Origin of the sequence: Streptomyces sp. NPDC101225 (assembly GCF_044767585.1) — a bacterium.
In the GTDB taxonomy this organism is placed as follows: Bacteria; Actinomycetota; Actinomycetes; order Streptomycetales; family Streptomycetaceae; genus Streptomyces.
Window position 1 is genome coordinate 171755 of record NZ_JBIWOE010000002.1, and the last position, 113479, is coordinate 285233.

The 113479-nt window shown below is 72.1% G+C and carries 96 protein-coding genes, 4 tRNA genes and 3 pseudogenes (2 of these 103 cut by a window edge); 60 read left to right on the top strand and 43 right to left on the bottom strand.

The window, feature by feature from the left end; translation table 11 throughout:
• The 5 genes from ACIRPX_RS03525 to rbsD all read left to right on the top strand — a co-directional run.
• On the top strand, positions 1–215 hold the 3' end of the coding sequence (locus tag ACIRPX_RS03525; RefSeq protein WP_404187633.1) for a LacI family DNA-binding transcriptional regulator. The gene continues 814 nt to the left of window position 1, outside the view; the window shows 215 of its 1029 coding nt (coding positions 815–1029); the start codon falls outside the window, past its left edge; it ends in the stop codon at positions 213–215.
• Entirely contained in the window at positions 212–1732 is a 1521-nt protein-coding gene (locus ACIRPX_RS03530; RefSeq protein ID WP_404187635.1) for a sugar ABC transporter ATP-binding protein, read from the top strand. The genes ACIRPX_RS03525 and ACIRPX_RS03530 overlap by 4 nt, the downstream gene beginning before the upstream one ends.
• Positions 1722–3668, top strand: coding sequence for a substrate-binding domain-containing protein (locus ACIRPX_RS03535; RefSeq protein WP_404187637.1), 1947 nt, complete (start codon positions 1722–1724; stop codon positions 3666–3668). Before ACIRPX_RS03530 ends, ACIRPX_RS03535 begins: the two co-directional genes overlap by 11 nt.
• A gap of 84 nt (positions 3669–3752) precedes the next feature.
• Positions 3753–4655 carry a ribokinase gene (locus ACIRPX_RS03540; protein WP_404187639.1) on the top strand — a complete coding sequence of 301 codons (903 nt, stop codon included), beginning with the start codon at positions 3753–3755 and terminating at the stop codon, positions 4653–4655.
• Complete coding sequence (gene rbsD, locus ACIRPX_RS03545) at positions 4652–5041, top strand: D-ribose pyranase (protein ID WP_404187641.1); 390 nt, start codon at positions 4652–4654, stop codon at positions 5039–5041. Before ACIRPX_RS03540 ends, rbsD begins: the two co-directional genes overlap by 4 nt.
• A 221-nt stretch (positions 5042–5262) precedes the next feature.
• Here the strand turns inward: rbsD and ACIRPX_RS03550 are convergent, their stop codons facing one another.
• From ACIRPX_RS03550 to ACIRPX_RS03560, 3 genes are read right to left on the bottom strand one after another with little or no spacing between them, the layout of a single operon-like run.
• Positions 5263–6057: a sugar phosphate isomerase/epimerase family protein gene (locus ACIRPX_RS03550; RefSeq protein WP_404188260.1), complete on the bottom strand. Its 795-nt coding sequence runs from the start codon at positions 6055–6057 to the stop codon at positions 5263–5265.
• Between the two features lie 38 nt (positions 6058–6095).
• Complete coding sequence (locus tag ACIRPX_RS03555) at positions 6096–7247, bottom strand: dihydrodipicolinate synthase family protein (RefSeq protein WP_404187643.1); 1152 nt, start codon at positions 7245–7247, stop codon at positions 6096–6098.
• On the bottom strand, positions 7244–8395 hold the full coding sequence (locus ACIRPX_RS03560; protein WP_404187645.1) for a Gfo/Idh/MocA family protein: 1152 nt from the start codon (positions 8393–8395) through the stop codon (positions 7244–7246). The genes ACIRPX_RS03555 and ACIRPX_RS03560 overlap by 4 nt, the downstream gene beginning before the upstream one ends.
• A gap of 288 nt (positions 8396–8683) precedes the next feature.
• Here ACIRPX_RS03560 and ACIRPX_RS03565 point away from each other — a divergent pair, with 288 nt between their 5' ends.
• The 4 genes from ACIRPX_RS03565 to ACIRPX_RS03580 all read left to right on the top strand — a co-directional run bounded on the left by ACIRPX_RS03565 (position 8684) and on the right by ACIRPX_RS03580 (position 12654).
• Positions 8684–9748 (top strand): LacI family DNA-binding transcriptional regulator, encoded by a 1065-nt coding sequence (locus ACIRPX_RS03565; protein WP_404187647.1) that lies wholly within the window; start codon positions 8684–8686, stop codon positions 9746–9748.
• A gap of 477 nt (positions 9749–10225) precedes the next feature.
• Entirely contained in the window at positions 10226–10825 is a 600-nt protein-coding gene (locus ACIRPX_RS03570) for a dihydrofolate reductase family protein (protein ID WP_404187649.1), read from the top strand.
• Positions 10826–10909: 84 nt separating this feature from the next.
• Entirely contained in the window at positions 10910–11842 is a 933-nt protein-coding gene (locus ACIRPX_RS03575; protein WP_404188263.1) for a GNAT family N-acetyltransferase, read from the top strand.
• Positions 11843–11853: 11 nt separating this feature from the next.
• Positions 11854–12654: a sugar phosphate isomerase/epimerase family protein gene (locus ACIRPX_RS03580; protein WP_404187651.1), complete on the top strand. Its 801-nt coding sequence runs from the start codon at positions 11854–11856 to the stop codon at positions 12652–12654.
• Here the strand turns inward: ACIRPX_RS03580 and ACIRPX_RS03585 are convergent.
• Entirely contained in the window at positions 12651–13274 is a 624-nt protein-coding gene (locus ACIRPX_RS03585; RefSeq protein WP_404187653.1) for an RBBP9/YdeN family alpha/beta hydrolase, read from the bottom strand. The genes ACIRPX_RS03580 and ACIRPX_RS03585 overlap by 4 nt on opposite strands.
• On the bottom strand, positions 13271–13951 hold the full coding sequence (locus ACIRPX_RS03590; RefSeq protein WP_404187656.1) for a GNAT family N-acetyltransferase: 681 nt from the start codon (positions 13949–13951) through the stop codon (positions 13271–13273). The genes ACIRPX_RS03585 and ACIRPX_RS03590 overlap by 4 nt, the downstream gene beginning before the upstream one ends.
• 514 nt (positions 13952–14465) lie before the next feature.
• Here ACIRPX_RS03590 and ACIRPX_RS03595 point away from each other — a divergent pair.
• A complete protein-coding gene (locus ACIRPX_RS03595) occupies positions 14466–16259 on the top strand; it encodes a glycoside hydrolase family 3 protein (protein WP_404187658.1) in 1794 nt (597 codons plus the stop codon).
• Between the two features lie 128 nt (positions 16260–16387).
• A complete protein-coding gene (locus ACIRPX_RS03600) occupies positions 16388–17029 on the top strand; it encodes a hypothetical protein (protein WP_404187661.1) in 642 nt (213 codons plus the stop codon).
• A 30-nt stretch (positions 17030–17059) separates the two neighbouring features.
• On the opposite strand, the gene ACIRPX_RS03605 is transcribed toward ACIRPX_RS03600, so the two are convergent.
• The 5 genes from ACIRPX_RS03605 to ACIRPX_RS03625 all read right to left on the bottom strand — a co-directional run bounded on the left by ACIRPX_RS03605 (position 17060) and on the right by ACIRPX_RS03625 (position 24829).
• Complete coding sequence (locus tag ACIRPX_RS03605; protein WP_404187664.1) at positions 17060–18508, bottom strand: S28 family serine protease; 1449 nt, start codon at positions 18506–18508, stop codon at positions 17060–17062.
• Between the two features lie 75 nt (positions 18509–18583).
• Positions 18584–18946 (bottom strand): hypothetical protein, encoded by a 363-nt coding sequence (locus tag ACIRPX_RS03610; RefSeq protein WP_404187667.1) that lies wholly within the window; start codon positions 18944–18946, stop codon positions 18584–18586.
• Positions 18947–19052: 106 nt separating this feature from the next.
• A complete protein-coding gene (locus tag ACIRPX_RS03615) occupies positions 19053–22799 on the bottom strand; it encodes an ABC transporter ATP-binding protein (RefSeq protein WP_404187670.1) in 3747 nt (1248 codons plus the stop codon).
• A 99-nt stretch (positions 22800–22898) separates the two neighbouring features.
• Positions 22899–23924, bottom strand: coding sequence for an esterase-like activity of phytase family protein (locus ACIRPX_RS03620; protein ID WP_404187672.1), 1026 nt, complete (start codon positions 23922–23924; stop codon positions 22899–22901).
• Positions 23925–23977: 53 nt separating this feature from the next.
• A complete protein-coding gene (locus ACIRPX_RS03625) occupies positions 23978–24829 on the bottom strand; it encodes a serine hydrolase (RefSeq protein ID WP_404187675.1) in 852 nt (283 codons plus the stop codon).
• Between the two features lie 156 nt (positions 24830–24985).
• Between ACIRPX_RS03625 and ACIRPX_RS03630 the strand changes: the two genes are divergently transcribed.
• Together ACIRPX_RS03630 and ACIRPX_RS03635 are read left to right on the top strand one after the other, a co-directional pair.
• The gene (locus ACIRPX_RS03630; RefSeq protein ID WP_404187678.1) at positions 24986–27259 is read left to right on the top strand and encodes a glycosyltransferase family 39 protein; all 2274 of its coding nucleotides are present in this window, start codon (positions 24986–24988) and stop codon (positions 27257–27259) included.
• A gap of 137 nt (positions 27260–27396) precedes the next feature.
• Positions 27397–28200 carry an endonuclease I family protein gene (locus ACIRPX_RS03635; RefSeq protein ID WP_404187681.1) on the top strand — a complete coding sequence of 268 codons (804 nt, stop codon included), beginning with the start codon at positions 27397–27399 and terminating at the stop codon, positions 28198–28200.
• Positions 28201–28207: 7 nt separating this feature from the next.
• Here the strand turns inward: ACIRPX_RS03635 and ACIRPX_RS03640 are convergent, their stop codons facing one another.
• The 3 genes from ACIRPX_RS03640 to ACIRPX_RS03650 form a co-directional block, all read right to left on the bottom strand.
• A complete protein-coding gene (locus tag ACIRPX_RS03640) occupies positions 28208–29893 on the bottom strand; it encodes a thiamine pyrophosphate-binding protein (protein WP_404187684.1) in 1686 nt (561 codons plus the stop codon).
• Entirely contained in the window at positions 29890–30858 is a 969-nt protein-coding gene (speB, locus tag ACIRPX_RS03645; protein ID WP_404187687.1) for an agmatinase, read from the bottom strand. The genes ACIRPX_RS03640 and speB overlap by 4 nt, the downstream gene beginning before the upstream one ends.
• Positions 30859–30926: 68 nt before the next feature.
• The gene (locus ACIRPX_RS03650; protein ID WP_404187689.1) at positions 30927–32387 is read right to left on the bottom strand and encodes a sodium:solute symporter; all 1461 of its coding nucleotides are present in this window, start codon (positions 32385–32387) and stop codon (positions 30927–30929) included.
• Between the two features lie 121 nt (positions 32388–32508).
• Here ACIRPX_RS03650 and ACIRPX_RS03655 point away from each other — a divergent pair, with 121 nt between their 5' ends.
• Both ACIRPX_RS03655 and ACIRPX_RS03660 read left to right on the top strand, forming a co-directional pair.
• Positions 32509–33972, top strand: a complete 1464-nt coding sequence (locus ACIRPX_RS03655) for a PucR family transcriptional regulator (RefSeq protein WP_404187691.1) — start codon at positions 32509–32511, stop codon at positions 33970–33972.
• A gap of 138 nt (positions 33973–34110) precedes the next feature.
• The gene (locus ACIRPX_RS03660; protein WP_404187694.1) at positions 34111–34899 is read left to right on the top strand and encodes a phosphatase; all 789 of its coding nucleotides are present in this window, start codon (positions 34111–34113) and stop codon (positions 34897–34899) included.
• 69 nt (positions 34900–34968) lie between these two features.
• Here the strand turns inward: ACIRPX_RS03660 and ACIRPX_RS03665 are convergent, their stop codons facing one another.
• The 3 genes from ACIRPX_RS03665 to ACIRPX_RS03675 form a co-directional block, all read right to left on the bottom strand.
• Positions 34969–35850 (bottom strand): acyl-CoA thioesterase, encoded by an 882-nt coding sequence (locus ACIRPX_RS03665; RefSeq protein WP_404187697.1) that lies wholly within the window; start codon positions 35848–35850, stop codon positions 34969–34971.
• 46 nt (positions 35851–35896) lie between these two features.
• On the bottom strand, positions 35897–37054 hold the full coding sequence (locus ACIRPX_RS03670) for an acyl-CoA dehydrogenase family protein (protein WP_404187700.1): 1158 nt from the start codon (positions 37052–37054) through the stop codon (positions 35897–35899).
• A gap of 98 nt (positions 37055–37152) precedes the next feature.
• Positions 37153–37746, bottom strand: coding sequence for a TetR/AcrR family transcriptional regulator (locus tag ACIRPX_RS03675; protein ID WP_404187702.1), 594 nt, complete (start codon positions 37744–37746; stop codon positions 37153–37155).
• A 96-nt stretch (positions 37747–37842) separates the two neighbouring features.
• On the opposite strand from ACIRPX_RS03675, the gene ACIRPX_RS03680 reads away from it, so the two are divergent.
• The 10 genes from ACIRPX_RS03680 to ACIRPX_RS03725 all read left to right on the top strand — a co-directional run bounded on the left by ACIRPX_RS03680 (position 37843) and on the right by ACIRPX_RS03725 (position 50777).
• Positions 37843–39459, top strand: a complete 1617-nt coding sequence (locus tag ACIRPX_RS03680; RefSeq protein WP_404187705.1) for a carboxyl transferase domain-containing protein — start codon at positions 37843–37845, stop codon at positions 39457–39459.
• 11 nt (positions 39460–39470) lie between these two features.
• A complete protein-coding gene (locus ACIRPX_RS03685) occupies positions 39471–41405 on the top strand; it encodes an acetyl/propionyl/methylcrotonyl-CoA carboxylase subunit alpha (protein WP_404187707.1) in 1935 nt (644 codons plus the stop codon).
• Positions 41402–42361, top strand: coding sequence for a hydroxymethylglutaryl-CoA lyase (locus tag ACIRPX_RS03690; RefSeq protein WP_404187709.1), 960 nt, complete (start codon positions 41402–41404; stop codon positions 42359–42361). Before ACIRPX_RS03685 ends, ACIRPX_RS03690 begins: the two co-directional genes overlap by 4 nt.
• 5 nt (positions 42362–42366) lie before the next feature.
• The gene (locus ACIRPX_RS03695) at positions 42367–43527 is read left to right on the top strand and encodes an acyl-CoA dehydrogenase family protein (RefSeq protein ID WP_404187712.1); all 1161 of its coding nucleotides are present in this window, start codon (positions 42367–42369) and stop codon (positions 43525–43527) included.
• 150 nt (positions 43528–43677) lie between these two features.
• Complete coding sequence (locus ACIRPX_RS03700) at positions 43678–44721, top strand: ABC transporter substrate-binding protein (RefSeq protein ID WP_404187715.1); 1044 nt, start codon at positions 43678–43680, stop codon at positions 44719–44721.
• Positions 44722–44764: 43 nt separating this feature from the next.
• Positions 44765–45634 carry a siderophore-interacting protein gene (locus tag ACIRPX_RS03705; RefSeq protein WP_404187718.1) on the top strand — a complete coding sequence of 290 codons (870 nt, stop codon included), beginning with the start codon at positions 44765–44767 and terminating at the stop codon, positions 45632–45634.
• A 128-nt stretch (positions 45635–45762) separates the two neighbouring features.
• Positions 45763–47205 carry a lysine decarboxylase DesA gene (desA, locus tag ACIRPX_RS03710; RefSeq protein ID WP_404187721.1) on the top strand — a complete coding sequence of 481 codons (1443 nt, stop codon included), beginning with the start codon at positions 45763–45765 and terminating at the stop codon, positions 47203–47205.
• Positions 47189–48484 (top strand): lysine N(6)-hydroxylase/L-ornithine N(5)-oxygenase family protein, encoded by a 1296-nt coding sequence (locus ACIRPX_RS03715; protein WP_404187723.1) that lies wholly within the window; start codon positions 47189–47191, stop codon positions 48482–48484. The genes desA and ACIRPX_RS03715 overlap by 17 nt, the downstream gene beginning before the upstream one ends.
• On the top strand, positions 48481–49011 hold the full coding sequence (locus ACIRPX_RS03720) for a GNAT family N-acetyltransferase (RefSeq protein WP_404187726.1): 531 nt from the start codon (positions 48481–48483) through the stop codon (positions 49009–49011). The genes ACIRPX_RS03715 and ACIRPX_RS03720 overlap by 4 nt, the downstream gene beginning before the upstream one ends.
• Positions 49008–50777, top strand: coding sequence for an IucA/IucC family protein (locus tag ACIRPX_RS03725; RefSeq protein WP_404187728.1), 1770 nt, complete (start codon positions 49008–49010; stop codon positions 50775–50777). The genes ACIRPX_RS03720 and ACIRPX_RS03725 overlap by 4 nt, the downstream gene beginning before the upstream one ends.
• A 60-nt stretch (positions 50778–50837) precedes the next feature.
• On the opposite strand, the pseudogene ACIRPX_RS03730 reads toward ACIRPX_RS03725, so the two are convergent.
• A pseudogene (locus ACIRPX_RS03730) lies at positions 50838–52435 on the bottom strand (beta-N-acetylhexosaminidase).
• 83 nt (positions 52436–52518) lie between these two features.
• On the opposite strand from ACIRPX_RS03730, the gene ACIRPX_RS03735 reads away from it, so the two are divergent.
• The 3 genes from ACIRPX_RS03735 (at position 52519) to glmS (ending at position 55655) form a co-directional block, all read left to right on the top strand.
• Positions 52519–53409, top strand: a complete 891-nt coding sequence (locus ACIRPX_RS03735; protein ID WP_404187730.1) for a DUF4429 domain-containing protein — start codon at positions 52519–52521, stop codon at positions 53407–53409.
• Positions 53410–53549: 140 nt separating this feature from the next.
• Positions 53550–53807: a hypothetical protein gene (locus ACIRPX_RS03740; protein WP_399347840.1), complete on the top strand. Its 258-nt coding sequence runs from the start codon at positions 53550–53552 to the stop codon at positions 53805–53807.
• Positions 53808–53837: 30 nt separating this feature from the next.
• A complete protein-coding gene (gene glmS / locus ACIRPX_RS03745; RefSeq protein WP_404187733.1) occupies positions 53838–55655 on the top strand; it encodes a glutamine--fructose-6-phosphate transaminase (isomerizing) in 1818 nt (605 codons plus the stop codon).
• Positions 55656–55763: 108 nt separating this feature from the next.
• Here the strand turns inward: glmS and ACIRPX_RS03750 are convergent, their stop codons facing one another.
• Both ACIRPX_RS03750 and ACIRPX_RS03755 read right to left on the bottom strand, forming a co-directional pair.
• On the bottom strand, positions 55764–56330 hold the full coding sequence (locus tag ACIRPX_RS03750) for a GPR1/FUN34/YaaH family transporter (RefSeq protein WP_404187736.1): 567 nt from the start codon (positions 56328–56330) through the stop codon (positions 55764–55766).
• A gap of 150 nt (positions 56331–56480) precedes the next feature.
• Positions 56481–57008, bottom strand: coding sequence for a universal stress protein (locus tag ACIRPX_RS03755; RefSeq protein ID WP_404187738.1), 528 nt, complete (start codon positions 57006–57008; stop codon positions 56481–56483).
• A gap of 372 nt (positions 57009–57380) precedes the next feature.
• Between ACIRPX_RS03755 and ACIRPX_RS03760 the strand changes: the two genes are divergently transcribed.
• The 4 genes from ACIRPX_RS03760 to ACIRPX_RS03775 all read left to right on the top strand — a co-directional run bounded on the left by ACIRPX_RS03760 (position 57381) and on the right by ACIRPX_RS03775 (position 60197).
• Positions 57381–57713 (top strand): hypothetical protein, encoded by a 333-nt coding sequence (locus ACIRPX_RS03760; RefSeq protein ID WP_404187741.1) that lies wholly within the window; start codon positions 57381–57383, stop codon positions 57711–57713.
• A 378-nt stretch (positions 57714–58091) separates the two neighbouring features.
• The gene (locus tag ACIRPX_RS03765) at positions 58092–59327 is read left to right on the top strand and encodes a helix-turn-helix domain-containing protein (RefSeq protein WP_404187744.1); all 1236 of its coding nucleotides are present in this window, start codon (positions 58092–58094) and stop codon (positions 59325–59327) included.
• 90 nt (positions 59328–59417) lie between these two features.
• Complete coding sequence (orn, locus tag ACIRPX_RS03770; RefSeq protein WP_384249768.1) at positions 59418–60020, top strand: oligoribonuclease; 603 nt, start codon at positions 59418–59420, stop codon at positions 60018–60020.
• A 104-nt stretch (positions 60021–60124) separates the two neighbouring features.
• Positions 60125–60197: transfer RNA gene (locus ACIRPX_RS03775), tRNA-His, on the top strand.
• A 230-nt stretch (positions 60198–60427) separates the two neighbouring features.
• On the opposite strand, the gene ACIRPX_RS03780 is transcribed toward ACIRPX_RS03775, so the two are convergent.
• Positions 60428–61483, bottom strand: coding sequence for a LacI family DNA-binding transcriptional regulator (locus ACIRPX_RS03780; RefSeq protein WP_404187747.1), 1056 nt, complete (start codon positions 61481–61483; stop codon positions 60428–60430).
• Between the two features lie 394 nt (positions 61484–61877).
• Between ACIRPX_RS03780 and ACIRPX_RS03785 the strand changes: the two genes are divergently transcribed.
• From ACIRPX_RS03785 to ACIRPX_RS03800, 4 genes are all read left to right on the top strand, one after another.
• Positions 61878–63200, top strand: coding sequence for an ABC transporter substrate-binding protein (locus ACIRPX_RS03785; protein ID WP_404187750.1), 1323 nt, complete (start codon positions 61878–61880; stop codon positions 63198–63200).
• On the top strand, positions 63197–64225 hold the full coding sequence (locus ACIRPX_RS03790; RefSeq protein ID WP_404187752.1) for a carbohydrate ABC transporter permease: 1029 nt from the start codon (positions 63197–63199) through the stop codon (positions 64223–64225). Before ACIRPX_RS03785 ends, ACIRPX_RS03790 begins: the two co-directional genes overlap by 4 nt.
• The gene (locus ACIRPX_RS03795) at positions 64222–65115 is read left to right on the top strand and encodes a carbohydrate ABC transporter permease (RefSeq protein WP_404187755.1); all 894 of its coding nucleotides are present in this window, start codon (positions 64222–64224) and stop codon (positions 65113–65115) included. The genes ACIRPX_RS03790 and ACIRPX_RS03795 overlap by 4 nt, the downstream gene beginning before the upstream one ends.
• 109 nt (positions 65116–65224) lie before the next feature.
• Positions 65225–66682: a GH1 family beta-glucosidase gene (locus ACIRPX_RS03800; RefSeq protein ID WP_404187758.1), complete on the top strand. Its 1458-nt coding sequence runs from the start codon at positions 65225–65227 to the stop codon at positions 66680–66682.
• A 228-nt stretch (positions 66683–66910) separates the two neighbouring features.
• On the opposite strand, the gene ACIRPX_RS03805 is transcribed toward ACIRPX_RS03800, so the two are convergent.
• From ACIRPX_RS03805 to ACIRPX_RS03815, 3 genes are all read right to left on the bottom strand, one after another.
• A complete protein-coding gene (locus ACIRPX_RS03805) occupies positions 66911–68371 on the bottom strand; it encodes a cellulose binding domain-containing protein (RefSeq protein WP_404187761.1) in 1461 nt (486 codons plus the stop codon).
• Between the two features lie 160 nt (positions 68372–68531).
• Entirely contained in the window at positions 68532–69908 is a 1377-nt protein-coding gene (locus ACIRPX_RS03810) for a sensor histidine kinase (protein WP_404187763.1), read from the bottom strand.
• On the bottom strand, positions 69905–70609 hold the full coding sequence (locus ACIRPX_RS03815) for a response regulator transcription factor (RefSeq protein ID WP_404187765.1): 705 nt from the start codon (positions 70607–70609) through the stop codon (positions 69905–69907). The genes ACIRPX_RS03810 and ACIRPX_RS03815 overlap by 4 nt, the downstream gene beginning before the upstream one ends.
• Before the next feature lie 110 nt (positions 70610–70719).
• Between ACIRPX_RS03815 and ACIRPX_RS03820 the strand changes: the two genes are divergently transcribed.
• Positions 70720–71238, top strand: a complete 519-nt coding sequence (locus ACIRPX_RS03820) for a hypothetical protein (RefSeq protein WP_404187767.1) — start codon at positions 70720–70722, stop codon at positions 71236–71238.
• A gap of 45 nt (positions 71239–71283) precedes the next feature.
• Here the strand turns inward: ACIRPX_RS03820 and ACIRPX_RS03825 are convergent, their stop codons facing one another.
• Both ACIRPX_RS03825 and ACIRPX_RS03830 read right to left on the bottom strand, forming a co-directional pair.
• The gene (locus tag ACIRPX_RS03825) at positions 71284–72153 is read right to left on the bottom strand and encodes a spermidine synthase (protein ID WP_404187770.1); all 870 of its coding nucleotides are present in this window, start codon (positions 72151–72153) and stop codon (positions 71284–71286) included.
• A 48-nt stretch (positions 72154–72201) separates the two neighbouring features.
• Positions 72202–72639 (bottom strand): hypothetical protein, encoded by a 438-nt coding sequence (locus ACIRPX_RS03830; protein WP_404187772.1) that lies wholly within the window; start codon positions 72637–72639, stop codon positions 72202–72204.
• A 289-nt stretch (positions 72640–72928) separates the two neighbouring features.
• Between ACIRPX_RS03830 and ACIRPX_RS03835 the strand changes: the two genes are divergently transcribed.
• Positions 72929–74377 (top strand): hypothetical protein, encoded by a 1449-nt coding sequence (locus tag ACIRPX_RS03835; RefSeq protein WP_404187774.1) that lies wholly within the window; start codon positions 72929–72931, stop codon positions 74375–74377.
• Positions 74378–74408: 31 nt separating this feature from the next.
• On the opposite strand, the gene ACIRPX_RS03840 is transcribed toward ACIRPX_RS03835, so the two are convergent.
• A complete protein-coding gene (locus ACIRPX_RS03840; protein WP_404187777.1) occupies positions 74409–75014 on the bottom strand; it encodes a histidine phosphatase family protein in 606 nt (201 codons plus the stop codon).
• 213 nt (positions 75015–75227) lie between these two features.
• Here ACIRPX_RS03840 and ACIRPX_RS03845 point away from each other — a divergent pair, with 213 nt between their 5' ends.
• The 7 genes from ACIRPX_RS03845 to ACIRPX_RS03875 all read left to right on the top strand — a co-directional run bounded on the left by ACIRPX_RS03845 (position 75228) and on the right by ACIRPX_RS03875 (position 81461).
• A complete protein-coding gene (locus tag ACIRPX_RS03845) occupies positions 75228–76175 on the top strand; it encodes a phosphatase PAP2 family protein (protein WP_404187779.1) in 948 nt (315 codons plus the stop codon).
• The gene (locus ACIRPX_RS03850) at positions 76126–77286 is read left to right on the top strand and encodes a hypothetical protein (RefSeq protein ID WP_404187782.1); all 1161 of its coding nucleotides are present in this window, start codon (positions 76126–76128) and stop codon (positions 77284–77286) included. Before ACIRPX_RS03845 ends, ACIRPX_RS03850 begins: the two co-directional genes overlap by 50 nt.
• Positions 77277–78866 carry a hypothetical protein gene (locus ACIRPX_RS03855; RefSeq protein ID WP_404187784.1) on the top strand — a complete coding sequence of 530 codons (1590 nt, stop codon included), beginning with the start codon at positions 77277–77279 and terminating at the stop codon, positions 78864–78866. Before ACIRPX_RS03850 ends, ACIRPX_RS03855 begins: the two co-directional genes overlap by 10 nt.
• Entirely contained in the window at positions 78863–80200 is a 1338-nt protein-coding gene (locus ACIRPX_RS03860) for an AAA family ATPase (RefSeq protein ID WP_404187787.1), read from the top strand. The genes ACIRPX_RS03855 and ACIRPX_RS03860 overlap by 4 nt, the downstream gene beginning before the upstream one ends.
• A gap of 116 nt (positions 80201–80316) precedes the next feature.
• Positions 80317–80682, top strand: a complete 366-nt coding sequence (locus ACIRPX_RS03865) for a hypothetical protein (RefSeq protein ID WP_404187790.1) — start codon at positions 80317–80319, stop codon at positions 80680–80682.
• A 121-nt stretch (positions 80683–80803) separates the two neighbouring features.
• Positions 80804–81397: a bifunctional DNA primase/polymerase gene (locus tag ACIRPX_RS03870; protein WP_404187793.1), complete on the top strand. Its 594-nt coding sequence runs from the start codon at positions 80804–80806 to the stop codon at positions 81395–81397.
• Positions 81388–81461 (top strand) — tRNA-Lys (locus tag ACIRPX_RS03875). The genes ACIRPX_RS03870 and ACIRPX_RS03875 overlap by 10 nt, the downstream gene beginning before the upstream one ends.
• Positions 81462–81500: 39 nt before the next feature.
• Here ACIRPX_RS03875 and ACIRPX_RS03880 read toward each other — a convergent pair.
• The gene (locus ACIRPX_RS03880; RefSeq protein WP_404187796.1) at positions 81501–82787 is read right to left on the bottom strand and encodes a M6 family metalloprotease domain-containing protein; all 1287 of its coding nucleotides are present in this window, start codon (positions 82785–82787) and stop codon (positions 81501–81503) included.
• A 313-nt stretch (positions 82788–83100) separates the two neighbouring features.
• On the opposite strand from ACIRPX_RS03880, the gene ACIRPX_RS03885 reads away from it, so the two are divergent.
• Positions 83101–84960 carry a putative bifunctional diguanylate cyclase/phosphodiesterase gene (locus ACIRPX_RS03885; RefSeq protein ID WP_404187799.1) on the top strand — a complete coding sequence of 620 codons (1860 nt, stop codon included), beginning with the start codon at positions 83101–83103 and terminating at the stop codon, positions 84958–84960.
• Between the two features lie 17 nt (positions 84961–84977).
• On the opposite strand, the gene ACIRPX_RS03890 is transcribed toward ACIRPX_RS03885, so the two are convergent.
• The 3 genes from ACIRPX_RS03890 to ACIRPX_RS03900 all read right to left on the bottom strand — a co-directional run bounded on the left by ACIRPX_RS03890 (position 84978) and on the right by ACIRPX_RS03900 (position 87673).
• Complete coding sequence (locus ACIRPX_RS03890; protein ID WP_404187802.1) at positions 84978–86069, bottom strand: LLM class flavin-dependent oxidoreductase; 1092 nt, start codon at positions 86067–86069, stop codon at positions 84978–84980.
• 78 nt (positions 86070–86147) lie between these two features.
• A complete protein-coding gene (locus tag ACIRPX_RS03895; protein ID WP_404187805.1) occupies positions 86148–86879 on the bottom strand; it encodes a decarboxylase in 732 nt (243 codons plus the stop codon).
• Positions 86876–87673 (bottom strand): aspartate/glutamate racemase family protein, encoded by a 798-nt coding sequence (locus ACIRPX_RS03900; protein WP_404187807.1) that lies wholly within the window; start codon positions 87671–87673, stop codon positions 86876–86878. The genes ACIRPX_RS03895 and ACIRPX_RS03900 overlap by 4 nt, the downstream gene beginning before the upstream one ends.
• Positions 87674–87861: 188 nt before the next feature.
• Here ACIRPX_RS03900 and ACIRPX_RS03905 point away from each other — a divergent pair, with 188 nt between their 5' ends.
• Complete coding sequence (locus ACIRPX_RS03905) at positions 87862–88815, top strand: D-2-hydroxyacid dehydrogenase (RefSeq protein WP_404187810.1); 954 nt, start codon at positions 87862–87864, stop codon at positions 88813–88815.
• A gap of 23 nt (positions 88816–88838) precedes the next feature.
• Positions 88839–90251 carry an amidase gene (locus ACIRPX_RS03910; protein WP_404187812.1) on the top strand — a complete coding sequence of 471 codons (1413 nt, stop codon included), beginning with the start codon at positions 88839–88841 and terminating at the stop codon, positions 90249–90251.
• On the opposite strand, the gene ACIRPX_RS03915 is transcribed toward ACIRPX_RS03910, so the two are convergent.
• Positions 90232–90726 carry a DUF3830 family protein gene (locus tag ACIRPX_RS03915; protein ID WP_404187814.1) on the bottom strand — a complete coding sequence of 165 codons (495 nt, stop codon included), beginning with the start codon at positions 90724–90726 and terminating at the stop codon, positions 90232–90234. The genes ACIRPX_RS03910 and ACIRPX_RS03915 overlap by 20 nt on opposite strands.
• A 188-nt stretch (positions 90727–90914) precedes the next feature.
• On the opposite strand from ACIRPX_RS03915, the gene ehuB reads away from it, so the two are divergent.
• The 6 genes from ehuB to ACIRPX_RS03945 all read left to right on the top strand — a co-directional run bounded on the left by ehuB (position 90915) and on the right by ACIRPX_RS03945 (position 95224).
• Positions 90915–91814 carry an ectoine/hydroxyectoine ABC transporter substrate-binding protein EhuB gene (ehuB, locus tag ACIRPX_RS03920; protein ID WP_404187817.1) on the top strand — a complete coding sequence of 300 codons (900 nt, stop codon included), beginning with the start codon at positions 90915–90917 and terminating at the stop codon, positions 91812–91814.
• Positions 91815–91829: 15 nt separating this feature from the next.
• The gene (gene ehuC / locus ACIRPX_RS03925; protein WP_404187820.1) at positions 91830–92582 is read left to right on the top strand and encodes an ectoine/hydroxyectoine ABC transporter permease subunit EhuC; all 753 of its coding nucleotides are present in this window, start codon (positions 91830–91832) and stop codon (positions 92580–92582) included.
• Positions 92579–93223: an ectoine/hydroxyectoine ABC transporter permease subunit EhuD gene (gene ehuD, locus ACIRPX_RS03930; protein WP_404187822.1), complete on the top strand. Its 645-nt coding sequence runs from the start codon at positions 92579–92581 to the stop codon at positions 93221–93223. Before ehuC ends, ehuD begins: the two co-directional genes overlap by 4 nt.
• The gene (ehuA, locus tag ACIRPX_RS03935; protein WP_404187825.1) at positions 93213–94043 is read left to right on the top strand and encodes an ectoine/hydroxyectoine ABC transporter ATP-binding protein EhuA; all 831 of its coding nucleotides are present in this window, start codon (positions 93213–93215) and stop codon (positions 94041–94043) included. The genes ehuD and ehuA overlap by 11 nt, the downstream gene beginning before the upstream one ends.
• Positions 94044–94265: 222 nt before the next feature.
• Positions 94266–95024, top strand: a complete 759-nt coding sequence (locus tag ACIRPX_RS03940) for an IclR family transcriptional regulator (RefSeq protein WP_404187827.1) — start codon at positions 94266–94268, stop codon at positions 95022–95024.
• 126 nt (positions 95025–95150) lie between these two features.
• Positions 95151–95224 (top strand) — tRNA-Lys (locus ACIRPX_RS03945).
• Here the strand turns inward: ACIRPX_RS03945 and ACIRPX_RS03950 are convergent.
• The 5 genes from ACIRPX_RS03950 to ACIRPX_RS03970 form a co-directional block, all read right to left on the bottom strand.
• Positions 95190–96842, bottom strand: coding sequence for an AMP-binding protein (locus ACIRPX_RS03950; protein WP_404187830.1), 1653 nt, complete (start codon positions 96840–96842; stop codon positions 95190–95192). The genes ACIRPX_RS03945 and ACIRPX_RS03950 overlap by 35 nt on opposite strands.
• A 40-nt stretch (positions 96843–96882) precedes the next feature.
• Complete coding sequence (locus tag ACIRPX_RS03955) at positions 96883–97347, bottom strand: DUF3592 domain-containing protein (RefSeq protein WP_404187833.1); 465 nt, start codon at positions 97345–97347, stop codon at positions 96883–96885.
• A 151-nt stretch (positions 97348–97498) separates the two neighbouring features.
• Positions 97499–98104: a lytic polysaccharide monooxygenase gene (locus tag ACIRPX_RS03960; RefSeq protein ID WP_404187836.1), complete on the bottom strand. Its 606-nt coding sequence runs from the start codon at positions 98102–98104 to the stop codon at positions 97499–97501.
• A 96-nt stretch (positions 98105–98200) separates the two neighbouring features.
• Positions 98201–99310, bottom strand: coding sequence for an SPFH domain-containing protein (locus tag ACIRPX_RS03965; RefSeq protein WP_404187839.1), 1110 nt, complete (start codon positions 99308–99310; stop codon positions 98201–98203).
• Positions 99311–99401: 91 nt separating this feature from the next.
• Positions 99402–100709: a peptidoglycan-binding protein gene (locus ACIRPX_RS03970; RefSeq protein WP_404187842.1), complete on the bottom strand. Its 1308-nt coding sequence runs from the start codon at positions 100707–100709 to the stop codon at positions 99402–99404.
• Between the two features lie 188 nt (positions 100710–100897).
• Here ACIRPX_RS03970 and ACIRPX_RS03975 point away from each other — a divergent pair.
• The 4 genes and pseudogenes from ACIRPX_RS03975 (at position 100898) to ACIRPX_RS03990 (ending at position 106119) form a co-directional block, all read left to right on the top strand.
• Positions 100898–100971, top strand: a tRNA-Lys gene (locus tag ACIRPX_RS03975).
• Between the two features lie 186 nt (positions 100972–101157).
• Positions 101158–101873, top strand: a pseudogene (locus tag ACIRPX_RS03980) (FadR/GntR family transcriptional regulator).
• Between the two features lie 317 nt (positions 101874–102190).
• The gene (locus ACIRPX_RS03985) at positions 102191–104185 is read left to right on the top strand and encodes a glycosyltransferase family 2 protein (RefSeq protein WP_404187845.1); all 1995 of its coding nucleotides are present in this window, start codon (positions 102191–102193) and stop codon (positions 104183–104185) included.
• Complete coding sequence (locus ACIRPX_RS03990; protein ID WP_404187848.1) at positions 104182–106119, top strand: galactose oxidase-like domain-containing protein; 1938 nt, start codon at positions 104182–104184, stop codon at positions 106117–106119. Before ACIRPX_RS03985 ends, ACIRPX_RS03990 begins: the two co-directional genes overlap by 4 nt.
• A gap of 7 nt (positions 106120–106126) precedes the next feature.
• On the opposite strand, the gene ACIRPX_RS03995 is transcribed toward ACIRPX_RS03990, so the two are convergent.
• Positions 106127–107131, bottom strand: coding sequence for a glycoside hydrolase family 6 protein (locus tag ACIRPX_RS03995; protein WP_404187851.1), 1005 nt, complete (start codon positions 107129–107131; stop codon positions 106127–106129).
• A gap of 121 nt (positions 107132–107252) precedes the next feature.
• Here ACIRPX_RS03995 and ACIRPX_RS04000 point away from each other — a divergent pair, with 121 nt between their 5' ends.
• Positions 107253–107588 (top strand): hypothetical protein, encoded by a 336-nt coding sequence (locus ACIRPX_RS04000; RefSeq protein WP_404187854.1) that lies wholly within the window; start codon positions 107253–107255, stop codon positions 107586–107588.
• A gap of 248 nt (positions 107589–107836) precedes the next feature.
• Here the strand turns inward: ACIRPX_RS04000 and ACIRPX_RS04005 are convergent, their stop codons facing one another.
• The 6 genes and pseudogenes from ACIRPX_RS04005 to ACIRPX_RS04030 form a co-directional block, all read right to left on the bottom strand.
• Complete coding sequence (locus ACIRPX_RS04005; RefSeq protein ID WP_404187857.1) at positions 107837–108502, bottom strand: class F sortase; 666 nt, start codon at positions 108500–108502, stop codon at positions 107837–107839.
• A 4-nt stretch (positions 108503–108506) separates the two neighbouring features.
• Entirely contained in the window at positions 108507–109133 is a 627-nt protein-coding gene (locus tag ACIRPX_RS04010; protein ID WP_404187860.1) for a hypothetical protein, read from the bottom strand.
• 94 nt (positions 109134–109227) lie between these two features.
• Positions 109228–110007: an HAD-IIA family hydrolase gene (locus ACIRPX_RS04015; protein ID WP_404187863.1), complete on the bottom strand. Its 780-nt coding sequence runs from the start codon at positions 110005–110007 to the stop codon at positions 109228–109230.
• Positions 110008–110282: 275 nt separating this feature from the next.
• Positions 110283–110500: pseudogene (locus tag ACIRPX_RS04020) on the bottom strand (GntR family transcriptional regulator); the annotation flags it as partial.
• Between the two features lie 45 nt (positions 110501–110545).
• Positions 110546–111334, bottom strand: a complete 789-nt coding sequence (locus ACIRPX_RS04025) for a hypothetical protein (RefSeq protein WP_404187866.1) — start codon at positions 111332–111334, stop codon at positions 110546–110548.
• A gap of 522 nt (positions 111335–111856) precedes the next feature.
• Positions 111857–113095, bottom strand: a complete 1239-nt coding sequence (locus ACIRPX_RS04030) for an ROK family protein (protein WP_404187869.1) — start codon at positions 113093–113095, stop codon at positions 111857–111859.
• On the opposite strand from ACIRPX_RS04030, the gene ACIRPX_RS04035 reads away from it, so the two are divergent.
• A protein-coding gene (locus ACIRPX_RS04035; RefSeq protein ID WP_404187872.1) for a Gfo/Idh/MocA family oxidoreductase crosses the window boundary here: on the top strand, positions 113094–113479 show its 5' portion. Its footprint extends 697 nt past the window's final position; 386 of the gene's 1083 nt are visible here — the first part of the coding sequence; the start codon lies at positions 113094–113096; the stop codon falls past the right edge of the window. The two genes, ACIRPX_RS04030 and ACIRPX_RS04035, sit on opposite strands and share 2 nt — an antisense overlap.

Sequence of the window (113479 nt, forward strand, 5' to 3'; positions counted from 1 at the left end):
TCGACGACATCCCCTGGTTCGTGCACACCGATCCGCCGATCACCGCGGTCGCCCAGCCCACGGGCGAACTGGGCCGGGCCGCCGTGAAGGCGCTGGTCGACCGCATCGAGGGGCGGACCCCGCGGTCCGTCACCCTCCCCGCCCGTCTCGTCGTACGCCGCTCCTGCGGCGAGGACCCCGCCGAGAACCCCGCAAGGAACAGGAGCCAGTCGTGAGCAACGCGGACGAGTTGCTGCGCATCGAGGGCATACGGAAGAGCTTCCCCGGAGTGGTCGCGCTCGACGGCGTCGACTTCGATCTGCGCCGCGGCGAGGTGCATGTGCTCCTCGGTGAGAACGGCGCGGGCAAGAGCACACTGATCAAGATGCTCTCGGGTGCGTACACGCCCGACGCCGGCCGGATCCTCGTCGGCGGCGAGGAGGTGCGCATCCACGGTGCGCAGGACTCCGAGCGCCTCGGGATCGCCACCATCTACCAGGAGTTCAACCTCGTACCGGACCTCACGGTCGCCGAGAACATCTTCCTGGGGCGCCAGCCGCGCCGCTTCGGGATGATCGACCGCAAGACGATGGAGGCGGACGCCGAGGTCCTGCTGAAGCGGGTCGGCGTCCAGGTGTCGCCCCGCGCGCGCGTCCGCGAACTCGGCATCGCGCGCCTGCAGATGGTCGAGATCGCGAAGGCACTCAGCCTGGACGCGCGCGTGCTCATCATGGACGAGCCGACCGCCGTGCTCACCTCCGAGGAGGTCGAGAAGCTCTTCGCGATCGTGCGCACCCTGCGCGAGGACGGCGTGGGCGTCGTCTTCATCACCCATCACCTGGACGAGATCGCCGCCCTGGGCGACCGGGTCACGGTCGTCCGGGACGGGAGGTCCGTCGGGCAGGTCCCCGCCGCCACCCCCGAGGACGAGCTCGTACGCCTCATGGTGGGCCGCTCGATCGAGCAGCAGTACCCGCGGGAACGGGCCGGGGCCGGCGCCGCGTTGCTCACCGTCGAGGGCCTGACCCGCGACGGCGTCTTCCACGACGTGAGCTTCGAGGTGCACGCCGGCGAGGTCGTCGGCATCGCGGGGCTGGTCGGAGCGGGCCGTACCGAGGTCGTCCGGGCCGTGTTCGGCGCGGACCCGTACGACAAGGGGGCCGTGAAGGTCTCCGGGGCCACGGTGCGGCGCGGCGACGTCAACGCCGCGATGGCGGCCGGCATCGGGCTCGTGCCCGAGGACCGCAAGGGCCAGGGCCTGGTGCTGGACGCCTCCGTGGAGCAGAACCTCGGCCTGGTGTCGATGCGGGCCGCCACGCGCGCGGGGCTCGTCGACCTCAAGGGGCAGCACGAGGCGGCCGGGCGGATCGCCGGTCAGCTCGGTGTGCGCATGGCCGGACTCGGCCAGCACGTACGGACCTTGTCCGGCGGCAACCAGCAGAAGGTCGTCATCGGCAAGTGGCTCCTCGCCGACACGAAGGTGCTGATCCTCGACGAGCCGACGCGCGGCATCGACGTCGGCGCCAAGGTCGAGATCTATCAGCTCGTCAACGAACTCACCGCCCAGGGCGCGGCGGTTGTCATGATCTCCAGCGATCTGCCCGAGGTGCTCGGCATGAGCGACCGGGTGCTGGTGATGGCGCAGGGCCGGATCGCCGGCGAACTCCCGGCCGGCGAGGCCACGCAGGACGCCGTGATGGCCCTCGCCGTCAGCAACCCCACGACCGGAACGGAGGCCAGCCGTGGCCACTGACACGCTCAAGAGCGCGACGGGTGCCGGTGGCGCCACGAGCGGCCTGCGCCGCCTGCTGCTCGACAACGGCGCGCTGACCGCGCTGATCGTCCTGCTCATCGCCCTGTCGGCGCTGTCCGGGGACTTCCTGACGACGGACAACCTGCTCAACGTGGGCGTACAGGCGGCCGTGACCGCCGTGCTCGCCTTCGGTGTCACCTTCGTGATCGTCTCTGCGGGCATCGACCTGTCGGTCGGCTCGGTGGCGGCCCTGTCGGCCACCGTGCTCGCCTGGAGCGCCACGTCGCACGGCATACCGGTCGTCCTGGCCGTCGTGCTGTCCGTGCTGACCGGCATCGCGGCCGGTCTCGTCAACGGCTTCCTGATCGCGTACGGGAAGCTGCCGTCGTTCATCGCGACGCTCGCCATGCTCTCGGTGGCCCGCGGTCTGTCGCTGGTGATCTCCGGGGGCTCCCCGATCCCGTTCCCCGACTCGGTCTCGCACCTCGGCGACACCCTGGGCGGCTGGCTGCCCGTGCCGGTGCTGGTCATGATCGTGATGGGGCTGACGGCGGCCTTCGTGCTCGGGCGGACCTACATCGGCCGTTCCATGTACGCGATCGGCGGCAACGAGGAGGCGGCGCGCCTCTCCGGCCTGCGCGTGAAGAAGCAGAAGCTCGCCATCTACGCCTTCTCCGGTCTGTTCGCGGCGGTCGCCGGCGTCGTGCTCGCCGCCCGTCTGTCCTCCGCGCAGCCGCAGGCCGCCGACGGATACGAGCTGGACGCGATCGCCGCCGTCGTCATCGGCGGCGCCTCCCTCGCCGGCGGCACCGGCAAGGCGTCCGGCACCCTCATCGGCGCGCTGATCCTGGCGGTGCTGCGCAACGGCCTCAACCTGCTGAACGTCTCCGCCTTCTGGCAGCAGGTCGTCATCGGTGTCGTCATCGCGCTGGCGGTGCTCCTGGACACGCTGCGGCGCAAGGCCGGGGCGACCCCGGTGGCCGCGGGCGCGGGCGGCAACAAGGGCCGGCAGGCGGGGACGTACGCGCTCGCGGCGGTCGTCACCGTCGCGCTGGTGGGCGCGACGTCCTTCCTGCACGGCGGCTCGAACTCCACCACCCCGAAGATGGGCCTGTCGCTGTCCACCCTCAACAACCCCTTCTTCGTGCAGATCCGGTCGGGCGCCCAGGCCGAGGCGAAGCGGCTGGGCGTGGACCTGACCGTCACCGACGCCCAGAACGACGCCTCGCAGCAGGCCAACCAGCTGCAGAACTTCACCAGTTCGGACCTAGGCGCGATCATCGTCAACCCGGTGGACTCGGACGCGGCGGGCAACTCGGTGAAGGCCGCCGACCAGGCGAACATCCCGGTCATCGCGGTCGACCGCGGCGTCAACAAGGCCGCCGTGGACGCCCTGGTGGCCTCCGACAACGTCAAGGGCGGCGAGCTGGCGGCGAAGACGATCGCCGAGAAGCTGGGCGGCCGGGGCAGGATCGTGATCCTGCAGGGCCAGGCGGGCACGTCCGCGGCCCGCGAACGCGCGGCGGGCTTCGCGGCCGGGCTCAAGGCCTACCCGGGTCTGAAGGTCGTCGCCCAGCAGCCGGCCGACTTCGACCGCACCAAGGGCCTCGACGTGATGTCGAACCTGCTCCAGGCGCACCCGGACGTCCAGGGCGTCATCGCCGCCAACGACGAGATGGCCCTCGGGGCGGTCAAGGCGCTCGGTTCCAAGGCCGGGAAGTCGGTCCAGGTCGTCGGATTCGACGGCACCCCGGACGGGCTCAAGGCGGTCGAAGGGGGCACTCTGTACGCATCCGTGGCACAACAGCCCTCGCAGCTGGGCAGGATCGCCGTGGACAACGCGCTGAAGGCGCTGCAGGGCAAGAAGGTCGAGGAGACGGTGAAGGTGCCGGTGAAGGTGGTCACGAAGGCCGACGTGGCCGGCTTCAGCGGCTGACGACGGACGGGCGGGCGGTCAGGGGGACCGCCCGCCCCAGGTGATCTCTCAGGGAGTCTTGTTGATGTACGGGGAGTCCTTCTGATGTACGACTACGACCTGCTGGTCGTGGGGTCGGCCAACGCCGACCTGGTGATCGGAGTCGAGCGCCGGCCCGGTGCCGGTGAGACCGTGCTCGGCTCCGACCTGGCCGTCCACCCGGGCGGCAAGGGCGCGAACCAGGCGGTCGCGGCCGCCCGGCTCGGCGCCCGTACGGCCCTGCTGGCCCGGGTCGGCGACGACGCGTACGGCAGACTGCTGCTCGACTCGCAGCGCGAGGCCGGTGTCGACACGGTGGGCGTGCTGGTGGGCGGGGCGCCGACGGGCGTCGCGCTGATCACCGTGGACCCGTCGGGCGACAACAGCATCGTGGTCTCGCCGGGCGCGAACGGCAGGCTCGCGCCGGCCGACGTCCGGGCCGCCGCGTGCCTGTTCCAGGCCTCGCACGTGGTCTCGGCGCAGCTGGAGATCCCGCTGGAGAGCGTCGTGGAGGTGGTCCGCGCGCTCTCGCCCGGCAGCCGCTTCGTGCTCAACCCGTCCCCGCCGCGGCCCCTGCCGCCGGAGGTGCTGGCGGCCTGCGACCCGCTGATCGTCAACGAGCACGAGGCGAAGGTGGTCCTGGGCGAGGCGTGCGTCTCGGACCGCCCGGCGGACTGGGCCCGGCTGCTGCTGGCCAAGGGGCCGCGCTCGGTCGTGGTCACCCTGGGCGCGGAGGGCGCGCTGGTGGCCTCCGCGGACGGCGTCGCGCGGGTGCCCTCGGTGAAGGTCGACGCGGTGGACACGACCGGTGCGGGCGACGCGTTCACGGCGGCGCTCGCCTGCCGGCTCGGGGCGGGAGCGCCCCTCGACCGGGCCGCGGCCTACGCGGCCCGGGTGGGCGCGGCCGCCGTCACCAGGGAGGGCGCGCAGGTGTCGTTCCCGACGGCCGAGGAGGTCGACGCGCTGTGAAGAAGGCGGGAATCCTGAACCGTCATCTCGCGGGCGCCCTGGCCGAGCTGGGTCACGGCGACGCCGTCCTGGTGTGCGACGCGGGCATGCCGATCCCCAAGGGGCCGCGCGTGGTCGACCTCGCCTTCCGCGCCGGGGTGCCGTCCTTCGCGGAGGTCCTCGACGGCCTGCTGGCCGAGCTGGTGGTGGAGAGCGCCACGGCTGCGACGGAGCTGCACGACGCCAACCCGCCGGCCGCGGACCTGCTCGACGAGCACTTCCCCGAGCTCGGCCTGGTGCCGCACGAGCGGCTCAAGGAGCTGTCGGCCGACGCCCACCTGATCGTCCGCACGGGAGAGGCCCGGCCGTACGCCAACGTGCTGCTGCGCTGCGGCGTCTTCTTCTGACGACCGACAGCGGCCCCGCCCACGGCGTGGACGGAGGCGCGGGCACATTCGAGGGGGCCCGGTCCGTCGACCGGGCCCCCTCGGCTTTTCCCCTCCACCATCAGAACCCCCCGCGATCCCCCCAGATCCCCCTCCGAGAAGTCCTGATGCCAAGTACGACCCGCAAGGTGAGGGAAGGGTTGCACGGCTTTCTCAGATTTCTTTCGCGGCCCCCCGTCCGCTCATGTGTGCGCCACGAACCGCCGCGCCGTCTCCGCCAGCACCTCCCGGCCGTCCCGTGCCCACAGGACCTCGTTGAACAGTTCGACCTCGACGGGGCCGGTGTAGCCGGCGGCCTCCACGTAGCCCTTCCACTCGCGCATGTCGATCGAGCCGTCGCCGAGCTGGCCGCGGCCGTTGAGGACGCCCTCGGGCAGCGGGGTGGTCCAGTCGGCGAGCTGGAAGGTGTGGATGCGGCCGCCGGCGCCCGCGCGGGCGATCTGGGCGGGGGCGTTGTCGTCCCACCAGACGTGGTACGTGTCGACGGTGACGCCGACCTGCTGGGCGGGGAAGCGTTCGGCCAGGTCGAGGGCCTGGGCGAGGGTCGAGACCACGCAGCGGTCGGCGGCGTACATGGGGTGGAGCGGCTCGATGGCCAGCCTCACCCCGTGCTCCTCGGCGTACGGGCCCAGCACCGCCAGTGCGTCGGCGACGCGCTCCCGCGCACCGTGCAGGTCCTTGGAGCCTGCCGGGAGGCCGCCCGAGACCAGGACGAGGGTGTCCGTGCCGAGCGCCGCGGCCTCGTCGACAGCGCGCCGGTTGTCGTCCAGCGCCCGCGACCGCTCCCGCGGGTCGATCGCCGTGAAGAAGCCTCCGCGGCACAGGGTCGTGACGGCCAGGCCCGCGTCGCGGACCAGCTTCGCCGTCGCCTCGACGCCGTACGACCGGACCGGCTCGCGCCACAGGCCCACGCCCGGGACGCCCAGCTCGACGCAGGCCGCGACGAGTTCGGGCATCGAAAGCTGCTTCACGGTCATCTGGTTGACGGAGAAGCGGGACAGGTCACCGGCGGCGCTCACTGGTTCACTCCGTACAGGCTCAGCAGGTTCTTCATCCGTTCCTCGGCCAGCTTCGGGTCCGGGAACAGGCCCAGCCCGTCGGCGAGTTCGTAGGCGCGGACGAAGTGCGGCAGCGAGCGGGCCGACTGGAGGCCGCCGACCATGGTGAAGTGCGACTGGTGTCCGGCCAGCCAGGCGAGGAGGACGACGCCCGTCTTGTAGTAGCGGGTCGGGGCCCGGAACAGGTGCCGGGAGAGGTCGACCGTCGGGTCGAGCAGCTCGCGGAAGCCGGCCACGTTCCCCGTGTCGAGGACGCGTACCGCCTCGGCCGCCAGCGGGCCCAGCGGGTCGAAGACTCCGAGCAGGGCGTGGCTGAAGCCCCGCTCGTCACCGGCGATCAGCTCCGGGTAGTGGAAGTCGTCCCCCGTGTAGCAGCGCACGCCCCGCGGGAGCCGGCGGCGGATGCCGACCTCGCGCCCGGCGTCCAGCAGGGAGACCTTGACGCCCTCCACCTTGTCCGGGTGTGCGTCGATCACGTCCAGGAAGACGTCGGTCGCCGCGTCCAGGTCGCCCGCGCCCCAGTAGCCCTCCAGTGCCGGGTCGAACATCGGGCCGAGCCAGTGCAGGATGACCGGTCCGGACGCCTGGCGGAGGAGATGGCCGTAGACCTCCAGGTAGTCCTCAGGGCCCGACGCGGCGGCGGCCAGGGCGCGGGAGGCCATCAGGACGGCCTGCGCGCCGGACTCCTCCACCACGGCGAGCTGTTCCTCGTAGGCCGCGCGGACCTCGGCGAGCGACCCGGCGGTGATCTGGTCGGTGCCGACGCCGCAGGCGATACGGCCGCCGACCGCCCTGGCCTCGGCGGCGCTGCGCCGGATCAGCTCGGCCGCGCCCGCCCAGTCCAGGCCCATCCCGCGCTGGGCGGTGTCCATGGCCTCGGCGACGCCGAGCCCGTGGGACCACAGATGGCGGCGGAAGGCGAGGGTGGCGTCCCAGTCGACGGCGGCGGGCGCGCCGGGCGACACGTCCGCGAACGGATCGGCGACGACGTGCGCCGCCGAGAAGACCGTACGGGAGGTGAAGGGGGTCCCGGGGGTCACGGCCAGGGGCTCGGCGCGGGGCTCGTAGGCCCTGAACCCGCCCTGGAAGTCGGGGAGTCGGACGGTCACAGCTGGATCTCCGGGACGTCGAGGCGGGTGCCCTCGGCCGAGGACCTCAGGCCGAGTTCGGCGAGCTGGACGCCGCGGGCGCCGGCGAGCAGGTCCCAGCGGTAGGGGGCGTCGGCGTAGACGTGCCGCAGGAACAGCTCCCACTGGGCCTTGAAGCCGTTGTCGAACTCCTCGTTGTCCGGGATCTCCTGCCACTGGTCGCGGAAGGAGTAGGTGGCCGGGATGTCCGGGTTCCACACCGGCTTCGGGGTCATGCTGCGGTGCTGGACACGGCAGTTGCGCAGGCCCGCGACCGCCGAGCCCTCCGTGCCGTCGACCTGGAACTCGACCAGTTCGTCGCGGTTGACGCGCACGGCCCAGGAGGAGTTGATCTGGGCGATGGCCCCGCCGTCGAGTTCGAAGATGCCGTACGCGGCGTCGTCGGCCGTGGCGTCGTAGGGCTTGCCGTCCTCGTCCCAGCGCTGCGGAACGTGGGTGGCGGTGATCGCCTGGACGGACCTCACCCGGCCGAACAGCTCGTGCAGGACGTACTCCCAGTGCGGGAACATGTCGACGACGATCCCGCCGCCGTCCTCCGCGCGGTAGTTCCAGGAGGGGCGCTGGGAGGACTGCCAGTCGCCCTCGAAGACCCAGTAGCCGAACTCGCCGCGGACCGACAGGATCCGGCCGAAGAAGCCGCCGTCGACGAGGCGCTTGAGCTTGAGCAGGCCGGGCAGGAAGAGCTTGTCCTGGACGACGCCGTGCTTGACGCCTTTCCGGTGCGCGAGCCGGGCGAGGTCGAGGGCGCCCTCGAGCGTGCCGGCGGTGGGCTTCTCGGTGTAGACGTGCTTCCCGGCGGCGATCGCCTTCGTGAGCGCCGCCTCGCGGGCCGAGGTGACCTGGGCGTCGAAGTAGATGTCCACGGACGGGTCGGCCAGGACGGCGTCCACGTCCGTCGAGAAGTGCTCCAGGCCGTGCTGCTCGGCGAGCGCGCGCAGCGCGTGCTCGCGGCGGCCGAGGAGGACCGGTTCCGGCCACAGCACCTCGCCGTCCGCCAGCTCCAGGCCGCCCTGTTCGCGGATGGCCAGGATGGAGCGGACCAGGTGCTGGCGGTAGCCCATGCGTCCGGTCACGCCGTTCATGGCGATACGCACCGTCTTGCGTGTCACGTCATTCCCTTCGCCGGCGTCGTACTCAGCGTCGTACGCGGGTGTGCGCGCCGCGATGGCCCTCCTGTTGAGCGTCGCAGCAAGCGCTTTCTATCTCTCATGAGAAGCTAGCCTCTGACCACCGGTCCGGACAAGACCGTGACCGCTTCGAGTTGTTCGAGGGGACGAACAATGGGGGTATCTGGCCGTAAGGTCTGCTCGACGTACTCGGAACCGTGGGCCTTCGGCGGCCTGTCTACGAGGGCGTACGGCAAGGTGCGACGAGATGCGTGACCGGAGGACGACGAGATGACGGTGACCCTGGCGGACGTGGCGGCCCGCGCGCAGGTCTCCCCCGCGACGGTGTCGCGCGTGCTGAACGGGAACTACCCCGTGGCCGCCTCCACCCGGGAGCGGGTGCTGAAGGCGGTCGACGAGCTGGACTACGTGCTGAACGGTCCCGCGAGCTCGCTCGCCGCCGCCACCTCCGACCTGGTCGGCATTCTGGTCAACGACATCGCCGACCCCTTCTTCGGGATCATGGCGAGCGCGATTCAGGCGGAGATCGGCGGGCCGGGCGGGCGGGCCGGCGGCGAACGGCTGGCGGTCGTGTGCAACACCGGTGGTTCGCCGGAGCGCGAACTGACGTATCTGACCCTGCTCCAGCGGCAGCGGGCGGCGGCGGTCGTGCTGACCGGCGGCGCCATGGAGGACGCGCCGCACGCGGCGGCGGTCGCCGCCAAACTGCGCAAGCTGGCGGAGGCCGGAACGCGCGTGGTGCTGTGCGGGCGGCCGCCGGCGCCGGAGACCGGGGCGATCGCGCTGGCCTTCGACAACCGCGGCGGCGCGCAGCGCCTGACCGAGCACCTGATCGGGCTGGGGCACCGGCGGCTCGGGTACATCGCCGGCCCGGAGGAGCGGACCACGACGCGGCACCGGCTGGAGGGGCATCGCGCCGCGCTGGCCGCGGCGGGGATCCCCGAGGATCAGGCGTGGACGGTGCACGGGCGCTACGACCGCACCTCCGGGTACGAGGCGACGCTGGAGCTGCTGCGGCGGGACCCGTCACTGACCGCGGTGGTCGCGGCCAACGACTCGGTGGCGATGGGGGCCTGCGCGGCGCTGCGCGAGTCGGGGCTGCGGATTCCGCAGGACGTGTCCGTCGCCGGGTTCGACGACCTGCCGTTCAGCCTCGACGCGGTGCCCGCGCTGACGACGGTGCGGCTGCCGCTGGCCGAGGCGGGGGCCCGGGCCGGTCGGATCGCCATGGGCCGGGAGGACGCGCCGCCGGGCGGCATCGCGACGGTGCGCGGGGAGCTGATGGTGCGCGGCTCGTCGGCAGCACCGAGGCGGACCGCGCCCGCAACGGCGTGAGGTGACACCCCGGGGAGCCGGGGGGGCCGGGCGGGGCGGGGGCCGCCGGGGGGCGCATGGACGGCGGGGGCGCGCGAACAGCCGCGGGCGCGTGGACGGCGGGGGCGCGCGGGCAGCCGGGGTCGCGGGAACAGACGGGATCGCACGGGCAGCCGGAGTCGCGGGAACAAACGGGATCGCGCGGGCAACCGGAGTCGCGGGAACAGACGGGATCGCGCGGGCCGCGGGAGTCGTGAAGGTCAAGCGTCGCCAGGGCCCGGGAGCCACGGAGGTCGCGCCCCGGAAGCCGCGAAGGCGCGAGGGCGCCGGGGTCGCGAGGACCGCAACTGCGCTGAAGACGGCGGGAGTCGCGAAGTCCGCGCCCCGGAGGCCGATGATTTTTCTGTTGCGGCTCGGTCTTCCTTGCCGTAATCGCTGAACACGTCGTCACCGGCCCGGTGGACGACCAGAGCGGCAAGAGCGACAGGAGATGGTCCCATGCGCATCGTGGTGAGCGAGTTCATCAGTCTCGACGGGGTCGTGCAGGCGCCCGGCGGGCCCCAGGAGGACACGGACGGCGGGTTCGCGCACGGCGGCTGGTCGCACCCGTACTTCGATCCCGAGGTGGTGGGCGGGGCCTTCGCCGCGGGGCTGGAGAACGCCGAGGCGCTGCTGTACGGGCGGCGCACCTATCTGACGATGGCGGGGGCCTGGCCCGAGCGGGCCGGGGACCCCTTCGCGGACCGGCTCAACGCGATGAAGAAGTACGTCGTGACCGACACCCTCTCCGACGCCGAGCTGACCTGGAACAACACCGAGCGGATCGCCGGCGGCGAGGCCGTCGCGCGGATCCGGGAGCTGCGCGCGGCCCCCGGCGGCGACCTGGCGATGATGGGCAGCCCCACCCTCGTGCGGACGCTGATCGCCGAGGGGCTGGTCGACGAACTGCAGCTCGTCCAGATGCCGGTGATCCTCGGCGGCGGAAAGTCCATCTTCCCCGAGGACGGCGCGAGGCGGGGCTTCGAACTGGTCTCCACGGCCCAGGGCAAGACCGGTGTGCAGGTGAGCGTCTACCGGCCGGTGGCCGACGAGGGGTAGCCCGCGCGGTGCGGGTGTCCTAGTCTCGGAGCGACGGTATCTCTGACTGAGTCAAGTATCCGGAATCCGGGGGTGACGATCTCCATGACCGTCCAGGACATCCGCGCCTTCAACCGCTTCTACACGAACGTCATCGGCGCCCTCGACTACAGCCGCCGGCTGTACGCCCCGTACACCCTGACCGAGTCCCGGGTGCTCTACGAACTCGCGCACGCGCCGCGGACGGACGCCGCCGACCTGCGGACCGAACTCTCCCTCGACGCCGGGTACCTGAGCCGGATCCTGAACAAGTTCGAGGAGGACGGGCTGGTCGAGCGGACACCGTCGAAACGCGATCCCCGGCGCCGCCGTGTCACGCTCACCGCCCGCGGCCGCGAGACCGCCGCGCTGCTCGCCGAGCGGGCCGACGAGTCGGTCGGCGCGCTGCTCGCCACCGTGCCGTCCGCCGACCGCCCGCGGCTGTCCGAGGCGCTGCGCACGGTCCGCGAGATCCTCTCCGACGGCCGGGCGCCGCGCCGTGAGGACGTCGTGCTGCGCACTCCCTCCCCCGGCGACCTCGGCTGGATCGTCCAGCGCAACGCGGCCCTGTACGCCTCCGAGTTCGGCTGGAACGCCGACTACGAGGGCCTGGTCGCCCGGATCGTCGCCGACTTCGCCGAGGACCACGACCCGCATCTGGAGCGGGTGTGGATCGCCGAGCACGACGGCCGGCCGGTGGGCTGCGTGATGTGCGTACGGGACGACGCCCCGGCCACCGCCCGGCTGCGGCTGCTGCTGGTCGAGCCCGACACGCGCGGTCTGGGCATCGGGGACCGGCTGGTGCGCGCGGTGATCGACTTCGCGCGCGGTGTCGGCTACCGCGAGCTCGTCCTGTGGACCAACGACGTGCTCGCCTCCGCCCGGCGTATCTACCAGCGGCACGGCTTCGTGCTCGTCGGCGAGAGAGCGCACCGATCCTTCGGGAAGGACCTGAACGGCCAGGACTGGCGGCTGGACCTGCACGGCACCCCGGGGTGACAGTAGGGACCATGAGACTGGCGTTCTCCACCCTCGGTGTCCCCGGCCTGCCCGTGACGGACGTGATCAACCTCGCGGCCGCCCACGGCTACCACGGCGTCGAGCTGCGCGCGCACCCGGAGGAGCCGGTCCATCCCGGCCTCGATCTCGGCCGGCGGGCGGATGTGGCCTCCGAGTTCAAGGCCGGCGGCATCGAGCTCCTGGGCCTCGCGGGGTACGCGCGCGTGGCCGCGCCCGGGGACGACGGGCCGGTGATCGACGAGATCCGCGACCTGCTGGACCTGGCCCGCGACCTCGGCGCCCCCTACGTCCGGGTCTTTCCCGGCGCCGGCTCCGAGCAGACCCGCGAGCGCGCCGACGCGGCGGCCGCCCGGCGGCTCGGCACGGCCGCGGAGTACGCCGCCGACCTGGGCGTACGCATCCTGCTGGAGACCCACGACTCGCACCGCACCGGCGCCGACGCGATCCGGGTGCTCGGGCTGGTCGGCCACCGGCATGTCGGCGCCCTGTGGGACGTCATGCACACCTGGCTGGGCGGCGAGCAGCCCTCGGAGTCCTACGCGGCCCTGTCGCCCTACCTCGGCTACGTCCAGGTGAAGGACATCGCCTCCGCCGAGGACACGACGCCGCTCGCGCTCGGTGCGGGGGTGCTCCCCCTCACCGAGTGCGTGGAGGTCCTCTCGCGCCACGGCTGGGACGGCTGGCTGTGCTGGGAGTACGAGAAGCGGTGGCACGAGGACGCCGCGCCGCTGCAGGACCTGCTGACGGCGGGGCGGGAGCATCTGGGGCGGTTGCTGAACGAGTGCGCCTAGAAGGCCGATGAAGATCTTGGTGAGGGGCTGTCCGGCCGGGCCGGACGGACGGCGATCTCCGCCGCCGCGTCCAGGCACCACGCCAGCACGGAGGGCCAGGAGCCGTAACCGGCGTCCAGGTCGAGGTGGGCGGCCCCGGGGAGGATGTCGGTGGGGATGCCGAGGGGGTCGCCGAAGGTCTCGCGGGCCCCTTCCGGGCAGTACGGATCGTTGTCGCCGGCGACCAGGCGGGTGGGCGCGGCGAGGGTGAAGTCCAGCGCGGGCGGGGCGAATGCGGCCACTTCCGGATGGCGCAGGAGCACGGAGCCGGACGGCGGGGCGACGAGCAGCACCCGGTCGGCGGCGCCGTCCCGCACCAGCCCGCGCGCGACGGCGTGCAGCCAGAGCACGGCGGAGGCGCTGTGCGCGACGACGACCCGCTCGGGGCCGGGGAGTTCGTCCAGGTGCCGGGTGAGCTCGGCGAGCCAGACCTCCAGGCTCGGGTCGTCCGGATCCGGGAGCTGGGGGTAGGTGACGTGGTGGCCGAGGGCGCGGAGCCGGCCGGTCAGCCAGTGCTGCCAGTGGCCCTCGGGGCGGCGGTTCTGCCAGCCGTGCAGGACGAGGAAGGCCGGGGTGGTCATGCGCCCGCTCGTTTCCCGTGGCCGGACCCGGGTGCGGTGCCGGCCGCCTGTGCCCGGCCGGCGGCGCGGGCCACCCGCTCCTCCAACCGGTCCCGGCGGTCGGGCCATTCCTCGGCCGTGATCGAGTAGATCGCCGAGTCGCGCAGGCGTCCGTCCTCCCCCGGTGCCCAGGAGCGCGACCAGTTGCGCAGGACGCCCTCGAAGCGGGCGCCCACGCTCTCGATCGCCGCGCGGGAGCGGGCGTTGCGGGCGTCGGTCTTGAGGTCGACCCTCGACACGACCCACTCCTCGAAGGCGTGCCGGAACAGCAGCAGCTTGGCCTCGGCGTTGATGCCGGTGCCCTGTGCGGAGGCACCGAGCCAGGTGAACCCGACCTCCACGGCGTCGAGCCGGCCGTCGGCCCGCCAGCACCGGGGCTCCCAGTACGACGTGGCGCCGACCGCGCGTCCGGTCGCGAGGGACACCTGGGCGTAGGGCAGCAGCCGCCCCGTGGCCGCCCTGGCGAGCTGCTCGTCGACGTACCGCCCGGCCTCGTCCGCCCTGGGCACCCAGGTGAAGTCGTAGGTGCCGCGGTTCTCCTCCGCCGCGGCCGCGAGGTCGGCCACGTGCCGTCGGCCCAGTGGCTCCAGCCTCACCAGCCAGCCCTGCAGCAAGGGCGCTTCGCATGTGAACGTCACCCCGGCGAGTCTGCCGGGCCCGCCCCGCCGCGTCGAACGGATTTCACCGGGCCGCTGCCGCGGACCGTCGTGCCGTCCGGGTCCGCCGGCACCCGTGAGCCGGGGGGGGTGCGAACGAGCGCCCGTCGTCCGGCGATCGCAGGGCCCGTACGCACGCTGCAGGAGCCGTGGCCGCACGTCTCGCGCCACACCCGTCCCGCCGGCCCCTCGGCCCCCGACTTCCCGCAATCGCCCGGAACGCGGGAACCCGGCCCCTTTACGGTTCGTCCAACCCGCAAGCTGCCGGATGAGTCTCCGCCGTGCGGTGTCGGCCCTCGCTGCTGGCTGCGATCGCTGACCTACCCTCTCCGCCGTACTGCGGCCGGCAGCACGCCGCCATCGGCGCGCCCCCCTCCAACAGCGCCGATGGCGGCCCCTTTCCGTGTCCTGTGCGTTCCCTTGACTGGCAGAAACTTCCCGGATATTGGTGACTCCTTGGAAGTTTCCTTCAGTGGATCCTCCGGAAGGAGCGCACGTGCCCTCCAGACGTACCGTTCTCGCCGCCACCGCGGGCGTCACCGCCGCCCTGGCCGTCGGCTCCCCCGCGCACGCCGCCGCGTTGGACGACAAGAAGCTCCGCTCCCTCATCTCCCGTATGACGCTGGAGGAGAAGGTCGGCCAGCTCTTCGTCATGCGGGTCTACGGCCACTCCGCCACCGACCCCGACCAGGCCGACATCGACGCCAACCTCAGCGAGATCGGCGTGCGCACGGCCGCCGAGCTGATCGCCAGGTACCGCGTCGGCGGGATCATCTACTTCACCTGGGCGCACAACACCCGCGACCCGCACCAGATCGCGAACCTGTCCAACGGGATCCAGCGCGCCTCGCTCGGCCTGCCCCGCGGCCTGCCCGTACTCGTCACCACCGACCAGGAGCACGGCATCGTCTGCCGCGTGGGCGCACCCGCGACGCTCTTCCCGGGCGCGATGGCCATGGGCGCCGGAGGTTCCCGCGAGGACGCCCGCACCCTCGGCCGCATCTCCGGCGCCGAGCTGCGCGCGATCGGCATCAACCAGGACTACTCCCCGGACGCCGACGTCAACATCAACCCGGCCAACCCGGTCATCGGCGTGCGCTCCTTCGGCGCCGACCCGGACGCGGTGGCCGCGATGGTGGCCGCCGAGGTCGGCGGGTACCAGCGGTCCTCGGTGGCCGCGACCGCCAAGCACTTCCCGGGCCACGGCGACACGGCCGTCGACAGCCACTACGGCTTCCCGGTCATCACCCACAGCCGGGAGCTGTGGGAGAAGCTGGACGCCGTCCCGTTCCGGGCGGCCGTCGAGGCGGGCATCGACGCGATCATGACCGCGCACATCCAGTTCCCGGCGCTGGACGACTCCGGCGACCCGGCCACCCTCTCCCACCCGATCCTCACCGGCATCCTGCGCGGGGAACTCGGCTACGACGGCGTGGTGGTGACGGACTCGCTCGGCATGGAGGGCGTACGGACGAAGTACGGCGACGACCGCGTCCCCGTGCTCGCGCTCAGGGCCGGCGTCGACCAGCTGCTCAACCCGCCCGACCTCCCCGTCGCCTGGAACGCCGTCCTGAAGGCCGTGCAGGACGGCGAGTTGACCGAGGCACGCCTCGACGAGTCGATCCTGCGCATCCTGCGCCTGAAGTCACGCCTGAAGCTGTTCCGCCGGCCCTATGTCAGCGGTCACGGCGTGGACCGCACGGTCGGCACCCGCGCCCACCTCGCGGCGGCCGACCGCATCGCCGAGCGCACGACGACGCTGCTCGTCAACGACGGGCAGCTGCTGCCGCTGTCGCGGGCCGCGCACCACAAGCTCCTCGTGGTGGGCGCCGACCCGGCCTCCCCGTCCGGCACCACGGGCCCGCCCACCGGTGTCCTCGCGGCCGCCCTCACCGAGCTGGGCTTCACCGCCACGGCGCTGTCCACGGGCACCGCCCCCTCCGCCGCGACGATCGCGCAGGCGGTCGCGGCGGCGCGGGACGCGGACGCCGTGGTCGTCGGCACCTACAACGTCACCGCGGGCAGCGCGCAGAAGGCCCTGGTCGAGCAGCTGGTGGCGACCGGGAGACCGGTGGTGGCGATCGCCGTCCGCAACCCCTACGACGTGGCCCAGCTGCCCTCGGTCCGCGCCTACCTGGCCAGTTACTCGTGGACGGACGTGGAGCTGCGGGCCGCCGCGCGGGTGATCGCCGGGCGGGTGGGGCCGCGCGGGCGGCTGCCGGTGCCGGTGCAGCGGGCCGACGACCCGGCGCAGGTGCTGTACCCCATCGGGTACGGGCTGTCGTACTAGAGGGGACGTAGGGCGCATACGCCGCACACCCGGCGTGCAACCGTCAACCGGCCCAAAGCCTCCCGCGCGTCTGGCGTGCGCCCGCTGCGGCGGGTCACGCTGGATGAGGGGTATCCGGGGGGTTGGCGATGCGTGAGAGAAGTTCCGTGGGGGTGCTCTGCGCACTGCTGGTTCTGGCCATGGCGCTGCTGACCGGTTGCCAGATGCCGTCCTCGTCCGGTACGGGCGGGGACGCGGCCGGCAGCCGGACCACGGCCGCCGGCGGGACGGGCCCGTCGCAGCCGCCGGGGTACGGGGCGGTGTTCCTCGGCGTCGACGAGTGCAGTTCGTTCGGCACGACGAGCTTCACCGAGGTGCCGTGCACCAGCGAGCGGGCGGCGGCGCGGGTCGTGGCACGCTTCGACGGCCCGGTGGACCGGGGTCCGCTGTGTCCGGCCACCACGGACTTCGTCCTGCACATCAGCGCGCAGAAGTCCGCGTCGGGCGGGGACGGTTCGGTGCCCCAGGGGTACGCCTGCATGCGCAATCTGGAGCCGCCGCATCCCGGTGACCCGGGCGGCGGGGGCGGTCCGCGCACCATCGTCGGGGACTGCGTCTACGGCTCCGGCAGCGGGCAGGTCCGCGAGACCGCCTGCGACGGCAGCGGGCGGCACAAGCCGCAGTTCAAGGTGGTCGAGGCGGTCGGCCGGCGCGCCCGGTGCCCGGCGGCGACGGCGCTGTACGTACGGCTGAACGGCCCGGAGCCGGTGGGCTGCGCCCGGCCGGTGTGATCAACGGCCGGGCACAGCAGGGGAGTTGCCTCAGGGACGCAGTGCGGGATCACGCTGCGGATCGCGCACGTCCAGGCGGCTGTCGAACCTCGCCAGCGGCTTCGCCTGCGCCGCGGTGGCGGCCGGGACACCGGCCCAGTCCAGGATGCGGGCGGTGGCCAGCTCCTTCTGGCCGGCGGCCAGGCCGGCGACGTTGGCGCCGTGGTTCATCCCCGGGGCGGTGAAGACGTAGGCGTCCTTCGCCCCCTTGCCGACGCCGAACCGCTCGGCGCCCCACGGGTCGTTCCGGCCGTAGACGAAGAGCATGTGGTGGGCGTGGTGGCGGACCCAGGAGTCGACGTCGCGCATCGCGTACGGCTGGAACCTCATCGGGATGTCGCGCGGCACGAAGTTGCGCGGCGGCTGGTAGCCGTAGCGGACGTACTTCTTCTCGATGTACGGGAAGTGGATCGTCGGCGCGCCCAGCTGGGTGCCCGCCTGGTAGTAGTACGGCGTGTACGGCTCCAGGCCCTGGTCGGTGTAGAAGGAGAACCCGGAGATCGTGTCGACCGAGTTCCAGATCTGGTCGTCGGTCGCGGTCCTCGCGTCCGGCGGGACCAGGGTGTCGTCACCGCAGTTGGCGAGCAGGTTGTACTGCCAGAAGCCCCAGACGTAGTCGAGGACGACGGCCTCGTAGGCGCGGTCGAGGCTGCCGACGGTGGTGAAGGTGTAGCCGTTGTCGGCGGCGTAGGCGGCGTACTTCTTCTCCAGCGGCTCGCGGCGCACCAGGGCCTCGCGCTGCACCGCGTTCAGGCGGTCGCGGCACTCCTTGGTGCCGACCTGGGCGAAGAAGCGGTCGTAGGCCGAGTCCTCGTCGTTCACCACGTCGTCGGGGGCGACGTACGCCACGACGCCGTCCATGTCGCGCGGGTAGAAGCGCTCGTAGTACGTGGCGGTCATGCCGCCCTTGGAGCCGCCGGTGGAGATCCAGTTCCTGGAGTATATCTTCCGCAGCGCCCTGAAGATGCGGTGCTGGTCACTGGCCGCCTGCCAGATGTCCAGCTTGGACCAGTCGGCCGGGTCGGGCCGGGACGGGGTGAAGAAGCGGTACTCCATGGAGACCTGGTTGCCGTCCACGATCTGGGTCGGCTCGCGGCGGCCGGGCGTGGTGGAGACGTTGTAGCCGCCGGTGTAGAAGACCGTCGGGCGGCTGACGTCCTTGTGCAGCACGGTGATCCGCTGCTGGAAGGTGCCCTTGGACGGGTGGCGGTGGTCGACCGGCTGGGTGTAGCTGAGGACGAAGAAGCGATAGCCAGGATACGGCTTCTCCTCGATCAGGCTCATGCCCGGTATCGCGAGCAGCTGGTCCTTGATGTCGGTGGTCGCGTCGGTGGTCGCCTTGGTGGTGGCCGCCGGCTCCGCGGCGGTGGCCGCGCCTGCCGTGCTCACCGTGCCTATGCACACCGTGAGCGCCATCAGCCATCTGAGCGCCTTGCGCATGCACCCTCCCCTGCGAGACAGATGTGCGTGCGGAGCCTACGGAGCAACTCCCTTGCGCACCAGGGGCCGTGAGGGTCAGAAGCGCCGCCAGCCGTGGGAGTCGTACGAGCCGCGGCCGACCGAGCCCTTGATCCGTACGGTGCGGTGGCCGACGTAGGCCCGCACCGGTCCGGCGTGCCGGGCGAACCGGCCCTTGTCCACGACGGGTTCGAAGCCGCGCACCTGGAGGCTGATCATCATCGGGCGCCGGCCGCCGCGTTTCCGGGGGACGGTGAGGGCACAGAGGTAGTTGCCGGCCTTGTAGACCTTCACGGAGCCGGTGGAGAAGGTGAACGTCCTGACGTTGCGGCCCGCGCAGGACGACGCCGCCTGCGCCTCGGCCGCCGGCCCCAGGACGGCGAGCAGCACGGAGGCGGCCAGCACGGAAAGAAGCGTCACACCCCGGCGCCGTATCGCACCACGGTCCACTGTCGTCCCTCCCGCACCCGGCATTGAGCGTACTGGTGTACGGACGCACGACGTATGTCGGATGGTTGCACGAGCGTCAGCGAGCCGCTCCCACCGGCTCCTCCGGCTCGCCCTCGCCGGCGAACGTCCGCCACAACTCCGCGTAGACGCCGCCCAGTCGCAGCAGTTCCTCGTGGGTGCCGTCCTCGACGACGCGGCCGTGGTCCATGACGACCACGCGGTCCGCGCGGGCCGCGGTGGTGAGGCGGTGGGCCACCACGAGGGTGGTGCGGCGGCCTGCCAGGCGGTCCGTGGCCTGGTTGACCTGGGCCTCCGTGGCCAGGTCGAGGGCGGCCGTCGCCTCGTCGAGGAGGAGGACGTCGGGGTCGACCAGTTCGGCGCGGGCCAGGGCGATCAGCTGGCGCTGCCCGGCGGAGAGGTTGCGGCCGCGCTCGGCGACCTCGTGCAGGTAGCCGCCGTCGAGCGTGGCGATCATCTCGTGCGCACCGACCGCGCGGGCCGCCGCCTCGACCTCCGCGTCGGTGGCGTCAGGACGCCCGTAGGCGATGGCGTCGCGGACGGTGCCCTGGAAGAGGTACGCCTCCTGCGGGACCACGCCCAGCCGGTGGCGGTAGGCGGTGATGTCCAGCGCCCGCAGGTCCTGCCCGTCGACCGTCACGCGGCCGCCCGTGGGGTCGTAGAACCGCGCCACGAGCTTGACGAGGGTCGACTTGCCCGCGCCGGTCTCGCCGACGAACGCGACCGTCTGCCCCGCCGGGATCCGCAGGTCGATGCCGCCGAGGGCCTCTTCCCCCGCCGCCCCCTCGGCGGAGCCGTAGGCGAAGTGCACGTCCTCGAAGGCGACTTCGCCGCGCAGGGCGGGCACCTCGCGCGGGTCGCCGGCGGCCTGCGTGGAGGTCTTCTCCCGCAGCAGTTCCTGGATGCGGCCCAGGGAGACCGTGGCCTGCTGGTAGCCGTCGAAGACCTGGGACAGCTGCTGGACCGGCGCGAAGAACAGGTCGATGTAGAGCAGGTACGCGACCAGCGCACCCGCCGTCAGCGTCGCGTCGTCGATCCGCCCCGCGCCCGAGACGAGCACGGCCGCCGCGGCCACGGACGACAGCAGCTGCACGAAGGGGAAGTAGACCGAGATCAGGAACTGGCCCCGGATCCGTGCCCGCCGGTAGCTGTCGCTGCGCTCCGCGAACCGCCGCCCGCCGTCGCGCTCGCGCCGGAACGCCTGGACGATCCGCAGCCCGGACACCGACTCCTGGAGGTCGGCGTTGACCACCGACACCCGCTCACGCGCGAGTTCGTACGCCTTCACGCTCGCCCGCCGGAAGAAGAACGTCGCCACGAACAGCGGCGGCAGCGTGGCGAAGACGACGAGCGCGAGCTGCACGTCGATCACCAGCAGCGCGACCATGATGCCGAAGAAGGTGACGACCGAGACGAAGGCGGTGACGAGGCCCGTCTGCAGGAACGTGGACAGCGCGTCCACGTCCGTCGTCATACGCGTCATGATCCGGCCGGTCAGCTCGCGCTCGTAGTAGTCGAGTCCGAGCCGCTGGAGCTGGGCGAAGATCTTCAGGCGCAGGGAGTACAGGACCCGCTCGCCGGTGCGGCCGGTCATCCGGGTCTCGCCCCGCTGCGCCGCCCACTGCACCAGCACCGCGAGCAGCCCCAGCAGCGAGGCCGACCAGACCGCGCCCAGGGCCATCCTGGTGACACCCTGGTCGATGCCGTGCCGGATCAGCACCGGCAGCGCGAGCCCCGTGCCCGCGTCCAGGGCGACCAGCCCCAGGCTGACGAGCAGGGGGAGCCCGAAGCCGCGCAGCAGCCGCCGGAGTCCGTACGACTCCTCCGGCCGCACCGCCCGCGCCTCGTCGATGTCCGGGGTGTCGTCCGCCGGCGGCAGCGCGTCCACCTGGGCGAGGAGTCCGGGCGTGGCCGGCATGCCCTGCAGCGCGGTGTCCTTGGGTTCGCGGTCGCCGGTCCACAGCCGCGGGGTGACCCCGCGCTCCGCGTCGAACTCGGCGTCCAGCTCGGCGCGGACGGAGGTGTCCTCCTCGGGGCACGCGGGCCGGGCGTGGCCGGGCGAGACACCGCCCAGCTCGTCCGGGTCGGTGAGCAGCCGGCGGTAGAGCGCGGACCGCTCCTGGAGCTCCTCGTGGGTGCCGACGTCGGAGAGCCGGCCCGCGTCGAGCACGGCGATCCGGTCGGCGAGGCCCAGCGTGGAGCGGCGGTGCGCGATGAGCAGGGTGGTGCGGCCCCGCATGACCTCCTTGAGCGCCTCGTGGATCTCGTGCTCGACGCGGGCGTCCACGGCGGAGGTGGCGTCGTCGAGGACGAGCAGCCGCGGGTCGGTGAGGATCGCGCGGGCGAGGGCGACGCGCTGGCGCTGGCCGCCGGAGAGGGTGAGGCCGTGCTCGCCGACCTTGGTGTCGTAGCCCTCCGGGAGCTCCCGGATGAAACGGTCCGCCTGGGCGGCGCGGGCGGCGGTCTCGATCTGCTCGTCGGTGGCGTCGGGGCGGCCGTAGGCGATGTTGGACCGGACCGTGTCCGAGAAGAGGAAGGAGTCCTCGGGCACCAGGCCGATCGCGGCCCGCAGCGAGTCGAGGGTCAGCTCGCGGACGTCGTGGCCGCCGATCAGGACGGCGCCGCGGGTGACGTCGTAGAAGCGCGGCAGGAGGAGCGAGACCGTGGACTTGCCGGAGCCGGAGGAGCCGACGACGGCGAGGGTCTCGCCGGGGCGGATGTCGAAGCTCAGCCCGTCGAGCACGGGGCTGGTCCTGCCGGAGGCCTGGTCGTAGCCGAAGGACACGTCGTCGAACTCGACCGTGGCCGGCGCGTCGGCGGGGAGGGTCTTGGTGCCGTCCGTCATCGACGGCTCGGTGTCGATCAGCTCCAGGACGCGCTCGGTGCCGGCCCGCGCCTGCTGCCCGACCGTGAGCACGACGGCGAGCATCCGGACCGGGCCGACCAGCTGGGCGAGGTAGGAGGAGAAGGCCACGAAGGTGCCGAGGGTGATGTGGCCGCGCACCGCGAGCCAGCCGCCGACCGCGAGCATGGCCACCTGGCCGAGCGCGGGGACCGCCTGCAGGGCCGGGGTGTACTTGCTGTTCAGGCGGATGGTGCGCAGCCGCCCGGCGTACAGCCGGCGTCCGACCTCGCGGAGCTTGCCGGTCTCCTGGTCCTCCTGCCCGAAGCCCTTCACCACGCGTACGCCGCTGACGGCGCCGTCGACCACGCCCGCGACGGCGGCGGCCTGGGCCTGGGCGTACCAGGTGGCGGGGTGCAGCCTGGTGCGGCTGCGCCGGGCGATCCACCACAGGGCGGGAGCCACCGCGAGGGCGACCAGGGTGAGCGGCAGCGACAGCCACGCCATGATCACGAGGGAGACCAGGAAGAGCAGCAGGTTCCCGATGGTCATCGGGAGCATGAAGAGCAGGCCCTGGATCAGCTGGAGGTCGCTGGTGGCGCGGCCGACGACCTGGCCGGTGGAGAGCTCGTCCTGCCGGCGGCCGTCGAGCCGGGTGATCGTCTCGAACATCTCGGTCCGCAGGTCGTGCTGGACGTCGAGGGCGAGGCGGCCGCCGTAGTAGCGGCGTACGTAGGTGAGGACGTAGACGACGACCGCGGCGCCCACGAGGGTGCCGGCCCAGGGGGCCATGGCGCGGCTGTGGTCGCCGATCACGTCGTCGATGATCACCTTGGTGACCAGCGGGACCAGCGCCATGACGGCCATGCCCCCCAGGGAGGAGCCCAGGGCCAGCACGACGTCCTTGGGGTGACGCCACGCGTACCCCGCCAGTCGCCGTACCCATCCCCGTTGCGTGTCCACGCGGGTGCCCTCCGTCAGCAGTCCTGATCTACCGCAAGGCACCAACACGCGAAGAACCGGATTTCATCCCTGCGCGGCGGTTCGGGGAGGGGACGGCGGTCAGATACGGACCCGCAGCATGTAGAACCGCGTCGTCTGGGTCGCGCCCTGGTTGTCGTCGCTGACCAGGAGGACCTTCAGACGGCCGCGGTCACGGCCCGTGATCGCCATGCCCTCGATGTTGTCGAGGAGGGGGTTGGGCTGGGGCTGCTTGGCGGTGGCGCCGAGGGAGGGGCAGTCGGCGATGTCCGCCAGCAGGGTCTTGCCGATCAGCCGGACACCCGCCTGGCCGGTGAGGTTCTCGACGCCGCTGGTGTCCGTCGCGTGCCGCGGGTCGGCCAGGTACAGGCGGACGGTGTTGCCGACGCCCGGGGTGAAGCCGCGCTCCAGGACGAGCAGCCGGCCGTCGGGGGTGGCCTGGACCTCGGGGACGCCGAGGCCGGCGTCGATGCGGTACGCGTACTGCGCGCCGGGCCGGAAGCGGCCGCCCCGGGTCCGGTTCCAGGTCTGGAAGCGGACCAGGTCGGCGGAGTCGCCGGAGATCGCGTTCTCCATGGAGGCGAGGAGGGTGCGGCCGCCGGGCAGCAGGGTCAGGCCCTCGAAGGTCTGGTTGGACGTGGCGCGCCCGGCCGGGGCGACCAGGAGCGCGGAGGGGACCGGGAGGCGGTCCAGGATCTTCCCGTCGCGGGAGTAGCGGCGGACGGAGGGCTCGGTCTCCGAGGTGATCAGGCGGGTGCCGTCCCGGTCGACGACGAGGCCCTCGCTGTCCAGCGCGGCGCCCTTCTCGTCGGCGAGCCGGACCACGCCCCGCGGCCGCAGCGTCCTCGCGTCGAGGCGGAAGAGCGAGGAGCGGTCCTCCAGGGCGGCGAGCGAGCCGTCGCGGTCCACGGCGAGCGCGGAGAAGTTGCCGACGAAGGTGCCCTCGTAGGTCGTCTTGTCGAGCGCGTCGGAGAAGCGGTCGATGGAGACGGAAGGTGAACAGGCGTGCCGCGTCACGGGATCGGCCGTGGCGGGCCCGGCGGCGGTCAGGGTGGTGGCCGCCGCCAGGGCCGCGGTGACGGTCGCGAGTACGGTTCTCAGGCGCATGGGCGCCACCGTAGGACGGCTCGGTGACGGGCGGGAGACCCGCTCATGAAGCGTCAGCTCGCCGCCAGGTCCCGGTGGATGGCCTTCGCGACGCCCTGGATCGTGTTGATGCCGTAGGTCATGTCACCGTTGCCCCAGGTGAGCACGGTCATCATGTAGTCGTGGCCGCCGCCGGTGAAGGTGCCGACGCTGTGCACCCGCCAGCCGTGCGTGGAGCGATGCAGCCAGCCGTTCTTGACGTGCCAGGTGACGCCGGACGGGCGGCCGTAGGGGGTGCCCCAGCGCTGCGAGGAGACGACCTGGCCCATCAACTTCAGTATGTAGGCACGGGAGTTGTCGCTCAGCACGGAGTTCTTCGCGGTGACCAGCTTGAGCAGCTTCTGCTCGTCGGTGACGTTGATCCGGGTCAGACCCCAGTAACCGCCCGCGCCCGGCACGGTCCTCGTCATCCCGGCGGCGGCCAGGAAGCCCTTGATCCTCGTCATGCCGAGCTGCTTCCACAGCTTGGTGGTCGCGGTGTTGTCCGACTTGGTGATCATGGCCTTGGTGAGCGAGACCTCGGTGCCGGTGAGGTACCGGTGGTGCTTCTTCGCGTCCCACAGCAGCGTGGCGAGGACGGTGACCTTGACGACGCTCGCGGAGTCGAAGGAGCTGGTCGGGCGGAGCGCGCAGGTGGTGCGGGTGGAGCGGTCGTAGAGGCCGACCGCGACCGTGCCCTTGCGGTTCTTGAGGGCGGCGTCGATGTCCTTCCGGAGCTTGGCGGCCAGGCCCGCCTTCGCCGAGGTGCAGCTGACGGTGGGGGCGGTGGCCGCGGCGGCGGGCGCGGCGACGGCCACGCCGGGTATGAGGACACCGAGTCCGACGGCGAGCGCTCTCGCGCGTCCGGTGAATCTGCTGTGAGTCATGGCGTGTTGACGCCTGACGTCACGGGAAAGGTTGTACGCCTCTGCCGACGCGTCGGGCCGAGGCGGCACACGGCGGTGCCGCTCCCTTTGCGTATTCACAGGCGAGGGCCAGCTTCAGCACAGCGCGCACCCACTCCGCCTCTGCACGATGCGCGGGTGACATCTGCCACCGATCCACTCCCCCACGCCCCGACCGCACCCGCCGACCGGCCGCCGTCCGCGCCGCCCGCGGCACCCCCGGACCGGGCCCCGCGCTGGTCGCTGCCCGCCCTGCTCGCGATCCTGGCGCTGGCGGCGGTCCTGTACGCCTGGAACCTGTCCGGCAGCAGCCTCAACAGCTTCTACAGCGCCGCCGTCTACAGCGGCACGCAGAGCTGGAAGGCGTGGTTCTTCGGCTCGCTCGACGCCGGGAACTTCATCACCGTCGACAAGCCGCCGTTCGCGCTCATGGTCATGGGCCTGTCCTGCCGCGTGTTCGGCTTCGGCACCTGGCAGATGATGGCGCCCGAGATCGCGGCGGCGCTCGGCACGATCTGGATCCTGCACGCGTCCGTGAAGCGGTACTTCGGGCACGCGGCGGCCGCGATCGCGGCGCTGGTGCTCGCGCTGACGCCCATCACGGTCGCCATCAACCGGGACAACAACCCCGACACGGTCCTGGTCCTGCTGATGGTCGGCGGCGCCGCGCTCGCCCTGCGCTCGGTACGCACCGACCGGCTGCTGCCGCTCCTCGGCTCCGCGGTCTGCTTCGGGCTCGCCTTCAACACCAAGATGCTCCAGGGCTACATCGCCCTGCCGGCCGTGTTCGCGGTGTACGTCTACGCGTCGAGGCCGGGCTGGCGGAAGAAGGCCGTCAACCTGGCGCTGGCGACGGTGGCGCTGGCGGTCTCCAGCTTCTGGTGGGCGACCGCGGTGTCCCTGGTGCCCGCCGGTGACCGCCCCTACATCGGCGGTTCGACCGACGGCTCCGCCTGGAACCTGATCATGGGCTACAACGGCCTGGGCCGGGTGTTCGGCGGCGAGGGCAACGGCGGTGGCGGAGGCGGCGGAGGCGGCACGTTCGCCGGGACCGCGGGCCTGGGCCGGATGTTCAACGACATCCTCGGCGGCCAGATCTCCTGGCTCATCCCCTTCGCGTTCGTCGCGCTCGTCGCCGGCCTGGTGCTGCGCGGCCGCGCCCCGCGCACCGACGGCACCCGCGCCGCGCTGGTCCTGTGGGGCGGCTGGCTCGTGCTGCACTACCTGACCTTCGCGATGGCCGAAGGCACCATGCACCCGTACTACACGACCGCGCTCGCCCCCGGCATCGCGGCGCTCACCGGAGGCGGCGGCGTCCTGCTGTGGCGCGCCTTCCGCAGCGGCGACGCCCGCTGGTCCTGGGTGCTGCCCGCCGCGCTCGCGGTCACCGGCGTCTGGGCGGTCGTGCTGCTGCGCCGGGCCACCGGCTGGCACACCTGGCTGTGGCCGGCCGTCGCCGTCGTCATGGTCCTGGCGGTCGTGGGCCTGTTCGTCCTCCGCTCGGGCAACCGCGTACGGCTGCTCGCCGCGTCCGCCGCCGCGGCGGTGGTGGCGTCCCTCGCCGGCCCGACGGCCTACGCCGCCTCGCCCGCCTTCGGCTCCTCCGGCGGCGGCATGATGGGCGGCACGAATCCCACGGCGGGGCCGTCGACGGGCGGTATGGGCGGTCCCGGCGGCGGCCGGGGCGGTTTCGGCGGCGGGACGCCGGGCGGCGCCCAGCGCGGCGGTACGCGGCAGGGCGGCGAGCTGCCGGGCGGCGCCCAGCAGGGCGGCGAGTTCCCCGGCGGCGGCAACGGCCGGATGCCGGGCGGCGGCGAACTCCCGCAGGGCGGCGGCGCGCCCAGCGGTGCGCCCACCGGCCAGGGCGGCCAACAGGGCGCTGCGAACGGGGAGTTCCCGTCCAGCGGCGACGGCGCGATGCCGGGCGGCGGTGACGACGGCACGGCTCCGGGCGGCCTGGGCGGCCGCGGCGGCATGGGCGGCGGCATGGGCGGTGCCGACAGCGAGCTCATCTCCTACCTCAAGAAGCACCGGGACGGCGCCACATGGCTGCTGGCGGTGTCCAACTCCCAGAGCGCGGGGCAGATCGAGCTGAGCGCCAGGGTTCCCGTCATCTCCATGTTCGGCTTCACCGGCAGCGACAAGGCGATGACCGTCGCCAAGCTCAAGGAGCTCGTGAAGAAGGGCGAGTTGCACTACGTCCAGACCGGCGGCGGCATGGGCGGCGGTCCGGGCGGCGGCAACGACGTCAGCACCGCGGTGTCGAACTGGGTGAAGAAGCACGGGACGGCCGTGAAGGAGAGCGCCTACAGCAAGGGCTCCTCGTCGTCGGCGTCTTCCTCGTCGTCGGCGTCTTCCTCGTCCGCCTCCTCCTCGTCCCTCTACCGGCTGGACCCGTCCGACGTCGGCTGACGCACCGCTGCGGCCCGAAGGCCCCCGACCGCACGGTCGGGGGCCTTTCTTCACATCCTGTTAATCGACACGACCTCATGTCCATGTCACGCTCCCCTCTGCCGCCTTCATTCAACCCGCGTAGATGGGACCCCCACATGCCGGCGACACGTATAGGCCGCTTCAGGTCGGTGGCCCTGGCCACCGCAGCCGTCCTGGTCGGCCTCACCACCCCGGCCCTCACGGCGACTTCGGCCACCGCCACGACGACCGACTACGACTCGACGTACTACAAGAACGCGATCGGAAAGACGGGCGCGAGCCTGAAGTCGTCCCTCCACACGATCATCAGCAGCCAGACCAAGATCTCCTACTCCGCGGTCTGGAACGCGCTGAAGGTCACCGACCAGGACCCGAACAACAGCAACAACGTGATCCTGCTGTACAGCGGTGTCTCGCGCGCCAAGTCCCTCAACGGCGGTGACACCGGCGACTGGAACCGCGAGCACGTGTGGGCCAAGTCCCACGGCGACTTCGGCACCGCGACCGGCCCCGGCACGGACCTCCACCACCTGCGCCCGGCGGACGTCACGGTCAACGGCATCCGCGGCAACAAGGACTTCGACAACGGCGGCAGCACCGTCAGCAACGGCGGCGGCAGCCGCACCGACTCCGACTCCTTCGAGCCGCGCGACGCCGTCAAGGGCGACGTGGCCCGCATGATCCTCTACATGGCCGTCCGGTACGAGGGCGACGACGGCTGGCCCGACCTGGAGCCCGACGACAAGGTGAACAACGGCTCCAACCCCTACATCGGCAAGCTCTCGGTCCTGAAGGAGTGGAACGACGAGGACCCGCCGGACTCCTTCGAGGAGAACCGCAACGACGTCATCTACGACACCTACCAGCACAACCGCAACCCGTTCATCGACCACCCGGAGTGGGTGGACGCGATCTGGTAGGAGCCGCTCAGCCCAGGTGCGTCGGCGCGAACATCCGCAGCACGGCCGGGAGTACGACGACCGACGGGCCCGTCGACGCGAGTGCCTTCGCCAGGTCGCTCTCCAGGGTCCCGGGGGTCGTCCGCACCCCCGGGACCCCGAACGACTCGGCGAGGGCCACGTAGTCCGGGCGGGTCAGTTCCGTCGCCGTCGGCTGCCCGAAGGTGTCCGTCATGTACTCGCGCAGGATGCCGTAGCCGCCGTCGTCGACGATCAGCCAGGTGACGTCGAGGTCGTACTGGCGGGCCGTGGCGAGTTCGGCGACGGAGTACAGGGCGCCGCCGTCGCCGGAGACGGCCAGGACCGGGCGGGTCGGGTCCGCGGCGGCCGCGCCGAGGGCGGCCGGGAAGCCGTAGCCGAGGCCGCCGGCGCCCTGGGCCGAGTGCATGGTGTTGGGGGACTTCGGGTCGAAGGCGGACCAGGCCCAGTACGCCAGGATCGTCATGTCCCAGAAGGACGGCGAGCCGGCCGGCAGGGCCCGGCGGACCGCCGCCAACAGGTCCTGCTCCAGGGTGAGTTCCTGTGCGCCGATGCGGTCCGAGACCCGGGACAGCAGGTCCCGCACCCGCTCGGGGGCCGCCGGGTCGGCACGCTCGGACACCGTCTCCAGCAGCGCCTGCAGCGCGAGCCGCGCGTCCGCGTGGATGCCCAGCGCGGGGTGGTTGGACTCCAGCTTGCCGAGGTCCGCCTCGATCTGGATCACCCGGCCGCGGGGCCTGAACGTGTGGTAGTTCGAGGAGAGTTCGCCGAGCCCCGAGCCGACCACGAGCAGGACGTCCGCGTCCTCCAGGAGGTCGGTGGTGTGGCGGTCCTCCAGCCAGGACTGCAGGGAGAGCGGGTGCGTCCAGGGGAAGGCGCCCTTGCCGCCGAAGGTCGTCACGACCGGTGCCTGCAGCCGCTCGGCGAGCTGCCGCAGCTTGCCCGAGGCGTCCGCCCGGACCACTCCCCCGCCCGCGATGACCGCGGGCCGCTCGGCGCGGGACAGCAGGTCGGCCGCCACGGCGGTGAGTTCGGGGCGCGGCGGCAGGTCGTCCGGGGTCGCGTCGAGCGCCGTCACCACCGGCAGGTGCGTCCCGGCGAGCAGCACGTCCTGCGGGATCTCCACCCACACCGGTCCGTGCGGGGCGGTCAGGGCCGACTTCCAGGCCTCCGCGACCGCCGACGGGATCTGCGACTGCGTGCGGACGGTGTGGACGGACTTCACCACGCCGCGGAACGAGGCCGCCTGGTCGGGGAGTTCGTGCAGATAGCCGTGGCGGCCGCCGCCCAGCCCCGCCGTCGGCACCTGGCTGCTGATCGCCAGCACGGGCGCGGAGGCGGCGCGCGCCTCCTGCAGCGCCGCCAGCGAGGTGAGCGCGCCCGGCCCCGTCGACAGCAGCAGCGGCGCCGCCTCGCCGGTGACGCGGCCGTACGCGTCCGCCGCGAACCCGGCGTTGTTCTCCACCCGCAGGCCGACGTAGCGCAGGTCGGAGCGGCGCAGCGCGTCGAACATGCCCAGCGCGTGCTGGCCGGGCAGCCCGAACACGGTCGTCGCGCCGAGCCCGGCCAGCGTCTCCACGACCAGGTCTCCGCCGTTGCGGCCGGCGGGCGGGTGCAGCGCGGCCTCGGTCTGCGCGGCCGTGGGACGGAGTTCCAGGTCGTGGTCGTGCGTCACTTCTCGCGGGCCTCAGCAATCTGGCGGGACATGATCGTGGTCAGTTCGTAGGCGGTGTGCGAGGCCGCCACCGACGTGATCTCGGCGTGGTCGTACGCCGGTGCCACCTCGACGACGTCCGCCGACACCAGGGTGCAGGATGCCAGCCCGCGCAGGATCTCCAGCAGCTCGCGGGAGGTCATGCCGCCGGCCTCGGGCGTACCGGTACCGGGAGCGTGCGCCGGGTCGAGGCAGTCGATGTCGATGGAGATGTAGAGCGGGCGGCCGCCGATGCGCTGCCGCAGCTGATCGGCCACCTCGTCCGCGCCACGGCGGTAGACGTCCGCCGACGTGACGATGCCGAAGCCCATCTTCTCGTCGTCGGTGAGGTCCTGCTTGCCGTAGAGCGGGCCGCGGGTACCCACGTGGGAGAGGGCGGAGGTGTCGAGGATGCCCTCCTCCACCGCGCGCCGGAACGGCGTGCCGTGGGTGTACTCGGCGCCGAAGTACGTGTCCCAGGTGTCGAGGTGGGCGTCGAAGTGCAGCAGGGCCACCGGGCCGTGCTTCTTCGCCACCGACCGCAGCAGCGGCAGCGCGATGGTGTGGTCGCCGCCCAGCGTCATCAGGCGGGCGCCGGTGCCGAGCAGGTCGTCGGCGGCGGCCTCGACCGTGTCGACGGCCTCGTTGATGTTGAAGGGGTTCGCGGCGATGTCGCCGGCGTCCGCCACCTGTGCCAGCGCGAAGGGGGAGGCGTCCTGCGCCGGGTTGTAGGGCCGCAGCAGCCGGGACGCCTCGCGGATCGCGTTGCCGCCGAAGCGGGCGCCCGGCCGGTAGGAGACGCCCGAGTCGAACGGCACGCCCACGACGGCGACATCGGCGGTGCCGACCTCGTCGAGGCGGGGCAGCCGGGCGAAGGTCGCGGGTCCGGCGTACCGCGGTATGCGGGAGGAGTCGACGGGTCCGCGCGGCGTCTCGTTGCTGCTCATGGGGGGGGCTGCCTTCTTTCCTGCGCTTCATCACGTATGGAGCGGTATGTACTGCTTCTTGTACGACTCTACTGGGCCGCGGGCACGGGCTCGGCGGCGGCTTCGGGGGTCCGCCCGGCGAGCCGCTCGCGCCAGACGGCGAGGACGGCCGCGTCGGTGGCGGGTGTGGCGAGGGAGACGGCCACGTAGGCGGCGAGGGAGGACAGCAGGCCGTAGTACACGGGTTCGTTGGCGAGGATGCCGTAGCCCGCCATCAGGCCGACGACCGCGAGCCCGCCGACGGCGACCGAGGCCAGGGCGCCCTCGGCGGTGCCGCGCTTCCACAGCAGTCCGCCGAGGATGGGGACGAGGAGTCCGCCGACCAGGAGGTTGTAGGCGACCGTCAGCGCCTCGACGACGTTGTTCAGCGCGATCGCCGTGACGATCACCGCGAGGCCCATCGCCAGGATGAAGGCACGGTTGCCCCTGACCTCGTCGTGCGGCCGGTCCGCGCGGCGCACCGCACCGCGCAGCCGCGACCAGATGTCGTTGTTGGCGACGGTCGCACAGGCGATCAGCGCGCCGGAGGAGGTCGACATCACGGCGGCCAGGGCGGCGGCGAGCACCAGCCCCCGCACGCCGACGGGGAGTTCGTCCTTGACGATGGTCGCGAAGGCGTCGTCGGCGCTGCCGAGCTCGGGGTACAGCACCTTGGCGGCGGTGCCGACGACGGCGCCGGCGAGGGCGTACAGGAGGCAGTAGGTGCCCGCGACCGTGCCGCCCCACTTGGCGGTCCTGTCGCTGCCGGCCGTGAACACGCGCTGCCAGATGTCCTGCCCGATGAGCATGCCGAAGGTGTAGATCAGCACGTAGGTGAAGATCGTCTCACCGCCGATGCCCAGCGGGTCGAAGTACGAGGTCGGCAGCTTGGCCCTCATCTCGCCGAAGCCGCCCGCCTTGACGACCGCGATGGGGAGCAGCAGCAGGAGCACGCCGATCGTCTTCACCACGAACTGCACCATGTCGGTGAGGGTGATCGACCACATGCCGCCGAGCGTCGAGTACGCGACGACGATCGAGCCGCCGAGGATGATCGCGACGGTCCGGTTCATGTCGAACAGGACGTCGAAGATCGTGGCGTAGGCGATGGTCGAGGTGACCGCGAGCATCAGCGTGTACGCCCACATGACCACGCCGGAGATGACGCCCGCCCGGCCGCCGTAGCGCAGGTCCAGCATCTCGGAGACGGTGTAGACCTTCAGCCGGGCGATGCGGGCGGAGAAGAAGACGGACAGCGCGAGCAGGCCGAGGCCGATGGTGAGGACCATCCAGGCGCCGGAGAGGCCGTACCGGTAGCCCAGGCCGACACCTCCGATGGTGGACGCGCCTCCCAGGACGATCGCGGCCATGGTGCCTGAGTACATGGCGGGTCCGAGGCGGCGTCCGGCCACCAGGAAGTCGCTCTTCGACCTGGCGCGGCGCATGCCCCACCAGCCCATGGCCAGCATGCCGGCCAGGTAGAGGACGATGACGGTGTAGTCGACGGCCATGGGGCCTCCTTCGCTCGGTCTCGCCGGCGGGTGATGAGCACAGACCCTAGGTGGCCGGAAAGCGACTGCGAAGTGTACGTTTCATCCATTCGTGCAGCGCAGAATGGAGGGAACGCACACCATGCCGGACCCCGCTGTCCCTCCCGCTCCGCCGGTGCCCCTGGCGTCCCTCCTGGCCCGTGAGGACCTGGCGCTGCGGCAGATCGCGGGACCGTCCGGCCCCGGCACCGTGATCCACTGGGTGCACACCTCGGAGATGGCCGATCCCTACCCGTACCTGCTGGGCGGGGAGCTGTTGCTGACGGCCGGTGTGCACGTCCCCGAGGGGGCGGACCAGGAGAGCCACTTCGACGGCTACGTCGCGCGGATCGTCGAGGCGGGCGGCGCCGCCGTCGGCTTCGGCGTGGCCCCCGTGTTCGACACGGTGCCGCCCGCCCTGGTGGCGGCCTGCCGGGCGCGGGGCCTCCCGCTGCTGGAGGTGCCGCCGCACACCACGTTCTCCGGCGTGGCCCGCGCGGTGTGGCAGCTCATGGCGCAGGCCCGGCTCGCGGAGCTGCGCCGGGTCACGGAGGCCCAGCAGAGCCTCGCGGCGGCGGCCTCGCGTCCGGACCCGGTGCCCTCCGTGCTGCGGCAGCTGGCCCGGCGCGTGGGCGGACGGGCGGTGCTGTACGGGCCGGACGGCACGGAGATCGCCGCCGCGGGGCGGCCCGTCGCGGCGGACCTCGCGGCCTCCCTCGGCGCGCTCGCCGACGTGGTGCGCCCCGCGGGCCCGGGCACCCCCACCTCCGCGACCGACAACAAGGCCGGCACCCATCTGGCCGCCTACGCCCTCGGCGCCGGACCGGGCTTCGTGCTCGGGGTCGCCGCACCGCAGCGCGACCCCGGTGACCACACCATCGCCTCGGTCGCCGCCGTCCTGCTCACCCTGCTCACCGGCGAGCACCAGAGCGGCACGGGAGCGGCCCGGTCCTCCGCGCTGGTGCGGCTGCTGCTGGGCGCGCCGCCGGCCGGCGTCGCCCCGCTCCTCGGGCCCGGGCGCTGGCTGGTGGTGCATGCCCGGCCCGACGCGCAGTCCCCCGACCCGGTGGCGGCCTCCGCCCTGGGCGCGGCCCTCGGGTCACCGCTGGTCGACCTCGCGCAGGACGTCGTACGGGTGCTGGTGCCGGCCGACCGCGAACCGGACGCGCAGGCCGGCTGGACCCTGGGCGTCAGCGCGGCCGTGGCGCCGGCCGAGTGGCCGGCCGCGGACACGCAGGCCGCCCGCGCGCTGGCCCGTGCCCGTGCCATCCGCACCCCGCTGGTCCGCCACGGCGACCGCGCGGGCCTCGCCGACCTGGTGCCGCCCGAGGAGGCCGAGGCCCACGCCCGGCTGCTGCTCGCGCCGGTCGCGGCCACCCCCGCGCTGGCGGAGACGCTGCGCACCTGGCTCTCCCTGCACGGCAGTTGGGACCGTACGGCCGTCGCCCTGTCCGTGCACCGCAACACCGTGCGCCAGCGCATCGCCCGCTGCGCCGCGCTCCTCGGCACCGACCTGGACGACCCGGACGTACGCATGGAGCTGTGGTTCGCGCTGCGGCGGCGCTAGCCGCCGCTCCCGGCCGCGGGCACCCGCGTTCGCGGCACGGCAATAGGTACGAGGACCCGGGACGATGAGTACGTGAGCCACGTCCCAGGGTGCGGGACGCCAGGGACGCGTACCGTCGCCTGCACCACAATGGGCTGCATGCCGATACCCGGGACACCCAGCCGCGCCGAGCTCGTCGACCACCTCGTACGCACCCGTATCGCGGGCGACGTCGCGACGCCCCGCGAGAACAATCTCAGCCACTACCGCAAGCTGGCGAACGGCGACCGTCACTACTGGCTCGGCCTGGAGCTCGGCGACCGCTGGCGGGACGAGCAGGACGTGCTCGCGGTGATGGCGGAGCGGGTGGGCGTGAACGACGACCCCGAGTACCGGTACGGCCAGGACACCATCGACCCCGAGCTGACCGTCGACGCCCTGGAGCGGATGGCGGCGCGGCTGCGCAAGGCGGCCGAGGGGCAGCAGCGGGTGCTGTTCGCCACCGGCCACCCGGGCGGTCTGCTCGACGTGCACCGGGCCACGGCCGCCGCGCTGCGCGCGGCCGGCTGCGGGATCACCGTGATCCCGGAGGGGCTCCAGACGGAGGAGGGCTACGTCTGGCAGCTCGCGGACGTCGCGGTCCTGGAGCACGGAGCCTCCCTGTGGCACACGCACTCCGGCGAACCGATGAAGGCCGTCCTGACGGCCCTGGGGAACGCCGGCCGCCCCCTGCCCGACCTGGTGGTCGCCGACCACGGCTGGGCGGGCTGCGCGGGGCAGCACGGCGTCGACTCCGTCGGCTACGCCGACTCCAACGACCCGGCGCTGTTCCTCGCGGAGGCGGAGGGCACCGTCCAGGTCGTGGTGCCGCTCGACGACCATGTCGTCAGCCCGCGCCACTACGACCCGATGACGGCGTACCTGCTGGCGGAGGCCGGGCTCCGCTGAGTCACCGCCGGACGCCGGCCAGAGAGGCGGGCACCTCGCCGCCGCTCTCCTCCTCGCAGCCCACGGCGGTCAGTGTTCCCGGGGAACGCGCACCAGACCTTCCTGGATGACCGAGATGGCGAGCTGCCCGTCCTGGGTGTAGATCCGGGCCTGGCCCAGCCCGCGTCCGCCGTGCGCCGAGGGCGACTCCTGGTCGTACAGCAGCCATTCGTCGGCGCGGAAGGGGCGGTGGAACCACATGGCGTGGTCGAGCGAGGCGCCGACCACGTCCCCGACCGCCCAGCCGCCGCGGCCGTGCGCGAGCAGGACCGAGTCCAGCAGGGTCATGTCGGAGACGTAGGTGGCGAGGACGACGTGCAGCAGCGGCTCGTCGATGGCGCCTTCCAGCTTGCCGTTGGTCCGGAACCAGACCTGGGAGTGCGGCTCGCGCGGCTCGCCGAACTTCCCGTACGGCGGCTCCTCGACGTAGCGCAGGTCGACCGCCTCGCGCGCCTGAAGGAACTTCCGGACCACCTCGGGACCGAGGTGGCCGTAGCCGCGCAGCCGCTCCTGGGAGGTGGGCAGCGTGGCCGGGTCGGGCGCGGACGGCATCGGCGCCTGGTGGTCGAGGCCGTCCTCGTCGCCCTGGAAGGAGGCCGAGAGGTGGAAGATCGGCTTGCCGTGCTGGACGGCGACCACCCGGCGGGTGGTGAAGGAGCGGCCGTCACGGATGCGGTCGACCTCGTAGACGATCGGCGCACCCGGGTCGCCGGGCCGCAGGAAGTACGCGTGCAGGGAGTGGGCGTGCCGGTCCGCGGGGACCGTGCGCCCGGCGGCGAGCAGGGCCTGGGCCGCCACCTGCCCGCCGAAGACGCGCGGGACGACGGCGGACCGGGACCGGCCGCGGAAGATGTTCTCCTCGATCGGCTCCAGGTCGAGCAGATCGAGGAGATCCTGGAGTGCCTGGCTCATGGCAGACAGTTGTACCCGCCAGTCGTTTCCTCGGGTTTCCGGAGTCCTACAGGCCCATGTTCTTGGCGATGATCGTCTTCATGATCTCGCTGGTGCCGCCGTAGATGCGGTTGACCCGGTTGTCGGCGTACAGGCGGGCGATCGGGTACTCGTTCATGAAGCCGTAGCCGCCGTGCAGCTGGAGGCAGCGGTCGATGACGCGGTGCGCGACCTCGGTGCAGAACAGCTTGGCGCTGGCGGCCTCGGCGGGGGTCAGCTCACCGGCGTCCAGCGCCTCCAGGGCACGGTCGGCGACGGCCTCGGCGGCGTCCACCTCGGCCTGGCAGGCGGCCAGCTCGAACTTGGTGTTCTGGAAGGACGCGACGGTCTTGCCGAAGACGGTGCGCTCCTGGACGTACTCCTTGGCGAACCGCACGGCGGCCTTGGCCTGGGCGTAGGCGCCGAAGGCGATGCCCCAGCGCTCGGAGGCGAGGTTGTGGCCGAGGTAGGAGAAGCCCTTGTTCTCCTCGCCGAGCAGGTCCTCGACGGGCACCTTCACGTCGACGAACGCCAGCTCGGCGGTGTCGGAGGTCTTCAGGCCGAGCTTGTCCAGCTTGCGGCCGATGGAGTAGCCCTCGGACTTGGTGTCGACGGCGAACAGGGAGATGCCGAAGCGGCGGTCCTCGGCGGTCGGCGCGGAGGTGCGGGCGCAGACGATGACGCGGTCGGCGTGGACGCCGCCGGTGATGAAGGTCTTGGAGCCGTTGAGGACGTAGTGCGTGCCGTCCTCGGAGAGCCTGGCCGTGGTCTTCATGCCCGCGAGGTCGGAGCCGGTGCCCGGCTCGGTCATCGCGAGGGCCCACATCTCCTCGCCGGTGACGAACTTCTCCAGGTAGCGCTTCTTCTGCTCGTCGGTGGCGAGCATCTTGATGTACGGCAGGGCGAGCAGCACGTGCACGCCGGAGCCGCCGAACTGGACGCCCGCGCGGGCGGTCTCCTCGTAGAGGACCGCCTCGAACTTGTGGGTGTCCAGGCCCGCGCCGCCGAACTCCTCGGGCACGTTGATGCCGAAGATGCCCAGCTCACCGAGCTTGTGGTAGAAGTCGCGCGGCGCCTGGCCGGCGGCGAACCACTCGTCGTAGACGGGTACGACCTCGGCCTCGATGAAGGCCCGGATGGTCTCCCGGAACGCCTCGTGGTCCTCGTTGAACACCGTACGGCGCACCGCCGCCACCTCCTGGTTCCCATGTCTAAGCGCTTGCTCAGATCTTCAAGGTACCGGCGGGTAGGGAGAGGCGTCCAGAGGAGATCCCGTAACGCTCGTCACGCCGCGGCGGCCGCGAAGGCCCCCTTGGCCATGCGGTGCAGCAGCTCGGCCGTCGTCCCGCGGCCGGGCAGCGAGCCCGGGCGGCCCAGGTGCGGGGTGGAGTTGAGCAGGCCGAAGACGGAGTGCACCGCGGACCGGGCCGCCGGTTCCGTGACGCCCGGGTAGACCTCCCGCAGCACGGCCACCCACAGCTCGACGTACTGCCGCTGGAGCTGGCGCACCAGCTTGCGGTCGCTGTCCCGCAGCCGGTCCAGCTCGCGGTCGTGCAGGGTGATCAGGGGGCGGTCGTCGAGCGCGAAGTCGATGTGCCCTTCGATGAGCGAGTCGAGGACCGCCTCGGGGGGCGTCCCGTCGGCCTCCCGCAGGCGCCGCTTGGCGCCCGTCAGCAGCTGGCCGCTGATCCCCACCAGCAGTTCGGCGAGCATCGCGTCCTTGCCCGCGAAGTGGCGGTACAGGCCCGGGCCGCTGATACCGACGGCGGCACCTATCTCGTCGACTCCGACGCCGTGGAAACCGCGCTCGGCGAACAGCCGCGCGGCCTCCTTGAGGATCTGCTCGCGGCGGGTGGGGGCGTCGGTTCTCGTGGCCATGGAGGTAATTCTAGACAGGGAGGTTAGCGGTCGTTAACCTGTTGGAAATGGTTAACGCTCATTAACAGTCCGACCACTGGGTGAGGGGACCGCAGGATGCACGAGGCACCGGAGCTGACGAGCGCGGCAGACCCCGCGTCGGAGGCCTGGCGGGCCAACGAGGCGGCGCACCGCGCCCTCGTCGAGGAGCTGCACGGCAAGCTGGCCGCGGCGCGGCTCGGCGGCGGCGAGAGGGCGCGGGCCAGGCACACCGCGCGCGGGAAGCTGCTGCCCCGGGACCGGGTGGACACGCTGCTCGACCGGGGCTCGCCGTTCCTGGAGCTGGCGCCGCTGGCCGCCGACGGGCTGTACGAGGGGGCCGCGCCGGCCGCCGGCGTCATCGCCGGGATCGGGCGGGTCAGCGGGCGCGAGTGCGTGGTCGTCGCCAACGACGCCACCGTCAAGGGCGGGACGTACTACCCGATGACGGTGAAGAAGCACCTGCGCGCCCAGGAGGTGGCCCTGGAGAACCGCCTGCCCTGCATCTACCTGGTCGACTCCGGGGGCGCCTTCCTGCCCATGCAGGACGAGGTCTTCCCCGACCGGGAGCACTTCGGGCGGATCTTCTACAACCAGGCGCGGATGTCCGGCGCCGGCATCCCGCAGATCGCCGCGGTCCTCGGTTCGTGCACGGCCGGCGGGGCGTACGTCCCGGCGATGAGCGACGAGGCGGTCATCGTCCGCAATCAGGGCACCATCTTCCTGGGCGGCCCGCCCCTGGTGAAGGCCGCCACCGGTGAGGTGGTGACCGCCGAGGAGCTCGGCGGCGGCGAGGTCCACTCCCGGATCTCCGGCGTCACCGACCACCTCGCCGAGGACGACGCGCACGCGCTGAGCATCGTCCGCACCATCGCCGCCACGCTGCCCGCGCGCGGCGCGCTGCCCTGGGAGGTGCGCCCCGCGGCCGAGCCGAAGGTCGACCCCTACGGCCTGTACGGCGCGGTGCCGGTGGACTCCCGCACCCCGTACGACGTGCGCGAGATCATCGCGCGCGTGGCCGACGGCTCCCGGTTCGCCGAGTTCAAGGCGGAGTTCGGGCAGACCCTGGTCACCGGCTTCGCCCACATCCAGGGCCACCCGGTCGGGATCGTCGCCAACAACGGCATCCTGTTCTCCGAATCCGCCCAGAAGGGCGCCCACTTCATCGAGCTGTGCGACCAGCGCGGCATCCCGCTGGTCTTCCTGCAGAACATCTCCGGCTTCATGGTCGGCAAGGACTACGAGGCGGGCGGCATCGCCAAGCACGGCGCCAAGATGGTCACGGCCGTGGCCTGCACGCGCGTGCCCAAGCTGACGGTCGTCGTGGGCGGTTCGTACGGCGCGGGCAACTACTCGATGTGCGGCCGGGCCTACTCCCCCCGCTTCCTGTGGATGTGGCCGAACGCCAAGATCTCCGTCATGGGCGGCGAGCAGGCCGCCTCGGTCCTCGCCACCGTCAAGCGGGACCAGCTGGAGGCCCGGGGCGAGGAGTGGCCGGCCGAGGACGAGGAGTCCTTCAAGGCGCCGATCCGGCGGCAGTACGAGCACCAGGGCAGCGCCTACTACGCGACCGCCCGCCTCTGGGACGACGGCGTGATCGACCCGCTGGAGACCCGCCAGGTGCTGGGTCTCGCACTGACCGCCTGTGCCAACGCGCCCCTGGGTGACCCCCAGTTCGGCGTCTTCCGGATGTGAGGAGGGGACCCATGTTCGACACAGTGCTCGTGGCCAACCGGGGCGAGATCGCCGTCCGCGTGATCCGTACGCTCCGCTCGCTGGGCGTGCGCTCGGTGGCCGTCTTCTCCGACGCGGACGCCGACGCACGCCATGTGCGCGAGGCGGACACGGCGGTGCGGATCGGCCCGGCCCCGGCGTCCGAGAGCTATCTGTCGGCGGAGCGGCTGCTGGAGGCCGCCGCCCGCACCGGCGCCCAGGCCGTCCACCCCGGCTACGGCTTCCTCGCGGAGAACGCCGCCTTCGCGCGGGCCTGCGCGAAGGCCGGGCTGGTCTTCATCGGACCGCCCGCCGACGCCATCTCCCTGATGGGCGACAAGATCCGCGCCAAGGAGACGGTGAAGGCGGCCGGCGTCCCGGTCGTGCCCGGCTCCAGCGGCAGCGGCCTGACGGACGGACAGCTCGCCGGTGCCGCCCGCGAGATCGGCATGCCGGTGCTGCTGAAGCCGTCGACCGGCGGCGGCGGCAAGGGCATGCGGCTGGTGCGCGACGAGGAGAGGCTGGCGGACGAGATCGCCTCCGCCCGGCGCGAGGCGCGCGCCTCCTTCGGCGACGACACGCTCCTGGTGGAACGCTGGGTGGACCGGCCCCGGCACATCGAGATCCAGGTCCTCGCCGACGGCCACGGCAACGTCGTGCACCTGGGCGAGCGCGAGTGCTCGCTCCAGCGCCGGCACCAGAAGATCATCGAGGAGGCGCCCAGCGTCCTCCTGGACGAGGCCACGCGTGCGGCGATGGGCGAGGCGGCCGTGCAGGCGGCCCGCTCCTGCGGCTACCGCGGCGCGGGCACGGTGGAGTTCATCGTGCCGGGCGGCGACCCGTCGTCGTACTACTTCATGGAGATGAACACCCGCCTGCAGGTGGAGCACCCGGTCACCGAGCTGATCACCGGCCTGGACCTGGTGGAGTGGCAGCTGCGCGTGGCCGCGGGCGAGCAACTGCCCTACGAGCAGGGCGACATCACGCTGACCGGGCACGCGGTCGAGGCCCGCGTCTGCGCCGAGGACCCCGCCCGCGGCTTCCTGCCCTCCGGCGGCACGGTCCTCAGGCTGCACGAACCCCAGGGCGACGGCGTCCGCACCGACTCCGGGCTCAGCGAGGGCACCGAGGTCGGCAGCCTCTACGACCCGATGCTGTCCAAGGTGATCGCCTACGGCCCGGACCGCGCGACGGCGATCCGCAGACTGCGCTCGGCCCTGGCCGCGACGGTCACGCTGGGCGTGCAGACCAACGCCGGGTTCCTGCGCCGCCTGCTGGCCCATCCCGCGGTCGTGGCCGGCGATCTGGACACCGGGCTGGTGGAGCGGGAGGTGGACTCGCTCGTGTCCACCGACGTCCCGGACGAGGTGTACGAGGCGGCCGCGGCCGTACGGCTGGAAGCGCTGCGGCCGGCCGGCGAGGGCTGGCGCGACCCCTTCTCGGTGCCCAGCGGGTGGCGGCTCGGCGGCGCGTCCCGGCCCGTCGCCTTCCCCTTGCGGGTGCCGGGCCTCGAACCGGTCACGCACGAGACACGCGGGGCCCACACCGTCACCGGCGACACCGTGGCGGTCACCCTGGACGGCGTCCGGCACACCTTCCACCGCGCCGCCGACTGGATCGGCCGGGACGGCGACGCCTGGCACGTGCGCGACCACGACCCGGTCGCCGCGTCCCTCACGCGCGCCGGGCACGCCGGCGCCGACTCGCTGACCGCGCCCATGCCCGGCACGGTCACCGTGGTCAAGGTCGCCGTCGGCGACGAGGTGGGCGCGGGGCAGAGCCTGCTGGTCGTCGAGGCGATGAAGATGGAGCACGTCATCTCCGCCCCGCACGCCGGCACGGTCGCCGAACTGGACGTCGCGCCGGGCACGACGGTCGCCATGGACCAGGTGCTGGCCGTCATCGCACCGCACGAGGAGGAGAAATGACGCTGCCCATGGTCCAGCCCGCTCCCGGTCTGCCGACCCGGGTCCGCATCCATGAGGTCGGCGCCCGCGACGGTCTGCAGAACGAGAGCACGACCGTACCGACGGAGGTCAAGGCGGAGTTCGTGCGCCGGCTGTCCGACGCCGGCCTGACCACGATCGAGGCCACGAGCTTCGTCCACCCGAAGTGGGTGCCGCAACTCGCCGACGCCGAGCGGCTGTTCCCGCAGATCTCCGGCCTCCCGGCGGACCTGCCGGTACTCGTCCCGAACGAGCGCGGACTCGACCGCGCCCTGGCTCTCGGCGCCCGCCGCGTCGCGGTCTTCGCCAGTGCCACCGAGTCCTTCGCGAAGGCCAACCTCAACCGCACCGTGGACGAGGCGCTGGCCATGTTCGAACCGGTGGTGGCGCGCGCGAGGTCCCAGCAGGTCCACGTCCGCGGCTACCTCTCCATGTGTTTCGGCGACCCCTGGGAGGGGCCGGTCCCCCTCCCCCAGGTGGTCCGGGTCTGCCTGGCCCTGCTGGACATGGGCTGCGACGAACTGAGCCTGGGCGACACCATCGGGGTCGCGACACCGGGCCATGTGCGGGCGCTCCTGACCGAGCTCGGCGAACACGGCACACCCGTGGAGCGGTTGGGCGTCCACTTCCACGACACCTACGGCCAGGCGCTGGCCAACACCTACGCGGCCCTCGAACACGGCGTCACCACCGTCGACGCCTCCGCGGGCGGCCTGGGCGGCTGCCCGTACGCCAAGTCCGCCACCGGAAATCTCGCCACCGAAGACCTCGTGTGGATGCTGCAGGGTCTCGGCATCGACACCGGAGTCGACCTCGGCCGTCTCGTCGCCACCAGCGCGTGGATGGCCGGCCAGCTGGGCCGACCCAGCCCGTCCCGCACCGTCCGAGCCCTGTCCCACAAGGACACCGAGGCCGCCGAGGCCACTGAGGAGCAGTGACCGTCATGGACTTCCGTCTCTCCCCCGAGCTCGAAGAACTCCGCCGCACCGTCGAGGCGTTCGCCCACGACGTCGTGGCACCCAAGATCGGCGAGTTCTACGAGCACCACGAGTTCCCCTACGAGATCGTCCGCGAGATGGGCCGCATGGGCCTGTTCGGGCTGCCGTTCCCCGAGGAGCACGGCGGCATGGGCGGCGACTATCTGGCGCTGGGCGTGGCGCTGGAGGAGCTGGCCCGTGTCGACTCCTCCGTCGCCATCACCCTGGAGGCCGGCGTCTCGCTGGGCGCCATGCCGATCCACCTCTTCGGCACCGAGGAGCAGAAGCGCGAGTGGCTGCCGCGGCTGTGCTCGGGCGAGATCCTGGGCGCCTTCGGCCTCACCGAGCCCGACGGCGGCTCGGACGCGGGCGCGACCCGCACGACGGCCCGCCTCGACGAGTCGACGAACGAGTGGGTGATCAACGGCACCAAGTGCTTCATCACCAACTCGGGCACGGACATCACGGGCCTGGTCACGGTCACCGCGGTCACCGGCCGCAAACCCGACGGCCGGCCGCTGATCTCGTCGATCATCGTCCCCTCCGGCACCCCGGGCTTCACGGTGGCGGCACCGTACTCCAAGGTCGGCTGGAACGCCTCGGACACCCGCGAGCTGTCCTTCGCGGACGTCCGCGTCCCGGCGGCGAACCTGCTCGGCACCGAGGGCCGCGGGTACGCGCAGTTCCTGCGCATCCTCGACGAGGGCCGCGTCGCCATCGCGGCGCTCGCCACCGGCCTCGCCCAGGGCTGTGTGGACGAGTCGGTGAAGTACGCCAAGGAGCGCCACGCCTTCGGCCGCCCCATCGGCGCCAACCAGGCCATCCAGTTCAAGATCGCCGACATGGAGATGAGGGCCCACACCGCGCGGCTCGCCTGGCGGGACGCGGCGGCCCGGCTGGTGACCGGCGCCCCCTTCAAGAAGGAGGCCGCGCTCGCCAAGCTCCACGCCTCCACGGTCGCGGTCGACAACGCCCGCGAGGCCACCCAGATCCACGGCGGCTACGGCTTCATGAACGAGTACCCGGTGGCCCGGATGTGGCGCGACTCCAAGATCCTGGAGATCGGCGAGGGCACGAGCGAGGTCCAACGGATGCTGATCGCACGGGAGTTGGGCCTGGCCGGCTGACGCCCGGCACGGCGAGGGAGAAGCGGCTCACAGGCTGACGACAGGTTCGGGCGCGGAACGCCCCACCCCCTGGACATCGACTGAGGTTAGGCTAACCTACGTTGAAAATCGTCCGGCGGGCGTTCCGCCCCGTTCGAAAGCAGCCCCACCATGTCCAACGCCAGAGCCACCCATCTCACCCGTCGCGGCATCCTGGCCGCCGGCGGCGCCCTCGGCCTCGGTGCCGCGCTCGCCGCCTGCGGTGACGACGACGCGAAAAGCGGGGGCTCCGGCGCGACGACCGCCGCCCGGTCCGGCCCCTGGACCTTCAAGGACGACCGCGGCAAGACGGTGAAGCTCGACGAGGCACCCAGGAACATCGTCGCGTTCACCGGCGTCGCCGCCGCCCTCCACGACTACGGCATCAGCGTCAAGGGCGTCTTCGGCCCGACGAAGACGCCGGACGGCAAGCCCGACGTCCAGGCCGGCGACATGGACATCAGCAAGGTCACGATCCTCGGCAACGTCTGGGACCAGTTCAACGTCGAGAAGTACGCGGCCCTCGCGCCGGACGTCCTCATCAGCACGATGTTCGACGACGCCGGCACGCTCTGGTACGTCCCCGAGGCCTCCAAGGACAAGATCGCCCAGCTGGCCCCCAGTGTCGGCATCTCCGTCTACGACCGCCAGCTGACCGAGCCGCTGCAGCGCATGTGGGCGCTCGCAGCGTCGCTCGGCGCGGACATGGAGGCGGCCGCGGTCACCGGCGCCAAGAAGAAGTTCGAGCAGGCGGCGGCCCGGCTGCGCAAGGCCGCGAAGGCCAAGCCCGACATCAAGGTGATGGCCGGCTCCGCGGCCGACACGCTCTTCTACGTCTCCGGCACGAACCTCTCCGTCGACCTGGAGTACTTCAAGGCGCTCGGCGTGAACTTCGTCGAACCCCCGGAGCGGGCGAAGGCCAAGGGAGGCGGCTGGTACGAGTCGCTGAGCTGGGAGAACGTCGACAAGTACCCGGCGGACATCATCATGATGGACGACCGGACCTCGGCGATCCAGCCGGCCGACATCACCAAGGCGACCTGGAAGAAGCTGCCCGCGGTCAAGGCCGGGCAGGTCATCGGCCGCTCCCCCGAGCCGATCCTCTCCTACGACAAGTGCACGCCCCTCCTCACGAGCCTCGCCGAGGCGCTGGAGAAGGCGAAGAAGGTCGGCTGACAGCCGGCCCGTCCTCCCCTGACGTCGATTCAGGAGCCACGCCATGACGACGGCCGTAGCCGCCCCGTTCCGTTTCTTCTCCCTCCAGGTCACGCGGACGAGGCGGCTGGGGCCGTCGCTGCTGCGCGTCACCTTCGGCGGCGAGGACCTGCACGCGTTCCGCTCCGACGGATGCGACCAGTCCCTCTCCCTCTTCCTGCCGCACCCGGGCCAGCGCGAGCCCGCCGTGCCCCACGAGCTCGGATGGGGGTCCCCCCGCTCGGGCGAAGCCGACGGCGGGGGCGGCTGGTGGCAGGCCTGGCGTGAACTGCCGGACGGCGTACGGGCGGTGATGCGCTCGTACACGCTCCGCTCGCTGCGGCGCGACCCCGACGAGATCGACATCGACTTCGTCCTGCACACCCCGGCCGGTCCCGCCTCGCGGTGGGCCGCCCGGGCCGGCGCCGGTGACCGCGTCGTCCTGCTCGGCCCCGCGCTCGCGGACAACCGCGCGATCCGGTTCCGGCCGCCCGCGGACACCGACCTGCTGCTGCTGTGGGGCGACGAGACCGCCGTCCCGGCCGCCTCCGCGATCCTGGAGTCCCTGCCCGCGGGCGCCCGCGCCCGCGCCTGGCTGGAGGTGCGGGACGCGGGAGACATCCAGGACCTGGCGACGGAGGCGGACGCCGAGATCACCTGGCTGGTCCGGGACGGGCGGGGCGTCGAGGGGTCCCCCATGGCCCTCGACGCCCTGCGCGCCGCCCGGCTCCCGCCCTCGGAGCGCCCGTACGCCTGGATCGCGGGCGAGAGCGGATGCGTGCGGCAGCTGCGCCGGCACCTCGTCGGCGAGCGCGGGATCGACCGGCGGCGCGTCACCTTCGTCGGCTACTGGCGGCAGGGCCTGAGTGAGGAGCAGCTGCGCGAGACGGAGTGACGGCGGTCACTGGAGAGACAGGTTCAGAGCCAAAGAACTTAGGTTAGGCTAACCTAAGTTGAAGCCGGAAGCTCTGTGCTTCCCCGCTCCCCACCCCGCACGGACTGTCCCCACCGGAGGACCCCCACATGCGCTCGCACCTGCTCAATGACCTGACCGCGGAGCAATACCGCAGCTCCGTGACCGAAGGAGTGGAGCGGGTGGCGGCCAAACTCGCCACCACCGACCGTCCGTTCACCGGTGTCACCGTCGACACCCTCGCTCCCCGCATCGCCTCGATCGACCTGGACCGGCCACTGGGCGACACCGGCGCCGTCCTGGACGAGCTGGAGGACGTCTACCTCCGTGACGCGATCTACTTCCACCATCCGCGCTACCTCGCCCACCTCAACTGCCCCGTCGTGATTCCGGCGGTGCTCGGCGAGGCCGTGCTGTCCGCCGTCAACTCCTCCCTCGACACCTGGGACCAGTCGGCCGGCGGCACCCTGATCGAACGCAGGCTCATCGACTGGACCACCGCCCGCATCGGCCTCGGCGAGAACGCCGACGGCGTGTTCACCTCGGGCGGCACCCAGTCCAACCTCCAGGCACTGCTGCTGGCGAGGGAGGAGGCCAAGTCCGACTCCCTGGCCCGACTGCGCGTCTTCGCCTCCGAGGCGGGCCACTTCAGCGTGCAGAAGTCGGCGAAACTCCTCGGCCTCGGCCCGGACGCGGTGGTGCCCGTCCCCGTCGGCCCCGACAAGCGGATGCGGACCGTCGCCCTCGCCCACGAGCTGGAGCGCTGCAGGAAGGACGGCCTGATCCCGATGGCCGTCGTCGCCACCGCCGGCACCACCGACTTCGGCTCCATCGACCCGCTGCCCGAGATCGCCGGACTGTGCGCCCAGTACGGCGCCTGGCTGCACGTGGACGCCGCCTACGGCTGCGGCCTGCTCGCCTCGCTCAAGTACCGGGACCGCGTCGACGGCATCGAGCGCGCCGACTCGGTCACCGTCGACTACCACAAGTCCTTCTTCCAGCCGGTGAGTTCGTCCGCCGTCCTGGTGCGGGACGCCTCCACCCTGCGGCACGCGACCTACCACGCCGAGTACCTGAACCCGCGCCGCATGGTCACCGAGCGCATCCCCAACCAGGTCGACAAGTCCCTGCAGACCACCCGCCGCTTCGACGCCCTCAAGCTGTGGATGACGCTGCGGACGATGGGCGCCGACGGCATCGGCGAGCTCTTCGACCAGGTCTGCGACCTCGCGTGCGAGGGCTGGCGGCTGCTCGCCGCCGACCCGCGCTTCGACGTCGTCGTCCGGCCCGCGCTCTCCACCCTCGTCTTCCGCTACATCCCGGCCGACGTCACCGGCCCGGCCGAGATCGACCGCGCCAACCTCTACGCCCGCAAGGCCCTGTTCGCCTCCGGCGACGCGGTCGTCGCCGGCACCACGGTGGGCGGCCGCCACTACCTGAAGTTCACCCTGCTCAACCCCGAGACGACGACCGGCGACATCGCCGCCGTACTCGACCTGATCGCCGGCCACGCCGAGCAGTACCTGGGAGAATCCCTTGACCGCGCTTCCTGAGCCCGCCGCATCCACCCCCAGGACCTACGACTTCGTGGGCATCGGGCTCGGCCCCTTCAATCTCGGCCTGGCCTGTCTGACCGAGCCGATCGCCGAACTCGACGGCCTCTTCCTGGAGTCGAAGCAGGATTTCGAGTGGCATGCGGGCATGTTCCTCGACGGCGCCCACCTCCAGACCCCGTTCATGTCGGACCTGGTCACGCTCGCCGACCCGACGTCGCCCTACTCCTTCCTCAACTACCTCAAGGAGAAGGGCCGGCTGTACTCGTTCTACATCCGCGAGAACTTCTATCCGCTGCGCGTCGAGTACGACGACTACTGCCGCTGGGCGGCGAACCAGCTCGGCAGCGTCCGGTTCGGCACGACCGTCACCGAGGTGACCCACGAGGACGGCCACTACCTCGTGCGCACCGCCGCCGGCGCCGTCCACCGGGCCCGGCACCTCGTCCTCGGCACCGGGACGGTCCCCTTCGTGCCCGAGGCGTGCCGGGGGCTGGACGGCGGCCTGTTCCACACCTCGCAGTACCGGCACCGCAAGAGCGAGCTGCAGTCGAAGAAGTCGATCACCGTCGTCGGCAGCGGCCAGAGCGCCGCCGAGATCTACCACGAGCTGCTCACCGAGATGGACGTCCACGGCTATCAGCTCAACTGGATCACCCGCTCCCCGCGGTTCTTCCCGCTGGAGTACACCAAACTGACCCTGGAGATGACCTCTCCGGACTACATCGACTACTTCCGGGCGCTGCCGGAGGAGACCCGCTACCGGCTGGAGAAGGAGCACAAGGGCCTCTTCAAGGGCATCAACTCCGACCTCATCGACGCGATCTTCGACCTGCTCTACCAGAAGAACGTCGAGAGCGGCGGCCGCCCGGTGCCGACCCGTCTGCTGACGAACTCGTCCCTGGTGAGCGCCCGCCACACCGACGGGGCGTACCGGCTCGGCTTCCACCAGGACGAGCAGGGCAGGGAGTTCGAGATCCACACGGAGGGCCTCGTCCTGGCGACCGGCTACCACTACGAGCCCCCGGCCTTCCTCCGCCCCGTCGAGGACCGCCTCCGCCTCGACGGCCACGGCCGCTTCGACGTGGGCCGCAACTACGCCATCGACGTCACCGGCCGCGGCGTCTTCCTGCAGAACGCCGGCGTGCACACCCACAGCATCACCAGCCCCGACCTGGGCATGGGCGCGTACCGCAACAGCTGCATCATCCGCGAGCTGCTCGGCACCGCCTACTACCCGGTCGAGAAGACGATCGCCTTCCAGGAGTTCGCCCCATGACCTTCACCTTCCGCCCCGTCGACCCGCTCGAGGACGCCGAGCTCCTGCACTCCTGGGTCACCCACCCCAAGGCCGCCTTCTGGATGATGCGGGACGCCCGGCTGGTGGACGTCGAGCGTGCCTACATGGAGATCGCGGCCGACGAGCACCAGCACGCGCTGCTCGGGCTGCGGGACGGCGAACCGGTCTTCCTGACGGAGCACTACGACCCCGTCCACCGCGAGCTGGCCGGCCTGTACGAACCGCGGCCGGGCGACATCGGCATGCACTTCCTCACTCCCGCCACCGACACGCCCGTCCACGGCTTCACCAGGTCCGTCATCACCGCCGTGCTGGCCCGGCTCTTCGAGGACCCGGCGGTGCGGCGCGTCGTCGTGGAGCCGGACGTGGCCAACAAGGCCGTCCACGCGCTGAACGAGGCCGTCGGATTCGTGCCGGAGCGCGAGATCCAGAAGCCGGAGAAGAGGGCGCTGCTCAGCTTCTGCACCCGGGAGCGGTTCCTGGCCGCGACGGGGGTGACCGCATGAGCCTCGCCGACGCCGTCGCCCATCTCTCCCCGGAACGCTGGGAGCGGGCCAACCGCCTGCTGATCCGCAAGGCGCTCGCCGAGTTCGCCCACGAACGGCTGATCACCCCGCGGCCGCGGGGGGACCGCTACGTCGTCCGCAGCGACGACGGCCTGACCCGGTACACCTTCACGGCCGTGCTCCGCGCCCTCGACCACTGGCAGGTGGACGCCGGCTCCGTGACCCGCCACCGCGACGGCACCGAACTCCCGCTCAGCGCCCTGGACTTCTTCATCGAGCTGCAGAAGTCCCTGGGCCTGAGCGACGAGGTCCTGCCCGTCTACCTGGAGGAGATCTCCTCCACCCTCTCCGGCACCTGCTACAAGCTCACCAAACCGCAGATCCCCTCCGCCGAGCTGGCCCGCTCCGGATTCCAGGACATCGAGACCGGTATGACCGAGGGCCACCCCTGCTTCGTCGCCAACAACGGACGGCTCGGCTTCGGTGTCCACGAGTACCTGTCGTACGCCCCCGAGACCGCGAGCCCGGTCCGCCTGGTGTGGCTGGCCGCGCACCGCTCGCGGGCCGCGTTCACGGCGGGCGTGGGCATCGAGTACGAGGACTTCGTACGGCAGGAGCTGGGCGAGGACACCGTCGAGCGCTTCCACGGCGTCCTGCGCGCCCAGGACCTGGACCCGGCCGACTACCTCCTCATACCCGTCCACCCCTGGCAGTGGTGGAACAAGCTCACGGTGACCTTCGCCGCCGAGGTGGCCCGCAGGCATCTGGTCTGCCTGGGCGAGGGCGAGGACGAGTACCTGGCGCAGCAGTCCATCCGGACCTTCTTCAACCGCTCCCACCCCGGGAAGCACTATGTGAAGACGGCCCTGTCCGTGCTCAACATGGGCTTCATGCGCGGGCTCTCGGCCGCCTACATGGAGGCGACGCCGGCCATCAACGACTGGCTCGCCCAGCTCGTCGAGGGCGACCCCGTGCTGCGGTCGACCGGTCTGTCGATCATCCGCGAGCGGGCCGCCGTCGGCTACCGGCACCTGGAGTACGAGAAGGCGACGGACCGCTACTCGCCGTACCGCAAGATGCTCGCTGCGCTGTGGCGCGAGAGCCCGGTCTCCTTCCTCGGGGACGGCGAGTCGCCGGCCACCATGGCCTCCCTCCTCCATGTCGACCACGAGGGCGCGTCCTTCGCGGGCGCGCTGATCGAACGGTCGGGCCTCACGCCCACCGAGTGGCTGCGCCGCTATCTGCGGGCGTACCTCACCCCGCTGCTGCACAGCTTCTACGCCTACGACCTGGTGTTCATGCCGCACGGCGAGAACGTGATCCTGGTCCTGAAGGACGGCGTGGTCCAGCGCGCCGTCTACAAGGACATCGCCGAGGAGATCGCCGTCATGGACCCGGACGCGGTGCTGCCGCCGGCGGTCGAGCGGCTGCGTGTGCGGGTCCCGGAGGACAGGAAGCTCCTGTCGATCTTCACGGACGTCTTCGACTGCTTCTTCCGCTTCCTCTCCGCGGTTCTGGCCGACGAGGGAGTCCTGGCGGAGGACGACTTCTGGCGCACGGTCGCGGAGGTCGTCCGCGCGTACCAGAGGTCGGTGCCCGAACTGGCCGACAAGTTCGAGCGGTACGACCTGTTCGCCCCAAAGTTCGCGCTGTCCTGCCTCAACCGGCTCCAGCTGCGCGACAACCGGCAGATGGTCGACCTGGCCGATCCGGCGGGCGCCCTCCAGCTGGCCGGAACCCTCAAGAATCCCGTCGCGGGGTTCTGACCGCGCCGGACGGGCTCCCCGCGGTACGGTCCCGCGGGGAGCCCGTCCGGTATGTCCGGCCTACGGCGCGGGCCAGGGGACCTGCGGCGAGCGGTAGTAGCCGATCCCCAGCGCGTCCCAGCGCGGCGCCTGCGCGGCGAGCCGCACCTTGTAGGTGTCCCAGTCGTGCGTGGCCGCGGGCGACCAGCCGAGCTCGGCCGCACCGGGCAGCCGCGGGAAGGCCATGAAGTCGATGTCGGCGTCCGTCACGACGGTCTCGGTCCACAGCGGCGCCTCCACCCCCTTGATCGCCGAACTCGGCACCCCGGCCAGGTAGTTGCCCGGATCCCAGTCGTAGGACCGCCGCACCTCGACCAGGCCCGCCCAGTCCTGCCCGAGCGGGGTGTCCTCGGTGTACTTCATGTCGAGGTAGAGCCGGTCGGCGGGCGAGAGGATGAGCCCCGTCCCGTTCCGCGCGGCCCTCACGACCTGTGCCTTCTCCGCGGCGTCCGTGTCGTCCAGGCCCCAGTACTGCGCGACGGCGCCCCTCACCGGGTGCGCGCCGGTCAACTGGTGCCAGCCGACCACCGTCTTGCCGTACCCGGCGACGAGGGGCTGCACCCGGTCCATGAACGTCACGTAGTCCTGGTGGCCGGTGGAGTGCGCCTCGTCGCCGCCGATGTGCAGATAGCGGCCGGGGGTGATCGCGGCCAGCTCGCGGATGACGTCGTCCGCGAAGGTGTACGTGACCTCCTTGCCGGCGCACAGCGAGCTGAAGCCGACCTCGGTGCCCGTGTAGAGCGGGGGCGCCTTGCCGTCGCAGTTCAGGTCGGCGTACGAGGCGAGGGCCGCGTTGGTGTGGCCGGGCATGTCGATCTCGGGCACGACCTCCAGATAGCGGGAGGCGGCGTACCGGACGATCTCCTGGTAGTCGGCCTTGGTGTAGTATCCGCCGCTGCCGCCGCCGACCTGCGTCGAGCCGCCGTAGGACGCGAGCCGCGGCCAGGAGTCGACCGCGATGCGCCAGCCCTGGTCGTCGCTGAGGTGCAGATGCAGCTTGTTGACCTTGTAGAGGGCCAACTGGTCGATGTAGCGCTCGACCTGAGTGACGGTGAAGAAGTGGCGGGAGACGTCGAGCATCGCTCCGCGGTAGGCGTAGCGCGGCCTGTCCTCGACGGTGCCGCCCGCCACCTGCCACGGTCCGGGCTGGACGGTCTTCCGCTCCACGGCCGCCGGGAGCAGCTGGCGCAGGGTCTGCACGCCGTAAAAGAGCCCGGCCGGCTCGGCGGCGGTGATGGTGACGCCCTTGCCGCCGCTGTCGAGGCGGTAGCCCTCGGCGCCGAAGGGGCCTGCGCGCAGGCGGAGTCGGATGCCCGCCGCGCCGTGCGTGGTCAGCGGCAGCCGGTAGCCGGTGGAGGGCCGCAGGAGGCCGGCGAGGTACGCGCCGACCCGGCGGGCCTGCGGTGAGCCGTCGACACGGATACGGGTGCCACGGGTGATGCGGTACGGCGATCCGCCCGGGGTGGTCGACGCGGGTGCCGGAACCACCCGGTCGAGCGGGGTCGCCCCGGACGTCGCCGCCGGTGCCGCGCCGGCGGTGACGGCGCGGCCGCCGCGACCAGCAGCAGGGAACCGAGAACGCGGGCCGTACGGGGAGTCGTTCTGTGGTGCCGTCTCACATGCGCTCCCTTCGACAGGGACCCCTGAGGGACCACGAATGGTAGAGACCACTCTCCCGCAGATCCGGTGAAACAATCACCCCATGGCGGAAATCATCCAGAAGGACGGCACCTGGGCCTTCGACGGCGATGCCCTTCGACTGACGCCGGGGCGGGACAGAAACGTCAGCCTGCTCCGCCGTACGCTGGGTGAACTCGTCGTCCCCCTGGGGGCGTTGGCGGGGATCTCGTTCGAGCAGGGCCGCAAGTCGGGACGGCTCAGACTGCGGCTGCGCGACGGCGCGGACCCGCTGCTGCACGCCTCCGGGGGCCGGCTCACCGAGCCCAACGACCCGTACCAGCTGATCGTGGAGTCCGACCGCTACGGCGTCGCCGAGTACTTCGTGGACGAGGTGCGCAACGCCCTGCTGCTGGACGGGGTTCCGGCGGCCCCGGTGAGCGAGTACCTGCTGCCGGGGCCGCCCCTGCCGCTGTCCGTCTCGGCCGGGGACGGCACCGCGAGTTTCGACGGCGAGTTCATCCGGCTGGAGTGGAACTGGAAGACGGAGGACGCCAAGGCCGCCGCCGGCACCCGCACCCTGGCCGTCGCGGAGCTGATCGCGGTCGAGTGGCAGCCCGCGGCCGGCCTGGAGAACGGGCATCTGCGCTTCACCGTGCAGGGGGCGCCCACCAAGGCGCCGCCCAAGTACGACCCGAACTCCGTGGAGCTGTGGGGCTTCAAGAAGGACCCGCTGATGGCGCTGCTCGCGGCCGCCGTACAGGCCCGCCTGCCGCATCCCACGGCGCCGGCCGTCACGGACGCGGCACCCGAGCAGCCGCGCGACCGCCCGCGCCCCGCGCCCGGCGAACAGCGTGAGGACGACCACGACGCACTGCTGCGGCGGCTGCGCGAGCTGGGTGAGCTGCACCGCACGGGCGTGCTGACCGACGAGGAGTTCACCCTGGCCAAGCAGGCGATCCTCAAGCGGATGTAGCGCAGGAGGACCGCCCGCGGGGGGGTGCGGGCCCGGCCCGCGGACCGTACTCGGGGCAGCGTCAAAGATCATCCGCAAGGGTTTGCCCGAAATCGGGCAGGATTCTTGCGAAACCCTTTTTCGTACCCCAGGATCATCGGGTGCACGACGAACTTGTTGATCACCTGACCCGGTCCTCGCCCCTCAGCAGGGGCGAGGCGCTGCGGGTGGTCCAGGACGTGCTCGCCTACTTCGACGAGACGACCGAGGAGTACGTCCGTCGCCGCCACCGCGAGCTCCAGGCCCAGGGCCTGGTGAACGCGACGATCTTCGAACGGATCGGGGCGGACCTGAAATACCGGGCGGTCGCGCCGCCGGAGCTCACGCTCAGGCAGCTGCGCCGCATCGTCTACGGCTGAGTCGCAGGGCCGGGAACGGGATACGTATACATGTGCGGAATCGTCGGATACATCGGGAAGCGTGACGTCGCCCCCCTCCTCCTGGAGGGGCTGCAGCGCCTGGAGTACCGCGGCTACGACTCGGCCGGCATCGTCGTCACCTCCCCGAAGACGGCCGGCCTGAAGATGGTCAAGGCCAAGGGGCGCGTCCGCGACCTGGAGGCCCGGGTCCCGGCCCGCTTCAAGGGCACGACCGGAATCGCCCACACCCGCTGGGCCACCCACGGCGCCCCCTCCGACGCGAACGCCCACCCGCACATGGACGCCGGGGGCAAGGTCGCCGTCGTCCACAACGGCATCATCGACAACGCCGCCGACCTGCGCCGCAAGCTGGAGGCGGACGGCGTCGAGTTCCTCTCGGAGACCGACACCGAGGTCCTCGTCCACCTCGTCTCCCGCTCGCAGGCCGAGACGCTGGAGGAGAAGGTCCGCGAGACCCTGCGGGTCATCGAGGGCACGTACGGCATCGCCGTCATGCACGCCGACTTCCCGGACCGCATCGTGGTCGCCCGCAACGGCTCCCCGGTGGTCCTCGGCATCGGCGAGAAGGAGATGTTCGTCGCCTCGGACATCGCCGCGCTGGTCGCCCACACGCGGCAGATAGTGACCCTCGACGACGGCGAGATGGCCACCCTCAAGGCCGACGACTTCCGCACCTGCACCACCGAGGGCACCCGTACCACGGCCGAGCCGACCACCGTGGAGTGGGAGGCGGCCTCGTACGACATGGGCGGCCACGACACCTACATGCACAAGGAGATCCACGAGCAGGCCGACGCCGTGGACCGCGTGCTGCGCGGCCGCATCGACGACCGCTTCTCCACCGTGCACCTAGGCGGGCTCAACCTGGACGCCCGCGAGGCCCGCCGGATCCGGCGCGTGAAGATCCTCGGCTGCGGCACCTCGTACCACGCGGGCATGATCGGCGCCCAGATGATCGAGGAGCTGGCCCGTATCCCCGCGGACGCCGAGCCGGCCTCCGAGTTCCGGTACCGCAACGCGGTCGTGGACCCCGACACCCTCTACGTCGCCGTCTCCCAGTCCGGTGAGACCTACGACGTCCTCGCCGCCGTCCAGGAGCTCAAGCGCAAGGGCGCGCGCGTCTTCGGCATCGTCAACGTGGTCGGTTCGGCGATCGCGCGGGAGGCCGACGCGGGCATCTACGTCCACGCGGGCCCCGAGGTCTGCGTCGTCTCCACCAAGTGCTTCACCAACACCACGGTCGCCTTCGCCCTGCTCGCCCTGCACCTGGGCCGCACCCGCGACCTCTCGGTCCGCGACGGCAAGCGGATCATCGAGGGCCTGCGCAAGCTGCCCGAGCAGATCACCGAGGTCCTCAAGCAGGAGGACGAGATCAAGCGCCTGGCCGAGCAGTTCGCCGAGGCGCGCTCGATGCTCTTCATCGGCCGCGTCCGGGGCTACCCGGTGGCCCGCGAGGCCTCCCTGAAGCTCAAGGAGGTCTCCTACATCCACGCCGAGGCCTACCCGGCCTCCGAGCTCAAGCACGGCCCCCTCGCCCTGATCGAACCGGCCCTCCCCACGGTCGCGATCGTCCCCGACGACGACCTGCTGGAGAAGAACCGCGCGGCCATGGAGGAGATCAAGGCCCGCAGCGGCAGGATCCTCGCGGTCGCCCACCAGCACGAGGCGAAGGCCGACGAGACGGTCGTCGTCCCGAAGAACGAGGACGAACTCGACCCCATCCTGATGGGCATCCCCCTCCAGCTCCTCGCCTACCACACGGCCCTGGCCCTGGGCCGGGACATCGACAAGCCGAGGAACCTGGCGAAGTCGGTGACGGTGGAGTAGGAACCCCGCCTCCACCGCCCGGACAGGAACGACCCCCCGCGCGCCACCAGCGCGGGGGGTCGTTCCTTCAGGGGCCGGGGCCGCCCAATGCCCCGGCCCGCCGCTGCGTCAGCCGGTGGCCGTCACCCCCCGGCCCGCAGCGCGCCGAGGAAGGGCGGTCGGCCAGTGGGCCAGCGCCGCCGTGGCCGCGTACCAGGCGACCGCCCCCGCCGCCACGGCGAACCAGCCACCGACCTTCGTCAGGGAGCCGCTGGTCCCGAACTGCGCGATGGCGAGGAGCACGAGGGAGACGAAGAACAACCCGTAGGTCCCCTGGGTGAGTTGATCCCCGCCCGCGAGGGTCAGGGTGAGCGCCACCAGGGCGAACAGCAGCAGGAACAGGCCTGCCGCGTTGGCGGACATCGCGTTGCCGGCGGTGACGGCCCAGGTGAACCACAGGGCGCCGAGCCCCGAGTAGGCCGTACCGGTCGCGGTGTCCCGGTCGCGGAAGGCGAAGAGTCCGGCGACGAACAGCGCAACGCCGCCCACGTAGTGGGCCAGTGAGACGGCGTCAGCGGCCGACACGCCGTTGATCACGTCGGTGTTTCCGAGTCCGAACGCCAACAGGGTGATTCCCAGGGCGAGTCGGCCGACCACGGTAGTGGTTCCGCTTCCCGCGGAGACGTCGTTGTCCACGGCGGGCTCCCTTCATGCATGTGCAGTTGTGCGGTGAGCGATATATGCCCTTCACAAAAGCACAAACACCTCTACGCGCCAGTAGGTTGGCGTTTTGCAGAAAGGAGACCGGCCGCCCCCGGATCGCATCTCACCAGGGGGAACGGCGCGTCACGGAATGACGACGACGGGACGCTTGGCCCGCTTCGCGAGCCGCCCCGCGACGGAGCCGAAGATACGCCCGACGATTCCGTGCGTGGAGCCGACGACGATCGCGTCCGCCTCGTACTCCCGCCCGACCTCTTCCAGTTCGTGGCAGATGTCGCCGCCGCGCTCGACCAGGATCCAGGGCACCTCGGAGAGGTACTCCGCACAGGCCAGCTCGAGACCGAGAACCTCGGTGCGGTGGTCCGGCACGTCGACGAAGACCGGTGGCTCGCAGCCGGCCCACACCGTGGTGGGCAGCCGGTTGGCGACATGGACGATGATCAGCCCCGAGTGGGTGCGATGGGCCATCCCGATCGCGTAGGCGAGGGCGCGCTCACTGGACGTGGAGCCGTCGAATCCGACGACGACGCCGTGCTTGAAGGCTGGATCGCAGGAGTGGCGTGGCTCTTCGGCCGCCTCGGGCTCGGCCGCCGTGGGATCGGCGACGGGGCGCTTGCGGTCCGCGGGTTCGAAGAATTCGTGACCGGCCATGACTGTCTCGGCGTTTTGATCCTTTTTGGGAGGGACGACAGTGTGCGGCGGAGCTGTGTCCGGGAATCATCTTCCCAACCCCATACCCCCAAGGGTACGGCGGCACGCCTCCTTAGCCCAGATCCCGCCCACTCCCCCGCTCCCGACTCGCCCGGGCGAGGGCACCCCCGTCGTGGGGGTTCCAGGGAGCATGCACGAGGGGGCGCCCGCAACGCAATGGTTGCTGCGCCGTACAGGCGTTCCGCACCCACAGGATTCGGTCACCCGGGCGGTACGGAACAGGACACCGCGCGGGGCCGGACCCGGCGGCACCCAGTGACCGACCGGTCGAACAGGCGTTGAACACCGTGACCCAGGCCCCAGGGAGTACGCATGTCCGGACCGCGCCCCACCCCCGACACTCCCCGAGCGACCCCTGCGCCCCAGGAGACCGCGACCGACGTGGTCCGCTGGGCGGCCTTCAGCTGCGTCCTGGTCCCTGTGGTACTCGTCTGGTACGGCACCTCGCTCGCCGGCGCCGCCGGCACCGCGCTCGGCCTGGCCGCCGTCACCGCCGTCTGCCGCCTGCTGCTGCGCCAGTCCGAACGCGGCGCGGCCCGCCGGCCGCCCGAGGAGTCCGCACCGGGGCACGGCCGTCGTCACAGAAACGGCACGGGCGCTCACAGAGGCGGACGACGGGCCGGTGGAAACACACCGGTCGGCTGACCGGTTTCCGTGCACGCGCGCGACGCTTTTCAGCCAACTTCCGGACCTCGTGCATTCCTTGCCGCAACCACCCCCCAACCCTCGTTCCACCTGCACGAACAAGGGCTCCGAGGCCCCGGGCACCCTATGTGGATTGGCCACTGCCACAAGGCGCACTTCCCTGCACGGCCCGTGAGTGCAACGCTTCGTGATCGAATGCTTTACGCCAAGTTGCCATGTCGACAATGTGCCGGTTCCCGAACTGGGTCACCCCGGCACCACGGGACACAGTAGATTCGATCTTGACGTCTTACGGCGGGGGACTCGTGCAGGACCGAGGGGAAACGTGCAGGAGCGACACAACCGAGGAGCCGCGACCACCGAGGGGGGCTTAGCAGTATGAGCCACGACTCCACTGCCGCGCCGGAAGCCGCGGCCCGGAAGCTTTCCGGGCGACGCCGCAAGGAGATCGTCGCGGTGCTGCTGTTCAGCGGCGGCCCCATCTTCGAGAGTTCCATACCGCTGTCGGTGTTCGGGATTGACCGCCAGGACGCCGGCGTACCGCGCTACCGACTGCTGGTGTGCGGTGGCGAGGAGGGCCCGCTGCGGACCACAGGGGGCCTGGAACTCACCGCGCCACATGGCCTGGAGGCGATCTCACGCGCAGGCACGGTCGTCGTGCCGGCCTGGCGCTCGATCACCTCTCCGCCACCGGAGGAGGCGCTCGACGCACTGCGCCGGGCGCACGAGGAGGGCGCCCGGATCGTCGGGCTGTGCACCGGCGCCTTCGTACTGGCGGCGGCCGGCCTGCTGGACGGCCGTCCGGCGACCACGCACTGGATGTACGCACCGACGCTGGCCAAGCGCTATCCGTCGGTGCACGTCGATCCGAGAGAGCTCTTCGTCGACGACGGCGACGTGCTGACGTCCGCCGGCACGGCGGCCGGAATCGACCTGTGTCTGCACATCGTGCGGACGGACCACGGCAACGAGGCGGCCGGTGCGCTGGCCCGCCGGCTGGTCGTCCCACCGCGCCGGACGGGAGGCCAGGAACGCTACCTGGACCGCTCTTTACCGGAGGAGATCGGCGCCGACCCGCTCGCCGAGGTCGTCGCCTGGGCGCTGGAGCACCTGCACGAGCAGTTCGACGTCGAGACGCTGGCGGCACGCGCGTACATGAGCCGCCGCACCTTCGACCGCCGCTTCCGCTCGCTGACCGGTAGTGCTCCCCTCCAGTGGCTGATCACCCAGCGCGTGCTGCAGGCGCAGCGGCTGCTGGAGACGTCGGACTACTCGGTGGACGAGGTCGCGGGCCGTTGCGGCTTCCGGTCGCCGGTGGCCCTGCGCGGCCACTTCCGGCGCCAGCTGGGGTCCTCCCCGGCCGCCTACCGCGCCGCCTACCGCGCCCGCCGGCCGCAGAACGACAGGCCGGCCGACCTGGACGGGCCGGCCGGCCCCGCCCTGCCCGGCCCGCTGCATCCCGAGAGCCCGGTCCCGCCGCAGAGCCGCCGCGCGGCCGCGTCGGCGATCGGCTCGGGCGCGTCGCTGTCGACGGCGGCCGCCTCCGCGGACAACGGCCGCGAGCCCTACGCCACCAGCCGGGCGAGCGTGCCGGGCCAGCGCAGCGGCACATGAGCGCGCGGCGTACCAGGGGGCGACGGCTCCCTGGTACGCCTCCCGCACCGCGGGGCACCCAAAAGCGGACGCCCGCCTTAGGGTGGTCGCATGAACGATCGCATGGTGTGGATCGACTGCGAGATGACCGGCCTCTCGCTGTCCGACGACGCGCTCATCGAGGTGGCCGCCCTCGTCACCGACTCCGAGCTGAACGTGCTCGGCGACGGTGTGGACATCGTCATCCGCCCGCCGGAACGGGCGCTGGAGACGATGCCGGAGGTGGTGCGTCAGATGCACACCGCGTCCGGCCTGCTGGAGGAGCTCGCCGGCGGCACGACGCTGGCGGACGCCGAGGAGCAGGTCCTCTCCTACATCCGCGAGCACGTCAAGGAGGCCGGCAAGGCCCCGCTGTGCGGCAACTCGGTCGGCACCGACCGCGGCTTCCTGCTCAGGGACATGGCGACGCTGGAGGGCTACCTCCACTACCGCATCGTCGACGTCTCCAGCATCAAGGAGCTGGCCCGGCGCTGGTACCCGCGGGCGTACTTCAACAGCCCGGAGAAGAACGGCAACCACCGCGCCCTCGCCGACATCCGCGAGTCCATCGCGGAGCTGCGCTACTACCGCGAGGCGATCTTCGTGCCGCAGCCCGGCCCGGACTCGGAGACGGCCAGGACGATCGCGGCGAAGCACGTCCTGCCTGCCAGGTAGGGGGCCGGGAGGGGCGCCGCGAAAGCCGTGCGCGAGCACCCCTTCGGACCCTGTACACTTTTTCTCGGCCGGTCGGGAGAACACCAAGTCCGTCACCGGTCATGGTGGGTGTAGCTCAGCTGGTAGAGCACCTGGTTGTGGTCCAGGATGCCGCGGGTTCGAGTCCCGTCACTCACCCTGTGCACTCGGCCGGTGCCCCTGAAGACGGGGGCACCGGCCGAGTCGTTTCCGGGAAGACCGTCCCCTGCGCACCGGCGGACCGCACCGCCGGTCCGGCACCGACCAGGAGGAGCAGGACCACCGGAAGCGGCACCGGCCAGGAGCAGATCCTGCCAGGGGCAGGACGGCGACGGGGGACGGCGGCTTTCGGCTGCCCGGCTGACGGGTCATCAGCGGGCCGCGCCCGATCAGGACGACGTACGCGTCACCAGCTCCGTCGCCAGCACCACCTGGCGGCGGTCCAGGTCGCGGGAGGCCGGCGGGCGGCGGTCGGCGATCTCGCCCAGCAGGAGGTCGATCATGCGGCGGCCCATCTCCTCGATGGGCTGGCGGACGCTGGTGAGCGGCGGGTCCATGTGGCGGGCGATGGCCGAGTCGTCGTAGCCGACCAGCGCCACGTCGTCGGGGATGCGGCGGCCCTTCTCGCGCAGGACCTGGCGGGCGCCGGCCGCCATCACGTCGGAGCCGGCGAAGACCGCGTCCAGATCGGGATGGCGGGCGAGCAGGTCGGTCATCGCCCGGCGGCCGCCCTCCTCGGTGAAGTCGCCCGGCTCGATCAGCTTCTCGTCCACGGTGTGGCCCGCGTCCCGCAGGGCGTCCCGGTAGCCCTCGACGCGGCGCTGCGCGCCGTAGACGTCGAGGCGGCCGGTGATGTGCGCGATGCGCCGCCGACCCCGGCCGATCAGGTGTTCGGCCGCCGAGCGGCCGCCGCCGTAGTTGTCCGAGTCGACCGAGGTGAGCGTCTCCGCGGCGGACCGGGGGCCGCTGATCACCGCCGGGATCTCCAGCTGGGCCAGCAGGTCGGGCAGCGGGTCGTCGGCGTGCACCGAGACCAGCAGGACCCCGTCCACGCGGTGGGCGGCCAGGTACTGGGCCAGCCGGCGGCGTTCGCGGTCGCTGCCCGCGAAGATCAGCAGGAGCTGCATCTCGGTCTCGGACAGCTCCGCGCCGACGCCCTTGAGCATGTCCGAGAAGTACGGCTCCGCGAAGAAGCGGGTCTCCGGCTCGGGCACGACCAGCGCGATCGCGTCGGTGCGGTTGGCCGCCAGGGCGCGGGCGGCGGTGTTGGGGACGTAGCCGAGTTCGGCGACCGCCGCCTCGACCGCGGCACGGGTCGCCTCGCTGACCCGGGGCGAGCCGTTGATCACCCGGGAGACGGTGCCGCGGCCGACGCCGGCGCGCGCGGCGACCTCTTCGAGGGTGGGCCGGCCACCGCTTCGGCTCCGCGCTCCGTGGCCTGCCATGGGCTCCGCCGCCTTCCACCGTTGTCGCTTGGCCTGGAATCTAACAGTCCTGTCCGCTCCGGTGACCGGCCCGGGCGCCGCCGCTCGCGGACCCCGGCCCAGGCCCCCGCGCGCACCTCGCCCCGCACACGCCGGACGGGTGAGAAGCATTGACCGGCGGCGGAGTCATCGCGTCCACTTAACGGCCCGATAACTGAACACATCTCGCCCCGCTTCCACCCTTGACACCCCCGGCCGAACCCGCGAACCTTCAACACATCACTTGTGGGAGCGCTCCCACAGTACCTGACACATACACATCCCGCACGTTCCCCGCCCGAGCCGCAGCGAGTACGAACGGGCCCAACAGTGCAGTTGGCCGGGGGGTCGGCACGTCAGGCAACAGGAGGACCCAATGCGCACGAGTACCCGCCGGTCCCACCGGGTGGTGGCCTTCGCGGCCGTCGCCGCGCTGGCCTCGGGGCTACTGGCCGGCTGCGCCAGTGACGACAACTCGTCGAGCTCGGACAACGGCGGCGGCAACGCCAAGGGCAAGACCACGTTGACCGTCGGCACCTTCGGAGTCTTCGGCTACAAGCAGGCCGGCCTCTACGACGAGTACATGAAGCTGCACCCCGACATCAGCATCAAGGAGAACGTCACCACCCGTACCGACGTGTACTGGCCGAAGGTGCTGACCCGGCTGCAGGCCGGTTCCGGCACCGACGACATCCAGGCGATCGAGGTCGGCAACATCACCGAGGCCGTGCAGACGCAGGCCGCCAAGTTCGTCGACCTCGGCCAGAGCGTCGACAAGTCCCAGTGGCTGGACTGGAAGAACGCCCAGGCCACCACCAAGGACGGCAAGCTGATCGGACTCGGCACCGATGTCGGCCCGATGGCCATCTGCTACCGCAAGGACCTGTTCAAGAAGGCCGGCCTGGAGACGGACCGCGACAAGCTCGCCGCGATGTGGAAGGGCGACTGGGCGAAGTACGTCGACGTCGGCAAGGACTACATGAAGAAGGCGCCCAAGGGCACCAAGTTCGTGGACTCCGCCTCCTCCGTCTACAACGCCGCCCTCGGCGGTGGCAGCGAGCGTTACTACGACAAGGACGGCAACGTCATCTGGGACAAGTCCCAGGGCGTGAGCAAGGCCTGGGACGTCTCGATGTCGGTGGCGACCAGCAACATGTCGGCCAAGCTCAAGCAGTTCGACAAGCCGTGGGACCAGGGCTTCGCCAACGGCACCTTCGCCACGGTGGCCTGCCCGGCCTGGATGATCGGCTACATCGAGCAGAAGTCCGGTGACTCCGGCAAGGGCAACTGGGACGTCGCGGCGGCGCCGACCGCCTCCAACTGGGGCGGCTCCTTCCTCGGCGTGCCGACGGCGAGCAAGCACCAGAAGGAGGCCGTCGCCCTGGCGAAGTGGCTGACCGCGCCCGAGCAGCAGGCGAAGGTCTTCGCCAAGCAGGCCAGCTTCCCGTCGACCCCGTCGGCGTACGCGGGCCTGAAGCCGGCCGCGGACACCACGGCCTACTTCTCCAACGCGCCGATCACGCAGATCTTCGCCGACTCGGCCAAGACCATCCCGGTCCAGTACTTCGGCATCAAGGACCAGCCGATCAACTCGGCCATCACCGACGTCGGCATCCTGCAGGTCGAGCAGAAGGGCAAGACGCCCGACCAGGGCTGGAGCGCGGCGAGCAAGGAAATCAAGGACGTGCTCGGCCAGTGACCAGCTCCAAGCAGGCTCTCGCGCACCCCGCGTCGAGCGCCGAGGCCGCGTCCGGCTCCCAGCCGGGCGCGGCCCGGGGCGCTCACGGTCGCGGTACCCAGCCGCCGGACCACGGCTCCTGGCGCAGCCGGCTGTACCGCTGGGACATGAAGGCGTCGCCGTACGCGTTCATCTCCCCCTTCTTCATCATCTTCGGGGCGTTCTCCCTGGTCCCGCTCCTCTACACGGCCTGGTACTCGCTGCACAACGTGCAGCTGTCCGACCTGGACCACCAGACCTGGGCGGGCCTGGACAACTACCGGAACCTGCTCAGCTCGGACTTCTTCTGGAACGCGCTGAAGAACACCTTCACCATCGGTGTGATCTCGACCGTGCCGCAGCTGATGGCGGCGCTCGGCCTGGCACATCTGCTCAACTACCGGCTGCGCGGCTCGACCGTGTGGCGGGTCGTGATGCTCACCCCGTACGCCACCTCGGTGGCGGCGGCCACCCTGGTCTTCACGCTGCTGTACTCCTGGGACGGCGGCATGATCAACTGGTTCCTGCACTTCGTGGGGATCGACCCGATCAACTGGCGTGAGTCCGACTGGGGTTCGCAGTTCGCCGTGTCCTCGATCGTGATCTGGCGGTGGACCGGCTACAACGCGCTGATCTATCTGGCGGCGATGCAGGCGATCCCGGCCGACCTGTACGAGTCGGCGGCGATCGACGGCGCCAACCGCTGGCAGCAGTTCCGGCACGTGACGATCCCGCAGCTGCGGCCGACGATCCTGTTCACCGTGGTGGTGTCCACCATCGGCGCGACCCAGCTCTTCGGCGAGCCCCTGCTGTTCGGCGGGGTCAGCGGCTCCAAGGGCGGCTCGGAGCACCAGTACCAGACGCTCGGCCTCTACATGTACGACCAGGGCTGGATCATCGGCAACCTCGGCAAGGCGTCCGCGATCGCCTGGTCGATGTTCCTGATCCTGCTGATCGTCGCCGTGATCAACATGCTGTTCACCCGACGCCTGAGGAAATCCCTATGACCACCAGTGAACTGACCTTGCCTCGGGCGGGGCGGAAGAAGGGCCCGGGCCGCCGGGTGATGGGTGCGGGCAAGCAGTTGCACGCCGGCCCGGTGACGTACATCGTCCTGGCGGTCTTCGCGCTGGTCTCCCTGGCGCCCCTGGTGTGGACGGCGATCGCCGCCTCGCGCACCGACCGCCGGCTGGCTCAGACCCCGCCGCCGCTGTGGTTCGGCGGGAACCTGTTCAAGAACCTGCAGGCCGCCTGGGACCAGGCGGGCCTCGGCACCGCCATGGTCAACAGCGTGATCGTGGCGGGCACCATCACCATCAGCACCGTGGTGTTCTCCACGCTCGCCGGATTCGCCTTCGCCAAGCTGCGGTTCAGGTTCTCCGGCGTCCTGCTGCTGCTGACGATCGGCACGATGATGATCCCGCCGCAGCTGGCCGTCGTGCCGCTGTACCTGTGGATGAGCGACCTCGGCTGGTCCAACCAGCTCCAGACGGTCGTCCTGCCGACCCTGGTGACGGCCTTCGGCACGTTCTTCATGCGGCAGTACCTGGTGCAGGCGCTGCCGACCGAGCTGATCGAGGCGGCCCGGGTGGACGGCGCGAGCAGTCTGCGGGTGGTGTGGCACGTGGTCTTCCCGGCGGCGCGGCCGGCGATGGCCGTGCTCGGCCTGCTGACCTTCGTGTTCGCCTGGAACGACTTCCTGTGGCCGATCATCGCCCTGAACCAGCAGAACCCGACCGTGCAGGTCGCCCTGAACTCGCTGGGGACCGGCTACGTCCCCGACCAGGCCGTGATCATGGCGGGCGCGCTGCTGGGCACGCTGCCGCTGCTGATCGCCTTCATCCTGTTCGGCAAGCAGATCGTGGGCGGCATCATGCAGGGCGCGATCAAGGGCTGAGAAGGCCCGGCCGCCTCGTTCGCCGTACGCACCTCGGGGCCGGGTCACCGCCTCGGCCCCCTTCCTCCTCAACTCTTCGGTCTGAACGACCATTTATGGGAGCGCTTCCATGCTTGAGTCAGCACACCCGGCGACCCCGGTGACCTTTCCTCCCGCCTTCCTCTGGGGCGCCGCGACCTCCGCGTACCAGATCGAGGGCGCGGTGCGGGAGGACGGCCGCACGCCATCCATCTGGGACACCTTCAGCCACACCCCGGGCAAGACGGTCGGCGGCGAGCACGGTGACATCGCTGTCGACCACTACCACCGGTATCGCGAAGACGTCGCGCTGATGGCCGAGTTGGGGCTGGCCGGCTACCGGTTCTCGGTTTCCTGGCCACGGGTGCAGCCGACCGGTCGGGGCCCGGCCGTGCAACGGGGCCTGGACTTCTACCGGCGCCTGGTGGACGAGCTGCTCGCGCACGGCATCAAGCCGGCGATCACCCTTTACCACTGGGACCTGCCGCAGGAGCTGGAGGACGCGGGCGGCTGGCCGGAGCGGGACACGGCCTACCGGTTCGCCGAGTACGCGCAGATCGTCGGCGAGGCGCTCGGCGACCGGGTGGAGCAGTGGATCACGCTCAACGAGCCGTGGTGCAGTGCCTTTCTGGGCTACGGCTCGGGTGTGCACGCCCCGGGCCGCACGGACCCGGAGGCGTCGCTGCGGGCCGCCCACCACCTCAACCTGGCGCACGGACTGGGCGCCACGGCCCTGCGTTCGGTGATGCCCGCCCGCAACTCGGTCGCGATCAGCCTCAACTCCTCGGTCGTCAGGCCCCTTTCGCCGCAGGACCCGGGCGACCTGGCGGCGGTGCGGAAGATCGACGACCTGGCCAACGGCGTCTTCCACGGCCCGATCCTGCACGGCGCCTACCCGCAGTCGCTGTTCGCCGCGACCGAGCTGATCACCGACTGGTCGTACGTCCTCGACGGCGATCTGCGGGCGATCCACCAGCCGCTGGACGCGCTGGGCCTCAACTACTACACGCCGGCGCTGGTCTCCACGGCGGACGCCCCGGTGACCGGCCCGCGCACCGACGGCCACGGCGCGAGCGAGCACTCCCCCTGGCCGGGCGCGGACGACGTCCTGTTCCACCAGACGCCGGGCGAGCGTACGGAGATGGGCTGGACCATCGACCCGACCGGACTGCACGAGCTGATCATGCGGTACTCGCGCGAGGCCCCCGGCCTGCCCCTCTACATCACCGAGAACGGCGCCGCCTACGACGACAAGCCCGACCCCGACGGCCGCGTCCACGACCCGGAGCGCGTCGCCTATCTGCACGGGCACCTCTCGGCGGTCCGCCGCGCCATCACCGACGGCGCGGACGTCCGGGGCTACTACCTGTGGTCCCTGATGGACAACTTCGAGTGGGCGTACGGCTACGAGAAGCGGTTCGGCGCGGTCTACGTGGACTACGCGACGCTGGCCCGTACGCCGAAGTCGAGCGCCCACTGGTACGGCCGGGCGGCCCGGACGGGGACCCTGCCCGAGGTGACGGACGACCAGGGCGCGTTTCGAAAGTAGCGTCGTCCGCCCGCAGGGCGGGCGGGACCTTCGAGACGCGCCCGGGGACCCGCACACGGGCCCTCGGGGGAACCACAGGCGGGGGGCGGGGCGCGGTGCCCTCAGGGAGCGCCGCGCCCCGGTCTTCGTGCGGCCGCGGCCACCCGGCCACCCGGGAGACGCGCGAACGCGCCCCGGCCGGGTGGGGGGAGAGCCGGCCGGGGCGCGTCAGCCCCCGTTGCGCGGGGGTCAGTTGAAGGCGCCGAAGGCCTTCGAGAAGGCGAACTTGTCCTGGACGATCGAGCTGCAGGTGGCGTCCGCGGTGGGCTTGGTGCCGCCGCCGCACTGCTTGTCCCGGGTGGCCGACCACATCGAGAGCCAGCCGAGGCCCTTGGACTTGGCGAAGTTCACCAGCTGGGTGGCGTCGTCGACCTTGAAGATCTCCGAGGAGACGTCGTTGACACCGAGCATCGGGGTGACCGCGACCGTCTTCCAGGCGTCCGCGTCGGACAGCCCGAGCACGCTCTTGACCTGCGCCTGGGTGGCGGTGGCCGCCTGCTCGGCGTAGGTGCCCATGTCGCCGCTGTACGAGGCGCCGTAGTCCATCGCCATGATGTTGACCGCGGAGATCTTCACACCGTTGGACTTGGCGTTGGACAGCAGGTTCACGCCGTCCTGGGTGAGGCCCTCGGGCATGACCGGGAGGGTGAAGGAGACGTCCAGGCCCGGGTGCTGCTGCTGGAGCCTGGCGATGGCCTTGGCGCGGTTGGTGTTGGCCGAGGTGTTGGGCAGCGCGCCGCCCTCGATGTCGAAGTCGACCTTGGTCAGCTTGAACTGGTCGACGGCCTTGCCGTAGGCCGTGGCCAGCGCGTCCGCGGAGGAGCACGTCGTGGCCAGTTCCGAGCCGGACGCGCCGCCGAAGGAGACGCGGACGTCGCCGCCCTTGGCGCGCAACGCGCCGATCTGCGAGGCAACGCCGTCGCTGCCGAGGTCGGTGACGCCGCCCCACTTGGGCGTGCAGCCGCCGCCGTCGGTGATGAAGGCGAGGTTGTAGTTCTTCACGCCGGTCGCGTCGGCGCTCGCGAGCAGGTCGAAGGCCGGGTAGAGCGAGGTGTCCACGTAGGGCGCGAAGCCCGCGCTCGCCTTGGTGCCGGTGCCCGAGCTCTGCGAGGGGGTCGGCGTGGGCGTGGGTGTCGAGGTGGGCGTGGCCGACTTGGTCGGCGTGGGCGTGGCGGTCGGCGTCGCGGACCCGGTCGGGCGCCCGCTCGGCTCGGGGGTGGCCCCGTCGTCGGCGGAGCACTGGGCGCCGTCGATGAGGCAGCTCTTCGGGTCGGCGGTGCCGTTGACGACGAAGCCGACCGTGACGGACTTGCCGGGCGCGAGGCCGTCGGTGTCCCACTTGGCCGGCGTCACGGTGACGTGCTGTCCGCTCACGCTCGACTCGGCGTTCCAGAGCGAGCTGAGCCTGCTGCCGGAGGGCAGGTCGAACTCCAGCTTCCAGTTCCTCTCGGTGCTGCCGGTGTTGTTGGTGACGACGTACTGGGCGGTGTAGCCCGTCGACCAGTCGCTGGTCTTGGTGTACGCGGCGTCCACGCCGGCCGCCTGCGCGATGCCCGTCAGCGCGAGGGCGCCGCCGCCCAGGACGGCCGCGGCCACCACAGCGCCTATCGCCTTGCTTCTGCCGCTGACCTTGCGCCGGTGCGTGCTCATCGCGTGCCTGCCTTCGCTGTTACGGGTGGGGTGCGGCAGCACGCTAGCGATCCGGAATCGGGCAAAGCACTTGATCCGGACGGGGGTTGAGGATCTTAGGGTGCGCTTAAGGAAGGGATCGGAGACGGTTAAAGGTCGAGACCAATCCGGCTACGGCGGGTCACCTGGCGAACGCCTTGCGCCGTCCGCGCACCAGCCGGTGCCCCCGCCCACCGGGCGTCCGCACCCGCCCGTCCAGCTGGATCCAGATGCGTACCTCGGTCCCGCCCAGCACCGAGGAGCCGAGCCGTACGTCACCGCCGGTCGACTCCGCGAGCCGGCGCACGATGTCCAGCCCGAGGCCCGTCGAACCGTCGCTGCCCGACCCGCGGCCGCGCGCCATCGCCGCCTCGGGGTCGGGTATGCCCGGGCCCGCGTCCGAGACGAGCACGATCACCGCGTCCTCGCCGTTGTGCAGGTCGACCGCGAAGGCCGTGCCCTCGGCGGTGTGCCGGAAGACGTTGCCGAGCAGGGCGTCGAGCGCCGCCGCGAGGTCGGCCCGGGCCACCGGGATGCGCACCGGCCGGTCGGCGCCCGCCATCCGCCATTTGCGGCCCTCGTCCTCCGCCAGCGCCGACCAGAACGCCATCCGCTCGCGGACCACCTCGGCCGCGTCGCACCCGGCGCCGGGCCCGGCCGCCGCGGTCTGCGGCTTGGCGTCCCGGGCGGTGCGGATGATGGTGTCGACCTCGCGCTCCAGCTGGGCGACGGCGGCCCGGGTCTGGTCGGCGGCGGGCCCCTCGCCCAGCGAGGCGGCGTTCAGCCGCAGCACCGTCAGCGGGGTGCGCAGGCGGTGGGACAGGTCGGCCGCCAGCTCGCGCTCGTTCGCCAGGAGCTGGACGACCTGGTCGGCCATGGAGTTGAACGCGACGGCGGCCAGGCGCAGTTCGGTCGGTCCCTCCTCCGGGACCCTCGCCCCCAGCTTGCCCTCCCCCAGTTCGTGCGCGCCCTCGACCAGGCGCTGCGCGGGCTGCACCATCCGTACGCCGAGGCGGTCGGCGACCGCGACCGAGCCGACGATCAGCGCGACGCCGACCCCGGCGAGCACCGCCCACGCCGTCCCGACGCCGTTGCTGACCTCGGACTCGGGGACGTAGACCTCGACGACGGCGATCGCGCCGGTGCTCAGCGCGACCGGCTGGAGCAGCGTGGATCCGCCGGAGACCCCGGTGGTGGAGGCGCGGCCCAGCTTGCGCACGGTGGCGATGTCCTTGGCGGCGGCGCGCCGCCGGCCGATGTCGACGGCCGGCTGGCCGGCGGTCTTGGGAATGTGCACGGCCATGCCGGAGTCCGAGCCGGCGGAGGCCACGACCCGCTCCAGCTGGTCGCGGTCGGTGGTGATGGACAGCGCCGGTGCGACCGCGGCCGCCTGGCGCTCGGCGTTGGAGAACGCGCGGTCCCGGGCCATCTCCTTGATGACGAGCCCGAGCGGCACCGCGAAGGCGACCACGACCATCGCGGTGACCGCCAGGCAGACCTTCACCAGTGCCCATCTCATCGCGGCGGCTCCCCACCCGGCGGCTCCAGCTTCACGCCGACCCCGCGCAGCGTGTGCAGATAGCGGGGCCGGGCCGCGGTCTCGCCCAACTTCCGCCGCAGCCATGACAGATGGACGTCGATGGTCTGGTCGTCGCCGTACGACTGCTGCCAGACCTCGGCGAGCAGCTCCTTGCGCGGGACGACCAGGCCGGGGCGGCCGGCCAGGAAGGCGAGCAGGTCGAACTCGCGGCGGGTGAGGTCGAGGCGGACGCCGTCCAGCTCGGCCTGGCGGCGCAGCGGGTCGACGGTGAGGCCGCCGACGCGCAGCACGGCCGACGGCTGGGTGTCCGCGGGCGCGGAGCGCGCCCGGCGCAGCACCGCGGCCATCCGCGCGGACAGGTGCTCGACCGAGAAGGGCTTGGTCAGATAGTCGTCCGCGCCCGCGTTGAGCAGGCGGACGATCTCCGTCTCGTCGTCCCGCGCGGTGGCGATGATCACCGGCACGTCGGTGATGCCGCGCAGCATCTTCAGCGCCTCGGACCCGTCCAGATCGGGCAGTCCGAGGTCGAGGATGACGACGTCGAAGGAGAAGTGGGCGACCTCGCGCAGCGCCTCCAGCGCCGTCCCGACACTGCGCACGGTGTGCGCGGCATCGGTCAGGTGCCGGATCAGCGCCGAGCGCACGAACTGGTCGTCCTCGACCACGAGCACACTTGCCATGCGCCGCACCGTACGCCATGCGGCGGAACGGGGTCCGCAGCTGTGGACAACTCCGCTCCTGTGGACACGGGCGGGACACCGGTGGGACGCGTGAGGCAGTATGGCCCGCGATGCTCAGAGGACTCGTACACGTACTGGCTTGGTCGCTCGCCACGGGCGCGGCGGTCACGCTGTCGTGGTGGGGCGTCCACACGGTGATGGCGGGCACGGCGTACGACCCGCCGCGCGCCCTGCCGATCACGGCGGCCGACGCGACCACCCAGGAGTCGAAGCCGCTGGCGTCGTCGACCGGACACCCCTCCCCGTCGCCCTCGCCGTCGAGGAGGACGCCGGCCACGCCCTCCGCGCCCCCCACGCCGTCGCTGCGGAGTCCGACGCCCGCCCCGACGCCCTCGTCCACGGCGTCCGGCCAGGTCAAGGCCTACGACACGGACGGCGGGCGGGCGGTGTTCTCGCTCGGCGCGGCGGACGCGACGCTGGTGTCGGCGACGCCGGGTGCGGGCTGGTCGATGCAGGTGTGGAAGACGGAGTCGTGGATCCGGGTGGAGTTCAGCTCGGGCGCGGACCGGGTGTCGGTCTTCTGCACCTGGCACGACGGGCCGCCGCACGTCGAGATCGGCACCTACTGACCGCGTCCGCCCGCGCCCGGGCAGGCGGGACTCCCGAAACACGCCCTAGCGGAACACGGAGGGCGGTGGCGCCGGTGAAGCGGTCGCAGCGCTGTCCGTCACCGCGGCCGCCCCGCCGGTGAAGTCCAGGAGCGCACGGCCGTGTTCGACCCGGCCCGGGTGCGGGTCGGAGGCGGCACGCCGGGTCAGTTCGGCGATCGGCAAGGGGGCGCCGCCGGCGACGAGGACCGCGTTGCCGAAGCGTCTGCCGCGCAGCACGGCCGGGTCGGCGATCAGCGCGACCTCGGCGAAGCGGGCGGCGGCGGTGGCGATCTGGCGCCGCAGGTGGGCGAGCGGCGGGCCGTCGGCGACGTTGGCGGCGTAGCAGCCGCCCGGCCTCAGCACCCGGCGGACCTCGTCGAGGAACTCGGTCGAGGTGAGGTGGGCGGGTGTGCGGGCCCCGCTGAACACATCGGCGACGACCAGGTCGGCCCAGCCGTCGAGCACCTTGGCGAGCCCTTCGCGGGCGTCCGCGGCACGCACCCGGATCCGGGCGCCGGTGTCCAGCGGCAGTTCCCGGCGCACCAGTTGGACCAGTGCCGCGTCCCGCTCGACGACCTGCTGGGTGGCGCGGGGCCGGGTGGCGGCGACGTAGCGGGCGAGGGTGAAGGCGCCTCCGCCGAGGTGCACGGCGCGCACGGGCTTGCCGGGCGGCGCGACGAGATCGATGACGTGACCGAGCCTGCGCTGGTACTCGAAGGAGAGATACGCGGGGTCGTCCAGGTCGACGTACGACTGCGGCGCCCCGTCGATCAGCAGCGTCCAGGCCCGCGCCCGGTCCCGGTCCGGCAGGAGCTCGGCGAGCCCGCCGTCGACGGTCTCCACGACGGCCGCCACGCCGCCGCGCGGGCGGTCGGGGTTCCTGGACCTTCCCATTGCGCCATTATCGGCGGCCCCTGGCGGGGACGCCCGCGCGGGGTGCGGTCAGCGGCAGGAGTCCGCGGCCTCGATGATGCGGGCCGCCTCGCCCAGCGCGGCGCGCAGTACCGCCGGGTCGGTCGCGAGGTCGGCCTCGCCGGGCGGCAGCAGCCAGTCCGAGCCCTCCACCGGCGGCTCGGGATTCAGGCGCATACCGCGTCCGTCGGTCTCCGTACAGGTGCTGCCCGGCAGGTCCCAGCCGGCGGCCGTGCCGGCCGGCACCACGAAGCCCAGGGTGTGGCCGCCGTCGTCGTGCAGTACGGGTCCGACCGCGTCGCCCGCTCCGCGCCGCAGGATGTCGACCGCCTCCAGGCCCTGCCGCGAGTCCACGGTGACCAGGTCGCACGGGCCGTCCGCGCCGGGTGGCGCGCCGCGCCGTGCCGACGGGGCACGGTCCACGGCCGTCGCCGGCACACGCGCGACGCCGCTCCGACTGGTCTCCATCCCGGCCTCCACCACGGAACCCCTCCTTAGAACGAAGCGGGTCGGGAGTCGGGCGGCTCCCGGTCCGCCGGGTTCAACGCGGTGGCGCGTCAACGGCTACGGCACAAGTCAGCCACAAAGGATGGCACTTCATGGCAGATCCGGTATGAGATATCCGGTTTGTAGCCAAACCCTGCGTGGCGGGTCGGGTACAGCCGGTACGTTCATGCCCGCCGGGAGCGGGGAAGCTGCTCGGACAACTCACCCTGGATCCGGCATGGTTCGACGGTTCGCACGAGAGGACCCGGCCATGGCGTCGTCAAAGGTGACCTCGTCTCAGCCCACGCCCGCACGGCCACCGCGGCCGAACCTCGTCTTCCGGGAGCTGCGCGGACAGCGCTCACCGGCCGAGTTCGCCGCGGCGGTACGACGGGCCGCGCGCGAGATCGGTGAGCGGGTCAGTTGCGACGCGCGCTACGTGGGCCGGGTCGAGGCGGGCGAGATCCGCTGCCCCAACTACGCATACGAACGGGTGTTCCTGCACATGTTCCCCGGCCGGGCGCTCACCGACCTGGGCTTCGCACCGCGCGCGTCCGTCCGCGGACGCCGGGCGCAGGCCCCCGGTGAGACGCCCGGGGACCACGAGCCGTATGAGACGCAGAACCCGCACGACCCGCACAGCCCGCACGACGCGCTCGGGCATCACGAGATCCACGCGCTTCACGAAACCTACGAGGAGAGCGACGTGCTACGTCGCGCATTCATGACCGGCGGTGGCGCCACGGTGGCCGCCGCCTCGATGGGCCAGATGGGGCTCGCCTTCGACGCGGCGGCGGCGGGACGACCCGTCCGCCGCCCCGGGACGAACGACGTGTACGCGGTCGAAGAGGCCGTACGCAGAATCAGGCTGCTCGACGACCGGCACGGCGCGGACGGGCTCTACCGGCGTGCGTCGACTCCGTTGCGCGCCGCCTACGCGCTGCTGGACGCGGGCGCGACCCGGCAGACGACCGCCGACCGGCTGCACTCGGGCGCCGGTGAACTCGCCATCTCCGTCGGCTGGCTGGCGCACGACTCCGGCCGCTTCGACGACGCCCGCTCGCACTACGCGGAGGCGCTGGCGACCGCCCGGATGACCGGCGACGACGGCCTGGAGGCGCACGCCTTCTGCAACACGGCGTTCCTCGCGCGCGACGCCGGGCGTCCGCGCGAGGCGGTGCGGGCCGCACAGGCCGCGCAGCGCGTCGGGCGCTCGCTCGGCTCGGCGCGCCTGATGTCGCTGCTCGCCCTGCGCGAGGCGGGCGGCTGGGCGGGCCTCGCCGACCGCACCGGCTGCGAGCAGGCACTCGTGCGCGCGCAGACCCTCTACGAGCGAGGCCGCTCGGAGGCCGACCCCGAGTGGATGAGCTTCTACGGGGAGGCCGAACTGGAGGGCCTGGAGGCGCAGTGCTGGTCGACGCTCGGCGACTGGACCCGCGCCGCCCGCCACGCCCGCCGTGCGGCACGCCTTCAGGACCCGCACTTCACCCGCAACATCGCCCTGTACACGGCGGAACTGGCCGACGACCTCGCGCGCGGCGGCCGCCCGGACGAGGCGGCGGCGGCCGGGATGCGGGTGCTGGACCTGCTCGACCAGGTCCAGTCGTCCCGGATCCAGACGATGCTGGCGGGCACGGCGCGGGTCCTGCTGCCGCACCGGCGGGCGTCGGGGGTCTCGGGCTTCCTGGAGCGCCACGCGTCCCTGCCGCGCACGGCGTGAGCCGTACGGGAGCGCCCGCCCGGGCTCGTGATCAATACACCTGGCCCGCGAGGTGCCCCAGGTCGTTCCAGCTGTCCAGGGCCGGCTCCCCGTAGGCCCAGCCCAGCACCGAGAGCGACGTCGGACTCAGCCGGATCCGTGCCGCGAAGTCGATCGGCAGGCCCAGCCATCGCGCCCCGATCGACCGCAGTACATGCCCGTGGGCGAAGACCAGCACGTCCCGGTCGGCGGAGCGCGCCCAGGCCACCACCTCGTCGGCGCGCGCGGTCACCTCGGCCAGCGACTCGCCCCCGGGGACACCGTCCCGCCAGATCAGCCAGCCCGGCCGGACGGCCTGGATGTCGTCCGGCGTCAGTCCCTCGTACGCGCCGTAGTCCCACTCCATGAGCGCGTCCCAGCCGGCCGCCCGCTCGCCGAACCCGGCCAGTTCGCACGTCTCACGCGCGCGCAGCAGCGGGCTGGTACGCACCTCGGCGTCCGGAAGTCCGTCGAAGGGCGGCCGGTGCAGCCGCTCGCCGAGCAGCTTGGCGCCGCGCCGGCCCTCCTCCAGCAGCGGCACGTCGGTCCTCCCGGTGTGCTTTCCGGACCGGGACCACTCGGTCTGTCCGTGCCGGGCCAGCAGGATGCGCGGTGCCATGGGGGGGAGGGACCTTCCGTAACAAACAACAGGCGGAACCTCTCCATCATCGCGCACCCTGGACCACGGTCTGCCTGGGGCAACCCGACGGGCGATCTCTGCGTCTTTGAGGGCCGGGGGCGCCCGACCGGGGCGCTTGCGTACGCCGTAAAGTGGCACGTCCCGACCGGCCGGCGGGCGCCGCGCGAGAAGGAAGAAGGGGGAGGCGATCGGATGCCGAGGACCGAGACGGCACCGGGTATCGAGGCGGCAGCCCCACGCGCGCGCGTGCGCTGGTGGACCGAGCTGCCGCTGATCCTCCTGGTGTACGGGTGCTACTCGGCAGGCCGGCTCCTCGCCCGCGGCGACACCGCCGACGCCGTCGACCACGGCCTGGCGATCCTGCGCATCGAGAAGTTCCTGCACCTCAACGCCGAGCACCCGCTCAACCGGCTCTTCACGCGTGAGACGTGGCTCGGCGTCCCGGCCGACTTCTGGTACGCGTCGCTGCACTACCTGGTCACCCCGGCCATCCTGATCTGGCTGTTCCGGTCGCGCGCCGCGCACTACCGCGCCGCCCGCACCTGGTTGATGACGTCCACCTTCATCGGCCTGATCGGCTTCACGCTGCTGCCGACGTGCCCGCCGCGCCTGCTGTCGGCCGGCCACGGGTTCGTGGACTCGATGGCCCAGTACAGCTCGTACGGCTGGTGGGGCGGCGCGGCCAGTGCCCCGAAGGGCTTCGGGGGCATGACGAACCAGTACGCGGCCATGCCGAGCCTGCACGTGGGCTGGGCGCTGTGGTGCGGCGTGATGCTGTGGCGCCACGGCAGGACGCCCGCGGCGAAGGTCGCCGCCGTGGCCTACCCGCTGCTGACCACCATCGTGGTCATGGGCACCGCCAACCACTACCTGCTGGACGCGGTCGCGGGAGTGGCCGTGATGGGGCTCGGCCTGTTCCTGACGCCGCGCGTGATGCGGGTCGCGGACCGGCTGTGGGCACCGTTCCGGCGCACCGCGGGGCACTCCGGCACCACAGGCTCCTCGATTGTCAGTGACGGATGCCAGACTTCCGCGGGTGAGCGATTTCCACGGCAGCGCGAGTCCCGGAACGGATCCGGAGCCGAGCCGAGTGCCTCTCCCGCGGACGCGGGGGACGGCGCTGCGGCAGCGGCTCGCTGAGCTGCGCGGCCCCGGGGTGGCGGCCAGGGCGCTGGACGCCCGCGCCCTCGCGGCGCTCGCCGCCAACCCGGGCTGCGAACGGCGCGCGATCCTGGACGGCGCCGGGGTGAACAAGGCGGCGGTGGCGAGCAGACTGGGCTCCCCGTCGGCCTTCGGGCAGTCGCAGTTCGCGTTCACGCGGGGCAACGCGTTCGAGGCGAAGGTCAAGGCCGACGGCGGCGCGGAGCTGCTGCGCCTGGTGCACGAGAAGCTGGACCCGCGCGCGCGGCCGCCCGCCGGGGCGCGGGTGCCCGACCTCGCGGCGACCGGCCCCGAGGGGCGAGCGGCCCGTACGGACCTGGCGCTGCGCGAGGCCACCGCGGCCCCGGGCAGCTGGACCCTGCTGGACCACCCCCTGCTGGCGCTGGAGGTGGCCGGCTCCCCCGCGTTCCTGGAGCCGGACGCCGTCGTCGTGCACCCCGACGGCAGCTGGACGGTCGTGGAGATCAAGTCCTTCCCGATGCTGGACGGTTCGGCCGACCCGTCGAAGGTGGGCGCGGCCGCGCGCCAGGCGGCGGTCTACGTGCTGGCCCTGGAGCGGGCGGCCGCCCGGCTCGACCCGGTGCCCGGGGTGCGGCACCGGATCCTGCTGGTCTGCCCCAAGGACTTCTCCAACCTCCCCACCGCCTCGGCGGTCGACGTGCGCAAGCAGCGCGCCGTCACCGACCGGCAGCTGGCGCGGCTGACCCGTGTCGAGGACATCGCCGACCGGCTGCCCGAGGGCACGTGCTTCTCCCCCGAGCTGCCCGCGGCGGAGCTGACGGCCGCCGTCGAGTCGGTCCCGGCGGCGTACGCGCCCGAGTGCCTGTCCGCCTGCGAGCTGGCCTTCCACTGCCGCGAGCGGGCACGCGCGGACGGGGCCGTGACCTCCCTGGGCCGCCCGGTCCGCGCCGAGCTGGGCGGTCTGACCACGGTCGAGGAGGTCCTGTCGGCGGCGCGCGGCGCGAGCGGCGACCCGGACGACCCGGCGGTGGCGGCGCTGCGCAGGGCGGCGCGGCTGCGCGAGGAGGCCCTGGCGGCCGCCCGGGCCACGTCGGCCGTTCCCGCCGAGGAGGGCGCCCCGTGTCGCTGATCGCCACCCTCGCCCGGCTCGAAGCCGTCAGCACCGGGCGCGCCCGGCCCGCCGCCACCGTCCGGCACCGGCACCTGTCCGAGCGGCCCCTGGTGTTCGTGCCGCTCACCACCGCCGGCGAGGCCGGCGCCCCGCTCGGCGCGCTCGTGGGCACCGACCGGGAGGCCCCGCGGCTGCTGGCCGTGGCGCAGCCGCGCGACCGCGACCTCAGGTTCGCGTTCCTGGCCGAGCTGGCCGACGTCGTCCTGCCGTATCTGGAGGGGTACGCGGGCGAGGTGGAGGCCGCGGAGCGCACGGACACCGACCCGGAGACCGGCAAGCGGGTCAAGATCGAGGTCGAACTGTGCGCGGACGCACCGCAGCTGATCGTGCCGAGCCGCGCGGGCGTCGATTTCGTACGGCTCCTCGGCCGCTCCATGCGCTTTCGGCGCACGGCGGAGCAGGATGCGGAGACCCCGTACCCGGCACCCCCGCGCGTGCCGCTGCTCGGCCGCTGGCTGACGCACTTCGGGGAGCGCGCCCGCGTGCCCGGCTCCTCGCTGCTGCTGGCGGCCACGGACGTCCTGTCCCGGCACTGGGCGACCGGGCAGTCCAGCCTGGAGGACCAGCACCTCGGCGCGCTGCTGGCCTGGATCGACCCGCCCGAGGGTGTCTCGGGAGCGCGGGCGGCGCTCGCGGCCGAGCTCGCGCGGGACGCGAAGGGCCAGCTGGAGTGCCCGCCGGCCGGCCCGGCCACCGACCCGGCCTTCGACAACAAGCTGCTCGCCCCGGCCGTCGAGCGCTACGACCGCGCGCGTACCGCGCTTGCCGCCGCCGAGGACGGCCTGGAGGCCGACGACCGGCTCGGTGAACTCACCGCCGCCGAGCGGGACATCCGCGAGCTGGTGCTCCGGTGCACCCTGCCCACCTGGGAGAGGGTCTGGCGCGGCCTGGACCTGCTGCAGGCCCTGCCGGCCGGCGCGCACGTCGGGGACCGGTGGACGCGCGACCGCTGGTCGTTCACCTCCCACCGCGACCGGGTCGCCGCGGGCGAGCCCCCGCAGCCGCGCCGGGACGACGCGGTCACCGCGGCGGGCAAGCTGGCCTCGCGCGAACGCGAGCAGGCCCGCCTGGAGGCCCAGGAGGCGCTCGACGACCCGCTGGTGATGGCGGGCCGGCGGCTGTCCGGGGAGGCGTTCACCGCGGAGGTCACGGAGGTCGTGATGGCCTGCAGCGAGGGCCGGCAGCCCCGCCCGCGCCCGCTGGTCACCGTGCGGACGCAGGACCGCCCGCACCTGGGCGAGCGGGCCAAGGTGTACCGCTCGCTGGGCGGCAAGCCCCAGACGGCTCAGTTCGTCGGGTGGGAGGCGGACGACGTGCTGGTGCTGCGGATCGTCGACAGGATGGGCCGCGGCAAGGTGCCCGAGGCCGGTTCGGTGCCCGAGAAGGGCGACCTGCTGTGCTTCACGTCGTTCGAGCACGAGCAGCGCGGCGGCCCGAAGCTGCCCGATCCGGAGCACACGCCGTGGACCCACGGCGGGCCACCGGGCGAGGCCGTCCACGAGAGCGCCGACCCCGTGACCGCGGAGGACGTCCTGTGACCACCGTGCTCGATTCGGGCGCCGCGGCCGCCGCGGCCACCGACGCGATCCTGCGGGACACGCTGCACGGCACCCACCGCGGCGTGGTCGTCGACTCCCCTCCCGGCGCCGGAAAGTCCACGCTGGTCGTCCGCGCGGCGCTCGAACTGGCCGACGCGGGCCGCCCGTTGATGATCGTGGCCCAGACGAACGCGCAGGTGGACGACCTGGTGCTGCGGCTCGCGGAGAAGAGGCCCGCGCTGCCGGTCGGCCGGCTGCACAGCAGCGACGCCGACGCCTACGACAAGGCGCTCGACGAGCTGCCGCAGGTCCGCACGTCGGCGAGGGCGGCGGAGCTGACCGGCCTGCCGGTCGTCGTCTCCACGGCCGCGAAATGGGCGCATGTGAAGGTCGACGAGCCCTGGCGGCACGCGATCGTCGACGAGGCGTACCAGATGCGCTCGGACGCCCTGCTCACCGTGGCCGGGCTGTTCGAGCGGGCGCTGTTCGTGGGCGACCCGGGCCAGCTCGACCCCTTCTCGATCGTGGGCGGCGAGCAGTGGGCGGGCCTGACGTACGACCCCTCGGCCTCCGCCGTGACCACTCTGCTGGCCCACAACCCCGACCTGCCGCAGCACCGCCTGCCGGTGTCCTGGCGGCTGCCGGCCTCCGCGGCTCCCCTGGTCTCCGACGCCTTCTACCCGTACACGCCCTTCCGCAGCGGCACGGACCACGGCGACCGCTCCCTGTCGTTCACCGTCCCGTCCGACGGCTCGGGCCCCGACCGGGTGATCGACGAGGCCGCCCGGTCCGGCTGGGGCCTGCTGGAGCTGCCCGCGCGGCAGACCCCGCGGACGGACCCGGAGGCGGTGGGCGCGGTGGCGGCGATCGTCCGGAGACTGCTGGAGCGCGGCGGCGCGGCGGTGTCCGAGCGCGCCCCCACGGAGCCCGTGCCGCTGACCCCCGGCCGCGTCGCGGTCGGTACCGCCCACCGCGACCAGGCGGCGGCGGTGCGCGCGGCGCTCGCGGAGCTGGGCGTCACGGAGGTCACGGTCGACACCGCGAACCGCCTCCAGGGCCGCGAGTACGACGTCACGGTCGTCCTGCACCCGCTCTCCGGCCGTCCGGACGCCACCGCCTTCCACCTGGAGACGGGCCGCCTGTGCGTGCTCGCCTCCCGCCACCGGCACGCGTGCATCGTGGTCTGCCGGGCGGGCGTCGGCGACCTGCTGGACGACTACCCCTCGACGGAGCCGGTCCAGCTGGGCACGCTCGTGAAGTTCCCGGACGGCTGGGAGGCGAACCACGCGGTGCTCGCGCGGCTGCGGGAACATCGCGTCGGCTGGCGGCCTTGAGAGGGGGGCGCCGAGGAGCGCGCCGCCGCGGCCCAGGCCCCCTTGCGCGGTCGCGGGACAATGGACGGTGGCCGTCCGACCGACGGTCCGTGCGCGACGTACGAGGAGGACAAGACATGGCGGAGCCCACGCCGCGTCGGAACGAACCGCGGCTACGCCCCGCGCCCCTGCTCTTCGAGCCCGCGGCAGCCGCCTCCGATCCGGAGCACTTCTTCGACCTGGAGTCGATGGACGATCCGCGGGCGCTGCTGTCCCGGGCCACGGAGCTGACCCAGGCGTTCCGCGCGGCCGCGGACCGTGCGGTGGAGTTCCAGGCGATCGCGGCCGCGCAGCTGGCGGATCCCCGGCGGTTCGACCGGCTGACCGCGGCGGACATCGCGGAACGCGCCGAGTGGACCGAGGACTACGCGCGCAAGATGGTGGAGTACGGCCGCGGCCTGCTGAGCGGCGCCGAGGGGACCACGTCCGCCGACCCGGTGTGAACGCGGACCGTTTCGCCGCGGCATATGCCAGGCAGGCAAGATACCCCTTCCCGCACCCTGCTGTCCCGAATTCCCGCAACTCCCCGGAGCGGTACGTTCACACCGGGTAGATGTAGTTGCCATGAGCAGCACACGGAACGAACCGTTCGCCGACCGCTTCGACGTCTGCGGGGTCACCGCCGACGGAGCCTCCTGGCTCGCCTCGGCAGGAACGTATCCGCGCTCCACGCTCGCCCTGTGGAGGGAGCGCCCCGGGGCCCCGGTCATCCTCCCCTGCGGGTCCGCCTTCGACGTGGTCGGCGTCCCCGCGGTCTTCGGCCGCCGCATGGTCGACCGGCTCTGGGAGGAGGGCCCGGGCTCGGGGCCGGTGGCGACCTTCCGGGGCCGGATGCTCCTGTTCGCCGCGCCCGGCACCGCCCAGCGGCTGCCCTCACTGCTGCGCTGGGAGGAGTTCGGCCGTACGGCCGCGATCCCGCCGCTGCTGTGCCACGGCACCGGCGACGCGGTGACCGTCCCGCCGCTGCTCTCGCCCGCCCCGCCGGCCTCCTGCGACGCCCGCTGGGTCGTCGCCCCGGACACCCGTCACCCCTGGCTGCCGGGCCCGGAGATCCTGCTCTGGGCAGCCGTTCGGGCGGCCCGTGCCGCCGTGCGCATATCGATTTTTCCCCCGGCCGATCAGGATGCTAAGGTCTACGACGTCAGCAGGCGCCGCTAGCTCAGTTGGTTAGAGCAGCTGACTCTTAATCAGCGGGTCCGGGGTTCGAGTCCCTGGCGGCGCACCGACAGAGGAAGCCCTCCGCGATCGCGGAGGGCTTCTTTCATGTCGGCCGACCGGCCGTGATCTTCACGTTCCACGCCCCCGAGGCCGTCCGCCCCTCGACCTCCACCCGGATTCCCTCGTCCTTCACCGTGAAGGTCTCCCCGAGGCCGACCGGGGCGTCCGCCAGGGGCGGGTAGACGGAGTTCTCCCAGCACGCCTCGGTGCGGGGGTGGGCGTCGAGGACCTGGATCGGGCCGCTGCCGGACGGGGCGGTGCCCCGCACGCGGTAGACGAGGATGCCCGACCTGCAGGCCGTGGTGTCGTTGCCGACCGGGCTGCGCGCCTCGAAGGCGAGCACGCTGTCGGGGCCGGTCCGCACCACCGCGAGCTTGACGCCCTCGCCGAGCCCGAAGGACGGCGGCCCGGCCGCGCCCGTCACCGGGAGACCCGGCGCCGAGCCCAGCGGCTCCAGCGTGACGCGCGTGACGCCCGACTCCCGGACACACACCACCTGGCGCGGGTCCAGCCAGCCCAGCTTCCACTTGTGCCAGGCGAACAGGTCGGGCGCCAGCCCGAACTGACTGCCCATCAGGTCCCAGTCGCCGACGTAGGTGTCCCAGTCGCCCTTGTCGTCCGCGGGCCGGTGGTAGAGGTCCGGCAGATCGAAGACGTGCCCGGTCTCGTGGGCCAGGACCAGCCGGTCCGGCGGATGCTTCTCGAAGACCGTGACGACACGGCGCAGATCCGTGCCGTCGGCCCGCAGCGGGGTGTCGAGGTTGACCACCTTCGTCGCGTCCGAGTCCACGCCGGGCGCGTCCGGGTCGGCGACGAAGTAGACGATGCCGTAGCGCGAGAAGTCGACCTGCGGGTCGGCGACGGCGAGCGCGTCCCGCAGATACGCGGCCCGCCCCTCCGGGCTCCAGTCGCGTTTTATCGCGTACGCCGTGGACGGCCGCGGCATCCGGATCCAGTGATTCATCGGATGCGCGCGGAGGGTGAACCTGCCGTAGGAGGCCCGCTGGAAGAAGCGGCTGGTGGCCGGGAAGTGGTCGGCCGCGAGCTGGGCGGGGGTGGTCCGCGGCGCGGCGTCCGGGAACGACAGGAAGACCATCACGGCGTCGAGCGCCCGCCTCGGCCGCGGGTAGGCGGCGTTCCAGGTGTCGAGCCCCTCCGAGTGATGGGCCGAGGTGCGCCGGAGCGCGCACGGCACCGCCGAGAACGGTTCGGCGACCGAGGGTCCGGTCACCAGCGAGGTCGCGGCGATGGCGGACAGGGTGCTGAACACGGCGGCGGTGCTGCGCAGTCGGGGACCCCTGCCTGCCTTGAGGGGAAACTGACGCGGCACAGGGACCTCCGGGTGCGGTTCGCGGGACTCCGCACCCAGCCTGTGTTGATTTGTAGTACTACGCCCTGTTTGCCTGCCCCAGACGAGTGAGGCAGCCGAAGAACAGCCAGAACCGACACCCCCGAAACGCTCACGGAACGTCACAAGCGGTCGGGGGATCCAAGAAGCCGTCCACCTGCGGGCAGAAACGATCTGTCAGAAGTGCCGGTCCATCCGGGACACTGGACAGTAGCTGCAAGGCCTCCGGGTCTGCCTCTATGATCGGCACACTTTCCTGCACGGACAGAGATCGAGTGCACTGCGGGAGCGAGCGGTGAGCGGAACGTCCGAAGGGCCGGCGCCCGCGGCTGACCTCGACCGGGTCGCCGTCACAGAGAGTGACGCCTGCGCGTCTCCTCGTACCGAGCGGCTGACGACTCGTCCGGAGCCGTCGGCGTACCGCTCGGTCTTCACGGCCGCGCCGCTCGCGATGGCGGTGGTCGACCGTGAGGGCCTGGTGGTCAGCGCGAACAGCGGCTTCGGGGAGCTGATCGACAGTCCCCCGGACGCCCTGGTCGGCCGGTTCGCCGCCGACCTGGTGGATCTGGCGTCGGACGCGCGGGCCTGGCACGCCTACCGCGAGGTGCTGCGCGGACGCGAGGCGCGGCTGCGCTGCACGCGCCGGCTCAAGCACGCCGACGGCCGGTCGGTCTGGGCCGAGGTCACCGTCTCACCGCTGACCGCGCCGGACGAGGGCGTGCTGATGTCCGTCACCGACATCAGCGCCCACCGCGAACTCCAGGGCAGATTGCGGCACTTGCAGATGCACGATCCGGTGACGCGGCTGCCCAACCGCGCGCTCTTCTTCGAGCGGCTGACGGCGGCGCTGGAGGCGGAGCCGTACGCGGAGAGCGGCACCGGGCGGATCGGCCTGTGCTACCTCGACCTGGACGGCTTCAAGGCCGTCAACGACACCCTCGGCCATCGCGTCGGCGACCGGCTGCTGGCCGCCGTCGCGGAGCGCCTGACACGCTGCGCCGACGCGGCGGGGCACGCCGGAGCGAGCACCCCGCTGGTGGCGAGACTGGGGGGCGACGAGTTCGCGCTGCTGGTGGAGGACTCGACCGGCACGGACCAACTCGCCGAACTGGCCGAGTCGGTGCTGGAGGCGATCCAGGCGCCCTTCGACCTCGCGGGCCGGCGGCTGTCGGTGTCGGCGTCGATCGGAGTGGTGGAGCGCCGTACCGCCGGCACGACGCCCACCGCCCTGGTGCAGGCGGCCGACACCACCCTGTACTGGGCGAAGGCGGACGGGAAGTCGCGCTGGACGCTCTTCGACCCGGAGCGCAACGCCCATCGCATGACCCGGCAGGCGCTCGCCTCCACACTCCGGCCCGCGATCGAACGCGGCGAATTCGTGCTGGAGTACCAGCCGTTGGTGGGGATGGAGGACGGCAGGCTGCACGGCGTCGAGGCGCTCGTCCGGTGGAACCATCCGCAGTTCGGCCTGCTGACGCCGAATCGGTTCATCGGACTGGCGGAGGAGGACGGCTCGATCGTGCCGCTGGGCCGCTGGGTGCTGGCCACGGCCTGCCGGCAGGCACGGCGCTGGCAGCTGGACCGCCCGGAGGGGCAACCGCTGTTCGTGAGCGTCAATGTGGCGGTCCGTCAGATCTGGGACTCGGACCTGGTGGCGGACGTCGCGGAGATCCTCGCCGAGACGGGTCTCGCGCCGCACCTGCTCCAGCTGGAGCTCACGGAGTCGGCCGTCATGGGCTCGGCGGGCCGACCCCTGCAGGTGCTGCAGGCCCTCAGCGACATGGGCGTCGGCATCGCGATCGACGACTTCGGCACGGGCTACTCGAACCTGGCGTACCTGAGCCGGCTGCCGGTCTCGGTCCTGAAGCTGGACGGCTCCTTCGTCCGGGGCTTCCAGTACGAGAGCGACCAGGAGGGGACGGTCCCGCCGAACCCGGCCGACGAGGTCGTGGTCGAGGCGATGATCCAGCTCGCCCACCGCCTCGGCCTCACGGTCACCGCCGAGTGCGTGGAGACCTCCGCCCAGGCCACCCGCCTGCGCCGGATCGGCTGCGACACCGGGCAGGGCTGGCTCTACTCCCGTCCGGTGCCGCCGGATCGTATCTCCGACCTCCGCCTCCCGCTCCGGAGCGAGCCGGTGGCCGAAAAGCCGTAGCCGGGCGCCCGTTCCGCTCAGCGGGCCGGCAACCCGTAGGCGTCGGCGATGAGTTCGTACGAGCGCAGGCGCACCTCCCCGCCGTGGGCGTTGGACGTGATCATCAGCTCGTCCGCGCCGGTGCGCTTCTGGAGGTCGTCGAGGCCGGCGCGGACCTCGTCGGGGGTGCCGTGCACGACGTTGGCGTTCCAGGAGGAGACGAAGTCCCGCTCCACGGGGCTGAAGTCGTAGGCCTCGGCCTCCTCGGGGGTGGGGACGAGGCCGGGGCGGCCGGTGCGGAGGCGGACCATGTTCAGCGCGGCGGCGAGGACCTGGCGGCGGGCCTCCGCCTCCTCGTCGGTGGCCAGGGCCGCCACGCCGATGAGGGCGTACGGGGCGTCGAGCACCGCGCTCGGGCGGAACGACTCGCGGTACAGGTCCAGCGCCGGGACGGTGTTCTGCGCCGAGAAGTGGTGCGCGAAGGCGAAGGGCAGGCCCAGGGCGCCCGCAAGGCGCGCACTGAAGCCCGAGGAGCCGAGCAGCCAGAGCGGCGGGCGGTGCGGGGACTGGACGCCGCCGGGGGACGTCGCCTGGACCGGCCCGGGCACGGCGTGGATACGGCGGTACGGGTGGCCGTCCGGGAAGTCGTCGTCCAGGAAGCGGGTGAGTTCCGCGAGCTGCTGGGGGAAGTCGTCGGCGCCCTCGGCGAGGCGATCCGTGCGGCGCAGGGCGGCCGCCGTGGCGCCGTCGGTGCCGGGCGCACGGCCGAGGCCGAGGTCGACGCGCCCGGGGGCCAGCGCCTCCAGCGTGCCGAACTGCTCGGCGATGACGAGCGGCGCGTGGTTGGGGAGCATCACGCCGCCCGAGCCGAGGCGGATGCGGTCCGTGTGGGCGGCGAGGTGGGCCAGGATCACGGCGGGTGAGGAGGAGGCCACACCCGGCATCGAGTGGTGCTCGGCGACCCAGTACCGGTGGAAGCCCCGGGACTCGGCGAGCCGGGACAGCGCGACGCTGGTGCGCAGCGCGTCCGTGGCGGTGCGGCCCGCTCCGACGGTCACCAGGTCCAGTACGGAGAGGGGTACGGGCGCCGTGCCCTGTACGCCGCCCCGGATCTCGTCGTCTGCCGCCACGGTGGGTGCCTCCTGTTGTCGGCCGTGCGCTGTCCTGCGCGGCTAACAGGAGGCACTCTCCGTTTTATTCCCCGGCCGTCAGACCTGCACCAGCGGTTCGCGGGTGAACAGGGCGCCCAGGGTGGGCGCGTTCACCCGCCGGTCCGCGAGGCGCAGCGCCTCCCAGACCGTGACCTGGTTGGCCGTGAGCACCGGCTTGCCCAGCTCCTTCTCCAGGGCCGGGATGTGGGCCGCCGTGTGCAGGGCCGTGTCCGGCAGCAGCAGCGCCTGGGCGTCGGGCCGGTCGGCCTCCCGCGCCAGCGCGAACACCTCCGCCTCGCCCCAGGTGCCGACCTCCGCCGCCGTGATGATCCCGGCGTCGCACACCGAGGTCACCTCCGCGCCGCCCGCCCGCAGGAAGTCCGCGAACAGCCCGGCCACGTCCTTCGGATAGGTCGCGCCGACCGCCACCCGCCGCGCCTTCAGCTCCCGCACCGCGTGCACGAAGGCGAAGGACGTCGAGGACGCCGGCATCCCGGCCGCGCGGGCCAGGGAGCGCACCTGCTCGTGGGCGCCCTCCCAGCCGTAGACGAAGCTCCCGCTGGTGCAGGCCCACACCACCGACTCCGCACCGGCCATGCGCAGCTCCCCGACGCCGGCCGCGAGGCGGTCGGCCGAGCCCATCTCCAGCAGGGCGTCCACCCGGTGGGCGTCCGTGCCGATGTCGGTGTGGACGACGTCGAGGCGGATGTCGCTGCCCAGCAGCTGCTCGATGCGGGGGTAGTCGTCCTCGGCGGAGTGCCCCGGGTAGAGGATTCCGAGTGCGGTCATGACCTGCCTTCCTGCTGCTGTTCACCGTCCGGGAGTTCCGGCAGCACGGGGCCAGAGCGCGCCGCCGGATCGATCAGCGCCTGATACGGCCCCACGGCTCGGGTACCCAGCCGGGCCAGTGCCGCCCACATCGTCACCTGGTTGGCCGAGATCACCGGCATGCGCAGTTCCGCCTCCAGCTGGGGGATGACGTCGTAGGTCGGAAGGTTGGTGCAGCTGATGAAGAGCACGTCCGCGCGGCGCCGCACGGCCTTGTGCGCCATCGCGACGACCTCGCGGTACGGCACCTTCCAGATGTGCCGGGTCAGCCCCATGTACGCGCGCCCGGTGACCTTCACGCCCGCCTCGGCGACGTACTCCTCCAGCGCGCGCGTCACCGACACGGTGTACGGCGTCACCAGCGCCACCCGCCGCGCACCGAGCGCCGCCAGCGCCTCGAGGAGCGCGCCGGAGGTGGTGACCGAGGGGACCGCGCCCGCGCGGCTCATCGCCGCGCACATCGCCTGCTCCCCGGCGATCCCGCCGACGAAGCTGCCGGACGTGCAGGCGTAGCCGACGACCTCCGGCGCGACCGCGTTCAGGGTGAGCACCGCGTCCTCCAGCGTCTGGTGCTCGCTGACCAGGCGGGCCAGGTCCAGACTGACCTCGACCGGCACGAACGGGGTGCGGGTGAGATGGAGCGAGACATCGTCCGGCACCCATCGCCACAGCTCGCGATCGAGCGCGAAGTCGAAGGGAGCCACCACTCCGACGCCACGCTGCGCCTGAGGTCCACCGAGGAAGGATACGTCCATGGCGGGCACCGCCCTCACGGTAAGAAAGGGGTGAGCAACGGACCGTACGCAAGGGCCGTGTTGACGACGGTAGGTTCGGGTGCGAGCGTGGTCAATCCGCTCATGTCACCCGCAGGTCACGCGGGTGCTAACAGCGGCGTCCCGCCCCACGTCAGACCCTTGATCGCCGCCCGGAAAAAGGTGCTCCGATGGCCGCCGCGCCACCCACCCTTCTCGTCCTCGACGCCGACCCGCCGCCCCGCCTGGGCCGGCTCACCGGCCGCGCCCGGATCGAGCACACCGACGAGGCGGCGCTCGCCGAGCGGCTGCCGCGGGCCGACGTCCTGCTGGTGTGGGACTTCACCTCGCGCGCGGTGCGCTCCGCCTGGCCGGGCGAGGGGCCGCGGCCGCGCTGGGTGCACACCGCGAGCGCCGGCGTCGATCACCTGATGTGTCCGGAACTCGCCGCCTCCGACACGGTGGTGACCAACGCGCGCGGCATCTTCGACCAGCCCATCGCGGAGTACGTCGCCGCCCTCGTGCTCACCATGGCCAAGGATCTGCCGGGGACGCTGGAGCTCCAGCGGGAGCGGACCTGGCGGCACCGCGAGACCCAGCGGGTCGCGGGCACGCGCGCGTGCGTCGTCGGGTCGGGACCCATCGGCCGTACGATCGCGCGCACCCTCAAGGCGCTCGACGTGAACACGGCGCTCGTCGGCCGGGAGGCGCGCACCGGCGTCCACGGCCCCGAGGACCTCGACCGGCTGATCGCGCGCGCCGACTGGGTGATCGCGGCCGCCCCGCTCACCGCGCAGACCTACGGCATGTTCGACGCCCGGCGGTTCGGTGTGATGCAGCCCTCCGCGCGGTTCATCAACATCGGGCGCGGTCCCCTGGTCGTCGAGGACGCGCTGGCGGAGGCGCTGGTCAAGCGGTGGATCGCGGGTGCCGCCCTGGACGTCTTCGAGCATGAACCCCTGACTCCGGACAGCCCGTTGTGGGAGGTGCCGGGGCTGATCGTGTCCCCGCACATGAGCGGCGACACGGTTGGCTGGCGTGATCAGCTCGGCGACCAGTTCGTGGAGTTGTACGAGCGCTGGGAGGCGGGCAGACCCCTGCTGAACGTGGTCGACAAGAAGCGCGGGTACGTACCGGGACGCTGAACCATCTAGGCGCTGGAGGGCAGATGACGGACCTCGACCTCACCGAGCTGACCGCCGTACGACTCGTCGAGGGCTACCGCAGGGGCGAGTTCAGTCCGGAGGAGGCCACGCGGGCCGCGCTGGACCGGGCCGAACAGATCCAGCCGGACGTGAACGCGTTCGTGCGCCTGCTGCCGGACGAGGCCCTCGCGCAGGCCCGCGCGTCCACGGAGCGCTGGCGGCGCGGCGAGCCGCGGGGACTCGTCGACGGCGTCCCGACGACCGTGAAGGACATCCTGCTGCTGCGCGGCACGCCCACCCTCAAGGGTTCGAGGACGATCACGGAGAACGGCCGCTGGGAGGAGGACGCCCCCTCGGTCGCCCGGCTGCGCGAGCACGGCGCCGTCTTCGTCGGCAAGACCACGACGCCCGAGTTCGGCTGGAAGGGCGTCACCGACTCGCCGCGGTCCGGTGTGACCCGCAACCCGCACGACTTCTCGCGCACCTCGGGCGGCTCCAGCGGCGGTGCCGCCGCGGCCGTGGCGCTCGGCGCGGGTCCCCTCGCACTGGGCACGGACGGCGGCGGCAGCATCCGCATCCCGGCCGCCTTCTGCGGGATCTTCGGCCTGAAGCCGACGTACGGGCGCGTGCCGCTGTATCCGGCGAGCGCGTTCGGCACGCTGGCGCACGTGGGCCCGATGGCCCGGGACGCGGCGGACGCGGCGCTGCTGCTCGACGTGATCGGCGCGCCCGACAGCCGCGACTGGTCCGCCCTGCCGGCCGCCCCCGGCCCCTTCTCGGCGCGGCTGGCGGGCGGGGTGAAGGGCCTGCGGGTGGCGTACTCGCCGTCGCTGGGCGGCCAGGTGGCGGTCCGTCCCGCGGTCGCCGCCGCGGTGCGGCGGGCGGTGGAGCGGCTGGCCGGGCTCGGCGCCTACGTCGAGGAGACCGACCCCGACTTCACCGACCCGGTGGAGGCCTTCCACACGCTGTGGTTCTCCGGGGCGGCCCGGGTGACCCAGCAGCTCGGCCCGCACCAGCGGGGGCTGCTCGATCCCGGGCTGCGGGAGATCTGCGCGGCCGGCGCCCGGCGTTCGGCGCTGGACTACCTCGCCGCGGTGGACGTCCGTATGGAGATGGGCCGCCGGATGGGCCTCTTCCACGACACCTACGACCTGCTCGTCACGCCGACGCTGCCGATCACCGCGTTCGAGGCGGGCGAGGAGGTGCCCAAGGGCTCCGGTCACCGGCGCTGGACGGGGTGGACCCCGTTCACGTACCCGTTCAACATGACCCAGCAGCCGGCCGCGACCGTCCCGGTCGGGACCGACGGCGACGGGCTGCCGATCGGCATGCAGCTGGTGGCCGCCCGGCACCGGGACGAACTGGTGCTGCGGGCGGCCCACACGCTCTACGAGGCCGGGGTCGCCGCGGCCGGGATCACGCGCGGCGGAAGCTGAGCGTCTCCCCCGCCGCACCCGAGCGCCACAGGTCGTTGCAGCCCTCGGCCATCGCGTCCAGTCCCTCGACGACCTGGCCCCAGACGGTGCCGGGGACCCAGCCCACGTCGGCGTTGAGCAGCAGGTTGTTGCGCTCGTAGAAGAGGGCGAGGTCGACGACCGTGGTGCCCGCGCGGACCTCGCGGTCGTATCCGTAGGCCCTGGTGCCGAGTTCCGCGCCGGCGAAGGAGAAGTAGCACAGGTCGCCGGGGATCGGTGTGACGGTCGGGTTCTCGAGCGGCGGCTCCGTCTCCGCGAACGGCGGGAAGAGGGCGTAGATCTCGTTTCGGGCGTACTTGGCGTGATAGACGTCGCCGCCCAGGGGCAGCGCGTCCCAGACCGCCGCGCAGGTGAGCGGCGCGCGGTCGTCCAGGAGTTTCACGGCGCAGTGGACGCCCCGTTCGGCAAGAGAGACTTTTACGTATCGATCGCCCATGTCAGCCCCTCTGCCCGGTGACGGACGCACTCATGCATCCGCCGCCACAGAACGGGAAGGTCTCGCTTAGGCCACCGTTGAGTCACAGCGGCCGTTCGGTAGGCATAGACCACGGAGATCGGGCAGGTGCCCCGACTGGTCTGCGTACGGGCAGGCCTGGCAAGGCTCTCTGTGGAGGTCGAGTGTCCATGTCCGAGTTCCCGAACCTGTCCCGCCGGGGCTTTCTGACCAGAACGGCGGCCGTCGGTGGCCTGCTCACCGTCCCCGGGCTCATCACCGCCTGCAGCAAGACCGACAGCGGCGACAGCAAGGGATCGAAGCTGGAGCAACTCAAGAAGCAGGGCTACGTGAAGGTGGCCTACGCGAACGAAGCACCCTACGGCTACAAGGAGAACGACCAGCTGAAGGGCGAGGCGCCCACGCTGCACCGGGAGATCTTCAAGGCTCTCGGGGTCGACGAACTGCGCCCGACCTTCTCCGAGTGGGACGGTCTGATTCCGGGTCTGCAGGCCGGTAAGTACGACGTGATCAGCGCCGGTATGGCGATCATTCCCGACCGGTGCGAGAAGGCCCTGTTCTCCGAACCGGAGTTCGTCTCGCCCACCGCGATGATGGTGAAGAAGGGCAATCCCAAGAACCTCTCCGACCTCGCGTCGGCGAAGAAGGCGGGCATCACCGTCGGCGTGATGTCGGGCGCGGTCGAGAAGGACTACGCCACCGCCGCCGGGATCTCCTCGGGCAACATCAAGACGCTGCAGAAGCCGCAGGACGGCGCGGACGCGGTCAAGGGCGGGCGGATCGACGCCTTCCTGCTGACCAGCATCTCGCTGAACTGGCTGGCCAAGAACAACAGCGGCCTGGAGGTCACCGAGCCCTTCATCCCGGAGGTCGACGGCAAGAAGCAGTACAGCCCGGGCGGCGCGGTCTTCCGCAAGGGCAACGAGGACCTCAGGGACGCCTTCAACACGCAGCTGAAGAAGATCACCTCCGATCCCGCGGAGTACGTGAAGCTCATCGGGCAGTACGGCTTCGGCAAGGAGACCATCCCGCCGGCGAACCTCAAGACCGCCGACCTCTGCAAGGGCTGACGGGGAAGCCTGCCCATGGGTGACTTCTATACGTACTTCTTCGACCATCTGTCGGACGTCTGGTCGGGGTTGTGGGTGACGGTCGAGGCGACGGTGCTCGGTTCGGCCGTCGCCCTCGTCCTGTCCTTCGTGTTCGGATTCATGGCGAACAGCAGGCCCGTGCTCGTGCGGGGGGTGTCACGGGTGCTCGTGGAGTTCTTCCGCGGGACCTCGCTCTACGTGCAGCTGTTCTGGCTCTACTACGCCTTCCCGCTGGTGGCCGGCTACCAGCTGTCGCCGCTGTTCTGCGGTGTGCTGGCGTTCGGCATGAACTACGGCGCCTACGGCTCGGAGGTGGTGCGCGGCGCGCTGAACGCGGTGCCGAAGGCGCAGTGGGAGGCGGCCATCGCGCTGAACATGACACCGCTGCAGCGCATGCGCCGGGTGATCCTGCCGCAGGCCTGGGTGCAGATGATCCCCCCGTTCACCAACCTGCTGATCCAGCTGCTGAAGGCGACGCCGCTGCTCTGGCTGATCACGGCCACCGATCTGACGACGGTGGTCGAGCACATGCGTGACCGCACGGGCGCCACGACCTGGGCCTATCTGACGCTGCTGGTGATGTACTTCATCCTCGCCTACGCGCTGACACTGCTGATGAACTTCCTGGAACGACAGGCCAAGACCCGGCTCGGCCAGCACACCAGCGCCCGCAGCCTGCTGCGCAGCCGCAGCGCCGAATCGGCGGAGAAGGCCGAGATCGCGCAGGCCACGGGAGGTGGCGGATGAACTACACCTGGGACTGGGACGCCGTCCGGGAGTCTCTGCCACTGCTGTGGGACGGCTTCAAGATCACGCTGCTCGCGACCGTTCTCGGAACGGCGCTGGCCGCCGTCCTCGGCCTGGTCGTCGCCATGGCCGGACGTGCTCCGACCCGCCTGGTGACCGTGCCGGTCCGGGCGGTCACCGAGTTCATCCGTTCCACCCCGATGCTGGTGCAACTGGTCGGCGCGTACACCATCTTCAACACCGTCGAGCCGCTGACCATCGGCATCGCGGTGCTCGGCATCCACTACGCCTCCTACCTGTCGGAGGTGTACCGGGCCGGCATCGACGCCGTTCCCAAGGGCCAGTGGGAGGCCTGCCGGGCGCTGTCCATGTCACCGCGGCGGACCTGGCAGGCCGTGATCCTCCCGCAGGCGGTGCGCAACGTGCTGCCCGCACTGGGCAACTACGGCATCGCCATGTTCAAGGAGACGCCGTTCCTGGCCGTCATCACGGTCCAGGAGATGGTCTTCCACGCGCGGGAGTACGGGGCGGACCACTTCACCTACGTCGAGACCTTCACCCTCGCGGGCCTGATCTTCCTTGCGGCGAGCTATCCCACCTCGCTGCTGATGAGAAAACTGGAGAAGCGCCTTGGCCACTGACGACCCCCTGCAGAAGACGAATCCGGAGGACCGCGTGCCGGACGCCGCCGCGTCCGGTCACCTGGTCGTGTTCGACGAGGTGGTCAAGCGCTACGGCGACCACGTCGTGCTCGACCACCTCGACATCACGGTCGACCGCGGGCAGCACGTGACCCTGATCGGGCCGAGCGGCTCCGGCAAGACCACCATCCTGCGGCTGCTGATGACCCTGGAACAGATCAGCGGAGGGCTGATCCTGGTGGGCGGCCGGCCGCTGTCGCACATGCCCGGCCCGAACGGCTCGCTCAAGCCGGCCAGCGAGAAGTACCAGCGCGACATCCGCAAGCAGATCGGGATGGTCTTCCAGCAGTTCAACCTGTTCCCGAACATGAACGTGCTGCAGAACATCACCGAGGCGCCGGTCAACGTGCTCGGCCTGGATCGCGCCGAGGCCGAGGGGCGCGCCGAGGAACTGCTGGACATGGTGGGCCTGCGCGAGAAGATCAAGTCGCACCCGACCCAGCTGTCCGGCGGCCAGCAGCAGCGGGTGGCGATCGCCCGGGCGCTCGCCATGCGTCCGGAGATCCTGCTGCTCGACGAGGTGACCTCGGCGCTGGACCCGGAACTGGTGGCCGGTGTGCTCGACCTGCTCCGGGAGATCGCGCACACCACCGACATCACCATGCTCTGCGTGACCCACGAGATGAACTTCGCCCGTGACATCTCCGACCGCGTGATGATGTTCGACAAGGGCAAGATCGTCGAATCCGGGACCCCGGAGAAGATCTTCAGCGAGCCCGAGAACGACCGCACGCGGGAATTTCTCAGCGCGGTTCTCTGACGTCGGAGGTTGAACACGGTTCAACCTCCGAGGTCCGGGCGCCGGTTCGTGTCCCTGGCATGTGCCGGCGTGCCTGCGCTGCTGTTGAGAGCGGTGAGGCGGGGTTCCGATCTCGTCAACAGCCGCTCACAACAAGCCTCTTGACCGTTATCGTGGAAGTGTTCCGCTGTCCGGATTACGGCCAAGTTGTAGAGCGACCGAGCAAGCGCAGGGGGATGCACCGTGGCGCTGAAGCACGAGCCGACCGCGCCGTACCATTCGGCCCAGGACGCGCTGCGCGTCCTGGAGGCCGTGGCGCGGCACTCGACCGGAGTCACCGACAACGAACTCGCCCGTCTCGTCGACCTCGCACCGGAGCGGCTGACCACCCTCCTGCGGATGCTGCGCCGCGAGGGCTACGTCGAGCAGATCACCGAGGGTGCGTACGTCACCGGCGACGCCCTCACCCGGCTCGGCTCGGCCCAGGGCCGGGACCGGGCCCTGCACGAGAAGCTCCAGCGCACCCTGGACCGGCTGCGCGACTCGGTGGGTGCCGCCGTGTACCTCAGCCGGTACGTCGACGGCGAGGTCAAGATCGCCCAGTACGCCGACGGGCCCACCACCCCGGTGGTCCACGAGTGGGTCGACTTCCGCTCCTCGGCGCACGCCACCGCGATCGGCAAGAGCCTGCTGGGCCAGCTCGACCACAACGGCCGGCGCGACCACCTCTCCCGCCACCGGCCGGCCCGGCTGACCTCGCGCACCATCACCAGCGACAAGCTGCTGCTCTCGCACCTGGAGGCCCAGCCGCCCACCGTGCCCCACCTCGATCTTCAGGAGTACGCGGTCGGCACGGTCTGCGCGGCCGTGCCGGTCAGCGCCGGCGCCTCGGTCGGCTGCCTGGCCCTGTCGCTGCCCGTCGAGGACGCCCACCGCCTGCGCCAGGCCGCGGACACCCTCAACCGGAACGCGACGCCGGTGCTGCTCTCCCTGGCCATCTAGGGCTGTGCCCGGCCCGGCCGCAGCACCGGGGCCCGCCGGGTGTGGTCGGAAGCACCCCCGCGGACCAGGTAGTATTTTCTTCGTCGCCACCCGCGGGACACGGTTCCGGTGGGCGGCGTGAGTCATGCGCCGCTAGCTCAGTTGGTTAGAGCAGCTGACTCTTAATCAGCGGGTCCGGGGTTCGAGTCCCTGGCGGCGCACCGATGAAGGGCCTCTCGTGGAGACGAGGGGCCCTTCGGCGTCCTGCGGGGTGAGCCGCCGGTACGCCCGCTCCCCGGGCGGCCGCCACCACACGGGGTCCGCGCACCGCACCCCCTCCTTCCGCAGCCGCGCCCGGTGGATCTTGTTGGTGGCCGTGACCGGCATCCGCTCCACGACCCGGACGAACCGCGGCGCCATCTTGGTCCCGAGGTCGGGCTGGGCCGCCAGGAAACCGGCGAAGCCCGCCGGGTCGAAGGTCCCCGCGACCGTCGCCATCACCTGGTCGCCGGTGACCGGGTCCGGCACCGCGTAGACGGCGACGGCGGCCGCGCCCTCGTAGCGGGCGAGGATGTTCTCGATCGCCGCGGCGGCCAGGTTCTCGCTGTCGACGCGCAGGCGGTCGTCGGTGCGGCCCGCGAAGTAGAGGTAGCCGTCGGCGTCCCGGTAGAAGAGGTCACCGGTCCAGTACCCGCCGTCGTGCCGCCGCTCGGCCTCCGCCGCCGGGTTGCGCCAGTACCCCTCGAAGGGGTTGGGCGCCCGGTTCACCAGCTCCCCTATCGCCTCGTCCCCGTTGAGCAGCCGCCCCGCCGCGTCGAAACGGGCGGGCGGGCGCTCCTCGCCCGTGTCCGCGTCGAGCACGACGAGTCCGGGCGCCGCCCGTCCGACCGCTCCGGGCGGTGTCCCCGGCGACCACTGCACGGCCGCGCCGCCCTCCGACGAGCCGTACCCTTCCACCAGCCGCACCCCGAACCGCCGCTCGAAGGCGGCCGCGTCCACCGCCCCCGCCTCCGTGCCGAAGCCGAGCCGGAGCGGATGGTCGCGGTCGTCGGCGCGCTCCTCGGTGGCCAGGATGTACTGCACCGCCCGGCCCACATAGGTGAAGTACGTCGCCCCGTACGCGCGGACGTCGGGCAGGAAGCGGGAGGCCGAGAAGCGGCGCCGCAGCGCCACGCCCGCGCCGGCCGCGAGCGCGGGCGCCCAGTCCGCGATCACCGCGTTGCCGTGGAACATCGGCATGCAGACGTAGTGCACGTCGTCGCGGCCCACCCCGAACTGGCCGGCCAGCGAACGCCCGGCCGCGGCCAGCCGCCCCTGGGAGCAGATCGCGGCCTTGGGCGCGCCCGTCGAACCGGAGGTGAAGTACAGCAGCAGGCGGTCGCCGGGCGCGGCCCGGGAGGGGTCCGGTGCGGCGTTCGCGTACGGCGCCAGGAGCGCGTCGTACTCCTCGGTGCCGGTCACCAGGACGCGTACGCCGGGCAGTTCGAGCCCGGCCAGGAGCGGGAGGTGGCCGCGCTCGGTGACCACCGTCCGGCACTCGGTGTGCAGGATGTCGCGGGCGAGCTCCGGGCCGCGGCGGGTGGGGTTGATCCCGGCGACCGCGGCACCCGCGAGCGCCGCCGCGCCCAGCCACATCGGGTACTCGGGGGTGTTGTCGAGCAGCACCCCGACATGCGGCTCGGCGCCGGGCGGCAGCAGATCGGCCAGCAGCGCGGCCCGCGCCGCGGCGCGGGCGGCCACCTCGTGGTGCGTGAGCACCTGGTCCTCGTACCACAGCCCCGGCCGGTGATCACCGAACCGCTCCGCGACCTGCTCCGCGACGGTGCCACTGGATTCCATGGCAGCGCACGGTAACTGACATATCGTCAGATGTGGAGGGTCAGAACCCCGGCATGTCGTCGTTCAGAAAGACCTCGGTGTACGTGACCATGAAGACGACGCAGAACGCCACCACGAGGGCGAGGAAGAACAGCAGGCAGCCGGCCCTGACCGCCTGCCCGCGCTGCCCCGGCTCATGGGCGGTGGCGACCACGGCGGGGCCGTCCGTGTAGTAGACGGTGACGGGATCGCCCTCCAGGCGGATCGCCGGACCGTCCTCCTCCTCGAACCGGACGCAGCGGCCGTCGTGGGTCGTGAACTCGTAGACGTGGTGCAGCGTCGTGCTCGCCGAGGTGTCGGCGCCGCCGCCGTCCGTCGTCGTGAACATCCGCAGACAGCGCCCCTGGGCCGTGAGCCCGCTCTTCCACGCGGCCCGGATCTGCAGCCAGCGGCGCACCACGCGGTACGCCATGAACAGGGCCAGCCCCAGAATCAGGCTGGGCGCCAGGTAGAAGAGCACGTCCATGAGGTCCCCCGGTCTCGGTCCGCCGCCCCCGTACGGTCGGCGTGCCAGGAACGTACCCGCGGGTAGGGTCAGGGTCGCTCAAGAAAGGCTCAGAGATCGGGTACGTGCGCCGGGACCGAGCCTCCCGGCGCACGCACCCCGTCCGGCGGGATCAGAAGGTGACGTCCGAGCAGGAATAGAACGCGTTGCCCGTGTCCGCGATCGTCCATACCGCGACGATCATGTGGTGGCCGCTCAGGCCGGACGGCAGGGTGCCGCTGTGGGAGAGGGTCGACGGAGGACGCTGCCCGTTGTAGGGCACCGTCAGGAACGGTGTGGTGTTGAGGTCCGAACGGGCCAGGTGGTGGTTCTGGTTCCAGCCCTGCCTGGTGACGTAGTACTTGAAGTCCGTCGTGGCGTGCATGGCGGTGAACTGCCAGCGGAACGTGTAGCTCTGACCGCCCGTCACCCTGGTGGTGGGCCAGGCGCCGCCGGACGGCGTCCTGGAGCCGTCGAGCGGGGAGAAGCGCGCGTTGCCGCCCGAGCAGATGGTCCCGTCGGCCGGCCCGGCGGCCGGGAAGCCCTTGGGGCCTTCGACGCTCTGCGGCTCGTACTGGATGTCGCCGCAGTTCGTCACCGTGCCGTTGGCGCACAGCTTCTGCCTGCTGACGGGGAGGTCGGTGTAGCCGTGGCTGCTCGCGCTGCCGGCCGAGAGCACCAGGGCCCCTGCCGTGGTGAGCCCGAGCGCGGCGGCGTACCACTTGGTCTTTCTGCGCATGCTGCCGCTCCTGAAGAACGTGGGGGAAGTTCCATGAGGCGTGCAGGTCTAGACCAAGTGCAGAATATTGCCATCAGTTGAACATGTCCATACCAATCACGGTACCTGTTCGCCCCGTCCGGCGCAGAACGCCACCGTCAGGTCCTTGACCAGCGCCTTGCGTTCGTAGTCGTCGAGGTCCACCAGCCCGCGCACGGTCAGCCGCGTCACCGTGTCCTCCACGGAGTCGACCACCGAGGTGAGCACGCTCGCCCGGTGCCGCGCGTCCAGCGCGGCGATACGGCGGCGGTTCATCGCCGCGGCCACCTCGGGGGCGTACTCGATGCGGACCGGCTGCACCGAGAACACCTCCAGCCCGACCGGCGCCGCGTCCGCCGCGGTCAGCCGGGTCAGCGCGTCCCCGGCCGCCTCCACGGAACCCCGTGTCCCGCCGGGCGTCTCCACCGGCACCCGGGCTAGAGCCGCCTCCACGCACTCGCGCAGATAGGTCTCGTGGTCCTCGATGCCCAGCACCGCCCGCGCCGTGTCCCGCACCCGCCACACCACGAGCACCACCACGCGCAGAGCGACGCCGTTGCCGTCGGCCGCGGGCATCGGCTCGCTGCGCCAGTGCCGCAGCCGTACGTCGACCCGGCGCCGCAGCAGCAGCGGGTTGACCCACAGCAGCCCGGTGCGCCGGACGGTTCCCCGGTAGCGGCCGAACAGACCGAGCACCCAGGCCCGTCCGGTCCGGCCCCGGGCCAGCCCGCCGAACCCGAAGAGACCGAGCGCGCCCGCGCCCGCGTAGGCCGCCCACTGCGCGGGACCGAGTCCGGCTCCCGCGTACGCGGGCAGCCGCAGCGCCGCCGCAGCGAGCGGCGGCAGGACGCCCGCCCACCACGAGGTGGCCACGCAGCCGGCCGCCCCGCAGGCCCCGGCCAGCACGCCCGCCGCTCCGGGCAGCACCCGCGCGGGCCGCTCCCCGAGCTCGGGGTCGACCCGCGGCACCGGCCGCGGCTTCGCCGCCGAACGGCGGAACCGGGGCTGCTCGCCCGTGCCCTGCCGGCGGCCGACGACCGTCGGTCTCAGCGGCACGGACACCGGGTCCGGGTCGTCCCGGAACAGCAGATGGACGGGGATCTCGGTGGTCGCCTCGTTCTGGATGAGGCGACCTGGCCTGCCCGGCCCCTCGGACTCGGGCGTCTGTGACGTGGTCGTCGTACTCATGCGTGCCTCCAGCCTCCGCGCCAGATGCGTCACAACAGGTGGGTGGAACAGGGCCGTTCAGCGGCGAAGGCCCTGGGGAGATCGGAACCGCTCAGGAGAACAGCCGCCTCCACGTCTCGGGCCCCGGAAAGCCGTCCGCCGCGCCGCCGCGCCAGCCCTGGGCGCGCTGGAAGGCCTCGACGTTGCGCCGGTCCGCCTCGCCCCAGCGCGGTCCCGGCCCGGTCGTGTAGTACTTCCCGAACCCCTTCCGCACGAGCTGCCGCCCGAGCCGGGTCACGAAGTCGTTCACCGCCCCCGGCCGGAACATCGCCCGCCCGGGGAAGGCGGGCACCGCGCCGGGCGACGGCGCCGGCCCGCCCGCCTTGGCGGCCGCGGGGATCGCCTTGCCCGCGCCGGTCTCCAGCAGCTCCCAGGTCCGCGGTCCCGGCAGCCCGTCCGCGGCCTCGCCCCGCCAGCCCTGGGCCAGCTGGAACGCCTCGGTGGCCCGCCGGTCCGCGTCCGACCAGCGCGGGTCGGGCCCCGAGGTGTAGAAGCGCCCCGCGCCGCGCGCGACGAGCTTCTCGCCGAGCCGGGTGACGTACCTGTTGTTGGCGCCGGGGCCGAAGTAGGCCGCTCCCGGATACGGCGTCCGGGTGCTCGGGGCGGCCGGCGCACCCGGCTGGGCCGGTGCCGGGTCCGGCGCGAGCCCGGTGTACCGGTAGGGGACGTAGCGGTCGGAATTGGTCCAGTAGGCGTACGGGGTGGCCTGCTTGCGGGTGTGCGGGGGCGTCTGCTCGTAGGCGACGTAGTTGCTGTGCGTGTAGTCGGTCCAGCCGCCGAAGACGACGACGTGCGAGCCCTTCTCCGGATTCTGCGGATTGTGGAAGAGAAGGATGTCGCCGGGCTGGAGTTCCTCCTTGGAGATCTGCTTCCCGTACTGCCCGAGGCTGCCCGTCCATTCGTTCCGGGGCAGTCCCCAGGCCATCGAGACGAATCCCGAGCAGTCCTGGCGGTAACCGTCGGACCAGTAGTCCGTCATGCTGTACGGCACCTGGGCGTCGACCCATTTCTTGGCCCGGTTGATGATCTCCGCGCGGGTGGTCGTGGGCGTCTTCCGCACGTCCGGGGGTCTGGCGACCTTGGCACTGCGACCGTACAGCGGGGCCTTGCGGCCCTGCGGGGAACGGTGCCCGTCACCTGCGGGAACGTCGGGACCGGGCGGTGCCTGCGGGCCCGCGAGCGCCGGGGCCACCTGCCCGGCGCCGAGCGCGGTGGAGGCGGCCGCCGCGACGATCACGGCGCGCCGGGCGGCGGGGTGCCGCACCGTCCGCGCGTACGGCAGAACGCGGCGCCAGTGCGCGCATCCGGGGCATTCGCAGTCGCTCGCCGGGGCGAATTCCTCGAAAACCGGAGCCGTCATGCGATTCCCCTCACACTCCCGATGGAAAAGACCGCGCGTGTCCACGTCGATCACTTTGCCAACGGTCTTCCCGACTCGCATGTTGACGGTCCGAATGATGTACACCCCCCGGCCCGGACGTGGCCCGCCCCGCCCGCGAGGTGGTCGGGACCACCCCCCGCGGTCCGGTAGAGTTGCGCCGTCAGCAGGCGCCGCTAGCTCAGTTGGTTAGAGCAGCTGACTCTTAATCAGCGGGTCCGGGGTTCGAGTCCCTGGCGGCGCACGACGACGACGGCGAGGCGTGTTCGCGGAAAGCGCGAGCGGCCTCGCCGTCCTTGTGTCCGCGCGGCGTCGCCGCGCGCGGCGGGGGCTCCGCCACCCGCACCCCCTTCAGCGCGGCCATACCGGCCGGAAGGCCCTTCCCGCAAGCGAGGGGCCCTCCTCGTGTTTGGCCGGATACGCTCTGGCCATGGCAGCGCGTGACCTTCAGGAGCGGATCAAGAGGCTCATCGTCGACCGCGGGCTCCCGTCCGGGGCGCCGCTGCCGACCGAGCCCGAACTGATGGAGTACCTGGGCGCGAGCCGGAACTCGGTGCGCGAGGCGCTGAAGGCGCTCCAGGCGATGGACATCGTGGAGATCCGGCACGGCTTCGGCACCTACGTCGGCCCGATGTCCCTGGCCCCGATGGTCGAGGGCCTCGCCTTCCGCACGGTCGCCGGGCACTACCGGGGCGAGGACTCCCTGCTCCAGCTGCTCGAACTGCGCGCGGCGGTGGAGACGGGCCTGGTCGCCCGGCTCGCGGGCCGGATCCCGGAGGCGGACCTCGTTGAACTCGACGCACTCGTGCACCGTATGGAACACCAGGCGGCGCAAGGAGGCGCCGGCCTCGCGGACACCGACCGCACCTTTCACGCCACCCTGTAGCGGGGACTGGACAACGTGTTGCCGGGTGAGGCCCTGGAGGCGTTCCGGGACGCCTTCCACCGTGTGCGGACGGACCTCGGGGCGTGCCGCAGGACCCCGAGGTCACCTGCCGGCAGCACCGGGACATCCTCGACGCGGTGCGGTCGGGCGACTCGGTGCGGGCGGAGGCGGCGCTGGGGGATCACTTCGGCACCATCCGTGCCCGGTTGTCCACAACGCATCCACGGGACCCCCACACACGCCACAATGAACGCGTATGACCGGTAAACACCGTGTTTCGCATCTTGCGATCATGATGAACGCTGTAGAACCCTGTTTTCCAAGATACTGCAGATAAGCGGCAGTTGGGGGGACAAGTAAGCGGTTGCCGGTTCTGCGGGGATAGGGGCCCCGCGCACGAGCCGATGCCGAGGGGGGCATCATGCAACCGGAAGGCCGCGGTTCCGTGTCCGTAGGTGTGGATAGTGTGGTGACTGCGGCCCGCCACTGATACGTCTGTGAAGAGTCGTGGGGGACTCGACCGCGGGCGGAAGGAACCGACACGACACGCGGCGACCTGCGTGTGGGGGGATGACTCATGACGTCGACGCCGAAGGGCGCCCGGCCGGACTTCGACCCGTCAGAAACCACCCAGCTCAGGGTGCCTTCGCACCGGAACAGCACGACGGGCCAGTTCCACAGGATCAGAAAGAACCTGCCGAGATACGACTACGAGCACTACAGCCGGCTCGCCGGCCCCCTCACGGAGCCGGATCCCGGCAAGCCGTACACGGTGCAGTACCGCTCGCTGCTCTCGCAGGAACCGCACCGCCTGCGTGCCGCCCTCATGCTGGGCGCGGCACCGCTGCTGTCGCTGGTCCTGCTCGCCTGGCTGCTGCAGCCGGAGCACTGGACCGAACGCGACTACCCGGCCTTCGACTTCCTGCCCGTGCTCGACGTCGTGATGCTCGTCTCGATCGGCCTGATCGAGTTCTTCCGCTGCATGAACGTGCTGTCCAACGCGCACGCCACCCTGGTCGCCCGCGACCCGATCCCGGTGGTGCCCGAGACCGGCACGAGAGTGGCGTTCATCACGACCTACGTGCCCGGCAAGGAACCACTGGAGATGGTCACGAAGACCCTGGAGGCGGCCGTACGGCTGCGGCACCGGGGCCTTCTGCACATCTGGCTCCTCGACGAGGGCGACGACCCCGAGGTGAAGGCGGTCTGCGCCCGGCTCGGCGTGCATCACTTCTCCCGCAAGGGCGTTCCGCAGTGGAACCAGCAGAAGGGTCCGCACCGCGCCAGGACCAAGCACGGCAACTACAACGCCTGGCTCGAGGCGCACGGCGACGCCTACGACTTCTTCGCCTCCGTCGACACCGACCACGTGCCGCTGCCCAACTACCTGGAGCGGATGCTCGGCTTCTTCCGCGACCCGGACGTCGGCTTCGTCATCGGCCCGCAGGTGTACGGCAATTACGACAACCCCATCACCAAGGCCGCCGAGTCCCAGCAGTTCCTCTTCCACGCGCTGATCCAGCGGGCGGGAAACCGCTACGGCGCCCCGATGTTCGTCGGCACCTCGAACGCCGTACGCATCAAGGCGCTCAAGCAGATCGGCGGCCTGTACGACTCGATCACCGAGGACATGGCCACCGGCTTCGAGATCCACCGCCACAGGAACCCGGCCACGGGCCGCAAGTGGCGCTCGGTCTACACGCCGGACGTGCTGGCCGTCGGTGAGGGGCCGGGCGCCTGGACGGACTTCTTCACCCAGCAGCTGCGCTGGTCGCGCGGGACGTACGAGACGATCCTGAAGCAGTACTGGAAGGGCTGGTTCTCGCTGCCCCCGGGCAAGCTCTTCAACTACACGATGATGATCATCTTCTACCCGATGTCGGCCCTCAACTGGATCCTGGCGGCGCTGAGCTGCGCGCTGTTCCTGGGCCTGGGCGCCTCGGGTGTGAACATCGACCCGACGGTCTGGCTGATGCTGTACGGCAACGCGTCCGCGCTGCAGATCGGCCTCTACATCTGGAACCGCCGGCACAACGTCTCCCCGCACGAGCCGGAGGGCTCCGGCGGTGTGGCGGGCATGGTGATGTCGGCGCTGTCCGCGCCGATCTACGCACGCTCGCTGATGGACACGGTGCTGCGCCGCAAGAGCAAGTTCGTGGTGACCCCCAAGGGCGACTCCGCCAGCCCGGACACGCTGCTGGGGACCTTCCGGGTCCACCTCTTCTTCATCCTGGTCTTCGGCGGCTCGATCGCCGCCGGTCTCACGCTCGGGCACTCGCACCCGGCGATGATCGTCTGGGCCACGTTCGCCCTGCTGATCACCGCGTCGCCGATCTTCGCCTGGCAGTACTCGCTGCGGGAGGCGAAGAAGCAGCCCCCGGCGCAGCAGCCGGTCCCGGCGGGACACGCGCCCGCCCATCAGCCGCAGCCGCTGCCCGCGCAGCACGCGGCGCACACGCAGCACGGCTCGGCGCACCAGCCCAGCTGGGCGGCCCAGGCTTCGGGCCCGGACGCCGGCAACGACCAGACGATGCAGATCGCCCTTGGTGGATTTGGGGGACGTAAGGAATGAACGACCGTGCAGGCCGCCGCCGCGCCCGTCGACTCGCGATCGGTACGGCGGTGGTACTCGCGCTGGCCGGGATGAACGGTCCGTGGCTCTACCGCTTCGGCACCGAGAAATACCACGAGTACCAGATCAACAAGCCCGAGTACAAAGCGGACAACGGACACTGGGACGTGATCCAGTTCCCGCCGGAGTACCGCCAGGACACCATCCACGCGGCGCTGCTGCGCACCGGCAAGGTGCTGCTCGTCGCCGGTTCGGGCAACAACCAGGACAACTTCGACAAGAAGAAGTTCGACTCCCGGATCTGGGACCCGGTCAAGGGCACGATCAAGAAGGTGCCGACACCGGCGGACCTGTTCTGCACGGGGCACACCCAGCTGGCGAACGGCAATCTGCTGATAGCGGGCGGCACCAAGCGGTACGAGAAGCTCAAGGGCGACGTCACCAAGGCCGGCGGCCTGATGGTCGTCCACAACGAGAACCCGGACAAGCCGATCACGCTGCCCGCCGGCACCAAGTTCACCGGCAAGGAGAACGGCAAGACCTTCGTCTCGAAGGACCCGGTGCTGGTGCCGCGCGCCAAGAAGGTCTTCGACAAGGCGACCGGAAGGTTTCTGCGCAACGACCCGGGGCTCGGCCGTATCTACGTCGAGGCGAAGAAGAGCGGCACCAGGTACGAGACCGGCACCCAGGACAACTACCGCATCCAGGGCCTGACCGGCGCCGAGGCCCGCAACACCTACGGGATCGCGCAGAAGCTCGCGCTCGACAAGAAGGACTTCCAGGGCATCAGGGACGCCTTCGAGTTCGACCCGGTCGCCGAGAAGTACATCAAGGTCGACCCGATGAACGAGGCCCGCTGGTACCCGACGCTCACCACCCTGAGCGACGGCAGGATCCTCAGCGTCTCCGGTCTGGACGACATCGGGCAGCTGGTACCGGGCAAGAACGAGATCTTCGACCCGAAGACCAAGAAGTGGACGTACACCTCGACGGTCCGCCAGTTCCCCACGTACCCGGCGCTGTTCCTGATGCAGAACGGCAAGATCTTCTACTCGGGGTCGAACGCGGGGTACGGACCGGACAACGTGGGCCGCGACCCGGGCATCTGGGACGTCGACACCAACACGTTCTCCAAGCTGCCCGGGCTCAGCGACGCCACCGAGATGGAGACGTCCGGCACGGTGCTGCTGCCGCCCGCCCAGAACGAGAGGTTCATGGTGATCGGCGGCGGCGGGGTCGGCGAGTCCAAGGCGTCCAGCGACAGGACGCGGCTGATCGACCTGAAGGACGAGAACCCCAAGTTCACCGACGGGCCGACGCTGGACAAGGGCACGCGGTACCCGCAGTCCTCGGTGCTGCCCGACGACTCGGTGCTGGTCTCCGGCGGTTCCGAGGACTACCGCGGGCGCAGCGACTCCAACATCCATCAGGCCCGGCTCTACCACCCGGAGTCCAACACGTTCGAGCGGGTCGCCGACCCGCTGGTGGGCCGGAACTACCACTCCGGTTCGATCCTGCTGCCCGACGGCCGGGTGATGTTCTTCGGATCGGACTCCCTGTACGCGGACAAGGCCAACACCAGGCCGGGCAAGTTCGAGCAGCGGATCGAGATCTACACCCCGCCCTACCTGTACCGGGACTCGCGGCCGTCGCTCTCGGGCGGCCCACAGACGATCGCGCGCGGCGGGACGGGGACGTTCAGCTCACCGCAGGCCTCCGCCGTCAAGAAGGTGCGGCTGATCAGGCCCAGCGCGTCGACGCACGTCACGGACGTCGATCAGCGGTCGATCGCGCTGGACTTCAAGACCTCCGGCAGCAGGATCACGGTGACCGTGCCGAAGAACAAGAACCTCGTGCAGTCGGGCTGGTACATGCTGTTCGTCGACGACGACCAGGGGACGCCGAGCAAGGCGCAGTGGGTCAAGGTGCCGTAGCCCGCGGCTACTTACTGGCCCTGGCCAGGGCGAGTGCGTAACTCGCCCACCACTGGCCCGCCTTGGGACCGCCCTTGCAGGTGCCGTCCGACTCCCCCGGCCGCTTGACCCACAGGTAGGCGTCCACCAGGGGGTCGGCGGTCCTGCTCGTCGGGACGTCGCCCAGGGAGCGGCCCGGCGGGTTGCACCAGCGTTCGTCCGGATCGCCGCCCGTGTACGGGCCGTTGCCGTTGCGGCTGGTGTCGATGACGAAGTGCTTGCCGCCCACCTTCGCGGACAGCTGCCTGCCGTACGCGATGGAGTCCTTCGTCGAGTAGAAGTTGGAGACGTTGACCGCGAAGCCGTCGGCCCGCTCGACGCCCGCCCACTTCAGCGGCTCGAAGATCTGGTCGGGATGGCCCCAGCCGGCGTTGCCCGCGTCCAGGTAGACCTTGGTGTTCTTCAGGGCCTTCAGCTTGGTGACGGCGCCCTTGAGGAGGTCGTAGCGCTCCTCGTGGAACTCCTCGGGGGTGCAGCCGTCCACCAGGTGCAGCACGGCGTCCGGTTCGAGGACGACCGTGGCGGAGCGGTCCCCGATGCCCGCCGCGACACCGTCGATCCAGCCGCGGTAGGCGTCGCCGTCGGCCGCTCCGCCCTGCGAGTACTGGCCGCAGTCGCGGTGCGGGATGTTGTAGAGGACGAGGAGCGCGGTGCGGCCGGCCTTGTCGGCGGCCTCCGTGAAGCCCTTGGCCTCCTGCTCGGGGTTCTCCGGGCCGATCCACTCGCCGGTCGGCTGCTCGGCGATCTTGCGGATCTGCCCGGCGGCCCGGTCCTTGCCGGACTTCTCGTAGGCGGCCACCTGGCGCGCCGCGTTGCCGTCCGGGTTCACCCAGAACGGGTCGCTCTCCTTGGGCTGCTGAGTGATCCGGACATCGGCGTCGCCGCCGCCTCCGGAGGAACACCCCGCGACGCACAGTGCCGCCCCCAGCACCGCCGCGGAGGTCCGCAGTCCGGCCCCCCTCATGCCGTACATCCAACTCCCCCTTGGGTGCACCGGTCGAAGTCCCAATCCTGACATACGGCACGCGGCACCCACGAGGTCGCCCGAGGCTTGTCGGTCGGCTGTTACAGCCCCACGGTGGGAAGGCGCGCGCATGACGGGCAGCGGCAGGCAGGAGGCGACGGCGCTCGACCTGCTCGGGGCGCAGCGCCGCGCCGGGCCCTGCTGGGAGAGCTACGTCTCCGGCACGCCGGTCCGTCCGGTCTCCGTCCGGGCGGCCCACCGGAAGGTCCGCCGGCCCGGGTCGCTGCTGGGCGCCCTCAACGTGTTCGTACGGACCGCGCCCGACGGCGCCGCGGCGGCCGGCCGTGCGGAGCCGGCGGTGGTCCTGGCGGTATCGAGGGCGCCGTGGACGACGGCGAACTGCGGCACCAGGCGGCGCGTGGCCCCGGAGGGTAGCCGGAAAACCCTGAATCACCAGCGGATATAACGCAGAGCCACCGTAGCGGAACCTGGCGTCATTCACCCTCTAGGCTCGGGCGCTCATCCGTTCTAGAGTCTTCTCAGACGGCCCCAGCCCCCGGCCCGCCTCTGTTCACCGTGCCCCTTGAACCTCCCGCGCCGGACGCCGGGTTACTCCCGCAGCCCGTGCGCGCGCGGTCGAGGACCAGCCCGGTCGGCGGCTTCGGGGGGAGCAGGTCGCCGGCCGGGCCAGGTACCGGCGGCCCGGGGGACGGCTCACAGGCCGGTTCCGGTGAGATACGCCGAGACGATCACGTTCGCCGAGTAGCTGCGGCGGACCCGGTCGAAGGTGCCCGCGCAGGTGATCAGCCGCAGTTCGGCGCGCCCCGCCCGGTGCTGTCCGTAGGCCCGCGCGGCGTCGAAGTGGTCGCGGCTCTGGACCTGCACGCCGTCGACGGTGAACTCGGCGACCGTGCCGTCGTCGCGCAGGACGCGGACGGTCTGGCCGGGCCGCACAGCGCGCAGTTCGCGGAAGACGGCGGGCCGGGTCGTGGTGTCCAGGTGCCCCACCAGCAGCGCGGCCCCGTCGGCGCCCGGCGCGGTGCCGCCCGCGTACCAGCCGACGGCGTCCGCCCGGTCGAAGGACGGCGGCTCGACCGCGCCGTGCGCGTCCAGCCCGCGGGCGATCACGGGTGCCTGCACTCCCAGCCCGGGGATGTCGACACGCTCGGGCAGTGCGGCCTTCAACGGGCCGACCGCGGGAGGGAGTTCCGCTTCGGGCGGCCCCCCGACCGCGGCCGGGTGACCGGTGGCGGCCTGCGGCGCGGTGCGCGGCACGTCGGTCACCTGCCTGCCCCACAGCCACAGCCCGCACAGCAGCACCGTCCAGCACACGGCCGTCACCAGGCGTGCGGAGCCCGAGGAGCGTTCGCGGTCGGCCATCGGATCAGTCCGTCCCGCGCCTCCGGCGCGCGCTCAGCAGCCCCACGGAACCGGCGGCGGCGCCCGCGAGCACCACCCCGGTGATCGTCTGCCCGGTGCCGGGCCCGGCCCCGCGGACGTCCACGGAGGCGAAGTGCGCCGTGCCACCGCCGCCGGCGTCGACGGGGGCGACCGGTGAGGCGGGCGCGGCGGGAGCGGCCGGGGACGGCGGCCGCTGGGCCCGGACCCGCTGCTGGTCCTGGGGCTGCTGCCGGTCCTGGGGCTGCCGCTCGCCCTGGGTCTGCGGCCGGGTCCGTGCGACGACGGTGATCCGGCCCGTGATCACGCTCTCGCCGCAGGCGATCCGCACGTCGTAGCTGCCCGGGTCGGCCACGGTGCGGACCCGGGTGTCCCCGGTGAGGGTGCCGCCGGCACCGGAGAGCCGCGCGTCCGCGACGAACGCGGTGGAGGCGGCGGTGGCCGTCCGCAGCGTGCACCCGGTCGCCCGCAGCGTCACGTCGCTGCCGGCGGCGGGGGACGAGGGGGTCACCGAGAGGCCCGCTCCGCCGCCGTCCGCCGCGTACGCGGCCCCGGGTGCGAGAGCGCAGCCGGCCAGAAATCCGGTACAGAGAGTGAGACGCAGTAAACCCATCGTGAAACCTCCAGACACAAGGAGGCTCCCCCGCGGGTGCGGGCCCCGCATCCTCAGCGGGGCCCGGACTGGCCCGTTCGGGTGGTGCCGGGTTTCAGATGCGGTCGACGAGGTCCGCGATGGAGTCGACGACCTTGGACGGCCGGTAGGGGAAGTCCTCGACCTGCTCGGGCCGGGTCAGCCCGGTGAGCACCAGGTACGTCTGCATCCCGGCCTCCATGCCGGCCAGGACGTCGGTGTCCATGCGGTCGCCGATCATCGCGCTGGTCTCGGAGTGCGCGCCGATGGCGTTGAGGCCCGTCCGCATCATGAGCGGGTTGGGCTTGCCCGCGAAGTAGGGCTTCTTGCCGGTCGCCTTGGTGATCAGGGCGGCGACGGCGCCGGTCGCGGGCAGCGGGCCCTCGGTGGAGGGGCCGGTCTCGTCGGGATTGGTGCAGATGAAGCGGGCACCGGCGTCGATCAGCCGTACGGCCTTGGTCATGGCCTCGAAGGAGTACGTACGGGTCTCGCCGAGGACGACGTAGTCGGGCTCGTGGTCGGTCAGGATGTAGCCGATGTCGTGCAGCGCGGTCGTCAGGCCCGCCTCGCCGATGACGTAGGCGCTGCCGCCCGGCCGCTGGTCGTCCAGGAACTGGGCGGTGGCCAGGGCCGAGGTCCAGATGGACTCGACGGGCACGTCCAGGCCCATGCGCCGCAGCCGGGCGTGCAGGTCGCGCGGCGTGTAGATCGAGTTGTTGGTGAGCACGAGGAAGGGCCTGCCGGACTCGCGCAGTTTCTTCAGGAAGGCGTCGGCACCGGGAATCGGTACGCCCTCGTGGATCAGCACGCCGTCCATGTCGGTGAGCCAAGATGAGATGGGCTTGCGGTCTGCCATGGTGCCGTCTCCTGCCGTACGCGATGGTGCGTGCGGCTCAGCCTATCGATCAGCCGCCGGCGGTCGGCCCCCGCGGGTGCGCGAGGAGCGCCCACCGATGCACGCGCGGCGGATGCTCGTCCGACCGGGCTCGTCCGACCGGGCTCCTCCGAGCGGCGCCGGCGGCGCGGCGACGGAGCCGAGGACATGTCCGGCGCCGGCGGCGCGGAACGCCTCGTCGGCAGGGGCGCCGGTGCGGACGCCGGCCACCGGGCCCGCTCCGGCGCGGACACCGGCTCCGGCACCAGCTCGCGCAGCGCCTGGCGCACGGTCTCCCGCGCGACGCCGTGCTCCTCGGACGGGTCGCGCTCGGTGGGGATGGCGGCGCCCTGCCCAGCCCGGCCGGCAGGTGGTCGATCCGCGCCTTCACCGCGTTGCACTTCGGCACGCGGCCGTGCTCCGGGATGCCGGCGCGGACGGGGGCACCGGGGGCCTGGTCGTCGGGGTGGTCCACGGCAGGGATCGACGCAGACGCCGGGCGCCGTCCCCGACCCGGCTCTCAGCGGCGCTTGCGCGGCCTGACGGCCAGCAGCACGGCTCCCGCGGTGACGAGCAGGACGGCGGTGGCGGCGAGGGCTCCGCCCGGGGTGCCGAGGCCGGTGCGGGCGAGTTCGTCGGCGAACGGGAACCCCGGGGCGACACCCGGCGAGGCGGTGCCGGTGGGGCTGGTGCCGTCCGGGATCCGGGTCGCGTCGCCCTGGCCCACGTCGCCCTGGCCCACGTCGCCCTGGTGCGCGTCGCCCTCGACGCGGAAGCGGTAGTCGCCGGACTGCCCGACCCAGTCGCCGTCGTCCCTGTGCCGCTGGACGACGGCGGCGTTGGCGGTGACCTGGTTGGGCACGGCGTCCGAGGTGAGCGCGAGGCGGACCTTCACGGTGACGGTCCGGCCGGGCGCGACGGTGAAGCCAGGCAGGCCGTCGTCGAACGCGCCGACGAGCTCGTCCTCGTCGGTCCGCACGAAACTCACCGGGTGCGGGCGGCCGCCCTCGTAGAAGTCCAGGCGCGGCTGTCCGGGCCTCAGTGCGCGCCGGTCGTCGACGAGCACGACGACCGGGTGGATGTTTCCGCAGGTCCGGGTGGTGGTGTTGGTGAGATCCAGGTACCAGACGCCGTATCCGCCCCCCGCCTCGTAGGCGTCCGGGCCGCCGTGGATGCGGGTGCTGACGGGGAAGTGGCGGTCGTCCGGGGCGCAGTCGGCGCCGGGGGCGGCGTGCGCCGGGGGCGCCACGGGGAGGAGGGCGGCTGCTGCCAGGCTGAAGGAGACGGTCGTGCACAGTCGCATCATCATGAGACTGTGCCGGACGGGTCCGCACGGCGGCCGGTGCCGCTCCGAGGCCCCCCGCAAGTCCCCTCGATCAGCGCACGCGCCCCGCGCCGCGGACCCGCCGGGACCGGGGCGCCCCGCGCCGCGGACCCGCCGGGACCGGAACCGCCGGCCCGCCGCGCCCGCGCCCGACCGACGCGTCCGGTGCCGTCCCGCCGCCCGGCCGCGCCCCCGTCGCGTCACGGCGCCGGAACGGGCTGCCGGCGCGCCCGATCACCCGCCGGTCCGCCCGGGTGACGCCCACCGGCACGCCTGAACTCCACCCCCGACCCGCCTGGACTCCGCCCCCGACCCGCCCAGAACCGGCCTTGCCCGGAACCGGCCCGCCCAGAACCGGCCCTGCCCGGAACCGGCCCGCCCAGGACCGGCCCTGCCCGGTACCGACCCGCCCAGAACCGGCCGGCAGGCACCGGCGGTCCGCCCCGATCCCCTCCCCACCGGCTCACCCGGACCTCACCCGGACCTCACCCGGACCTCAGCCGGACCTCACCCGTCCGCGCGTCCGAACAGCGGTCCCAGCACCAGTTGTGCCGCTCCTTCGGCGACTTCGTCGGGGGCGAGCCGGACCGGTACCGGTCGCTCGCCGGCGCGGTGGGCGCGGTCGTCCAGCACCGTGGTCACCCCTCGGACGAAGACCTCGGGCGCCGCGGTGACCGTGCGGCCGCCGAGGAGGACGCGGTCGATGTCGAGGAGGGCGACCAGGTTGCCGGCCGCGGTGCCCAGGACGCGCGCGGCCTCGTCGGCCTCGCCGCGCGCCACCGCCGCCAGGCACAGCGCCTCGACGCAGCCCCGGTTGCCGCAGCCGCACGGCGGCCCGTCCAGCTGCACGACCTGGTGGCCGAACTCCCCCGCTCCGGTACGCGCCCCGCGGTGCACGGTGCCGCCGAGGACGAGCCCGGCTCCGAGCCCCGTACCGAGATACAGATACGCGAACGACCCGCTCTCCCCGGCCCCGCCCGCGCCCCCGACCGCCAGGCCGAGCGCCGCCGCGTTGGTGTCCTTGTCGACCACGACCGGCACGCCGAGCCTGCGCGCGAGCGCGTCGCGCAGCGGGAAGCCGTCCCACTCGGGGAACCCCGTGACCCGGTGCAGGACACCGCGGACGTGGTCGAGCGGGCCGGGCAGCGCGACCCCGATCCCCAGCGGGGAGCCCGCGCCCGGCACCCTCGCGGCCAGCGCTCCCGCCTGCTCCGCGACCGCGCCGACCACGGCCCGCGGTCCCGCTCCCAGGTCCAGCGGGACGCGCCGCTCCCCCACCACGGCGCCCGTCAGGTCGACCAGGACCGCCCGCAGTTCGTCCCGGTCCAGATGCAGTCCGACCGCGTGCCCCGCCTCGGGCACCAGCCGCAGCACGGTGCGGGGCTTGCCGCCCGTGGAGGCGCGGCGGCCCGCCTCGGCCGCGAGACCGTCGGCCCGCAGCCGGGCGGTGATCTTGCTGACGGCCTGCGGGGTCAGCCCGGTCCGCTCGGCGAGCTCGAGCCGGCTGATCCCCGCCGTGCCGGCCGTGCGCAGCAGATCGAGGACGAGGGCCATGTTGTGGCTGCGCAGCGCGGGCAGATTCGCGCCCGCCGCACCCGACGTACCCGCCGTGACCGGCGCACTCGCCGGCCCCGTCCGCCCGCCGGCCGTCCCCGCCCCTGTCCCCGCCACCGCGTTCGTCCTGTCCACCCCGGCATTGTCCCCCGCGCTTGCACTTTGGCAACAGCGTTGCGAAAGTGGAGCCATGACTCGTACTCCTCTGCCTCCTCTGCGCGTGGGCCTGGTCGGCTACGGCCTCGCGGGCTCCGTCTTCCACGCCCCGCTGATCGCCGCCACCGAGGGCCTCGTCCTCGACACGGTCGTCACCTCGAACCCGGAGCGGCAGAAGCAGGCCCTGGCCGAGTTCCCGGACGTACGCGTGGCGGCGACCCCCGAGGAGCTGTTCGGCCGCGCCGCCGAGCTGGACCTCGTCGTCGTCGCGTCGCCGAACAAGACGCACGTGCCGCTGGCGACCACCGCCCTGGAGGCCGGCCTCCCGGTCGTCGTGGACAAGCCGATCGCCGGTACCGCGGCCGAGGCGCGGGCGCTCGCCGCCCTCGCCGAGGACCGCGGTCTGCTCCTGTCCGTCTT

What these genes read in the sequence shown, in the direction of transcription:
- ACIRPX_RS03835 (WP_404187774.1), top strand. Translation starts at nt 72,929, where the DNA reads ATGGCGTCGTCAAAGGTGACCTCGTCTCAGCCCACGCCCGCACGGCCA.
- ACIRPX_RS03690 (WP_404187709.1), top strand. Translation starts at nt 41,402, where the DNA reads ATGACGCTGCCCATGGTCCAGCCCGCTCCCGGTCTGCCGACCCGGGTC.
- ACIRPX_RS03635 (WP_404187681.1), top strand. Translation starts at nt 27,397, where the DNA reads ATGCCGGCGACACGTATAGGCCGCTTCAGGTCGGTGGCCCTGGCCACC.
- ACIRPX_RS03550 (WP_404188260.1), bottom strand. Translation starts at nt 6,057, where the DNA reads ATGACCGTGAAGCAGCTTTCGATGCCCGAACTCGTCGCGGCCTGCGTC.
- ACIRPX_RS03755 (WP_404187738.1), bottom strand. Translation starts at nt 57,008, where the DNA reads ATGGCCGGTCACGAATTCTTCGAACCCGCGGACCGCAAGCGCCCCGTC.
- ACIRPX_RS03665 (WP_404187697.1), bottom strand. Translation starts at nt 35,850, where the DNA reads ATGAGCCAGGCACTCCAGGATCTCCTCGATCTGCTCGACCTGGAGCCG.
- ACIRPX_RS03795 (WP_404187755.1), top strand. Translation starts at nt 64,222, where the DNA reads ATGACCACCAGTGAACTGACCTTGCCTCGGGCGGGGCGGAAGAAGGGC.
- ACIRPX_RS03575 (WP_404188263.1), top strand. Translation starts at nt 10,910, where the DNA reads ATGACCGTCCAGGACATCCGCGCCTTCAACCGCTTCTACACGAACGTC.
- ACIRPX_RS03955 (WP_404187833.1), bottom strand. Translation starts at nt 97,347, where the DNA reads ATGGACGTGCTCTTCTACCTGGCGCCCAGCCTGATTCTGGGGCTGGCC.
- ACIRPX_RS03985 (WP_404187845.1), top strand. Translation starts at nt 102,191, where the DNA reads ATGACGTCGACGCCGAAGGGCGCCCGGCCGGACTTCGACCCGTCAGAA.
- ACIRPX_RS03675 (WP_404187702.1), bottom strand. Translation starts at nt 37,746, where the DNA reads ATGGCCACGAGAACCGACGCCCCCACCCGCCGCGAGCAGATCCTCAAG.
- ACIRPX_RS03650 (WP_404187689.1), bottom strand. Translation starts at nt 32,387, where the DNA reads ATGGCCGTCGACTACACCGTCATCGTCCTCTACCTGGCCGGCATGCTG.
- ACIRPX_RS03625 (WP_404187675.1), bottom strand. Translation starts at nt 24,829, where the DNA reads ATGACTCACAGCAGATTCACCGGACGCGCGAGAGCGCTCGCCGTCGGA.
- ACIRPX_RS03900 (WP_404187807.1), bottom strand. Translation starts at nt 87,673, where the DNA reads ATGGACGTATCCTTCCTCGGTGGACCTCAGGCGCAGCGTGGCGTCGGA.
- ACIRPX_RS03580 (WP_404187651.1), top strand. Translation starts at nt 11,854, where the DNA reads ATGAGACTGGCGTTCTCCACCCTCGGTGTCCCCGGCCTGCCCGTGACG.
- ACIRPX_RS03680 (WP_404187705.1), top strand. Translation starts at nt 37,843, where the DNA reads ATGCACGAGGCACCGGAGCTGACGAGCGCGGCAGACCCCGCGTCGGAG.
- ACIRPX_RS03915 (WP_404187814.1), bottom strand. Translation starts at nt 90,726, where the DNA reads ATGGGCGATCGATACGTAAAAGTCTCTCTTGCCGAACGGGGCGTCCAC.
- ACIRPX_RS03700 (WP_404187715.1), top strand. Translation starts at nt 43,678, where the DNA reads ATGTCCAACGCCAGAGCCACCCATCTCACCCGTCGCGGCATCCTGGCC.
- ACIRPX_RS03895 (WP_404187805.1), bottom strand. Translation starts at nt 86,879, where the DNA reads ATGACCGCACTCGGAATCCTCTACCCGGGGCACTCCGCCGAGGACGAC.
- ACIRPX_RS03725 (WP_404187728.1), top strand. Translation starts at nt 49,008, where the DNA reads ATGAGCCTCGCCGACGCCGTCGCCCATCTCTCCCCGGAACGCTGGGAG.
- ACIRPX_RS03845 (WP_404187779.1), top strand. Translation starts at nt 75,228, where the DNA reads ATGCCGAGGACCGAGACGGCACCGGGTATCGAGGCGGCAGCCCCACGC.
- ACIRPX_RS04030 (WP_404187869.1), bottom strand. Translation starts at nt 113,095, where the DNA reads ATGGCTCCACTTTCGCAACGCTGTTGCCAAAGTGCAAGCGCGGGGGAC.
- ACIRPX_RS03950 (WP_404187830.1), bottom strand. Translation starts at nt 96,842, where the DNA reads ATGGAATCCAGTGGCACCGTCGCGGAGCAGGTCGCGGAGCGGTTCGGT.
- ACIRPX_RS03800 (WP_404187758.1), top strand. Translation starts at nt 65,225, where the DNA reads ATGCTTGAGTCAGCACACCCGGCGACCCCGGTGACCTTTCCTCCCGCC.
- ACIRPX_RS03620 (WP_404187672.1), bottom strand. Translation starts at nt 23,924, where the DNA reads ATGCGCCTGAGAACCGTACTCGCGACCGTCACCGCGGCCCTGGCGGCG.
- ACIRPX_RS03865 (WP_404187790.1), top strand. Translation starts at nt 80,317, where the DNA reads ATGGCGGAGCCCACGCCGCGTCGGAACGAACCGCGGCTACGCCCCGCG.
- ACIRPX_RS03970 (WP_404187842.1), bottom strand. Translation starts at nt 100,709, where the DNA reads ATGACGGCTCCGGTTTTCGAGGAATTCGCCCCGGCGAGCGACTGCGAA.
- ACIRPX_RS03720 (WP_404187726.1), top strand. Translation starts at nt 48,481, where the DNA reads ATGACCTTCACCTTCCGCCCCGTCGACCCGCTCGAGGACGCCGAGCTC.
- ehuB (WP_404187817.1), top strand. Translation starts at nt 90,915, where the DNA reads ATGTCCGAGTTCCCGAACCTGTCCCGCCGGGGCTTTCTGACCAGAACG.
- ACIRPX_RS03840 (WP_404187777.1), bottom strand. Translation starts at nt 75,014, where the DNA reads ATGGCACCGCGCATCCTGCTGGCCCGGCACGGACAGACCGAGTGGTCC.
- ACIRPX_RS03585 (WP_404187653.1), bottom strand. Translation starts at nt 13,274, where the DNA reads ATGACCACCCCGGCCTTCCTCGTCCTGCACGGCTGGCAGAACCGCCGC.
- desA (WP_404187721.1), top strand. Translation starts at nt 45,763, where the DNA reads ATGCGCTCGCACCTGCTCAATGACCTGACCGCGGAGCAATACCGCAGC.
- ACIRPX_RS03765 (WP_404187744.1), top strand. Translation starts at nt 58,092, where the DNA reads ATGAGCCACGACTCCACTGCCGCGCCGGAAGCCGCGGCCCGGAAGCTT.
- ACIRPX_RS03600 (WP_404187661.1), top strand. Translation starts at nt 16,388, where the DNA reads ATGCGTGAGAGAAGTTCCGTGGGGGTGCTCTGCGCACTGCTGGTTCTG.
- ACIRPX_RS03870 (WP_404187793.1), top strand. Translation starts at nt 80,804, where the DNA reads ATGAGCAGCACACGGAACGAACCGTTCGCCGACCGCTTCGACGTCTGC.
- ACIRPX_RS03605 (WP_404187664.1), bottom strand. Translation starts at nt 18,508, where the DNA reads ATGCGCAAGGCGCTCAGATGGCTGATGGCGCTCACGGTGTGCATAGGC.
- ACIRPX_RS04000 (WP_404187854.1), top strand. Translation starts at nt 107,253, where the DNA reads ATGACGGGCAGCGGCAGGCAGGAGGCGACGGCGCTCGACCTGCTCGGG.
- ACIRPX_RS03705 (WP_404187718.1), top strand. Translation starts at nt 44,765, where the DNA reads ATGACGACGGCCGTAGCCGCCCCGTTCCGTTTCTTCTCCCTCCAGGTC.
- orn (WP_384249768.1), top strand. Translation starts at nt 59,418, where the DNA reads ATGAACGATCGCATGGTGTGGATCGACTGCGAGATGACCGGCCTCTCG.
- ACIRPX_RS03540 (WP_404187639.1), top strand. Translation starts at nt 3,753, where the DNA reads ATGTACGACTACGACCTGCTGGTCGTGGGGTCGGCCAACGCCGACCTG.
- ACIRPX_RS03685 (WP_404187707.1), top strand. Translation starts at nt 39,471, where the DNA reads ATGTTCGACACAGTGCTCGTGGCCAACCGGGGCGAGATCGCCGTCCGC.
- ACIRPX_RS03805 (WP_404187761.1), bottom strand. Translation starts at nt 68,371, where the DNA reads ATGAGCACGCACCGGCGCAAGGTCAGCGGCAGAAGCAAGGCGATAGGC.
- ACIRPX_RS03965 (WP_404187839.1), bottom strand. Translation starts at nt 99,310, where the DNA reads ATGAGTACGACGACCACGTCACAGACGCCCGAGTCCGAGGGGCCGGGC.
- ACIRPX_RS03760 (WP_404187741.1), top strand. Translation starts at nt 57,381, where the DNA reads ATGTCCGGACCGCGCCCCACCCCCGACACTCCCCGAGCGACCCCTGCG.
- speB (WP_404187687.1), bottom strand. Translation starts at nt 30,858, where the DNA reads ATGAGCAGCAACGAGACGCCGCGCGGACCCGTCGACTCCTCCCGCATA.
- ACIRPX_RS03815 (WP_404187765.1), bottom strand. Translation starts at nt 70,609, where the DNA reads ATGGCAAGTGTGCTCGTGGTCGAGGACGACCAGTTCGTGCGCTCGGCG.
- ACIRPX_RS03960 (WP_404187836.1), bottom strand. Translation starts at nt 98,104, where the DNA reads ATGCGCAGAAAGACCAAGTGGTACGCCGCCGCGCTCGGGCTCACCACG.
- ACIRPX_RS03995 (WP_404187851.1), bottom strand. Translation starts at nt 107,131, where the DNA reads ATGTACGGCATGAGGGGGGCCGGACTGCGGACCTCCGCGGCGGTGCTG.
- ACIRPX_RS03695 (WP_404187712.1), top strand. Translation starts at nt 42,367, where the DNA reads ATGGACTTCCGTCTCTCCCCCGAGCTCGAAGAACTCCGCCGCACCGTC.
- ehuC (WP_404187820.1), top strand. Translation starts at nt 91,830, where the DNA reads ATGGGTGACTTCTATACGTACTTCTTCGACCATCTGTCGGACGTCTGG.
- ACIRPX_RS03990 (WP_404187848.1), top strand. Translation starts at nt 104,182, where the DNA reads ATGAACGACCGTGCAGGCCGCCGCCGCGCCCGTCGACTCGCGATCGGT.
- ACIRPX_RS03825 (WP_404187770.1), bottom strand. Translation starts at nt 72,153, where the DNA reads ATGGGAAGGTCCAGGAACCCCGACCGCCCGCGCGGCGGCGTGGCGGCC.
- ACIRPX_RS03830 (WP_404187772.1), bottom strand. Translation starts at nt 72,639, where the DNA reads ATGGAGACCAGTCGGAGCGGCGTCGCGCGTGTGCCGGCGACGGCCGTG.
- ACIRPX_RS03910 (WP_404187812.1), top strand. Translation starts at nt 88,839, where the DNA reads ATGACGGACCTCGACCTCACCGAGCTGACCGCCGTACGACTCGTCGAG.
- ACIRPX_RS03660 (WP_404187694.1), top strand. Translation starts at nt 34,111, where the DNA reads ATGCCGATACCCGGGACACCCAGCCGCGCCGAGCTCGTCGACCACCTC.
- ACIRPX_RS03810 (WP_404187763.1), bottom strand. Translation starts at nt 69,908, where the DNA reads ATGAGATGGGCACTGGTGAAGGTCTGCCTGGCGGTCACCGCGATGGTC.
- ACIRPX_RS03905 (WP_404187810.1), top strand. Translation starts at nt 87,862, where the DNA reads ATGGCCGCCGCGCCACCCACCCTTCTCGTCCTCGACGCCGACCCGCCG.
- ehuD (WP_404187822.1), top strand. Translation starts at nt 92,579, where the DNA reads ATGAACTACACCTGGGACTGGGACGCCGTCCGGGAGTCTCTGCCACTG.
- ACIRPX_RS03780 (WP_404187747.1), bottom strand. Translation starts at nt 61,483, where the DNA reads ATGGCAGGCCACGGAGCGCGGAGCCGAAGCGGTGGCCGGCCCACCCTC.
- ACIRPX_RS03655 (WP_404187691.1), top strand. Translation starts at nt 32,509, where the DNA reads ATGCCGGACCCCGCTGTCCCTCCCGCTCCGCCGGTGCCCCTGGCGTCC.
- ACIRPX_RS03820 (WP_404187767.1), top strand. Translation starts at nt 70,720, where the DNA reads ATGCTCAGAGGACTCGTACACGTACTGGCTTGGTCGCTCGCCACGGGC.
- ACIRPX_RS03565 (WP_404187647.1), top strand. Translation starts at nt 8,684, where the DNA reads ATGACGGTGACCCTGGCGGACGTGGCGGCCCGCGCGCAGGTCTCCCCC.
- ACIRPX_RS04015 (WP_404187863.1), bottom strand. Translation starts at nt 110,007, where the DNA reads ATGGCAGACCGCAAGCCCATCTCATCTTGGCTCACCGACATGGACGGC.
- ACIRPX_RS04025 (WP_404187866.1), bottom strand. Translation starts at nt 111,334, where the DNA reads ATGATGATGCGACTGTGCACGACCGTCTCCTTCAGCCTGGCAGCAGCC.
- ACIRPX_RS03570 (WP_404187649.1), top strand. Translation starts at nt 10,226, where the DNA reads ATGCGCATCGTGGTGAGCGAGTTCATCAGTCTCGACGGGGTCGTGCAG.
- ACIRPX_RS04010 (WP_404187860.1), bottom strand. Translation starts at nt 109,133, where the DNA reads ATGGGTTTACTGCGTCTCACTCTCTGTACCGGATTTCTGGCCGGCTGC.
- glmS (WP_404187733.1), top strand. Translation starts at nt 53,838, where the DNA reads ATGTGCGGAATCGTCGGATACATCGGGAAGCGTGACGTCGCCCCCCTC.
- ACIRPX_RS03735 (WP_404187730.1), top strand. Translation starts at nt 52,519, where the DNA reads ATGGCGGAAATCATCCAGAAGGACGGCACCTGGGCCTTCGACGGCGAT.
- ACIRPX_RS04005 (WP_404187857.1), bottom strand. Translation starts at nt 108,502, where the DNA reads ATGGCCGACCGCGAACGCTCCTCGGGCTCCGCACGCCTGGTGACGGCC.
- ACIRPX_RS03785 (WP_404187750.1), top strand. Translation starts at nt 61,878, where the DNA reads ATGCGCACGAGTACCCGCCGGTCCCACCGGGTGGTGGCCTTCGCGGCC.